Below are 115343 nucleotides of genomic sequence, written 5' to 3'. Positions count from 1 at the left end.
TGGGTCACCTCGATGTCGCGCCCCATGAGCTGGCCCGGCGTCGCGTCGAGCGAGCCGTCGAGGTTGTCGATCGCCAACTCCACCCCTCGGTTGCTGTCGGTCCCCAGGGCTGCGGTCGCACCCGAGATCGACAGGAGCGTCGCCAGGTGGATCGGCTCGCCCTCGGCGTACTCGACGCAGCCGAACTCGTCCTCTTCACATGCGGAGGCGCCGCCGCCACCCGTGGCACCGCCACCGCCGCCCTCATCGTCGTCCGCACACGCGGCGGTGACGAGGGTCAGCGCTGCGAAGAGCGCGAGCAGGCCGAAAAGCCTGCGCTTCCTCATGAAACCCCCTCCTTCGAGTCGATCGCCTGCTACCTATCACATCGGCCGCGGACGCGGCCACCGGGCTTTCTCGTATCAGTACGCAACCGGCACGCTCGAGGGACTGCTCCAGGGGGTGCCTCAGGACGGGACGGCGTCGCGGAACGCGCCGGCCAGCCTGACGGCGGCGTCCCGATCGCCCCCCAGCAGGTGCCGGACGAGCGCGCTGCCGACGACGACACCGTCGGCGAACCCGCACGCATCGGCTGCCTGCTCCGGCGTCCCGATCCCCACGCCGACCAGCAACGGCAGATCGGTGAGGGGGCGGAGCGCCTCGACGACCTGCGCCGCCGTTCCCGACAGCGCCTCGCGCTCGCCGGTCACCCCGTACGTGGCGACGCAGTAGACGAATCCCGCGGCGACCCCCGCGATCGCGCGAAGGCGTTCGTGGCTGGTGCTGGGCGCGGCCAGGAACACCGGCGCGACCCCCGAGGACCTGCACGCCGCGGCGACGTCGTCGGCTTCGTCCACGGGGAGGTCCGGAACGATGACGCCCGTGACGCCGGCGTCGGCCGCGTGGTCGAGGAACGCGCTCACGCCGTGACGAAGCACCGGGTTGAAGTACGTCATCACGGCGACCGGAACGTCGACGCTCGCGCCGTGGATGGTGCGCAGCACGTCTTCGGGGCGCGTACCCCCTTCCAACGCTCGGCGCGACGCCTCCTGGATCACGCTCCCATCCATCACCGGGTCGGAGAACGGGATGCCGACCTCGATGGCATCGGCGCCGGCGGCGGCGAGGTCGCGCAACAGATCGGCGTCCACGCCGTCGAGCCCGCCCGTGACGTAGGGGACGAACGCGCACCCTCCGGCGTCCCGGCGCCTTCGGAGCGCGACCTCGAGGTCCCCCGTCACGGGGGTGTGACGGCGTCGACGCCGAGCGCCGTGCGGACCGTTTCGAGGTCCTTGTCGCCGCGCCCCGAGACGTTCACCACGACGAGCGAGCCCTCGGGCAGCGGCCTGGTGAGGAGCCAACCGATGGCGTGAGCCGGCTCCAGCGCCGGCAGGATCCCTTCGTTCCCGGCCAGTGCCTGGAACCCCTCGAGCGCCTGCGCATCGGTCGCGGCGACGTACTCGGCACGGCCGGACTCCTTCAGATAGGAGTGCTCCGGGCCGACGCCCGGGTAGTCGAGCCCGGCCGAGATCGAGTGCGTCGGCAGCACCTGCCCGTCCTCGTCCTGCAGCAGATACGAAAGTGAGCCGTGGAGCACACCGGGTTCGCCGAGCGTCAGGGAGCGGCAGTGCTCGCCCGGCCCGTTGCCTCGTCCGCCGGCCTCAACGCCGATCAGTCGGACGTCCGGCGCCTCGACGAACGCGGCGAAGATGCCCATCGCGTTGCTCCCGCCGCCGACGCACGCGACGACGGCGTCGGGATCGCGTCCCTCCACGTCGCGGAGCTGCGACCGCGTCTCTTCTCCGATCACGCGCTGGAACTCTCGGACGAGAACGGGGAACGGGTGTGGTCCGGCGACCGAGCCGATCACGTAGTGCGTCTCGCGAACGGACGCCGCCCAGTCGCGCATCGCCTCGTTCATCGCGTCCTTCAGCGTTCGGCTGCCCGACGTGACGGTGACGACCTCGGCGCCGAGGAGCTGCATCCGCGCGACGTTCGGCGCCTGCCGGACGGTGTCCTCCTCACCCATGTAGACGACGCACGGCAGCCCGAACAGCGCCGACGCCGTCGCCGTAGCGACCCCGTGCATCCCGGCGCCCGTCTCCGCGATGATCCGTCGCTTGCCGAGACGTCGCGCTAGCAGCACCTGCCCGAGCGTGTTGTTGATCTTGTGGGCGCCGGTGTGATTCAGGTCCTCGCGCTTCAGCCAGATCCGGTACCCGAGCGCGTCCGACAGTCGCGAGGCGAACGTGAGCGGCGACGGTCGGCCGACGTAGTCGCGCAACAGCGCGTCGAGCTCACCGCGGAACGCCGCGTCACCGCGGAGTTCGGACCAGGCGCTGGCCAGCTCGTCGAGCGCCGGGATGAGGATCTCGGGGACGTACCGGCCGCCGAACCGGCCGAACCGTCCGCGCGCGTCGGGGCGCGTCGGAGCCGTGACGCTCATGGTTCGCCTCGCAACGCGCGAAGGGTCGCGCCCACGTCGTCGGCGCGCATCAGCGTCTCGCCGACCAGCACCGCTCGCGCGCCGGCGCCGACCGCGCGCTCGACGTCCTGGCGCTCGCTCACGCCGCTCTCCAGCACGGCGATTCGGTCGCCGGGAACGCTCTGAAGGAGCGACAGCGCGCGTTCGAGGTCGACCTCGAGGCTCTCCAGATCGCGCGAGTTGACCCCGACCACCTTCGCGTCCGTCCCGAGCGCCTTGTCCAGATCCTCCTCCGTGTGCGTCTCGACGAGCGCCTCGAGGCCGAGGTCGTTGCACGCATTGAGCATCGCCTTCAGCTCTGGCTCGGAAAGCGCAGCCGCGATCAGCAGGACGGCGTCGGCCCCCTCGACACGCGACTCGATCAGCTGCGACGGGTGCACGAGGAAGTCCTTGCGCAGTACGGGGATCGAGACGGCCAGATGCGCCGCACGAAGATCGGCGAGAGCGCCATCGAAGTGATTCGCCTCCGTGAGCACCGAGACGGCCGACGCGCCCGCCCTCTCGTACTGCCGTGCTCGACCGGCTGCCTCGACGTCGCCGATCCTTCCGCCCGACGGCGAAGCTCGTTTCACCTCAGCGATCACAGCAGGTGGTCGCGAGGACCACAGCGCGCCCGCGAACGGTCGTGTGGGCGGCAGCCCCAGGGCGAGGTTCATCATCCGAGAGTCGTCGAGCGGATGGCGCTCGAGTCGGCGTTTCACCTCGTCGACGACGTCAGTGAGGAAGCCCATCAGTGGGCAGGGAGTCTACGTGGGCGCTCCGTGGCGGCGATGGGTCAGCCGGCGACGGCCCGCTGCGCCTCCGCCAGATCGACGCGTTCGTGCAGCGCGCGCCCGACGATGGCGCCCTCGACCGTGCCGCCGAGCGACGCGATCGCTCGAAGATCGTCGATCGAGCGCACCCCGCCCGACGCAAGCACCGGTTTGCCGGTATGCATGGCGAGCGCCCAGACGCCGTCGAGGTCGGGTCCGGCGGAATCGCGGCGCACGTCCGTGAACACGAACCGGGCGACATCCAGGCCCTCGAGCCACTGGAGCGTGTCCCACAGCGCGAGATCGTGATCCGTGTTCCTCGGGCGGATGGTCGCGCCGTCCGCCTCGATACCCACGCACAGCCGATCGCCCCACGTTTCGATCAGCTCCTCGGCCGCAGCTCTGTTCACGAACGCGGCCGATCCGAGCACGACGCGTTCGGCGCCGGCGTCGAGGAAGGCGTCGACGTGCCATCGGTTCGTGACGCCGCCACTCCCCTGGACCGGAACGCCGAGGGCCGCGATCGACGCGAGGTGCTCGAGGTTCGCCGGCGCGCCCGCCGTCGCCAGGTCGACGTCGACGACATGGAGCCGCGTGGCACCGGCGTCGACGAATCGCGCCGCCGCTGCGACGGGGTTGCCCCCGTCGGCTTGGATCGGTTCGACCTCGCCGCCGGAAAGCCGGACGAGACGTCCACGCGCGATGTCGATCGCGGGGATGATCTCGAACGTCACCGACGAAGCGTACGCGTCAGCGCACCACGAGATCCGGTACCGCGACGACGCGTGCATCGCGGCGCGGGACGACCTTCACGGCCTCGCCACCGAGGAGCGCGCGGAGCTCGGATAGCACACCGGCATTCGGGTCGACGCGGTACGTCCCCACGTCGAGAGGCGTCACGCCGCGCGAAGACAGGAACCGAACCTGTACCGGCGTCCGGCCGGCGTGCGCACCGAGCAGCTCGCGGAGCTTCGCGATGACGGCGTTCGTGCAACTAGCCGCTGGCACGTCCACCACGAGCAGATGGTCGGGCGGGGTCTGCCGCTCGATCCCGAGGTCCGGCTCGAGAATCTCGAGCGCACGGAGCTGGAGCTCGCGTCCTCGGAGATCGGCCCGCCCCTTCACGAGCACGATGGCGTCGGTCTCGATCAGCTCGGGAACGCGCTCGTACACGTTGGGGAACGCCACGATGATCACGCCGCCGGTGAGGTCCTCCAAGCGGAACTGCGCGAACGGCTCTCCCTTCTTCGTGAACTTCCGCGTCACGAACCCGACGATGCCGGCGACGGTGACGACGTCGCCGTCGCCGAGCCCTCCGACCTCCGAGAGCTCCATGTCGGTCTGTGCCGCCAGCACATCCTTCACATCGAGGAGCGGGTGATCGGTCACGAACTGCCCGAGCACCTCCTTCTCCAACCGAAGGAGTGTTCGCCGGTCGAACTCGTCCCCGACCAGGACCGTTTCCTGGACGTCCGTCGCCGCTCGGTCGCCGCCGCCGAACAGTGAGGGCTGGCCCGCCGCCTCCGCCTTGCGCTCCGCGGCGATGGGGACCGAGACCTTCTCGTGCGTCTGGATCAGCGCCCCGCGCGCGTACCCGAGGGAGTCGAACGCGCCCGCGTAGACCAGGCTCTCGAGCACCTTCCTCGTGAGCACGGAGGGGTCCACCTTGCGACAGAAGTCGGCGAAACCCGTGAATGCGCCCTTCGAGCGCCGAGCCTCGATGATCTGCTGCACGGCACCCGCTCCGACGTTCCGAACCGCGGACAGGCCGAACCGGATCCTCCGTCCGTCACCCGGCGCCGGCGCGAAGTCCTGTTCCGATTCGTTCACGTCCGGCGGGAGAACCTCGAGGCCCATCAGCCGGCAGGCATTCAGGTAGAAGGGCTTGCGATCCTTGTCGTCTTTCACGCTGGTGAGAACGGCCGACATGTACTCGATCGGATGATGGCGCTTCAGGAACGCGGTCTGATAGGCGATGTATGCGTAGGCGCACGCGTGCGAGGCATTGAAGCCGTAGTCGGCGAACGGTTCCATGAGAGCGAACATCTCTCGTGCGAGCCGCTCCGGGTATCCATTCGTCTTGCATCCGTCGATGAACTTCTCGCGGTGGATGAGAAGCTTCGCGCGGATCTTCTTCCCCATGGCTTGGCGAAGCATGTCTGCCTCGGCCATCGAGTAGCCGGCCATGCGTACGGCGATCTGCATGACCTGCTCCTGGTAGACCATGATCCCGTACGTGCCCGCGAGGATCTCCTCGAGGTCGGCGTGCGGGTACGCGACGGGCTTCCGCCCGTGCTTGCGCTCCGCGTACTCGACGTGCATCCCCGCGTTCAGGGGACCGGGCCGGTACAAGGCGACGAGCGCCATCAGGTCCTCGAACCGGTCCGGCGAGAGCTGTTTGATGAGCGAGCGCATGCCCGCGCCTTCCAGCTGGAAGACACCGGTGGTGACGCCACCATCGAGCATCTCGTAGACGCCTTCGTCGTCGAGCGGGATGTGGTCGATGTCGAGGTCGATGCCTGTGCGCCGCAGGTGAGACAGGGTGTCCTCGATCACCGAAAGTGTCCGCAGGCCGAGGAAGTCCATCTTCAGCAGCCCGAGCTTCTCGACGCCGTGCATGTCGAACTGCGTGACGATGCGACGTGAGTCGTCACGTGAGTCCTTCGAGAGCTTTAGCGGCAGGTAGTTCACGAGCGGCGCGTCGCCGATCACGACGCCCGCGGCGTGCACCGAGTCCTCGCGGCGAAGGCCCTCGAGCGCCCGAGCGCTGTCCACGATCTCGCGAGACTCGGGTTCGCGCTCGTACGAGTCCCGGAGCTCGGGCGAGAGCCGGAGCGCCTCGTCGATCGGATGCTCGCGGCCGAGCACGGCGGCCGGATACATCTTGCATAGGCGGTCGCCCACGCTCGCCGGGAAGCCGAGGACCCGCGCCGAGTCTCGAATGCCCTGTTTCCCCTTGATCGTCTGGAACGTGATGATCTGCGCGACGTGGTCGGAGCCGTACTTCGACGCCACGTAGCGGATCACCTCGTCGCGCCGGCGCTCGTCGAAGTCCATGTCGATGTCGGGCATCTGGATCCGCCCGGGGTTCAGGAACCGCTCGAAGATCAGGTCGTACCGCAGCGGGTCGAGGTCGGTGATCCGGAGCGAGTACGAAACGACCGAACCCGCCGCCGAACCGCGCCCCGGACCGACCCGGATCCCGTTCTCGCGCGCGAAGCGGATCAGATCCCACACGATCAGGAAGTAGCCGGAGAAGCCCATCGACGCGATCACGCCGAGCTCGCGATCGATGCGGTCTTGGATCTCCCTGCTGAGCTCCCCGTACCGCTCGCGCGCACCGTCCTCGACGAGTTGTCGGAGGTACGTGTCGCGGTCCAGTCCGTCGGGCGGCTCGAACGTCGGGACGTGGAACCGCTCCTCGGCGGAGACGTCATCGCCGAAGCGCAGGGTGAGCTCGCACATCTCGGCGATGGCAAGGGTGTTGTCGCACGCGGCCGGGAACTCCCGGAACACCTCGCGCATCTCATCGGCGCTCTTCAGATAGAACTCGTCGCTCTCGAACCGCAGCCGGTTCGTGTCGGTCTGCACCTTCTGTTGTTGGATGCACAGCAGTACGTCGTGCGGCTTGGCGTCCTCGCGCTCGGTGTAGTGGGAATCGTTCGTCGCCACGAGCGGCAGGCCGGTGGACCGCGACAGCTTGACGAGCTTGGGGAGCAGCCGCCGCTGCTCCGCCATGCCGTGGTCCTGGATCTCCATGAAGAAGTTCCCTGTGCCGAAGATGTCGCCGTAGGTTCGCGCGACGTCTGCCGCCTTCTCGTCCTGCCCCGCCATGAGCAGCTGCGCGGTCTCGGACGCCATGCATCCGGAGAGACCGATCAGTCCTTCGGCACGCTCGGAAAGCAGCTCCTTGTCGATCCTCGGCCGGTGGTAGAAGCCTTCCAAGTGCGCGTCGGTGACCAACCTGAGCAGGTTCCGATAGCCCGTCTCGTCCTTCGCCAGGATGGTGAGGTGGCGATACTTCTCTTCGCTCTCACCCGGCATGCGCTCGAAGCGCGAGGTCGGCGCGACGTACGCCTCGACGCCGAGGATCGGTTTCACGCTTGCGCGGACGCCGGCCTCGTAGAAGTCGAGCGCGCCGAACATGACACCGTGATCCGTCATCGCGAGGGCCGGCATCCCCTCGAGAGCCGCTCGCTCGAACAGTTGCGTCACGCGGGAGGCGCCATCGAGTAGTGAGAACTCGGTGTGCGTGTGGAGGTGGACGAAGCTCCGGCCGCTCAAAGCCACGCGAGTCTACGTTCGCCCGGCTCGAACTACAAGCCTGTCATTCCTTCCACAGTCGTTCCCCACGCTTTCCACATCGAGCGCGATTTTGTCCCGACCGTGAATCCCGTGGGGATAACTACAGGCTTGTAATCCCTGGAGCACGCTCCTACACTCGGGCGTCGATGGAACAGCGCGCCACCTCGACCCTCGCCGCCCGCGCGGGTGAGCGCCGGCGCATCCGCCTGTCCTACTCCAGCATCAACACCTACGAGACCTGCCCCGCCAAGTTCAAGTTCCAGTTCGAGGACCGCGTGCCGCGGTCGCCGTCGGCGGCGCTCTCGTTCGGCGATTCCCTGCACCGCGCGCTGCACCTGTTCCACAACCGGCCGGTTCCCGTCGCGCCGTCACTCGAGGAGCTGCACGACATGCTCGAAGCGGTCTGGGTCGCCGAGGGCTTCTCGAGCGAATCCGAGGAGACGATGTACCGGGAACACGGGCGGCAGGTGCTGGCGCAATATCACCGTGAGAGCGAAGCCACGTACAAGATCCCCGCGGCGCTCGAGCACCGATTCACCATCGACGTTGAGGGCGTGGAGATCGCCGGCGTGATCGACCGGATGGATCGCATCCCCGGCGGCGGCTACGAGATCATCGACTACAAGACGAACCGTCGTCTTCCCCCGCAGGCGAGGATCGACGCGGATCTCCAACTCAGCGTCTACCACCTCGCCGCGAAGGAGGTCTGGGGCATCGAGCCGGAGCGTCTGACGCTCTACTACCTGTTGCCGGGACAGCGGATGACGACGACTCGAACCGCCGACGACGTCGACGAGCTCCGTCGTCGGATCGGTGTGGTGGCCGAACGGATCGCGGCGGGGAAGTTCGAGCCGCGTCAGAACCCCCTCTGCGACTGGTGCGAGTACCAGTCGCTCTGTCCGCTGTTCCGACATCGCGAGGACAAGCGTGAGGCGGACCCGGCTCCGAGGATGACCGAGATGGTCGACGAATGGATCTCGCTTAAGCGAACGGCTCGTGACGTGTACAGGCGTTTCGACGAGCTGAACCCGCTGATCAACGCGTTCGCCGACGAGCACGGTTACCGCAGGCTGTTCGGAACCGACGGCGCGGCGATCGATCGGCGCGTGCAGCACATCACCTCGCCGATCGAGGAGAAGGTACGAGCGATCCTCGAGCCGCTCGGCCTGTGGGACAGCGTTCTCTCGATCGACACGACAAAGCTGAACGCGCTCATCGAATCGCGAACGCTCTCGCCGGACGTCGAGGATGCCTTGCTCGCCTCCCGCGAGGAGGTTCGCACGCAGCACGCGCTGTACCTCCGCGAGGCCGAACGCGTCAAGAGGTAGCCGCGTCGCGGAGCCGGCGCAGCGCCTCGATCAGATCGTCGGCCAGTGGTTCCTCGATGTCGATCCGTTGTCGCGTGATCGGGTGATCGAACGCGATCCGCGACGAATGCAGAAACGGCCGCTCGAGGCCGAGCGCGGCGGCGTCCTGTCCCCCACCGCCGTAGCGGGCGTCGCCAAGGATCGGGTGGCCGACCGACGACAGGTGCACGCGGATCTGGTGCGTTCGGCCCGTGTGAGGGGTCGCCTCGAGCAGGGTCGCTCTGTCGAAGCGCTCGCGCAGCTCGAAGGCGGTCGCGGCGTCACGACCACCTGAGACGACGCGGATGCGCGCGCCGCGACGTCCGAGCGGCGCCTCGACGCCGAACCTGTCGTGCTGGACCCGGCCCCGAACGAGCGCGAGATACCGCCGATCGACGGCGTGCGCAGCGAACAACTGCCCGAACGCCCGGAATGTTGCGTCGCTCGATGCGACGACGATGAGGCCCGACGTGCCGGCGTCGAGCCGGTGCACGATCCCCGGGCGGAGTGATCCGCCGCGCGAGGCGAGCGGTATCTCCATCGCGAGCAGGCTGTTCACGAGCGTGCCTCCACGCCGGTTCTCGGTCGGGTGCGTGGGCATGCGGGCGGGTTTCGACACAACGGCGAGATGCTCATCGCGGTACCGAACGCCGACCGGTGGGCCCTCGGCCGGCACTTCAGCACCACGTTCGAGGTCAACCTCCACGCGCTCCCCGCCGGCCAGTCGGAACGACTTTCGTTGGGGGGCACCGTCCACCGTGACCCCGCCCGCCTCGATCGCCCGCTGGGCGTCGGCGCGCGCGATCCCCATGCGTTCAGCGACGACCGCGTCCAAGCGACCCGGTACGGCCTCGAACGCCTGGGTCATCGCTCATCACGCCCCGCCGGCCAACTCCTCTCTCTTGGGTGGCCGCTCGTTCCGCTTCTCATCGGCGAACGATCGCTCGCGGCGACCGGTAACGACGGCGAGCAGGATCGCACCCGCGACGATGGCGCTGTCCGCCACGTTGAAGACCGGCCAGACGTGGAAGTCGATGAAGTCGACGACATGCCCGGACAGCGCGGGGCCGTTCAGGGCGCGGTCGGTCAGGTTCCCCAGCGCGCCCCCGAGGATCAGGCCGAGGGCTGCCGCGACCGACGCCCGTCCGATCCGTGCCGACATCACCACGATCACCACCGACACGACGACCGTGGCCGTCGCGAACAACCACGGCGCGCTGCGCCCAAGGCCGAACGCCCCGCCCGAGTTCGTCGTATAGGTGAGCGAGAGGACGCCGGGGATGACGTCGATCGGCGCCTCGCCGGCGAGCGACGCCTCCGCCCAGGCCTTGGTGATCCGATCGAGCCCGTAGACGGCGGCGGCCGATGCGTACAGTGCGAGCGCTAGGACCCGCGGCCGCCTCAGGGCGCTACCGCCGCGCCTGGGCCTGCGCGTCCTTGATGCAGAGGTCGGCGTACGGCAGGGCCTTCAGCCGAGCCTTCTCGATCGGCTTCCCGCACCGAGAGCAGAAGCCGTACGTCCCGTCGTCCATCCTGGCCAGGGCGCGGTCGATCTTCCCCAACAGGTCCCGGACGTTGTTCTCGATCGACAGGTCGCGTTCGCGCTCGAACGTGAAGGTGCCGGCGTCGGCGTTCTCCTCGTCGAATGACACCTCTCCAGAGATGTCGGACTGCGAGGTAGCGAACGACTGTTCTTCGATCGTCGCCAATTGCTCCTGCAGTTCGACCTGTTCGGCGAGCAGGCGTTCACGCAGCTCGTCCAATTCTTTTTGGGAGTAGGCGGTCTTGCCAGACATGGGACGGGGACGCTAGCACCAGGGTGTTCCACCGACAATCATCGGGTCGGTCGGTGACCTACGTGCTCGCCACGCGTAGTATGAGCTGTTACAGGCGACGACGGGAACGAGTAGCGAGGGCTCCGGCCAGCGAGCGAGCCGGGGACGGTGGAAGCCCGGAGGCACGGCCCTCGTGAACATCCTCCCCGAGCCGCCGCCCGAACCGGTCGGGGATTCCCTCGTACCGCAGTAGACGCGGCCGGGTTCGCCCGTTACAGCGGGAGGCTCTTCGGAGCGCCGGAGGACCGGCGCGTCGAGCAGCCGATGAGCGGTCGGTTCCGCGAGGGGCCGGCAACGCGGGGTGGTACCGCGGGGCTTCGCGCCTCGTCCCTGCTCGGGACGGGGCGCTTTTTCGTGGCGTCGGCGAGGAGACTGAGATGGCGTTCGAACCGGTGGACCCCAAGGCGAGCCTCCCCGAGCAGGAGGCCAAGGTCCTCGCGTTCTGGCGCGAGGCCGACGTGTTCCATCGCCAACTCGAGCGGCGCAAGGAGGGACCTCTGTGGGTCTTCTACGAGGGACCGCCGACGGCGAACGGCAAACCCGGGATCCACCACACCGAGCCGAGGACGTTCAAGGACGTGTATCCGCGGTACCGGGCGATGACCGGGCACCACGTTCCGAGGAAGGCCGGGTGGGACTGCCACGGCCTGCCGGTCGAGCTCGAGGTCGAGAAGGAGATCGGCACCAAGAACAAGCGCGACATCGAGGCGTTCGGCATCGCTGAGTTCAACCGCCTGTGCCGCGAGTCCGTCCTGCGATACGTCGACGACTTCGAACGGCTCACCGAACGGCTCGGCTTCTGGATCGATCTGTCCGAGGCCTACTGGACGATGGACACCGAGTACATCGAGAGTGTCTGGTGGTCGCTCAAGCAGCTCCACGGGCGCGGGCTGCTATATCAAGATCACCGCGTCACGTGGTACTGCCCGCGCTGCGGCACGGCCCTGTCCGACCACGAGACGGCCCAGGGCTACGAGCTCGTCGAGGATCCGAGCGTGTACGTCCTGTTCCACATCGTCGACGCCCCCGACCCGTCGCTCGCCGGGGCGGCAACGATCGGATGGACGACGACGCCGTGGACGCTTGTGTCGAACGAGGGACTGGCGGTCTCCGCGGACGCGCCGTACGTCGTCGTCGACCACGACGGCGAGCGACTCGTCCTAGCCGAGGCACTGAAGGACGCGGTGCTCCCGGACGACCCGGTCGTCGCCGGACCCTTTCCGGGTCGTTCGCTCGACGGTCTCCGGTACGAGCCGCTGTACCCGAACGTCGAGGGTGCGCATCGGATCGTCCTGGCCGACTTCGTCTCGCTCGAGGAGGGCACGGGCATCGTGCACATGGCGCCGGGGTTCGGCCCCGAGGACCTCGACATCGGCAGGCGCGAGGGGTGGTTGACGTTTCAGCCGCTCGACGGCGAAGGACGGTTCACCACCGAAGCACCCGAATTCGTCCGCGGACTCTTCTTCAAGGATGCGGACCCGCCGATCACCGAAGATCTTCGGGAACGCGGGCTGCTGCTGTCCGCCGGGACGATCGACCACGTCTACCCGCTGTGCTGGCGATGCTCCACTCCACTGATCAACCTCGCCCGGACGTCCTGGTACATCCGAACGACCGAGGTGAAAGACCGACTCCTCGACGTGAACGAGGGGGTGAACTGGTACCCCGACCACATCAAGCACGGTCGCTACGGCGACTGGCTCCGCAACAACGTGGACTGGGGACTCTCGCGCGAGAGATATTGGGGGACGCCGCTGCCGATCTGGCGCTGCACGAACGGCCACGACACAGCTGTCGGCTCGCTCTCGCAGCTCTCCGAGCTGGCCGGCAGGGACGTGACGGGGATCGACCCGCACCGGCCAGCGATCGACGAGGTGACGTTCGAATGCCCGCAGTGTGGCGCGCCGGCCACGCGGCTACTGGAGGTGCTCGACGCCTGGTACGACTCCGGTGCGATGCCCTACGCGCAGTGGGGCTACCACCCCGAGCTCGGCCGCGGGTTGGAGCGGTTCCGGGAACGATTTCCCGCCGACTTCATCTCCGAGGCGATCGATCAGACGCGCGGGTGGTTCTACACGCTCATGGCGGAGGGCGTCCTCCACTTCGATTCCACGGCCTACGAGACCGTCGTCGTTCTGGGGCACATCGTCGACGAGAACGGGCGCAAGATGAGCAAGTCCCTCGGCAACGTGATCGACCCGTTCGACGTGCTGGACCGGCAGGGCGCCGACGCGTTGCGCTGGTTCCTGCTCACGAACGGATCGCCGTGGGAGTCGCGCCGTATCGGCATGGTCATCATGGACGAGATCGTTCGCCAGTTCATGCTCCCGATCCGCAACGTCTACGCGTTCTTCGTGACGTACGCGAACGCGAGTGGCTTCGATCCCTCGGCCGATGATCCGGTTCCCGTTCGCGAACGCCCACCGCTCGACCGATGGATCCGGTCACGGCTCGAGCGGACGGTGGAAGCCGCCAGGGAGGGTCTGGAGGAATACAACGCTACGGGCGTGGGACGCGATCACATCGCCAAGTTCGTCGATGACCTTTCAAGTTGGTACGTCCGACGTGCCCGTCCGAGGTTCTGGGATCCGAACGGAAGAGGTGGCGAGGACTCGCGTTCCGCGTTTCACACGCTGCACGAGTGCCTGGTCACGCTGTCGCAACTCCTCGCGCCGTTCACGCCGTTCATCGCCGAGGAGATGTGGCGCAACCTCGCCGCCGGACGAAACGGATCGCCTGACTCCGTGCACCTGACGGACTACCCGACAGCCGACGAGGGGTTGCGGGACCGCGAGCTGGACTCGGCCATGCTCAACGTGCGGAAGATCGCGGAGTTGGGACGTCGGGTCCGCGCGGAGACCAAGATGCGGCTCCGTCAGCCGCTGCTCGAAGCCGTCGTGCACTTCCCGGGCGACCACGCGGCGCTCGAGCCCCTGCTTCCCCTCCTCGCCGAGGAGCTGAACGTCAAGCGCGTGATCATCGCGGAGTCTGCCGACCACCTCGGCCGATGGCGGGCGAAGCCCAACTTCAAGGTGCTCGGTCCCAAGCTCGGGGGCCGCGTCAAGGACGTCGCCAACGTCTTGGGGCGTGACGACGGTGCGCTCGCTGGTCGACTCGCGGCGGGCGAGTCCGTTGAGCTCACGCTCGACGATGGTTCAAGCGCCGAGCTGGGTCCCGTCGACGTCGACCTCGCACAGGAGAAGCTCGAGGGCTGGGGCGTCGGGAGCGAGGGTGGCATCACGGTCGCGCTGGAGCTCGACGTGACGACGGAGCTCCGGCGCGAGGGCCTCGCGCGTGACGTGATCCGACTCGTGCAGGACGCACGGAAGGCCGCCGGCCTCGACGTGAGCGACCGCATCGTTCTGGGGATCGGTGCGATGGGCGAGGTCGCGGAGGCGATGCGCGACGATGGGAACCGGTCCCGCGTCACCGAGGAGACGCTCGCGAGCGTTCTGAACAACGAGCCGCTCCCGGACGCCACCTACTCGACCGAAGCAGATCTCGACGGCGACGCCGTCACCGTGACCCTGCGTCGAACCTAGTTCTCGTCTCCCCAGAACAGCTCACGCAGCGAGCGCTCGCGTCTCTCGTTCGCGGGTGTGCCTTCGGAATTGTAGGCGGGCTGCGTCGCGCTCTCGATGACGACGGGCGAGTCGGAGTGGTCGGGCTCCGGGTCGCCGAGACGCCGGCGGATCTCGGCGGCGCTCGCTGCCGACGGGTCCGCCGTTCGCTCGTGATCCTCGCTCTCACCGGTGGCGGGGGATGACGGTCGCTCGACCGAGACGTCGTCGTGCGCTCGCTCGCGGAGCGCCAGGACCATCTGCTTGATCTCTTCGGCATGCGTCTGCACGAGGGAGCCGAGGCTCTGCAGGAACTCACGCTCGGTGTTCAGGAACGGCGCCATCGTCGCTCGAGCGTCGCCGGTCGAGCCCGCTGCAACCGCCGTTGCCTGCTGCTCAGCGCGGCGAACGATTGCGGCTGCCTCCTCCCTCGCGCGCGCGAGGATCGATTTCGCCTCGTTCGCCGCATCCGCATCACCAACGGACGACAGGCGGCTGGGCCGACCACCTCCGGACCGAAGGCGTTCGTTCTCCTCGGCGTACGCGGCGAGGTCCTCGGTGACTCGATCGAGGAAGGCATCGACGTCGCGCTCGTTGTAACCGCGGAACGCGAGCCGGAACTCGACCTCTTGCACGTCGGCGGGCGTGAGACGCCGGGCGCCGGTTGTCGCCTCCTGTTCGGCTTCCTTCTTCCTGCGCATGGCCTCCCCCCTCTTCGAGTCGGCGGGCACCCCCTGGCGGTGGAGCGTCAACAGCCCAGGGCGGCTCGGAGAACCCAGAGGATAACGAACGCAATGATGATGGAAAGATCGATCCCCATCCCTCCGGCGCGGACCGGTGGGACGAGCGCCCGGAGCGGACGGAGCACCGGCTCGGTAAGCGTGTCGAGCAGGTCGAGGATGGTCCGCAGCGGGCCAGTGAGTGGCGGCCGAAACCCGAACAGGTACGCCCACGAGATGAGCACGCGGGCCAACAGGATGATCGTGTAGACGGTCAGGACGACGCACAGAATGTCGAGCGCCGGGTTCGTCTCCTGCGCGGTCATCCCGGTCGGCGGTTGCGGCGCCGATCAGAACTGGTTGTAGATGTCGCCACCCGCGATCCGTTCGCGCTCTTCGGCCGACACGTCGACGTTGGCCGGCGTCAGCAGGTACACGCGGTTCGCGACCATCTCGATCTTGCCGTCGAGGCCATAGACCAACCCAGACGCGAAGTCGACGAGGCGCCTGGCGATCGTGTCGTCGGTGCTCTGGAGATTCATGATCACGGGGATCCCGTCCTTGAACCGGTCGGCGATCTCGCGAGCTTCGTTGAAGCGACGCGGCTCCGACTTGTGGATCGAAGAGGCCGTAGCGGCGCGCGCTGAGGGAATCGTCCGAACGATGCCACCGTGCTCCGGTTCGTGGTCGAGCTCCCGTACCGGTTGCGGTCGCTGGAACCTCCGGACCTCACCTTGCGGCGGTGGGCCGGAGACCTCGTCGAGCTGCTCGAACTCGTCGTCCTCGACGAGACCGAGATACGTGAGCGTCTTCTTCCACACGCCGGCCATGAGAACCTCCCGTCGATCCGGCCGCTACGCCTGACGCCGTGGGCCGAACAACGCTGTCCCGAGCCGGACCATGGTAGCGCCTTCCTCCACCGCAACCTCGTAATCAAGCGACATTCCCATCGACAGCTCGACGGCCTGTGGATGCCGCTGGGCGACCTCCGACAGCAGCTGGCTGAGCCGCCGGAAGAACGGGCGCGCCTCCTCTGCGGTTTGCGCCAGCGGCGGCACCGTCATGAGCCCGGCGATACGTACGCCGCGCGCGCCGGCGACCTCGTCGCACGCCGTAACGACATCGGCCGGCGCGACGCCTGCACGCTCGCCGGTGAAGTCCACCTCGACGAGCGCGGGGATCGAGCGGTTGCGCGCGAGAGCGCCTCGTTGGAGCCGTGCGAACGCGCTGCCCGGAACCACGGTTTGAACCACGTCCGCGAGCTCCGCGACGTGGTGCGCGCTTCCTCGTTGAAGCGTGCCGACGAAGTGCCACCGACTCCCGGAGATCCGTTCGCGCTTGAGCCTCAGCTCGCGAACGTAGTTCTCGCCGAGGTCCGCGACCCCTGCCTCGCGGATCCACGAGATGACGTGGGGTTCGATGCCTTTGCCGATCGCCACGAGGCGGACTGTCGCGGGGTCACGGCCGCACCGCTCGCATGCCGCAGAGATCCGCTCGCGGACCGACTCGAGGTTCGCGAGCACGCGCTCCCTGGTCGGCTCCAACGCGCCGACCCTAGCGCGGACGCCGGGAAGTAGCACGGCAAGTGGAGCGACGCGCGAACGGCGAGTGCCGGCGAGGTGGGGCCGGCCCGGCTCAGAGGCGGGGGAAGGACGCCTCTCGCCACCGGGCCGCCCCAGGCGTTGTCGGTCCGGATCGTCCCTAGCTCTTCAGGAAATCCGGAATGTCGAGATCGTCTTCGGCATCGAACGTCACCGTCTCGGGCGCCGGCCGGAAGATCTCGTCCTCCTCGTCGACCAGAATCGACGGGACCGGCTCGGGCACGTCTTCCCGGTCGCGCGTCGCGTCCACGCGTTCGCCCGCGGGCGCTGAGTGCGGTTCCTCGAGCAGTCGCGAAAGCCGGCTATCGAGGTGGGCCATCGAGGGCGTGGAGAGCTGCTTGTCGAAACCGGCAGCAATGACGGTGACGCGCACTTCCTCCCCGAGCGCGTCGTCGACGACGGCGCCGAAGATGATGTTCGCTTCGGGATGCGCGACCCGTGTGATGTGGTCCGCCGCCCTGTTGACCTCGTGGAGCGCCAGGTCCGTCGGTCCCGCGATCGAGAGCAAGACCCCGCGGGCGCCCTCGATCGAGGATTCCAGGAGCGGCGAGCTGATCGCCGAACGCGCGGCCTCTTCCGCACGGTCGTCCCCCGTACCGTGACCGATGCCCATGAGCGCCGAGCCGGCGCCGGTCATCACCGTCCTCACGTCCGCGAAGTCGACGTTGATGAGACCGGGCGTCGTGATGAGCGACGTGATGCCGTCGACGCCCTGATACAGGACTTGGTCCGCCATCCGGAACGCGTCGAGCACCGGCGTGTTCGGATCCGACACTTGGAGCAGTCGGTCGTTCGGCACGACGATCAGCGTGTCGACGGCCTTCTTCAGCTCGGTGATTCCTAGGTCAGCCTGCATCGCGCGGACGCGGCCCTCGAACGCGAACGGCCGCGTCACGACGCCGATCGTCAGCGCGCCGAGCTCGCGAGCCATGGTCGCGACGATCGGGGCGCCGCCGGTCCCCGTTCCCCCGCCCTCGCCGGCGGTGATGAAGACCATGTCGGCGCCCTTCAGGATCTCCTCGATCTCCTCGGCGTGCTCTTCGGTGGCGTGACGACCGACATCGGGGTTGGAGCCAGCTCCGAGGCCGCGCGTGGTCTCGCGCCCGACGTCGAGCTTCACCTCGGCATCCGACATGAGCAGCGTCTGCGCGTCCGTGTTGACCGCGACGAACTCAACGCCGCGGAGCCCGCCCTCGATCATTCGGTTGACGGCGTTCACGCCACCGCCGCCTATCCCGACCACCTTGATCACGGCGAGGTAGTTCTGAGGAGAATCCATCACTGCGACCTCCGCTCCACCGGGCGCTCTTCGCCCCGGTCTACCTGGGGAAACGCCGCTCCTTTGTCTCCCGTTGCCAGCGATGCCTTACTGCATTCCCGTCAAGCCAACTGTGAACCTCAACTCAAACGTGATTGTTATATCTACTTGACGGTAATCGGTGCACGCTATAGGTAAACGCCCAGGTCCGTCAATATCTGCGGCAACGCCGTTGTTCGATGCGGTGACAGTTCGGGAACGCGTCTGGCGCGTTCAGCCGAGCGCGACGGCGGGAGACCCTGGAGCGGTGACGTCGACCGAGTCGAGCTCCTCGCCGCTCTCCTCGGCCCAAGCCAGGATTCGCTCGACGACGAGACCTTTCGCGACGAGTCGATCCGCTGTGCCGTACGTCACCGTCACGCCGTCGTGCAAACGAACCTCGAGCGATCCGTCGTCTCGGTATTCGACCGATTCGACCGCCGATCGGACGGCCACCGGCATCGCGGCGAGCGCCACGGCGGCCACCTCTCGACCCGCGGACTCGATCAACGGCAACCCCGCGTCATCGTTGGCGCGCCCCAGGGAAGTTCCATCGGCCGCGATGTACAGCTCGCCCAACCGGTTGATGGCCACGGCCACGGGGGTCCGTTCGACGATCGAGATACGGACCGTCGACGGGAGCGCCGCGGAAACGTACGCCTCGGAGATCCACGGGTGCCGCTCGAGCCTCCGCTCGACCGCGTCCTCGTCCAGCCACAGTGCGTTGGTCGATCCGTCGATGTGCGCTCTGGCAATGACACGTTCGGTGGTCAGGCGCGACGCGCCCGTGACGTCGATCGTGCGGACGGCGAACAACGACGATCGGGAAACGACCACGGCGGCGAGGACGAGGACCGAGACGACCCCGAGGACGAGCCCGAGTCGGACGCGCCACGACGTCAAGGACTTAGCGGATCGCGAGATCGAGATCGCCAACGAGATGTACCTCCGGTTCGAGCAGCACACCCGAGTGCGCCAGGACGCGTCCACGAACGGCTTGGATCAGCTCCAGGACGTCCGTTGCGGTCGCCCCGGTACCGGCGACGATGAAGTTCGCGTGCTTTGCGGACACCGACGCGCCACCGACCGACATCGCCTTCGCGCCGGACTCCTCGATCAGGCGCGCGGCGCTGTCGGCTGGCGGGTTCTTGAAGACGCTGCCGCAATTTGGCTCGGCGAGCGGCTGCGTTCGGCGACGCCACTCCCGAGCTTCGTCCATCCTCGCGCGAATCGTCGCCCTGTCGCCCGCGACGAGCGACATGCGGGCGCCGACGACCACGGCATCTCGGGGGAGCTCCGAGCCTCGGTACGACAGGGCCACCTCGGTGGCTTCGATCCGCCGCGGTGCGCCGGAGAGAAGCTCGTAGACGTCGATGCTCTCGAGGACGTTCGCCATCTCGCGTCCGTGCGCACCCGCGTTCATGCGGACGGCGCCACCGACGCTCGCGGGGATGGCCACCCCGAACTCCAGCCCCGCCAGACCGTGGGTGAACGCCACGCCCGCAAGCGCTGGGAGCGGCATCGCCCCTCCGGCGGTCAGGCGTTCGCCGTCGCGCGCGGCCCACCGGTACGTGCGACCCAGTCGCAGGACGAGCCCGTGGAATCCGTCGTCGGACACGAGCACGTTCGATCCCTTGCCCAGGACGACGAACGGCATGGCTGTCTCACGGATCGCCTTGACCGCCGCCTTGAGGTCGTCGTCGCTCTCCGGCTCGAGGTACAGAGCGGCCGGCCCCCCGATGCGAAAGCTGGTCAGCGGGGCGAGCGGGAACTCCGAGCGAAGCCGCTCGCCGCAGTCCGCGCGGAGGATCGCCTCGGCGTGGGCGATCGAGTCGTCGTTCACGTTCCGTCCCCCGCCGAGATACCCGCGAGCGCGGCATCGCCGAGCATCCACACGTCGCCACACCCCATGGTGATCACCAGATCGCCGGGACGAACCTCCCGATGGAGGAACTCGACGACCTCGCCGCGGTGCGGTAGGTACACGACGCGTTTGCACGGCGCGCTCGCGGAGATGCCCTTCACGACCAGCTTTCCGGTTACGCCGGGGATCGGGTCTTGCTCCGCGCCGAACACGTCGGTCACAACGACGATGTCGGCTTCGACGAGGCTGCTGCCGAGCTCCGGCCAGAGCGCGAGCGTCCGCGAGTAACGGTGCGGCTGGAACACCGCGATCAACCGGTCGGGTCGTGTTCGCCGTGCGACGTCCAACGTCACAGCGAGCTCGGCCGGCACGTGACCGTAGTCGTCGTAGAACGCAGCGCCACGCGCCTCGCCGCGGCGCTCGAACCGACGATGCACGCCGGTGTACGCGCCGAGCGCTTCGACCGCGACCGAGGGCTCGACCCCGAGCAGGCGCGCCGTTGCAACAGCCGCCGCCGCGTTCAGGACATTGTGAGCGCCATCGACCGCGAGCACCAACACGTGCCGCGACCCGTTGACGAAGACGTCGGCTCGAGCGCCGCCGGGCCCGACGGCGACGATCTCGACGCGCACGTTCGCAGGGTTCGACGTTCCGTACGTCGTCGACGGAACGTTCGCTGCAGCAACGGATCTCATCGCCGGCGCGTCGTCGGCGCAAACGACGACGTGCTCGCATCTCGAGGCGAATGACGTGAACGCGGCCTCGATCTCCTCGCGTCCTCCCCGATAGAAGTCGACGTGGTCGATATCGACGTTCGTCACCACACCGATCGCCGGGTTCATCAACAGGAACGAGCCGTCGCTCTCGTCGGCCTCCGCGACGAACAGGTCCCCGGCGCCGGCCCTCGCTCCGCTGCCTGTCTCGTTGGGATCGCCGCCGATCACGTACGTCGGGTCGAGCCCCGCGCGTTCGAGGATCAGCGCGACCATCGCCGTCGTCGTCGTCTTCCCGTGCGTCCCCGTGACGGCGATCGTGCGCAGCTGTGCGGCCGCGGCAGCGAGCGCCTGGGCGCGCATCCAAACCGGCGTGCCACGCCGTCTCGCCTCGGCGAGCTCCACGTTGTCCTCCCGGATCGCGCTGGAGATCACGATGGCGTCCGGTTCGCGGATGGTATCCGTCGCGTGTCCAACGGACACCTCCGCGCCGGCGTCGCGAAGCTCAGCCAGGCCCTTCGAGTCCTTCAGGTCGCTGCCCGTGATCCCGATCCCGCGTGCCATGAGGAGCCGCGCGAGGTTCCGCATCCCAGCGCCGCCGACGCCGATCATGTGGATGCGTCTCACGCCGTCGAGGCTCGGCACGTCGAGCGTGGGGATCGTTCCGGGGCGCGGCGTGTAGGTCATGACTCGTCTGCGGCGGCGACGACCACGCGCGCGAGCTCATCGGCGGCATGGGGACGCGACCACGTCCGGGCGCGGTCTCCCAACACGCGCAACGCGGCGACGTCGCCGAGCATCTCGTCGATGCGCCCGGCGAGCGTCTCCCCGGTGAGGTCGTCGTCGGAGAGTGCGGTGGCTCCGCCCGCTCGCACGAGCGCGCGCGCGTTCGCCTCCTGGTGACGGCCCGTCGCGTGGGGGTACGGGATCAGCAACGACGGGACGCCGCAGACGGAGGCCTCGGCGACCGTCGACGCGCCTGCCCGCGCGACGAGCAGATCCGCGATGGCGTAGGCGAGATCCATGCGCTCGACGAACGGAAGCACGCGCACCGTGAGCCGAAACGACCGCAACGCGGCGTCGATCATGGCGGCGTGGGCGGGGCCGGTGATGAGCACGAGCTGAGCCTCCGAACTGATCCGTTCGACGGCGTCCACGACGGCTCGGTTCAGGCGCCGCGCGCCCTGACTTCCGCCGACTACGACGACGGTGGCGCGCTCCGGGTCCAGGTCGAACTCCGATGCCGCCTCCTTTGCCAGCCGATCGCGTTCGGCATGGACGACGAGGACTTCTTCGCGGACAGGGTTGCCCGTGACGACCTTCGCGGTTCGTCGCGGCAACATCCGCGCGGCCTCGGCGAAGGAGAGCGCGACCGTTCTCGCGGCGCGAGCGAGCGTGCGGTTGGCCAGGCCGGGCACGGCGTTCTGTTCGTGCAGAACGAGCGGCCTTCGCGCGCGGATCGCCGCGAGCGCGACCGGAACGCTCACGTACCCGCCCATGCCCACGACGACGTCGCGCTCCTGAACGAGCGAGCGGCACCTGCGGATCGAACGGATCGCGACGAGGGGGGCCATCGCCGCGCGGAGCGAGACCTCGCGGACGAACGGGCACGCCTCGATCTCCTCGAGCGCGAACCCGGCGGCGGGGACGAGCCGGGCTTCCTGCCCTGCCGCCGTCCCGGCAAATCCGACGTCGTGCCCGTCCGCGGCGAGCCGCCGCGCGAGCGCAAGCGCCGGGAACACGTGGCCTGCTGTCCCGCCTCCGGCGATCAGAACCCTCACGTCCGCCTCGCGGTCGTGGTCCGTCCGACTGCTTGCCGGCGGGACGTCTTCGACACGTTGATCAGGATGCCCACCGCGGCCAGGGAGACGACGAGCGACGAACCACCGTAGGAGACGAACGGAAGTGGAACGCCCGTGATCGGCAAAAGACCCGTCACCGCCCCGAGGTTGATCAGCGCCTGGAGCCCGAGCCACGAGACGATGCCCGCCGCGAGGAGCCGCCCGAACGTATCCGGCGCTCTCGTCGCGATCCGGATCCCGGCGAACACCAGGGCGCCGAACGCCACCACCACGAGGAGCTCGCCGACGAGCCCCACCTCTTCGCCGAGGATCGAGAAGATGAAATCGGTATGTGCGTTCGGGACGTACTGCCACTTCTGCCGGGACGCGCCGAGGCCGACACCCGTCAGCCCACCCGACCCGAGCGCGATCAGCGACTGGGCCAGCTGGTAGCCCGTGTTCCCCGCGTCCTTCCAGGGGTTGAGGAACGCGAGGAAGCGGATGCGCCGGTAGTCGGCGCTCATGATCAGTCCCATCCCCGCCGCCACGCCGATCAGCGCGGCGAAGGCGAGGTACCGAAGCCTCACCCCGGCCACGAACACCAGAAGGAACGCCGCACCGGTGAGGATGACCGTCGTTCCTAGGTCTGGCTGCAGCATCACGAGGGTGAAACACGCAAGACACGCCGGCAACAGGGGGATCGCGACGTGCCCGGGATCGTCCAGCCGGTCCCACTTCCACGTGAGAACCGCGGCCGTGAACACAACGACGGCGAGCTTCGCGAACTCCGACGGTTGAGCGGTTACCGGCCCGATCAGGAACCATCGCGACGAGCCGTACGCCTCGACCCCGAACGCGGGATGGAGGACGAGCGCAAGCGCTACGAGGGTGACCACGAACATGGGGACCGCGAGCCGGCGCCACGCCTGGTAGCGAATCCGCGACGTCAGGACGAGGGCGGCCACGCCCACGACGGCGTAGGCGGCCTGACGCTGGAAGTATCGGAAGCTGTCGCCGTATTCCGCGAATGCGGACACCGAGCTCGCAGAGAGCACCATGATCAGACCGGTGGCGACGAGGAACGCGGCGGAGCCGAGGAGCAGCGCCGCGTCGCGTCGCAATGCGAAGCTGCTCGCCCCCCCCTCGCGCGCCGGCTCGACGAGACGAAGGTGACCGTTGGACCGATCGGCCGGATGCGCGATCTGACGCGTGCTCACGCCGAGGCCGATCGTTCGAGCTGGCGAGCGGCCCTTGTGAATCGCTCGCCGCGCTCCTCGTAGTCCCGGAACATGTCCCAGCTCGCGCAGCCCGGCGCGAGGAGCACCGTGCCGCCGTCCGGCGCGATCTCGAACGCAGTACGCGCGGCCTCCTCGACCGACCCCACTTTTCGCGTGGGAACGCGTCCGTCGAAGATCGAGACGATGTCGTCGGCCGAGGCGCCGATGGCAACGACGCCGGCGAGCCGCGCCGCGGCCTCGCCGATCGGGCTCAGGTCCACGCCCTTGGCATCACCGCCCGCGATCAACACGACCCCGGTCCGGTCGTCCACCGCGGCGAGCGTCGCGTGCGGGTTCGTCGCTTTCGAGTCGTCGACGAATCGCACGCCACGCGCGGTCGCAACGACCTCCCCTCGATGACGTGCGGGCACGAACGTCGACAATCCGGCACGGATCGCGCCCGCGGCTGCCCCGAACGCGTGACACGCGGCCGCGGACGCGGCTGCGTCCCCGTTCATGGCGGGGTTGGTAAAACCGAGGCCGCCGAGCCGTTCGTCGCCCTGCCACCTGCCGACCAGCACGTCGTCGACGAACCCGGTTTCGCCGGCCCTCGGCTCGCCGGTCGTGAACCACGACACCTCGCAGCGAGCTCGGCTCGAGACCGCTGCGGATGTCTCGTCGTCGCGGTTGCCGATGTGTGCGTCGCCGTTCGTCTGGTTCGCGAACAGCTTCGCCTTCGCGTTCACGTACGCTTCGAACGAGCCGTGCCAGTCCAGGTGGTCGGGCGCCACGTTCAGCAGCACCGACACGAGGGGATGGAACGTGTCCTGCATCTCGAGCTGGAACGAGGAGCACTCGACGACGAGCGCGTCGTGCTCGTCACGCGCCGCGAGCGGGAACGGATGACCGATGTTGCCGCAGGCGACGGCGTCGATCCCGCCGGCCGAGAGGCACGCCGCGATCATCGACGTCGTCGTGGTCTTTCCGTTCGTCCCAGTGACGCCGATGTACGGGACCCTCGTCAGCCGGGCCCCGAGCTCGAGCTCGCCCCACACCGGGATGTTCCGATCGCGCGCCCAATCCAGGACCGGCGAACGCGGCGTCACGCCGGGGCTCGCGACGACGACAGTCGCGCCGTCGAGGTGCGACGGGTCGTGTCCCCCCGCGAGCACCTCGACGCCGAGCGCCCGAAGCTCCGGCGGTACGTCGGGGTCGGGGCGAGCTTCACTCACTCGCACGTCCGCTCCCTCGTCGGCCAGTACGCGAGCGGCGGCGCTGCCCGAGACGCCGAGCCCGACGACCACGGCCCGTTCTCCGGCGAACGCGCCGCTCACTCCGTTCCTCCGAGCGCCAGGAAGTCCGCGTAGAACAGGCCGATTCCTACCGCGACGCACAACCCCGTCACGATCCAGAACCGAACGATGACCGTGAACTCCGGCCACCCGGCGAGCTCGAAATGGTGATGGATCGGCGTCATGCGGAACACGCGTCGCCCGAACCCGCGGTACGCGATCACCTGGACGACGACCGACGTCGTCTCGATGACGAACAGCCCCCCCAGCACCACGAGAAGCAGCTGCGTGCTCGTTACGACGGCCAGCGCACCCATGAGCCCGCCGAGCGCGAGCGATCCGGTGTCGCCCATGAAGATCCTCGCGGGCGCGGCGTTCCACCACAGGAATCCCGCTGCCGCGCCGGTGGCCGCGGCGGCGACGATCGCGACGTCGAGCGCCGCGACCGTGTCGACCGGATAGCACGCGGCCTGAAGGTCGATATCGCACGTGTGCCGGAACTGCCAGAACGCCACGAACACGAACGCGGAGAACACGAGGATCGACGAGCCGGACGCCAACCCGTCCAGGCCGTCGGTGAGGTTCACCGCGTTGGACGACGCCGCGAGGATGACGAAGACCCACACGTAGAACACCAGGCCGAGATCGAGTCCCGTCTCCCGGACGAACGACAGCTCCGTCGAGGCATTCGCGCCCTGAACCGCAAGCACGGCGAACGCGATCGCCGCGATCGCCTGCCCGATCACCTTCGCAGTCTTCGACAGTCCGAGCGAACGGCGACGGCGGACCTTGATGTAGTCGTCGATGAACCCGATCGCACCGAACAGCAGGGTTGCCAGCAACACCGAGATGCCCGCGGCGCTCACCGTGGTGAAGGCCAGGCGGGTGACCAAGTAGGCGACGAGGATGCCGACGAGGATCACCGTGCCTCCCATCGTCGGCGTGCCCATCTTCTCCAGGTGCGTGTGCGGGCCGTCCTCGCGGATCCGCTGACCCCAGCCCCAGATCCGGAACAGGCGGATCGCGATCGGCGTGCCGAGCAGTGTGACGGCGAGTCCGACGGCGGCGGCGATGAGGATCTGTCTCACCCGCGCGACCTCGTTCTCATCGCACCAGCTCCGCGACCCGTTCGACGCCGGCAACGCGAGAGCCCTTCAGGATGACGACGTCTCCTCGGCGGGCCCACGACCGAACGTCGGCGGCGGCGTCCTCCGGAGCGTCGTAGCTCGCGACGTCCTCGGGCAGCTGTCCTTCGCGGACGGCCGCGCGCGCGATCGCTTGCGCCGGTTCGCCGAGCGTGATCAGACGGTCGACGCCGACGCGGACGACGAGCTCGCCGAGGCGCTCGTGCTCCTCGAACGCGATGGGGCCGAGCTCGGCCATGTGGCCGAGCACCGCGGCCAGGCGCCCTCGCCGGGCCATCCACCGCGCCGTCTTCAACGCGAAGGCCATCGATTCGGGGTTCGCGTTGTAGGCGTCGTTGACGACGACGAGGCCGCGCGATGTCGTGAACGTTTCCATCCGCCATCGCGATATGCGCGCGCCCTTCAGCGCGGCCACACACTCCGCCGCGGACAGCCCAAACCCGAGCCCACAGGCGGTGGCGGCGAGCGCGTTCGACACCATGTGCTCGCCGGCGACGGCGAGCTCGACGCTCTGGCTCTCCCCGGCGGCCTCCACCGTGAAGCTGGCGCGGCCGTCGTCCCCGAGCGAGACGTCCGTCGCGCGGACGTCCGCTTCTACCGCCGTGCCGTACCACATCACTCGCGCTTTCGCGCATTCGGCGTAGCCGCGGACGACCGCGTCGTCGGCATTCAGGATCGCTACGTCGTCGGCACCGAGCCGCTCGATCGGCTCGGCGCCGGCGCGAACGATGGCTTCCCAGGACCCGAAGACCTCCATGTGCGCGACGCCCACGTTGGTCACCAGCACGGCGTCCGGGCGAGCAACGTGGAACAAGACGGCGACGTCGCCCTCGTGACGCGCCCCCATCTCCAGGACGAGCACCTCGGTGCCGGGCTCGGCGTCGAGGAGCGTCATGGGGAGGCCGACCTCGTTGTTGAACGACGCGTGACTCGCGTGCGTGCGGTACCGCGTCGAAAGCACCGCGGCGGCAAGGTCCTTCACCGAGGTCTTGCCGTTCGAACCGGTCACGCCGATCACCTTCACGTCGGAGAGCCGCGTGCGTTCGTCGCTCGCCAGGTCGAGCAGCGCACGGCCGGTGTCGCGCACCTCGATCACGGGCCCGTTGGCGCTCTGCGCCGGTCGGTCGACGATCGCTCCCACGGCGCCGGACGCCAACGCTTCACCGACGTGGTCGTGACCGTCGGTCCGCTCGCCGCGGAGCGCGACGAACAGGGCGCCGGGCCGGACCACCCGGCTGTCGGTGCTCACCGAATCGGCAGTCGCGTCGCCGCCGAAGAGCCGCCCGTCGACGGCGGCCGCGACCTCCGAGAGCGAACGTGGGATCACGCGCTCCCCGTGCCCAGCGCGCGGATCTCCTCCGCGGCGACGTCGCGGTCGTCGAACGCGATCGTCCGGTCGGCCAGCTCCTGATAGGTCTCGTGACCCTTCCCGGCGATCACGACGACGTCACCCGTTCGTGCCTCCGACATCGCGAGACGGATCGCGGAGCGGCGGTCGGGCTCGACGAAGTACGCACCCTCGCCGGGGGCCGCCCCCGATTCGATCTCCGCGATGATCTTGGCCGGGTCCTCGCTCCGCGGGTTGTCGCTGGTGATGATCGCGAGGTCTGCGTTCGATGTGGCGACGCCACCCATCAGCGGGCGTTTCGCGCGGTCCCGGTCTCCCCCACAGCCGAACACGACCAGCAGTCGTCCCGTCGCGAGCGGCCGTGCGGCGCGAAGAACGTTCTCCAGGCTGTCGGGCGAGTGCGCGTAATCGACTAGCACGAGGAATTCCTGACCCGCCTCAACGGGCTCGACTCGACCGGGCACACCGCGAACGGTTCCGATGGCCGCCGCGGCGACGTCCAGGTCGATGTGGAGCGCGCGGGCGGTCGCCAGCGCCGCGAGACAGTTTTCGACGTTGAACTCACCGCGCAACGGCGAGCGAACCTGCACGTCGCCGACGCGGAACGACACGCCTCGCTGGGTCGTCTCGATCTCAGTGGCACGGACTTCGGCTCCTTCGCCCATCCCGTACAAGATCGTTGGGATACGGCCGGCGATCCGCCTGGCGTATTCGCTGTCGTTGTTCACGATCGCGACCTCGCTTACCTCCGGCGCGAACAGACGTGCCTTCGCCTCGAAGTACTCCCCCATCGACGCGTGATAGTCCAGGTGGTCCTGCGTGAGGTTGGTGAACACAGCGACGTCGAAGCGCATGCCGCCGACCCGATGCTGGTGCAGTCCGTGCGATGAGACCTCCATCGCGGTCGCATCGACGCCCTCGTCGACCATCTGTGCGAGCAGCCGCTGGAGGTCGGGTGCCTCCGGAGTGGTCCGCGGGAACGGCACGGAGCGGCCGTCGATGCGAACGCCAGTCGTCCCGACGACTCCGGGAACACGTCCGGCATGTCGGAACACCGCCTCCAGGAGGTACGTCGTGGTCGTCTTTCCGTTCGTGCCGGTCACACCGACGAGCGTCATCCGCTCCGCGGGATGCCCGTGGAATGCGGCGGAAACCGGTCCCATCGACGCTCGAACCGACGGCACGCAGACCTGAACGGCGTTCAGCGGAAGCCACCGTTCGAGCACCAGGGACGTTGCGCCACGGGTCACGGCGCTCGCCGCGAACTCGTGGCCGTCGCGATGCCCACCCGGAACGCAGAAGAACAGCGAGCCGGCCGACGCCTCGTCGGATCGGTAACACAGCGACGTCACGGGTACGCCCGCGTCGCCCCGGACCTCGATCGCCTCGGCGTGCGCGAGCACGTCCGACAGGCGAGCCGTGGCCGGGTCGGAGGGGAGAGAGGCCACGGATGTTGAGCGTACCGCCTGGTCAGCCGCTCCCGGCGTGCGGCTCATGCCGCCGGCAGCGCGTGCGGTGGCGGACTGAGCGGCTCGGTGGCCTCTATCCGGAGCTGAGCGATCGCAGCGCGCGCGACTCGCTGGAACAGCGGCGCGGCCGCGACGCTTCCATAGCGTTGAGCGGGCCGATCGAGGATGGCTGCGATCACGACCGAAGGGTCGCGCGCCGGCAGAAACCCGATGAACGACGCCATGTACTGTCCCTCCAGGTAACCGGGTTCGCCATGCAGCGGAATCCGTGCCGTCCCCGTCTTCCCCGCGACCTGATACCCCGGAACCGACGCGTTCTTTCCCGTGCCGTGCTCGACGGCGAAGGCGAGCATGCGGGCGACGTTCAGCGAGGTGCTTCGCGACACGACTCTGCGTTCCGGAGACGCCGCGGCGTCGTGCCGAACGCCCTCGGGGTCGATCCTCGCCTCAACGAGACGAGGACGCACCCAACGCCCGTCGTTGGCGATCGTCGCGAACACCGACGCCATCTGCAGTGGTGTGGCGGTGATGCCCTGTCCGTATGCCGTCGTCGCCAAGATCACCTCGTCCCAGTTGTAGAACGGCACCGTGATGCCACTCGACTCGCCGGGGAACCCGATCCCCGTCTCGCTGCCGAGACCGAATCGCGCCAGGTACGCCGCCATGTCGCTCGAACCGACCTCGTTGGCCACCTGAACCGCGCCGATGTTGCTCGAGCGCGCGATGACGTCGCCGAGCATCATCTGTTGCAACGTGTGCGACTCCGCGTCGTGGATCGTGAAGTCTCCGACCCGCATCGTCCACGGGACCGAGAGCAACTGATCGAGCGGCAGCGCGCGTTCCTCGAGGGCGGCGGCGGCGGTGATGACCTTGTTCGTCGATCCCGGTTCGTACGCGTCGGTGATCGCGCGGTTTCGGATCGTACCCGGCGCCGCTTCGCCGAGATCGTTGGGATCGAACCACGGGTAGCTCGCCATGGCGAGAACGTCGCCGGTCCCCGGGTCCAGAACGACGACGGTTCCGCCCTTCGCCCGCTGTTGCTGGACGGCCTCCTCCAGCAGGGCTTGCACCTGGAACTGCAGGTCGCGGTCGATCGTCGTGACGATGGACCATCCGGGAATGGGCGGCCGGTCGTCGAACACGCCGCTGGCGATCGGTTGCCCATCCCGCCCGATCTCCACCGTCCGCCGGCCGGGCGTCCCGGCCAGGAGGTCCTGATACTGGAGCTCGAGGCCGGCGAGCCCTTCGCCGTCGACGCCGACGAACCCGACCACCTGTCCGCCGACCGGCCCCGCCGGGTAGAAGCGCTCGGTGACGTCGAGGAACCCGATCCCCGGAAGCGCAAGATCCGCGATGCGTTCGGCCACGTCGGGGGCGACCTGACGGTCGAGGTACACGAACGTCGTATCCGTCGCGAGCGCCTCGACGAGCGCGCTCACGCGTTGGTCGAGGATCGGCGCCAGCTGAGTCGCCGTGACCCACGGATCGTCTACATATCGCGGGTCTGCATACACGTCGGTCGCGGGCATCGATAGCGCGAGCCGGCGACCGTTCGCGTCGAGGATCTCGCCTCGATCGGCCGGGAGCACGAAGGTCCGAAGACGTTGGTCGGCCGCCCGATCCTTCATGTGCCCGGTCTGAGCCACCGCGAGCACGCCGAGGCGGACCACGATCGCGACGAGCGCGAGCGCCATGACGGTGAGCAGCGCGACGAGACGGCCGATCGGTGGACGTGCCACGCCGGATCAGCCGTTCTCCGAAGGCGCTGAAGCTCGGGCGGCGTCCGGCGTGGACGCTTCGTCGGTCGCGTCGCCGACGGTGGTGACCGCTCCGGACGGATCGCCCGAGCCCTCCGGCGCGCGAAGGATCCGGATGTCGTCGGGGAGACGCATGCCGTGCCGGAACGCCCAATCGGCGATCCGACCCGGAGCGGACAGGGTGGCCTGCGCGCGCAAGAGCTCGAGACGCTCGACGCCGAGCCGATCGATCTTCCGCTCCGCATCGACGAGGCGGAACGACTGCTGCGCGAGCAGCGCGTGTAAGACGACGATGCCGAGGACCATCGAGGCCACGAGCGCGGACGCAAACACCGCGAAGCCCAGCCGGTGCTGCTTCCGCCGTCGCTTCGGGGTAACCGCACGGTTGTCGCGTCGCAGAGGAGCTTCCACCCCGTGGGCTCGCTGCGCTCGTTCATGAGCCCCTGCTCTGCTGCGACCGGCCGGTGTCCACCGGTCGACCGGACGCGGAGCGGTCAGCTTGCGGGCGGGGGTGCTCACGCTGCGTCGCCTCGTTTCTCTGCCGCCCGCAGCTTCGCCGAGCGGGAGCGCGGATTCCGTTCCTGTTCTCGCTTCGAGGGGCGGAGCGGCTTCTTGGTAAGCGGTTCGAGGTCGTCGCGCTCGTTGACGAAGCGCTTGACGATCCGGTCCTCGAGCGAGTGGTACGAGATCGCGACGATGCGGCCACCGGGAGCGAGGGCCTCTACCGCTCGAGGCAGGGAGAGGGCGAGGTCCTCCAGCTCCCGGTTGACCGCGACGCGGAGCGCCTGAAACGTGCGGCGCGCGGGGTGGGGGCCTCCCCGCCGCGCTCCCAGGGCGCCCGCGACCACTCGAGCGAGCTCACCGGTCGTCGTGATCGGCGACCGCGTCCGCGCCCGGACGATGGCCGCCGCGACTCGGCGCGATCGACGCTCCTCGCCGAACTCGAACAGGATCCTGGCGAGCTCTTCCTCCGGTGCCGAGTTCACGACGTCCATCGCGCTCTCGCCCTCGGCTCCCATCCGCATGTCCAGCGGACCGTCGTTCCGATAGGAGAAGCCGCGCTCCGCGCGATCGAGCTGCATCGAGCTCACGCCGAGGTCCCATAGGACGCCGTCGACCCGGTTCACCGCGGGCAGCTGTGAGAACCGGGTCCGAACGGCGGTGAAGCGGTCGCCGAACCGCGACAGACGGGACGTTGCGGTCTCGACCGCGTCGGGGTCTTGATCGATCCCGATCAAACGTCGAACGCCAGCCTCCAGGAGTGCCTCCGCGTGTCCCCCCGCGCCGAGCGTCATGTCGATCACGATTCCTCGATCGCCGAGGAATCGGACGACCTCGTCAGCCATGACCGGCTCATGCCCGGCCCACACGAGCCCGCCAATCCGGCCACACGACGTTCGCTTTGCGCACAGTGCTCCCCTTCGATCCCCTCACCCGAGAAGACGGGCGGCGAGCAAACCGACACCGAGGTAGAGGACCATCGTCGCGGCCGTCATGGCGATCAACGAGAGGCTCTGTCGAACCTCCCGGCCGAGCGGACCGTTCCTTCTCATGCGCTCCCCCCGGGTGCGAGCGTGCCGGCTCGATAGGCGCCGCCGTGCCCGGACTCGTACCGCTCGTGCGTCTCGCGATCCCAGATCTCCATCCGGTCGAAGACGCCGAGTACGACGAGCTCCTTGCGGATCCCGACCTCGGCGCGGAGCCGCTGCGGGATCAGCAACCGTCCTTGGCCGTCGAGGTCGACGGCCTCGGCCTTACCGAAGAACATGCGGGCGTAGGCACGTGACTCGGCGTCGGAGATGGGGCGGCCGTGAACCTCAACCGCTCGCGACTCCCATTCGGCCCTGGGGAAGCAGAAGAGGCAGCCGTCTTGACCAAGTGTCAGTACCGCACCATCTGCAAACGCGTCGCGGAACCGAGCCGGCAGACTGATCCGCCCCTTCGGGTCGAGCTGGTAGCTGTGCGTGCCGAGCAGCTCGGCCACGCGTCCTCCCCTTCTCCTCCACCAGGCTCCACTTTATGCCACTGGCACTCCACCGCGTCAAGCGGCGCGTAGAGAAATGGCCCAATGGAACGGGGATCGATCCGGAGGAGCGTCCGACAGTGGCGCCGATCGCGCCGATCAGCTCACGCCCTCAGGGAAGGAATGCCTCCCACTCGGGCTCGAGGCGGCCGAGGGCCAGACGGAACCCGTCCGATGGCGCGAGCGGAAGTCGCGCTAGGTGGAGACCGGCCTCGTCGATGAACCGGTTCTCCTTCTTGGAGTTGCAGCGGCGGCACGCCGCGACGACGTTGTCCCACGAGTGCGTCCCGCCGCGCGACTTCGGGACCACGTGATCCAGGTTCTCCGCAGGCGCGCCACAGTACTGACACGTCCAGTGGTCACGCGCGAACACGGCTCGACGAGTGAGCGGCGCCTGAGCGCGGTAGGGAACGCGAACGAACCTGCGAAGACGGAGCACCGAGGGCGCGTCCATCGAGACGCGCTCGGAGTGGAAGACCTGACCGTCGGAGGCAAGAACTTCGGCCTTCTCCTTCAGGACGAGCACCACGGCGCGCCTCGCAGTGACCACCGCGAGCGGCTGGTGCGACGTGTTCAGGACCAGTGCTCTTCCCATGCCGGCAAAGCGAGTATACGCAGCCACCTGCAAGAACTCGGCATGGAACATTCGCCGCCCCCGCGCCCCGACACGTTCAGATGCTTGATCCGACCGAATCGCAGTGTTGTGATTCCGCACCGAGGCGGCGGCGCCTTCGCCCGACGGGATACCTGGAAGTAGCGAACAAGGGGCCGCGCGGGGTGTCCACCGGCCGGGTGCGGGCGCCGCCGTCTCGTCATCGTCGGGAACCGGCGACCACCCCTTCATCGTCCGAGCGGCGCCGCCCGCCGGGCGCAGTTGTCTAGAAACGCGCCAGTAAGATGAGCGAGTCTTACCCCCGGAGGCCCCTTGAAGGCTCGACAGCAACCGACCAGCGACTGGCAGGATTTCGGCCGCCGCTTCCGAGAGATCGAGGAGAACGTCGAGCAGGTCGTCCAGGGCAAGCACCGCGAGATCCGGCTCGCGCTTGCCGCGCTCATCGCCGAAGGCCACATCCTGATCGAGGACGTCCCCGGCGTGGGCAAGACGATGCTGGCCAAGGCGATCGCACGGTCGATCGACTGCTCGTTCCGCCGGATCCAGTTCACGCCGGACCTGCTGCCGACCGACGTGACCGGCGTGAACGTCTTCAATCAGGAGCGCGGCGATTTCGAGTTCAGGCCCGGCGCGATCTTCGCGAACATCGTGCTCGGGGACGAGATCAACCGCGCCAGCCCGAAGACGCAATCCGCGCTCCTCGAATGTATGGAGGAGCGACAGGTCACCATCGACACGGAGACGTACCAGCTGGGATCGCCGTTCATGGTCATCGCGACGCAGAACCCCATCGAGCACGAGGGCACCTATCCGCTGCCGGAGGCACAGCTCGATCGGTTCATGATGCGCCTCGCCATCGGGTACCCCTCGCCCGACACCGAGGCCGAGATCCTCGCGACGCACGGCGTGCAGTCGACACTGAACGACATCGGCCCGGTATCCGACGCCATGTCGGTCCACGAGATGACCGAGCAGGCCCGCCAGGTTCACGTCGCGCCGGCGGTTCGCCGGTACATCGTCGACCTCGTCGAGGCGACGCGCCGTCACCCCGACGTCTACCTCGGCGCCAGCCCGCGAGCGTCAATCATGCTCCTTCGCGCCGCCCGCGCCGTGGCAGCGACGGAGGAGCGGGACTACGTGATCCCCGACGACGTGAAGGCGCTCGTCACGCCCGTGCTTGCCCACCGGGTGATCGTCACCGCCGACGCGGTCATGGGGGGCCGTACGCAGTACGCGGTCCTCGATGAGCTCGTAGGCGAGGTCCCGGTGCCGGTCGGCGGGTCTGCCTAACGTGCCGTCCGGGCGCGGCGTCGTCGTCTTCGGTGCCGCGATCGGGCTGTGGGTCGCCGCTCGCATCGCGGGATCGCCGACCCTGCACATGATCGCCGTCGGTCTCGTCATCCTTCCGTTCGCGACCTCGTTGTTCGCCCGGTGGAGCCGTCACCGGCTCCGGATCCGCCGTCGCCTATCCGAATCACGGGTTCAACCGGGACAACGAGTGCACGTCGAGCTCGACGTCGAGAACCTGACATCCGGCCAGACGTCGTTCCTGCTGATCGAGGATCGCCTGCCTCCGGCGCTCGGCCGCTCGGCGCGCATGGTCATCGCGTCGCTCCACCCGCGCGCTCGGCAACAGGTGAGGTACTCGCTCGTGCCCCGGCGGCGCGGCCGCTACGTTCTCGGACCGCTCACCGTCGACCTGTCCGATCCGTTCGCGCTGACCAAGGTTCGCGTCGAGTTCGACGAGCGCGACGAGCTCGTCGTCGCGCCCGAGGTCGAGCGGCTCGTGGGCGGTCCCGACTCGCCGTTCGGCATGCGAAGCGGCCTCGCGCTGGCGAAGCACCTCTTCCGGACGGGCGACGAGTTCTACACGATGCGGAGTTACGTCGAGGGTGACGACCTCCGGCGAATCCACTGGCGGAGCGTCGCGCGGAGCGGCAAGCTCATGATCCGTCAGGACGAATCGAGCCGACGCTCGAATGCGGTGCTGTTCCTCGACACGCGCGACACGGCGCTCGGGCAGGCGCACACACCGCCGTTCGAACGCGCGGTGTCGGCGGCCGCCTCGCTCGGCATCGTGTTGATGCGGTACGGCTTCACCGTACGGCTCGTCACGCCGCAGCTACCACCGCAGCGTGTGGGCGAAGAGCAGCTGCTGGATTCGCTCGCCGGCGTGTCTCACGACACGACGCGCGCCGTGACGAACGCCATCACGCGGCTGAGGACCGCGGCGGCCAGCGACACGACGCTCGTCCTCGTCGGTGCGCCGCCGCCACCGAACGAGCTTGCGGCTCTCATCCGGACCGGCACGATGTTCGGTCCGAAGATCGCCGTCCTCGTCCATCCGACGGACCCGCAGACGCTGCCGCCGGACCGCCGGGCGCAGCTCGAGGGTCGGGCCTCGCAGGCGCGCCTCTCGATGACGCGTTCGGGATGGGACGTGGTGGTGATGTCGCCATCCGATCGACTGAAAGACGTATGGAACACGAACAAGACGCGTCCGCTCGTCGTCAGCGGCTCGTAGCGGTCGTCGCCGTCGCCGCGCTCGCCGCGACGATGGCGCTCGCGTTCGGCCGGGTGTTCGAGGGCACGCGTCCGACGTTCCAACTGATTGTCGCGGCCGTCGGCTCGGTCGCGGTCGCGGGTCTGTGCGAACGTCGCGGCCTCGTCGTGGCACTCGTCGTGAGCGCTACGGGGCTCGCCTTCGCCCTCACATGGCTCGTGTACCCGCAGACCGCGTGGTACGGCCTTCCAAGCACAAGCACACTCCGCGCGATCGGACGCTCGCTCGAGTTCGTCGCTCAGCAGGCTCGTCTCCGAGTGGCACCGTCGCCGCCGCTCGCACCGTTGATGCTGGCCGCCGTCACCTCGACGTGGACGGCCGCGTTCTCCACCCACGCGCTCGCCGTCCGCGCCGGGAGTCCGCTGCTGGCCGTCCTCCCGTCGGTCGCGCTCGTCGGGTTCGCCGACACGGTGCTCGGGGACGGACCACGTCCCGCGTACGCCATCCTGTTCCTGTCTGCGGTGCTCGCCGTGGTGTTCGTGGACGGTTTGAGGCGCGTCCGGCAGTGGGGGCCGATGTGGTTCTCCTTTCGCAAGCGGCGCCTCTCGAGCGTCGCGTCTCGCGGCGCGCGCCGCATCGCGCTCGTTGCGTTGCTCTCCGCGGCGCTGCTGCCGGGACTCCTCCCCGGGTTCCGCGCTGCCGCGCTCGTCGACTTCTCGACCGGAGGCGAGGACGGCGTCGGGCTCGACCCGTTCGTCGGGATCCTCGCGCAGCTCGAGCAGGAAGATCCCGTCGACCTGTTCCAGGTCACATCCCCCGGAGGACCCGCGTACTGGCGCCTGTACGCGCTCGATCGCTTCGACGGGGCCACGTGGAGCAGCAGCGATCCGCTCGCCGAGCAGGGACAGGCCTTCGGCTCATCCGCGGCGCTCCGACCGGTTCCGCTCCCTCAGGACGCTCAGCCGCTCCAGCAGCAGTTCCGGATCCTCCACGGCATCGACGATCCGTGGCTCCCGATGGCGCACCCGGCCGAACAGGTCACGGTCCCGTTCGGCGATCTCCGCTACAACCAGATCCTCAACACGGTCGTCCTCGCGGGTGGGCTCGAGGAGGGGCTCGTGTACGGCGTGACGTCGAGAGTGGTCGCCCCGTCGCCTCAGGAGCTCGACCTCGTGAGGTTCGAAGCACCCACACAGTACGGACAATGGACGGAGGTCCCCGAGAACGTCGACCCGCGCGTGCGCGAGCTCGCCGTCGAATGGACGGCCGATGCCGAAACGCCGTACGGCCAGATTCTGGCGTTACAGAACCGGTTCCGGAACGGCAACTTCTCATACACACAAGACGTCGAACCGGTCGAAGGCACCGACCCGATCCTCCATTTCCTCACCGAGTCGAAGCGCGGTTTCTGCCAGCAGTTCGCGACGGCGATGGCGGTCATGGCGCGGGCACTCGGCTATCCCGCCCGAGTCGCCGTCGGCTTTCGCGAGGGTGAACGGCTGGGCGACACGTACACCGTCGACTCGAGGGACGCTCATGCCTGGGTCGAGGTCTTCTTCCCCGGCTACGGCTGGCTGCCGTTCGAGCCGACGCCGAGCCGGGCAAATCCGATCGAGACGATCCCCGGCTCATACTCGAACGCCACGACCACCGGCGACGCGGACGGGACGGCGGGGCAGGGCGGCGCGGTTGGCGACGCCGGCTCGGGCACGTCGCTCAATTGCCGGAACCCGAGCGGGCGGCCGCTTCCTCGCGAGCTCTGCGGCCGCGGTAGCGCGGAGATCAGGGGGCCCGGCCGTTCTTCCGGTGGCGAGCTCCCCCCCGGCTTCCTGAACACCCGGCCGCCCCCGGAGAACGAGAACGGCTACTCGATCCCTTATCGGTGGATCTTCCTCGCCGTCGTCGTCGCCGGCGCCTTGCTGCTCGTCTTCGCTCCCGTCGCGAAGTGGACGTTGCGACGGCGCGCGTTCCATCGCGCTCGCGACCCGCGGCATCGCGTCCTCGCGGCGTACCGCGTCTTCGACGGCGTCGCCGCGGACCTCGGAGTCGGCAGGCGCGACGGCGAAACGGTCGAAGAGCACCGCGCGCGATTGTCCGCCGCCGTCGCGTTCTCCGACGGGAACCTGGGAGATCTGGCGAGGCTTGCCGAACGAGCGGCGTACGGTTCGTCGGCGCCCGCCGCCGAAGACGCGGACGCGGCCGTGGAGGACGCACGAGTGGCGATCGCCGATCTTCGGAGAGACGCTGGACTGGTTCGCCGGATCGTCGGGACGTACCGGCCGGGACTTTGACGTCGCGGGGCTACCACCCGGTCTGGGCATGTGCCGCGGCCTCGCGAAGCGCGCGGACGAACCGGTCGCGGTCATCCCGAAACTGACCGATCTTCGCGTCGAGGCCCGACGCGATCTCGTCGATCGCCACGAAGAACGCCAGTTGGCCCTCGTTCAGGGCGTCGATGATCTCGCCGTTGCGTCGCGCGACCTTGAAGATGCTCACGCCGTCGGTGATGAGCTTGACCTCGGACAGGTGCTGGTCCAGGTGAGCGCGCCGATTCAGGTACTCCCAGGCTCGGCGGACGCGCTGGAGCGACATCCCGCTCGTGAGGAGGGATCTGACGACCTTCAGGGCGACGAGGTCTCTGAACGAGTACATCCGCGGCACGCCGGGACGGCCTCCCGTGCCCTGAACGGAGGGTCTGACGAGGCCGATCTGGTCCCAGTACCTGAGTTGACGCGGCGTGCACCCGGTGAACTTGGTGGCTTGATGCGCGGTGAAACCATCCATCGGCGAAACGTGCGCCCTCCCTGACCGACCCGTCCGTTCCTAACGATCAACACAAGCCGGCCGCCAGCGTCGCCGAGGGAAGGCTCGACGTGCAGATGACGGTCACGCCCCGGGGGAAGGTGCCTTGTTGTACTGCGTTCGGCGCGGTTCCTGCAACCGCCCAGCGAGACGCGACGAACTTTCTTTGCGTTCGCGACGTGAGCAGATGAGAACGTTCTAGGGATCTGTCGGTGGCTCCTTGGGGCGGTCGCGGAAACGCCCAGCGATCCGTGCCAGAAAACCCGCAATGGAGAACCGACCGGAGTTCACCTGGACGACGCGAACCTGATCGCGGCCGAGTTGCTTCAAGTAGCGGTAGATCATCAGGGACGACGCGAGCATCACGATGAACCCCGCGGCCGCGACGTACAGCGAGGCGAAGAACGACATCAGCATCACGAAGCCCACGAGGAACGCGAACGCCGACCAGCGGATGCGACGCGCGAGGTGGGTGTACAGCGACGTTCGGCTGACTTGCTCCGCGAGGCGGGGGTCCTCCTCGGATAGGCGCTGTTCGATCTCTTCGAGGATCCGCTGCTCGTCCGGCGACAATGGCATCGGTGGCCGTGTCCCTCCCAGGAGGCCTGGTCGGCGTAGGTGTCGGTTCGATTATAGGAATGGCGTTCCCGTACCGGGAGCCATGCAAAACTCGATGTGCTACCCCCGGTCGGACGAGCCGCGGTCGGACGAGCCGCGGCGTTCGCGACGTCGGTCGAGGAGCGCCGCCGGCATCGCGCTTCCCAGGCCGAACCGTTTGTCGATCCGATCGACGGCGCGCTCGACGTCGCTCCAGCGCTCGCCGCGAAGGAGCGCCAGCTGCTGCTCTCCGGCAGCGAGGAGTCCGGTGGCCGCGACGCCGAGGAGACGTACCCGCCTCCTGGCGCCGGGGAGAGCGCGGAACATCTCGGACGCGTGGTGGTACAGGTCGGCGGCGACATCCGTCGGCGGGTCGGTCGTTCGCGAACGCGTCAGCGTGGTGAAGTTCGCCAGCCGAACCTTGAGCGTCACGGTCCTCGCGCGATACCCGTCCTCGCGCAGGCGCGCACCGACCTTCTGCGACAGCGCGAGGATCTCGCGCAGAAGCTCCTCGTGATCGTCAAGATCGCGATCGAACGTTTCCTCGTGGCTCACCGACTTCGGCGCCTCGTAGGCGACGACGCGTCGTGAGTCGATGCCGCGAGCGAGATCGTTGAGATTCGTCGCCTGCTGTTCGCCGACGAGGCGGGCGAGCACGGCGGGCGGCGTTCGGGCGAGATCGCCGACGGTCCGAACACCGAGTCGCGAGAGCAGCTCGGCGGTCTTCTCCCCCACGCCCCACAGCGCTCGGGCGGGCAACGGCGTAAGGAACGCGTCGACGTCCTCGCCGGTGACGGCGACAAGCCCGTCGGGCTTCGCTTTCCGTGACGCCAACTTGGCGACGAGTTTGGTCGGCCCGACTCCGACCGAGCACGCGATGCCGATGCCGTCGCGGACGTCTCGCCTGACCTTCTCCGCGATGGCCACCGGCGCGCCGAACAGCAGATACGCCCCCGACACGTCGAGGAACGCCTCGTCGAGCGAGATGGGTTCCACCGTCGGCGTGATCGCGAGCAGGATCTCGCGGAACCGGTTCGAGTGCGCCTGGTACGACTCGAAGTCGGGCGGCATGAACACGGCATCCGGACAAAGGCGGCGAGCTCGGACGGCGGGCATGGCGTTGCGGATCCCGTACGCGCGCGCCTCGTAAGAGGCGGACATCACGACGCCGCGCGTGCCGGCGCCGCCGACGACGACCGGCTTGCCGGCGAGGCTCGCGTCCTTCAGCACCTCGACCGACGCGTAGAAGGCGTCCAGGTCGACGTGGAGGATCGACTCGAGGATCTTCTGCCCCGGGGTCCGCACGACGTTCGCTTCGCTCACGGTGCTCACTCCGGCCCCCGCGCGGCAATCGTGAGGGAGCTTAGTCGCGCCACTCAGCGGCCGGCCGACCCGCCGCTCGAGTGCCAGAGCTTCCGCGGAACGGCGGCGGCGGTGGCCGGTCCCTCGTGCCCGAGCGCCTCGACGAGCCGACCGTCGCGTCGCGCTTGGTGCAGCGCGACGAGATCCCACACGTCCTCCGCGATCACGCTCACGCCCTTGACGCCCGTGCGACGGACGGTTCCCACGACGGCGAGAACGAACGAGTGGAACACCGTCTTGGCGACCTTCGGCTGGACGCTCTCGAACACCGTGACGTCGATCGGCCCGGTCGCGTCGTCGAGCGTGAGGAAGATGATGCGCTGCCCGCTCCGGATCGCTGGCGTCTGCGACGCGACCTTGACACCGACGACCATGACGCGCTCGTCCGCTCGACGCCGATATAGGTCGTTCGCGCGCGTCGCGCCGAGGTCTGCGATGAGCGGTTCGAAGAAGCTCACCAGATGACGACTGGCATCCAGGCCGAGGACCTCGAGCTCGGCGCGGACCCGTTCGGCGTCGGTGTACTCGTCGAGCGACGTTCGATGGGGTTCGTTCATCCGCGCGGTGAGTTCGAGCGCCAGCTGATCGCCCTCGCGCTGCGGCGCGGTCGTCATCGCGGCATACAGGCGGTCGCGGCGCGTGCCGCCGTCGATCTCGTCGAACCCGCCGGCATGCGCGATCGCCTCGACCACCGGACGCGAAACCGCCGTGCGTCTCAGGAAGTCCCCGACGTCGCGGAACGGACGATCCGCACGCACCTGCAGGATCGAGCGCACCTCGGCGTCGGAGATTCCGTGCACGTCGTTCAGCGCCAGCCTGATGCCGTACGTCGCGCGGGGAGGGGTCGCGTCTCGGGCGTCGTCGAGCGGAGCGGAGCCCGCAGAGCCGTCTTCAGCACGAACGTCGTGCGAAGCGGAGACGAGCAGCCCGAGACGTGCCCCGATCTCAGCGTCTCTGTCGAGAAATACGGGCTCGACGACGTACTCCGGCTCGGAGCGGTTCACGTCGAGCGGCAGGATCGGGATGCCGTGCTCGCGGGCGTCCTCGAGGATCAGCCGGCGCGGGTACATGCCGGGGTCGTGCGTCAGCACGCCCGCGAGGAAATGGGCCGGGTAGTGCGTCTTGAGCCACGCGGACTGGTACGTCGGCACGGCGAACGCTGCCGCGTGCGCCTTGCAGAACCCGAAGCTGGCGAACTCGGCGACGTCGTTCCACGTCCGTTCGGCGACCTCGTCGGGAACGTTGCGGGCCTTCGCTCGGCGGAGGAAGTCACTTCGCATCGACGGGACCATGTCGTCGCGGTCGAGGTGGCGGCGGATGAAATCGGCCTCCGTGAGCGAGTACCCGCCGATCGACGAGACCGTCCGCATGACCTGCTCGTGGTAGACGATCACGCCGAACGTCTCGCGGAGCGCCGAGCGGAGTGCGGGATGCGCGTATGTCGGCGCCTCCATCCCGTGTCGGCGCCGCAGGTATGGATTGATCATGTCCGACTTCACGGGGCCGGGCCGGAACAGTGAGATGTCGACGATCAGGTCCTCCCACCGGGTCGGCTGGAGCTTCTGCAGCAGCTCGCGCTGGCCGGGACTCTCGATCTGGAAGCAGCCGAGCGTGTCGGACGCACGGATCAGCTCGAACGTCGGCTCGTCGTCGAGGGAGATCCGATCGAGATCGACCTTCATGTGCTCGGTCCGAGCGATCTCGTCGAGCGCGTGTCGCATCGACGAGAGCATCCGCACGCCGAGGACGTCGAGCTTCAGGTAACCGAGGAGCTCCACGTCGTCCTTGTCCGCCTGGATCACGCGGTACCCCTGGAATGAGCGCTCGAGCGGAACGCGCGTCACCAGGTCGTCGTTCGAAAGCACGATGCCGGAAGGGTGCAGCGAGATGTGACGTGGGAACCCGTCGAGCCGTTCGGCCACCCGGAACAGCGTCTCGAGCTGTCCGGCGTTCATGTTCGAGCCGACCATCTCGGGCAATCGTTCGATCGCCACGCGGAGATCCCCCGCGCCGATGTGCGGAAACGACTTGGCGACCGTGTCGACCTCTGGCTCGGGCAGGCCGAGCGCCTTGCCCACCTCGCGCACGGCCGCGCGAGCCCGAAACGTATCCACCATCGCCACGCACGCGCATCGGTCGTCGCCGTACCGCGAGAGCACCATGTCGTAGACGTCCTCGCGCCTGGCCGATTCGACGTCGATGTCGATGTCCGGAAGCTCGTCGCGCATCGGGTTCAAGAACCGCTCGAACGCGAGATCGTGCCGGACCGCGTCGACGTCGGAGATGCCCGTCAGGTAGCAGACGATCGAGCCGGCGGCGCTTCCCCGGCACGCGCAGCGGATGCCCATCGCGCGAACGTCGGCCACGATGTCGGCAACGGTCAGGAAGTACGCCGAGTAGCCGAGCCGGTGGATCATCGCGAGCTCGTGGTTCAGCCGGTCCTCGATCTTGGCCGTCGCTTTCAGCTCGCGCCGTTCCAAGCCGCGCCAGCACCGCTCGGCGAGGACGCTCGACGCGCTCCGTCCCCGCGGCGTCGGGAACTCCGGGAAGTTCACTCGACGGAGTCCGATGTCGAACTCACACGACTCGGCGATCCCGACCGCCGCCGTGATCAGGTCGGGGCGCTCGGCGAACAGAGCGCGCATCTCGGCGGCCGGCTTCAGCCACCCCTCGGCGTTGCAGCGCGTGACGTTCGTCCGGCTGATCGGCACGAGCTCGCGCATGCACTCGAGCGCGTCGGCCAAGAAAGCGTCATCGGCGACGAGGTACCGGACGGGATTGGTCGCGACCGCGCGAACGTCCGCGCGTTCGGCCAGACGCAGGAGCGCGCGGATCTCCTTACGCGAGTCCTTCTCGAGCCGGTTCTCCACGGCGACGAACAGGCGGTCGCCGAACGCCTCGCGGTACGGATCGAGCGACGCGCAACCCGCGTCGACGCGACCGGCGACCGCGAGCGCGCCGGGCGGCGACCACGAACCGGCCAGCGCGACGAGGCCGGCAGCATGCGCGCACACCTGCTCGGGCGTCAGCGACGGATCGCCGCGATCGCCCGACATGTGCGCGTCGGTGATCAGCCTGCACAGGTTCGCGTAGCCCGCCGCGTCGCGCGCGAGGAAAACGATGCGTCCATCGCGCAACGGACCGAGCGGCAGCGTTCCGGAACCGCGGATCGTGAGCGAAGCGCCGAGGATCGGGCGGACTCCCTCGTGCTCGCACGCTTCGACGAACCTCGCCACGCCGTACAGGCCGTCCCGATCCGTGAGCGCGACTGCCGGCATGCCGAGCTCGCCCGCGCGCCGCGCCAGCGCCTCCGGCGAGAACGCGCCCTCTTTGATGGAGAAGTACGAACGCACGTCGAGATGGACGAACGTATCCACGGCTCAGACGGACACGACCACGAGGTGCATCTCAGTCCCACAGCCGCTCGACGTGCCACCGGTCGCGGAGATGGTCGTGATACAGGTCCCACACCGCGCCGCCACGTGCCTCGACGCGCCAGTACTCGCGGTCGCGTCCGTCAGCCCACCAGCGCCCTTCGATCCGCCATCGCCCGATCACGTCGGCGACCTCGTACCGGCGCCCCCGCCAGATGAACGCCGAGGGCATGCCGGCATCGCGCTCGACCCGGACATCGACCTCCTCGTCGTAGCGCTTGGACATGCTGCCCCCACGCCCGTGACCAGCGGTGGTCTCGGACGAATCGAACGTGTGTTCGAGTCCAGGAGAGACCGTACACCGGTGCTCCGACAGCGGTCAACTCGGATATCCGCGGTGAGTAGGCTTTCGACGCGATGGATCCGAATGCGCTCGTCGTGTGCGTTCCGAACTTCAGCGAGGGCCGTCGCGTCGGCGTGATCGACGCGATCTGCGATGCCCTCTCGAGCGTTCCCGGCGCGCGTCTCGTCTACCGGCAGGCGGACGCCGAGCACAATCGTCTGGACACGACGATCGTCGGCGCCCCGGACCCGGTGCGGCGCGCGGCGCTCGCCGGCGCGGCGAACGCCGTCGAGCTCATCGACATGGACGGGCACACCGGCGGACACCCGAGAATGGGCGCGGTCGACGTCATTCCGTTCGTGCCGCTCCGAGGGATCTCGATGGACGAGGTCGTCGAGCTGGCACGGGCGTTCGCGAAGGAGCTCGCACACGAATTGGACCTCCCCGTGTACCTGTACGACCGAGCCGCGATCTCGCCCGAGCGAGCGAGTCTCGCCGACGTTCGCCGCGGGGAGTACGAGGGGTTGCGCGAGGCCGTCGCGCGCGGCGAACGCCTCCCCGACTTCGGACCGCACCGCCTCGGCAAGGCCGGCGCCACGGCCGTCGGAGCGAGGAAGCCGCTGATCGCGTTCAACGTCTACCTGTCCGGACCGGTCGACGACGCGAAGGCGATCGCTCGCGCGGTTCGCGAGTCGAGCGGTGGCCTTCCTGCCGTGCGCGCGATCGGGTTCGAGACGCCGGACCGCGGCGGGGTCACCGTCTCCATGAACCTCGTCGACTTCGAGGTGACGGGCATCCGTACGGCGTTCGACGCGGTCGCCCGCCTGGCGGCCGAACGCGTCATGCGGGTGCTTTCGTCTGAGATCGTCGGCCTTGTGCCGGAGGCGGCGCTCGCGAACGACGACGCCGACCATGTGCGGCTGCAGGGCTTCGATGAGGAAACACAGATCCTGGAGCGGCTCGTGAGCGACGACGCCATGGAAGAACGAGTCCGATGAGCCAACGTGAACTCGGTCCGCAGACGATCGGCGCGTTCCTCGACGAGCTCGCCTCGGACGCGGCGACGCCGGGCGGTGGAGCCGTCGCCGGAATCACCGCCGCCGCCGGCGCCGCGCTGATCTCGATGGTGTGCAACCTGACGATCGGTCGCGAGAAGTACGAGGACGTCGAGGACGAGATGCGCGGCTACCTCGACGAGGCTGAAGCTGTGCGCGGAACGTTCCTGGACCTCGCCGAGCAGGACGAGCGCGCGTTCCAGGCGGTGATGACCGCGTTCAAGATGCCTAAGGGCGACGACCGGGAGAAGGCCGAACGGAGCGCCGCGATCCAGCGCGCGTACGAGGGCGCGGCGCGCGTGCCGATCGAGGTCGCGCGCAGGGCCGTCGGCCTGATGCCCGCGGCGACCGGGTGCACGGCGCGTGGGAACGTCAACGCTGCGTCGGACGGGCTCGTCGCCGCACTCGCGCTGTTCGCCGCGACGCACGGCGCCCTCGCGAACGTCGACATCAACGCCGGCGAGCTGAAGGATGAAACGGTGGCCGGCGAGCTGCGCTCGGAGACGGCGTCGCTCAAAACCCAGGCCGACGAGCTGCTCCGCGGGGCGCAGGCCGAGTTCGCCGAACGGATGTCCTGAGCGACGTGCGCCGATTTCAGCCGGGCGAGGCCGTCGTCCTGCGCGAGGTCCTTCGAAACAGGATCTGGGTGGCGCGAGCTGTGAGGGTTGTGCGCGATGCCGACTACTGGATGTTCTACATCCCGCCCGGCACGCAGTGGGTCGGACCCGCATCCAAGCACGAGCGGCCGTTAGTCGGCCTGAAGGCGCCCGGCGCTACATGGACGCTCGCGGAGCACGTGTGGAGGAGCGCGCACGTCCTCTCGTTCGCCTGGCCGGGCGCAGGGGCCGCGGTACTGCAGTTCTGGGACACGGGCTGGAATCCGATGTACTGGTACGTCAACGCGGAAGCTCCGCTGCGTCGGTTCGCGCTCGGGTTCGAGACCTTCGATCACGACCTGGATGTCGTGGTTGAGCCCGACCGGTCGTCGTGGCGTTGGAAGGACGAGGACGACGTTGCGACCGGCGTGGAGCTCGGCGCCTACAGCGAGGATGACGCCGCGGCCTTCCGACGTGAAGCCGAACGCGGCCTTCGCAGGATCCTGGAGCGCGAACCGCCGTTCGATCGGGGCTGGTGGTCATGGCGCCCTGACCCGAGCTGGTCGGCGCCCGCACTCCCCTCCGGGTGGGACCGGCTCGGCGACGCTCGCCTTGCCCACGAGTCGGCCAACCGCGGGGCGGAGGCCCGATGACGCTCGACGTCGTCGGCATCCGCGCGCGGTTTCCATCCCTAGCGCGCGAAGTCGACGGCCGGCCCGTCGCGTTCCTCGACGCTCCCGGCGGGTCTCAGGTGCCCGACGTCGTCATCGAGGCGATGGCCGGCTACCTTCGCCGAAGCAACGCGAACGTCCACGGCGCGTTCGAGACCAGCCGCGAGACCGATGCGCTGATCGACAAGACGCACCGAGCCGCGGCCGACCTGTTGAACGCCGATCCCGACGAGGTGGTCTTCGGCCCGAACGCGACGACGCTCCTGCTTTCGATCTCGCGATCGATCGCCCGAACGCTCGGGCCCGGCGACGAGGTCGTCGTCACGCGGCTCGATCACGACGCGAATGTCCGGCCGTGGCTGCTTGCCGCGCGGGACGCCGCCGCTTCCGTTCGATGGGTGGATATCCGCGGTGATGACGTGACACTTGACGGGTCGTCGTTCGAGGCCTCTCTCAACGAGCGGACGAAGGTCGTCGCGTTCACCCTCGCATCGAACGCGGTCGGAACGATCCCGCCGGCCACGGAGCTCGTTCGGATCGTCCGCGAACGGACCGACGCGATCATCGCGTGCGACGGCGTCCACCTCGCGCAGCATCGCCGGATCGACGCACGCGGCATCGGTGCCGACATCATCGTGTGTTCGCCGTACAAGATCTTCGGACCGCATCTCGGGATCCTCTACGGGCGACGCGAGCTCCTCGAGAAGCTCGACCCGTACAAGGTCAGGCCGGCGAGCGACGCGCTCCCCCACGCATTCGAGACCGGCACGCAGAACCACGAGGCGTTCGCCGGGTGGGTCGCCGCGGTCGACTACCTCGCCCGGCTCGGAGGCCCGAGGCCGAATCGTCGCGAGGCGCTCGCGGCTTCGTTCACCGATGTCATCGAGCCCTGGGAGCGTGAGCTCGCGGCGAGGTTTTTGAAGGGCATTACCTCGATGCAGCACGTTCGCCTGTACGGGATCGCCGATCTCGGTCGCCTGCACGAGCGCACGCCGACGTTCGCCGTCCGCGTGGGCGACCGCCATCCGTTCGAGACGGCCAAGCTCCTGGCCGACCGGGGAATCTTCGTGTGGGATGGGCACTACTACGCGCTCGAGCTGATGGAGCGGCTTGAGCTGCAGGACACGGGCGGAGCGGTCCGGATCGGGTTCTGCCACTACAACACCCCCGACGAGGTCGACCGGACGCTCGAGGAGCTCGCCGGGCTCAGTTGAAACTCCGTCGTACCGATGCGCACGCGTTGATGCTCGTGCCCGCTCCGAATCTCCCGCGTTACCGCAGGTCAGCGCGGTGCGTTGCTAGGATGACCGCCGTTCCCTCCCCGAGAGAGGACATCCCGTGCGCATCCTGATCCTCGGCGGCGACGGTTACCTGGGGTGGCCGACGTCGATGCGGTTCGCGCGCCTCGGCCACGAGGTGCACGCCGTCGACAACTATCTCCGCCGACACGCGCACGCCGAGGCCGGAACGGACTCGCTCACCCCGATCGCGGCCTCGCTCCCCGAGCGCGCGAGTGCGTTCCGCGAGGTTACGGGGCTCGAGATCGGCGTGAGCGAGGGCGACCTGCTCGACTGGGACGTCGTCGAGCGCGTCTTCCGCGACTTCCCGCCCGAAGCCATCGTTCACTACGGCGAGATACCGAGCGCGCCGTACTCGATGATCGACCGCGAGCATGCCGTGTTCACGCAGACGAACAACGTCATCAACACGCTGAACGTCCTGTACGCCATGGCGGAGTTCGCGCCGGACGCGCACCTGGTGAAGCTCGGCACGATGGGCGAGTACGGAACGCCCGACATCGACATCGAAGAGGGCTTCATCGAGATCCATCACCAGGGACGGAGCGACATCCTTCCGTTCCCCAAGCTGCCCGGCTCGATGTACCACCTGACGAAGGTCCACGACTCCCACAACATCCATTTCGCATGCCGCATCTGGGGCCTTCGCTCGACCGATCTGAACCAGGGCGTCGTGTACGGGATCGAGACCGAGGACACCACGCTCGACGAGCGTCTGAACACCCGTTTCGACTACGACGAGGTGTTCGGTACGGCACTCAACCGATTCTGCCTGCAGGCGGTGATCGGCCACCCGCTTACGGTGTACGGCGCGGGCGGACAGACACGGGGGTACTTGAACATCGTCGACACCATCCGCTGCGTCGAGCTTGCGATCCTCAATCCACCCGAGGCCGGCGAGTACCGGGTGTTCAACCAGTTCACGGAGCAGTTCTCCGTGCTCGACCTGGCCAGGCTGGTACAGAGCGCCGGGAAGCAAGTCGGGATCGACGTGCGCGTCGACCATCTCGACAACCCTCGCGTCGAGAAGGAGGAGCACTACTACAAGGCGACGCACACCAAGCTGCTCGACCTGGGGCTCGAGCCGCACCTGCTGTCCGGGACGCTCATCGAGTCGATGTTCGCGACCATCGAGCGATACAAGGCCCGCGTTGTCTTCGACCACATCTTGCCGGTGACCAGGTGGCGAGGCATCCGCGAGGGCTCGGCGCGCTGAGGGTCCGCGCGACGTAATCGATGCTCGCCCTTCGGATCGTGGGCGCCGCGCTCGCCGCGGCGTTCGTCGCCGTCTCGATCGTTCGCTACGGCCGGCAACGCATCAGCCGCCTGAGCCTGATCATCTCCAGCGTCATCGCGCTGGGCGTCATCGCACTGGCGGCGGCGCCCGGCGTGTTCAACCCGATCTTCGAGACGTTGAACTTCGCGCCGGGTTCGGGTCGGCGTCTCACGGCGGTCCTGCTGATCGCCGTGGCGATCCTGTTCCTTCTGCTTCTGCGGCTGCAGACCTACGTCGATACGAACGAGCGGAGCATCCGCCTGCTCGTCGAGTCGATCGGCAAGGCGTCGTTCGATCGGGACCGCGCCGCCGAGCTGCCCGCCGGCAAGCGCATCGTGGTCGTCTCACCCGCGTTCAACGAGGCCGAGAACATCGCCGCCGTGATCCACGCGCTGCCTGCCGAGGTCGAGGAGCACCACGTGGTCACCATCGTCGTCGACGACCATTCGGACGATGGAACCCCCGACGTCGCGAGGAGGGCCGGCGCGCTCGTGACCAGCCTCCCGATCCGCCGCGGCGGCGGCCTCGCGCTCCGCGTCGGCTATGAGATCGCCCTCGAGCTCGGCGCCGACATCGTCGTGACGATCGACGCCGACGGACAGCACCAGCCCGAGGAGCTCCCCGTGCTCGTCAAGCCGATCCTGGAGGGACAGGCCGATCACGTGAACGGCTCGCGGGTGCTCGGCGACTACGAGCGCGGCCCGTGGATCCGCAACGCGGGTGTCCATTTCTTCTCGTGGTTGGTGACGATCCTGACCGGGCAGCGCGTCACCGACATCTCGAGCGGGTACCGGGCGACGCGCGCCGACACGCTGCGGACGCTGATCCTCGAACAGGACCAGTTCTGGACGTCGGAGGTGACGATCGAGGCGCTCCGACAGCGCGCGAGGATCGTCGAGGTTCCCGTCACGTTCCTCACGCGGCGGGGTGGCGAGTCGAAGAAGCCGAAGTCACTTCGCTACGCGTGGAACTTCTCGAAGGCGATCGCCAAGACCTGGCTCCGGTAGTCAGGCCGTAGCGGCGGCGACCGCGACCTCACCCGCGAGCCGGGCGTTCGACTCGAGCAGCGCGATGTTGGCCTCGAGGCTCGAGCCGTCGGTTCGGTCCGCCACGCACGACAGCAGGAACGGCGTGACCGCCTTGCCCCGGACCCCGTCGCGTTCGGCGTCGTCCTCGCACGCGCGGACGGCGTTCGCGACCTCCGCCGCGTCGAGTGCGAAAGCGGCGGGGACGGGGTTGCAAAGCAGGATCGCCGCCGTCGAGCGGAGTGACTCCTGTGCGCGAACGAGCCGCGACGCGGCCGCGGCATCGTCCACGCGCTGATCTAGCTCGACATCAGCCGCCGCGACCACGAAGAACGGCAGGAGGTCCGTTCGATACCCCACCGTTGCGATGCCGAGCTCATCGAGCCGTTCCGCGGTCGCGATCGGGTCGACGATCGACTTGGGGCCCGAACAGACGAGCAGCACGCTCGTTCGAGACAACTCGAGGAGATCGGCGGAAACGTCGCCGCGTCGCGTGTGCACGCCGCCGATGCCGCCGGTGACACAGATGCGAACGCCCACTTCGGATGCTGCCCAGATCGTCGCCGATACCGTCGTAGCGCCGAGGACCCCGTTCGCGACGGCGAACGCGATGTCGCGCCGAGCGACCTTCGACGATCGTCCCGGATCGGCGAACGCCTCGAGCTGCGGATCGGTGAGTCCGACACGAACCGCGCTCTCCACGACGGCGGTCCACGCCGGAGTTGCCCCCGATGCGCGGATCGCGGCGGTCATGCGTTGGGCGCATTCGATGTTCCTCGGCGGCGGTAGCCCCTGCCCGATGACGCTCGTCTCCAGCGCCACGACGGCTCGTCCTGACGCCAGCGCATCCTCCACCTCCTCGGCGGGGAGGACGAGCTCGCTCACCGAGTGTCGGCCGGCGCGTCGCGTGCGGGTTCGCGTTCGGTGGCACGCTTGGATGTTGGCCACGTCTCATAGCTCTCTGCGACCTGCGCGCCGGCGCGGCACGCGGCCTGCAGCGCATCGCCCGGCGAACGGCCCGCGGCAAGCTGCGCGAGGAGCACCCCGTCGAACGCGTCGCCTGCGCCCGTCGGATCGAGCTCCTCGGCGGGAATTCCCTCGAGCCGGATCGACAGACCCTCCCACGACATGACAGCGCCGGCCTCCGCGAGCTTCACGCACACCACCGGATACCTCGCGGAGAGCGCATCCGCAGCGGATTCCCGTCGTCGGCCGGTCAAGATCTCCGCCTCGCGCTCGTTGACGAACAGGACGTTGGCGGCCGCGGTCGCCTCGAAGAAGCGGTCGGCGCCGAAGTCTCGCAGCATGGGCCACGAGGCGCCGTCGACCGCTAGGAAGCGCGCCCGGGCACGGTGCAGAGCGGCAGCGGCGGCCTCGTACGTCGGCTCATGTAGCAACGTGTATCCCGAGACGAGGACGGCCGTCGCTTGGATCCGGTCCGGGAGGTCCTGCGGCGACAGTCCGCCGTTCGCCCCGCGGTCGGCGACCATCGAGCGCACACCGGGCTCGTGCACGACGAGCATCGTGCCCGTGTCGGCTTCAGGATCCACCGTGAGCGCCGGCTCGACGCCGTGACGGATGAGTTCGTCGCGGATCAACGCACCCGCGGTGTCCGTTCCCACCCGGCCGTGGATCCGCGTTCGCGAGCCGGCGTGGGCCGCCCAGACGGCGACGTTCGACGCGCTTCCGCCGGGACGGACGAGCACTTTCCCGTGGACGTCGCCGCCCTCCTCCAGTGCCCCGGCCTCGACTCGGACGTCGAGCATCACGTCTCCGACCGCGATCACGTCCACGTCGGCAACCCTAACCGGCGAGCCAACGCGTCCATTTCGTCGATTTCATCTGGACGGAGACTGATAGGCGCAGTCGAAAACGATCCCGTTCACGCGCGGCGACATGCTGCTCCTATCCGGATTCGGCGATCCCGGCCGCTTCCCGCGCCCATCTGCCGAACGCGCCCCAGAACGGATCGAGGCCCGGGTGCTCCAGCGGTGAGTCCCCGTCGGGCGTGACGAGGACGCGCCCGTCGGACGGCGGGCGGATCTCACCGACGTCGGCGGCGTCCACTCCCGATTCGATGAGCGCGCCCACGAACGCCTCCGTCTTGTGGGGAACGACGGTCGCGATCAACGTCCCCTCGGAGATCGAGGTGTAGGGATCCATACCCGTGTGCTCGCAGATCGCACGCACCTCAGGCCGGACGGGAATTGCGGCGAGGTCGACCCGCATCCCGACGTTCGACGCGGCCGCGACCTCGCTGAGTCCGCCGACCACTCCACCTTCGGTCGCGTCGTGCATCGACGTGACGCCCGCCTGGCGAACGCCGAACTCGCGCGCGACCGTGGCTTCCGGCACCACGGTCATCTGTTCGAACAGCCGGTCGCCGGCTTCGACGATGTCGCGTCCCACGCCGTCCGCGAGGCGATCCGGGAACGTCGCCGCGAACAGCGCCGTGGCCTCGATCGCGGCGCCCTTGGTGACGACGATCCGGTCGCCGACGCGCGCCATCGCCGGCGTGACGTACCGATCTTCCGATCCTGACGCCATGCAGACCGCGCCTCCCACCATCGGCCAGTTGCAGCCGTCGTACCTCGCCGTGTGGCCCGTCACGACGGCGACGCCGATGCCCTCGCACGCGCGGTGGAACGCATCCCACAGCGATGTGAGCTCGTCGTCGGTGATCTCGGGGGGCAGGTTCAGGTCGACGGCCATCCACCGGAGCGGGAGACCACTCGTCGATGCGTCGGAAGCGAGGATGTGAACGGCGAACCACGCGGCACGCTCCCATCCGTACGCGGGCACGATGAACACCGGGTCTGCCGTGAGCGCCACGGCGACACCGTTCGCGACACGAACGACGCCTACGTCGACGCCGTGGCGGGGACCGACCAAGACGTCCGGATCTCGCGCCCCGAGGCGAGACAGGATTACGCGCTCGAACAGCTCCGCGGTCGCCTTGCCCGTTCGTTGGTCGCTCATCGCGTCGCGCCGGCTCGCTTCACCGCGTCGACCAGGCTGCCTACTGCGGCGACGGAGTCGTCCGCGTCGGCGACGGCGGAGATCACCGCGACACCGGCGGCGCCAGCGGCGAGGACGTCTCGCGCGTTCGCGGCGTCGATGCCTCCGATACCGACCACCGGGATGGACGTCGCGGCGACGATCCGGCTCAGCCCGTCGAGCCCGATGGGGCGAGCATCCGGCTTGGTCGAGGTCGAGAACACCGTCACCCCTAGGTAGTCGGCGCCGGCACGTTCGGCGACCGCGACGTCGTCGACGGTGCCGACGCTGACTCCGAGGACCGCGTCGGGCCCGAGAAGACCCCGCGCTCTTTCTGGATCGTCATCCTGGCCGACGTGCGCTCCCGCGCCGACCGCGGCAGCGACCTCGACGCGGTCGTTCACGACGAAGAGCACGCCGGCCGCGCGGCATGCTTCGGCGATCTCGCGCGCGAGCGGCAGCAACGATTCGTCCGTCAGCTCCGGCGCCCGGAGCTGAACCGCTGTGGCTCGGCCGGCGACCGCCGCGGCGGCGATCTCCAGATGACCATTCCCGCTCGCGCCGCGGCTCGACGTGACGACGTAGACCGAGAGCGAGCGCGGATCGAGTCTCATGTCCTCCCTCCGCCGGAATTACCCGGTGCAGGTTCGTCGGGTCGCCGTCGCCCGCGCTCCCCAAGAACGCGCTGACGGCCTCTCAGCCCGGTCGGTCGAGCTCCCCGGTGGATCGCTCCCAGGATAGACGCCGGAGCGCACGACTGGCCTGCGCCTCACCGCGAGACGGCCCGCCCCCGAGCCACACGCAACTCGCGCCGCACCTTCTTCCAATCGCTGTACCGAACGGAATAGATGACGTCGATCACGATCAGCACGACCGTATACGCGGCGATGACCAGGGCGGCCCACACGGGAGCGACCGTGGCCGGCCAGAACGCGAGCGCCACGAGCGGCGCGATCTTCGATGCGATCGCGCCAGACGCGTGCATCCACGCCCTCGCTTCGGGACTCGCCCGGAGGTATGTGGCGTAGTTCGTTTTCAGGCCGGGCGTCGGAGGAAACGGCCGGTCGAAGAAGTACGACGTGAACCGGATCCGGGCGGCGCGCCCAGCGAGCCAGTGCGCGAGCCCGTGGAGCGAAGCCGACCAGTCCGCGGCGGCGAAGACCAACGCGAGCCCGGCAACCATGGGCGACGTCGTCTGGACCGCGATGATCACGGCGGCAACTCCGGCGGCCGTGGCCCCGACGAGCACGGCGTTCCCGAACCAGATCGGGAACCGCAGCCGGACCCGCGATTCGAACGCCACGCGATCGATCCGTCCCGCCGCGTCCGCCCAGTGCGACGACAGCACGGGATCCCGCTTCACCCGTGACAGGAGCCTCCAGAAACCGAGCGCCGCCAGGTCTGTCTCGCCCTCCGCCACGGCGGCCTCGATCCGGGCGAACGCCTCCTGATAGTCCTCGACCGGCGTCGGAACGTTCACCCGCGTTCCCGGGTTCCCGGCCGTGCATGGCCTAGGATGAGCGCCCGGACGCGCCTCCGGCTCGTGTCCGTCAGCCCGCAACGGTCCAATCGCAACGCACGAACGATCGGGAGGCGAAGATCTCGAGGAGCACGATCCCCGAGCGGCCCATTGGGCGCGCCGGCCTCGACCATGCGCTCATCACGCTCGATGGCCGGTACCACGTGGTCGATCGTATCGCCGCGGGTGGTATGGGCGAGGTCTTCCGGGCCCACGACGCCGTGCTCGAACGCGACGTGGCGATCAAGGTGTTGCATCGACAGCTCGCTGGCGACCGCGGGTTCGTCGAGCGGTTCCGGCGCGAGGCCCGCGCCGCGGCGAGCCTGTCGTACCCGAACATCGTCGGCGTCCACGACTGGGGTGCCGTCGACGGCATCTACTACATGGTCATGGAGTACGTGCGCGGGCTCAGCGCGCGGGACGTGCTGAACGCGGAGGGCGTTCTGGCGCCGGCGCAGACGGTCGACGTCTTGCTGCAGACGCTCCTCGCGCTCGATCACGCCCACCGTCGGGGGATCGTCCACCGTGACGTCAAGCCCGAGAACATCATGATCACGCGCGAGGGCGTCGTGAAGGTCGCGGACTTCGGCCTGGCTCGCGCGTACGCCGATGCACAGATCACCGAGGCGGGAACCGTTACGGGCACCGTGCAGTACCTCGCGCCCGAGCAGCTGCAGGGCGAGCCGGCGGATCCCAGGACCGACCTGTACGCGCTGGGCATCGTGGCGTTCGAGCTCCTCACCGGACGACTGCCGTTCACCGGTGAGACGCCGATGGCGATCGCGTACAAGCACGTGAACGAGCGAATTCCCACGCCTTCCTCGCGGAACGCCGCGGTCCCGAAGGTCCTCGACGGGTGGGTGGCATCGATGACGGAGAAGCAGCGCGAGCTCCGACCGGAGTCGGCGGCGGAGGCCCGACGCGACCTTCTCGACGAGGCTACATCGCTTCCGCCGGCCCCGAACGTGGGGACCCTCGTACCGGACGTGACCGTGTTGCCGAGTCGCCGATCCCCCAATACAGCCGCGACCACCGTGACGATCGCCCGCGCACAGTTCCGGACGCGCCGCCGGGGTTGGCGCAAGCTCCTCGTCATCGTCCTCGGGTTGGTCATCCTGGCGACCGCGGCGTGGGGAGCGTGGACGTACGTGATCCCGCACCGCGTCGACGTGCCGAGCGTAGTCGGGCTGGACGTTCGCGACGCCCAGCGGAAGCTCGAGAACGTCGGCCTCGTCGCTCGCATCGCGCAGGGACGGCACTCGCTTCGGGTGGACGAAGGCGCCGTGCTCGACGTCAGGCCGGACGAAGGCACGGTCGTCGAGGACGGGACGCGCGTGGTACTCGTCCCCTCGGCCGGCCCGCCGCCGGTCCGCGTTCCGAACATCGTCGGGAAGACACTTGAGCGAGCCCGCGAGCTGCTCCGCGGCGCCGATCTTCGGGTGGGCGATGTCACGCGGGAGTACCACGCCGATCTCGCGGAGGGTCACGTGATCCGACAGAGCGTCGACGGTCGCGACGACGCACCGCTCGGAAGCGCGATCGACGTGGTTGTGAGCAGGGGTCCGAAGCCCCTTCCTGTACCGCGTGTCGCCGGACGGATCGTGGAGGACGCGACAGCACTCCTCGAAGACGCCGGCTTCGTGGTCGCGCGAAGCGACGCGTTCTCCGACGACATCGCGCGCGGCCGAGTCATCTCGCAGGACCCCGCACGAGGAAAGGACCTCCAGCCCGGCGAGACCGTTTCGATCGTTGTCTCTCTCGGGCCCGAGGAATTCGATCTACCGAGCTTCCTCGGGTTGGGGCGGGATGAAGCGATCGCGCGCATCCACGCACTCAGTCTCGAAGCGCAGGTCGTACCGGTGCCCGGCGGAAACGGCAGCACGGTCGTCAGTCAGCTTCCCCCGGTCGGCGAGACCGTCCGCGTCGGCGACACCATCGCGATCTACGTGGCGTGAGGGTCGGCGCGCACCTCCGAACGCCGGGGGGTCTGCGAACCGCGGTCGAGAGCGCTCGGAACGTCGGAGCCGACGCAGTTCAGCTGTTCATCTCCAACCCGCGTGCCTGGTCCGGGCCTCGGCTCGACACGGCAGAGAAGTTCGGCGCCGAATGGCGCGAGGGTGGAATCGGACCGCTCTTCGTCCATGCGCCGTACCTCGTCAATATCGCGTCGCCGAACCCCGAGTTCATCGGCAAGTCGCTCGAGCTCTGCCAGAAGTCGGTGCACGCGTGCGGTGTGATCCAGGCGGCCGGCTTCGTCGTCCATGCAGGCGCCGGAGGGCCGGGCGAACGCGCGCAGCCGCTCCAGCGCGCGACGGCGGTCCTCCAGGCGATCCTCTCGGCGACGCCCGACTCGACTCGGTTGCTCGTCGAGCTGATGCCCGGAACGGCCGGCGCGGTCGCGTCCACGATCCCCGAGGCGGCCGAGCTCTTCCAAGCGGTCGACGACGAGCGGCTGGGGCTGGTCCTCGACACGTGTCACCTGTTCGTGACGGGCTACGCGCTCGACGAGCCGGCCGGCGTCGAGACGCTCTTCAGCGAGCTGCACACGATGGGGCTGACGGGACGACTTCGCCTGATGCACCTGAACGACGCGAAGAACGAGCGCGGTTCCCGCCGCGACCGGCACGAGGTCGTCGGCGAGGGTTCGATCGGGCTCGACGGCTTCGCCGCGATCGTCAACCGACCCGAGGTGCGCGAGATCTCGGCGGTCGTCGAGACGCCGGCGTCGGGCGAGGCGCGGAAAGCGGAGCTCGAGCGCATCCGCTCGCTCGTTCAGTAGCGCGTCAAACGCACTCGCCGTCCCCCGCGTCGGTGAACTCCCGCTCTCCCGGCGCGGTGACGAACTCGAAGCGGTACTCGCCGTCACCGAGCACCATCCGGAGGACGCCGAACGAGTGGTCCTGAGCGGCCTCGCGGTTCGTCGCGACATCCCCCTCGCGCAGGTCGCCATACGTGTCGCCGCCCGTTCCGACGATGAACAGCCGAAGACCTTCGGAGTCGGCGCGACCGAACGCGTCCATCGGCGCGAACCGCTGGTAGTTGTGCTCGTGACCGGCAAGGACCACGTCGACGCCGTGTTCGTCGAGCAGCTCGTACAGCGGCTGCAGCTGGTACAGGAACACGCCTTCCGGATACGGCTCGGAGCCGAACAGCGGATGATGCATGAACGCGAGCGTGCACCCGACGGGGTGCGTGACGAGGTCCTTCTTCAGCCATTCGTACTCCGGCGTCCCGGGACCGCAACCCTTGTCGATCGCCGAGCTCGTCGTGATCGGGACGCGCTGGCCGAGCTCCGGTGTCCACGTCGAGCCCTTGCACAGCTGCGAGTTCAACGCGACGAGGTGCCACGAGCCGAGATCGAACGAGTACCAACCGCCCGGCGGATGCGCCCGGTTGCCGAAGTACCGGTAGTAACCCTCGGCGTAGAGCGTGTACGTTTCGTGGTTTCCCGGGACGGGATGCGTGATGTCCTTCAGGTCGGCGAAGAACCGGTCGTAGTACGCAATGAAGTCCTCGTACGCACTGTGCAGGTACTGCAGATCGCCCAGTGCGAGGAACGCGTCGGGCGCCATCTCGCGGATCGCCTCCGCGACGCGGTTGTAGCGACATCGGCGCTCGTGGTCGTGGGGCAAGGACTTGCACGCGACGTCGCCGACTGCGGCAATCACAGGACCCGTGGCTTGTCGCGGTTCGACCGCAGATGGATCGGCGCAGGCGATCACCAGGAGTCCGAGCGCGAACGCGCCCGTCACCACTCGACGCATTGGTTCCCCCCTCGGGTCGGTCGGGGGATTGCATACCGAACCGCATCGACCGGTCAACGCGAGCCGAAGCAGTCGAGAAGGACGCAGATGGTTGACGCGCTAGGGGCTCAGGGCTCGAGCTCGGCGCGTGGTCCCTCTTGGTAGCTGTACCGCTCCTCGCGCCACGGGTCTGCGTGGATGTGATACCCGCGAACTTCCCAGAAGCCCCTCTTGCTGTGCTTGGAGAACTCGAGGCCTCGCAGCCATTTGGCGCTCTTCCACGCGTAGCGTTTCGGAACGACCAGCCGAAGCGGGTACCCGTGCTCGGGCGTCAGGTCCTGCCCACCGTGGGCCCACGCCACCACCACGTCGTCGTCGAGCATCGCCTCCATGGACAGGTCCGACGTGTAGCCGTGCTCGCAGTGGGCGATCACCCACTTCACGTCGGGGGTCGGCTTCGCGCGCTCGGCGATGACGCGGAACGGGATCCCCGTCCACGTGTTGTCGAGCGTGGACCACCCCGTCACGCAGTGCATGTCCGCGGTGACGTCCTGCGGACCGAGCGCTTTCAGCTCGTCATAGGTCAGCGTGAACGGCTCCTCAACGAGCCCCGACACCTCGAGCGTCCACTCCGATCCCTGAGCCGCGGGGACGGGGCCGTACTGAAGGACCGGCCACGTCTTGACGAGACGCTGACCGGGCGGCACCCGCTTGGCGACCTCGTCGGGGAGCTTCTGGCCGAACAACTTCACGAGCCCACGGCGATCTGCCGCCAGGCTGAGAGCGCCGCCCCGACGTCGTCGTCCGAGATGCCGAGATGTGTCACCAGACGGACTCTCGGCGGGACGATCGTTGCTCCGACCCCCTCATCTCCCAGCCTACGGATCGCCTCGAGGGGCTCGAGGCCCATCGGCGCGGTGGCAACGAGAACCATGTTCGTCTCGACCTGATCGAGATCGACGGACCCGGGGAACATCTCGGCGAGCCCTTCGGCGAGCCGCCGCGCCCGCGCGTGATCGTCGTGGAGACGTTTGGGACCCTCCTCGAGCGCGACGAGCCCGGCGGCCGCGACGATGCCCGCTTGCCGCCAGGCGCCGCCGTACAGGATCTTCAGCCGGCGGGCTTCACGCATGAGGTCCGCGGGGCCGCACAGCAACGATCCGATCGGCGCGCCGAGGCCCTTCGACACGCAGAACATCACCGTGTCGACCTCGCGCGTCCATTCGGTCACGTCGACATCGGCCGCGGCCGCGGCGTTGAAGATGCGCGCCCCGTCGAGGTGCACCGGAACGGCCGCCACCTGGGCGACCTTGCGGATCCGGCGCATCTCGTCCGGCGGCATGACCGTTCCGCCCGCGTGGCCGGCGGTGTTCTCCACCGCCAGCAGGTCGACGACCTCGACGTCGTAGTACGTGTCGGGCTCGAGCAGCCGCTCGGCGATCTCTGCGGTCATCCATCCTCGCGGCGCGCTCTCCGTGCGAAAGGCGATGCCCGACAGGACTGCCGAGGTTGTCATCTCGGTCGACGCGACGTGGGCACGCGGCTCTGCCGCGACCAGGTGACCGTTTCCTGTCACGTGGAGCCGGATGCCGATCTGGTTGGCCATCGTCCCGGTCGGGACGAAGATCGCGCCCTCCATCCCGGTGATCTCCGCTGCCCGCTCCTGCAGGCGATTGACCGTTGGATCGCCGCCGTACCAGTCGTCCCCGACCTCGGCGTCGGCCATGGCGCGACGCATCGCCTCAGATGGCTTGGTGACGGTGTCCGAACGCAGGTCGACCCGAAACTCACTCACGGTCGGACCAGTATAAGGAGAGCGTTGGGATCAGCGGTTCGAGCTGTAGACGTCCGTCCGCTCCCACGTAACCCCTCCGGTGCGATCGACGCGAGCCGTGACGAACACACCCGCGCCGAACCAACGCTCGTCGAAGAGCTTCACGCTCCTCGGATGGAATACGTAGAAGCGATACGCCACGAGCTGGCCCGGCTCGTACGCAGTGAACCGTCGCGCGTACGCCGCCTCCGCGTCGGCGATCGATCGCTTCGAGGCCTCACGTGCCGACCCGAACAGCTGGATCCCGCGATCGGTTCCTCCCCATCGCTGCGACGAGTCGTAGACGGCGACCGAGGTCGCCGCGTTCGCTCGAAGGTTGATGGAGTGACGCGCGCTCGGTTCGGAGAGCCACACGATGTCGAATTGGTTCGTCAACGCGAAATAGGCGGTGTTGATGTGCGGTCGCCCCCGCGGCGACGTCGTCGCGATCGCACACAGCGTCGAGGCGTCGAGGAGTCGCCGGGCCGCGCGAGCGATCCGCTCGGAGTTCACGGGGCGCGTCGAGCGCTGGATCGCCATCGACGCTCCGAGCTCAGTACAGGAACATCGGTTTGCCGTCGACGTGACGGATCTTCGGCCGGTAGGCCTCCGAGTCGTACAGCGCGGGGACGTCGACGCGCTTGACGCCTTCGCGCACCACGTCGATCGGCAGGTTCACGTAGTTGCCGTTCCGCAGCGCCACCAAGCGTCCGTACTCACCCTCCGCGACGAGATCGGCCGCCATCACCGCGTAGTTGATCGCCACCATGAGATCGAGCGAGTCGGGCGAGCCCGAGCGCATCAGGTAGCCGAGGTGCTGGTTGATGATCCCGTCCCCGGTGATCGAGTGGAGCATCTCGCCCGTCACCTGGCCGATCCCCCCGAGCTTGCGATGGCCGTAAGCGTCCTCCTTGTCGCCCATGACCATCTCGCCGCCGACCAGCGTGGCGCCCTCGGAGATCGTCATCATCGCGTAGTTGCTGGGGTTCTTTCCCTTGTCCTCCAGCAGCAGGGCCGCCAGCCGCTCGATGTCGAAGGGAACCTCGGAGATCACCGCCCGATCGACGCCCGCAAGGTAGGCCGAGACGAGCGAGGTTTCCCCGCTATACCGACCGAACACCTCGACGACGGCGAGACGCTCGTGCGATCCGGCACTCGTGCGGAGCTGATGAACGAAGTTCACCGTGCGGGTGACCGCCGTCGAGAACCCGATGCAGTAGTCGGTCCCGTGGACGTCGTTGTCCATCGTCTTCGGGATCGCCACCACCGGTACGCCCTCGGCGTGCAACCGAAGGGCGAACGACAGCGTGTCGTCGCCGCCGATCGGGATGAGGGCGTTGATGCCCAGCTTGCCGATCACGTCGAGCACGTGCGGCGTGTGATCGCGTGGATCGTCGCTCTCGCGACCGAGCTTCAGGAACGCCGGCTCGTCCGTGGCGCGGACCTTCGCCGGGTTCGTCCGTGAGGTGTGCAGCACCGTCCCGCCGCTTCGGTCGATCGTCCGCACGGCGCCGGCGTCGAGCGGCGTGACGTTCCGGGTGATCGATTCGGGGTCGTCGAGGTCCGTTTCGAGCAGTCCCGCCCATCCCCGGCGGATGCCGACGACCTCGTGCCCCTCCTCCAGCGCGCGAAGCGTCGCCGCCTTGATGCAGGGGTTCAGGCCGGGGACGTCTCCCCCGCCGGTGAGGATGCCGACCTTCACCTGTGCGGACCTCCGTGGCGCGTGAGCGTCCCGACGGAAGGGCGCTCGCGGGTCGGGGCGATTGTACGGCCGAGATCTGTTCGTCCCGGGAGATCCTCGTCCCTGCCCTCATCGCACAGGTAGCATCCACTCGTGGTCGGCGCGTGGGGCCTGCTCGAGTGGATCTTCGTGATCATCCTGCTCGGCCTGGCCGGGGCGGTCGGCGCCGCGTTCCTCTTTCTCGTCGGGACGCTCTTCGTCAACCCGGGGCGGCGCAAGCGCTCGACGTGAGCCCCGACGTTCGACCGGGCGCAGAGGCGTTCTCGTTCGGCGACGGACCGATCGGCGTGTTGCTCGTCCACGGGTTCACCGGCTCGCCCGCATCCATTCGGCCGCTCGGCGAATGGCTCGCCGGACAGGGCCTCGCCGTCGAGGGGGTTCGGCTCCCCGGACATGGAACGGATGTCCAGGACCTCCGACACCGGCGAGCCGCCGAGTGGGTCGGCGAGGCGGCGCGCGGCCTCGACGCCATCTCCTCGAGATGCCGAACCGTCGTGGCGTTCGGCCTGTCGATGGGCGGGTCGATCGTTCTGGCGCTCGCGGCATCGCGATCTTCGGATGTCCACGGAATCGCGCTGGCGAACCCGTACGTGTTCGACTGCCGCCACCTGCTCATCCCAATCGGGAAGCGGTTCCTCAGGGACGTTCCCGGAACACCAAATGACATCGCGAAGCCCGGCATGGACGAGATGGCCTACGACCGGATGCCGGTTCCGGCGATCGTCTCGATGGCGGTGATGATGAAGCGGGTTCGAGCCGCACTCCCGTCGATCAGGCAACCAGTCGTCGTGTTCGCGTCATCGGTCGACCACGTGATCTCGACGTCGAACCCTCGGAAGATCCTGGCGAGGGTCGGATCGGAACGAACCGAGCTCGTCCCGTGTCCCAGGTCGTTCCACGTCGTGACGCTCGATCACGACGCCGAACTGGTGCGGGAGCACGTGCTGGCGTTCGCGCACGAGGTCGACCGCGCGAAGCTCGCGGCCCCGTAACGACTCACTCCGGACTGCCCTCGACCTCCGGAAGAACGAGCTCCGCCACGACCGGACGGTGGTCCGACGCCCCATGCACGTCCGGGACAGCCGGAACGATGGCCCGCTCGACGCGGATCCCCTTTGAGACGAACAGGAAGTCGATCCGAGCGGCCGGCCTGTCAGCCGGATACGTCTCGCCGACCACGTCGCCCCCGAGGAGCCATACGTCCCACAGGAGGCGTTCGGTCAGGTGAGTCACCGCGCGCCCCCCGGGCAGCTCGTTCAGGTCGCCGCCGACGACGAGAGGACCGTTCAGCTTGCGAAGGATCGGGATGAGCTGCTCGGCGTGATAGCGGCGCTCCGCGGGCCGCAGTCCGAGATGCACCGAGGCGGCCGAGATCCGAAATCCGGATCGGTCGAGTTGCGCGACCAGCGCACCGCGGGGGTAGAAGCGGGCCGACCCAGCGAACCGGTGGAGGCGGCGGTCGAGGATGCGCCACGGCCGTCGGACCAGAACCGCGTTCTTCACCCGTCGTCGGAACGGAGACCATGGGTCCCGCGCCTTTTCCATACCGACGGCCTTGGCGAACCTGCGTAACTTGAGCCGTCCACCGGACTCGTTCATCAGCAAGACGTCCGGAGAGAAGCGGTCGACGACGCGCGCGACGAGGTCGGCGTCGTCGCGGAACTGGCGGACGTTGTAGACGAGGACGCGCAGCTGCACGCGTCGAACCTACCCGCTCTATCGAGCGTCAGGACGCGACGATCGTCGTTCCAGCGGATCCGTCGAGCACGGCAACTGAGTCGTCGAGGTCGCCGATCGCGGCGCGGATGCCGCCGCCCTCGACGAACTCGATCCCCGCGGTGATCTTGGGCCCCATCGAGCCGGCGCCGAACTCCCGGGCCGCCAGCAGCTCGCGAGCTTCCGCGACGGTGAGCCGATCGATGTCGGTGGCGTTCTCCGTCCCGAAGCCACGCTGTACGCGACGGACGTCGGTGAGAATCAGCAGCGTCGATGCCTGTACATCCCGCGCCAGGATCGCCGCCGCGAGGTCCTTGTCCACGACGCCCTCCACGCCGATCAGTCTCGGTCCCTGCTCGGTCACGGGAACACCTCCGCCGCCGGCGGCGATGACGATGACTCCGTCGGCGACGAGCGAGCGAATCACCGGCGCCTCGACGATCGAGTAGGGCGTCGGCGACGGCACTACCCGCCGGTAACCGCCGTGCGCGTCCGGTTTGACCACCCAGCCCCGCTCGGAGACGAGCTCGTCCGCCTCCGCCTTCTCGTAGAAGGGGCCGATCGGCTTTGTCGGCTCCTCGAACGCGGGATCGTCGACGGGGACGCGAGTCAGCGTGAGCATCGTCGTGACCGGGCGCTCCTGGCCCCGCTCGTAGAACACGTCGCCGATGGTGACCTGGAGCAGGTAGCCGATCTGTCCCTGGCTCTGCGCCCCACAGACGTCGAGCGGCATCGGATGGATCCACCGGCGCGCCGCCTCCTGTTGAAGCAGGATGCGGCCGACCTGCGGCCCGTTGCCGTGTGTGACGACGACCTCCCAGCCGGCGGCGGCGATGTCTGCCACCCGCTCGGCCGCGAGTCGCGCCGAGCGGTACATGTTCTCGAACGTGTCCTCCTCGCCCCGCCGAAGCAACGCGTTGCCGCCGAGCGCAACCACGACGCGGTCCATGCGTCAGGCGATGACGGGCTTGAGGACGTCGGCAAGCGAGGGCGAGTCGGGAAGCACCTCGAGCTCGTAGCGGACGCGAACAGCGGGCTTACGGAAATCGATCACACTCCGGAGGTCGATCGGGGTCCCGATGACGACCAGGTCTGCGTCGGCTGCGTCGATCGTCTTCGCCATCTCCTCGAGCTGCTCGTCCGAGTACCCCATCGCCGGGAGGACGGGCCCGACGTCGTACTTGCGGAACGTCTCGTCGATCGTCCCCACCGCCCACGGTCGCGGATCGACCACCTCGGCGGCGCCGTGCGACCGTGCGGCGACGACGCCCGCGCCGAACTTCATGTCGCCGTGCGTGAGCGTGGGGCCGTCTTCGACGACGATCACCCGCTTGCCCTCGATCGCGTCGGGCTCGTCAACGGTCACGCGGCTGTTCGCCTTCACGATCGTGGCGCCAGGGTTCACCGCGTCGATCGTTCGAACGAGCGACTCCATCTGGTCGGACGTGGCCGAGTCGACCTTGTTGATGACGACGACGTCGGCCATTCGAAGGTTCGTCTCTCCGGGGTGGTATCTCGTCTCGTGGCCGGCGCGGAGCGGATCCGCCACCACGACGTGAACGGTCGGCTCGTAGAACGGAAGGTCGTTGTTCCCGCCGTCCCACAGCAGGACATCGCACTCAGCCTGCGCCTGCCGGAGGATCTCTCCGTAATCGACGCCCGCGTAGATGATCGTTCCGCTGGCGATGTGCGGCTCGAACTCCTCGCGTTCCTCGATCGTCGTGTCGTACCGATCGAGGTCCTCGATCGCGGCGTAGCGCTGCACCCGCTGGGCCTCGAGGTTCCCGTACGGCATGGGGTGTCGAACGGCCACGACACGCTTTCCCTCTTCCTTCAACGTTGCGGCGATCGCGCGCGTGGTCTGGCTCTTGCCGGAACCGGTTCGAACGGCGCACACGGCGACGACCGGAACGGTGGCCTCGAGCATCGTGTCGCGGGGGCCGAGAAGCAGGAAGTTCGCCCCGGCGGCCATGGCTTCGCTGCCCTTGTGCATCACGTACTCGTGGCTCACGTCCGAGTAGCTGAAGACCACGTCGTCGACCTCGAGCTCACGGATCAGCCGGGTGAGCTCCGTCTCGTCGTGGATGGGAATCCCCTTCGGATACCGCTCCCCCGCGAGCGACGCGGGATAGGTGCGGTCGTCGATATACGGGATCTGGGTTGCGGTGAACGCCACGACGACGTGGTCGGCATCGTCGCGGTAGACGACATTGAAATTGTGGAAGTCGCGCCCAGCGGCGCCCATGATCAGAACACGACGCGGCATGTCCGTCCCTTCAGGAAGGTTTGATGCGCGGGCGGAGTGAAGAAGGCCCGCTCTTCGCCCTGGAATCTACCCGTTCGCGGGCCGAACGTGCCCGGTCTCGGTGCGGGCTTGGCTCACGCGAGATCGCCCGGCACGTCGACGTCGAAGAGCGTTCGTCGCCGCGCGTCGAGCGCGGTCCACGTTGGCTCGTCGACGGCGGTCACATGCAGCTGGTCGAGCAGCGCGCGAACGCTCGCTCGGCCCGAAGCCAACAACGCGGGAGCGATCTCCACCGCGCGCTCCACGCGCACGACGCACGGCAACGGACGGACGTCCGAGCCGTCAACAAGCGCGACGGCGTCGCCATCGGCCACGCTGCCGAGCATCATCACGAGAACCGAACGCTGGAGCTCGGGCATGTCGCCGGCGGCGACGATCGCGAACGTCGTGGTGACGCTGCGCAGGGCCGCGACGATCCCGGCGAGCGGACCCTGACCTTCGCTCTCGTCGCGCGCGACGCGGATCCTCGGGCCGCCGGGCAGCGATGGCGCCGGCGCGTCGGGGGCGATCACCACGACGATCTCGTCGCACACCTCGGCCAGACGCGCAACGGCGTGATGCAACAGCGGCTCACCTAGGTACGGCTCCGCGAGCTTGTCTCGTCCGAACCGCGTCGAGCGTCCGCCGGCCAGGACGACGCCCGTCGCGTCAGGCAGGCTGTTCCCCCGGCGGAGGCGGCACCGCTCGATCCGCGACGGTCTCCGCCGTCTGCGTCTCCGGAACCGGCGCTCGATTCTGCACGTACTGGAACCCGAATCGTCCCTTGATGCAGAGGTGCCCGCTCGTGACCTCGTGGTCCCCCGGTGACGTCACCTTGACGATCGAGTTGTCCTGGACGTGGACCTCGAGCTCGCACCCGACGCCGCAGTACGGGCAGATCGTGTCGGTCACGGTTTGCTGCGACTCGTCCCACGTTCCGGCCTGGCGCATCTCATGCTCGCTGTTGAACATCAGCGCGCCCGTGGGGCACACACCGATGCAGTTCCCGCAGTACACGCAGGCCGACTCCGGCAGGCCGACATCGAACTCGGTCGAGACGCGAGCGTCGAACCCGCGGCCGGCGATGGCGATGGCGAACGTGTTCTGCGCGTCCACGCCGCACGCCTCGACGCACTTGTAGCAAAGGATGCATCGCGAGTAGTCGCGCACGTACAGCTCGTTGTCGACCTTCACCGGCTGGTGGACGGTGTCGGCCAGCGCCGGATCGGGGTCGTGATGATGACCGGCGTGGCGAGCGTCGCGTTCGCCGGCCGCCGCGGGCTCCTTCGGGGGGCCGTACCGCGATGGGTCCGCGTCGTAGTCCGAGAGCCACCGCGCGACGTCGCCTCCGGTGAGGGAGAGATCCACGGATGATCCGAGGAACTCGAGCACCATCCGCCGCGAGTGGCGGACGCGTTCGGTATCCGTCCGAACCTTCATGCCGCCCTCGACCTTGCGAGCGCAGGAGGGCACCAGCACGCGCGAGCCCTCGAGCTCGACCACGCATACGCGGCAGGCGTTGACCGGCGTGAGATTGTCGGCGAAGCACAGCGTCGGCGTGTCGACGCTCTTCGCGCGGAGCGCGTCGAGGATCGTGGAGCCCTCGGCGGCGCGAACGGGTTGGCCGTCCACCTCGATGTCGAGCAGCCGTTTCGGTGGCGCGATCGGGGTGACGGTCATCGCGCTCCGTTCCCTTCGAACACCCTCAGCCGGGTGATCGCCGACTCGACCGCGTTCGCCGCCAACTGGCCGAGACCACAGATCGACGCATCACGCATGACCTGACCGATCTCACCGATCAGCGCGAGCTCGTCCTGCCGTGACCCGATCGGCCGGTCACGCACCAACCGATGCAGTGCCTCCTCCTGACGGACCGTTCCCACCCGGCACGGCACGCACTGTCCGCACGACTCGTCTCGGAAGAACGCGGCGATCCGAAGCACGATGTCCGCGAGGTTCACGGTGTCGTCGAACAGCATGACGACGCCGGAACCGAGCGTCGCGCCGGCGGCCTTCGCGTCCTCGAAGGTGAGCCGCAGCCCGAGGTCTCCGGGACCGACGAACGTCCCCGCCGCGCCGCCGAGGAGCACGGCCTTCAGCTCCCGGCCGCCGCGAACGCCGCCCGCGAGGTCGATGAGGTCGCCGAGAGTGGTGCCGTGCTCGACCTCGTACAGACCCGGCGTCTCGACACAACCCGACAGGCAGAACAGGCGCGTTCCCGTCGAGTCGGGCGTGCCGAGCTTGGCGTACTCGAGCCCTCCCATGGACAGGACCTCGAGGACGTTGACGAGCGTCTCGACGTTGTTGATCCCGGTCGGCTTGCCGAACAGGCCCATCTCCACGGGGAACGGCGGCTTGTTCCGCGGCTCCCCGCGCTTCCCCTCGATCGAGTTGAACAGCGCCGTCTCCTCGCCGCAGATGTAGGCGCCGGCGCCGCTGCGCAGCTCCACGTCGAAACGGAACCCCTCGCCCATGACGTCCTCGCCGAGGAATCCGCGCGCGTACGCCTGCTCGATCGCCCGCTCGAGGCGGTGAGTCGCGAGCCAGTACTCCCCCCGCACATAGATGAAGCCCTTCTCCGAAGCGGTCGCGTATCCCGCGATGGTGAGCGACTCGAGCACCGCGAACGGATCGCCCTCCATCAGCACACGGTCCTTGAAGGTGCCCGGTTCGGACTCGTCCGCGTTGCATACGAAGTAGTGCGGCCGAACGGGCTGCTTCGCGACGGCATCCCACTTCACGCCGGCCGGGAAGGCCGCGCCGCCGCGTCCGACGAGGTTCGAGTCCTTCAATTCCTGGACAACGCCCTGGGGACCGAGCTCGACAGCCCGGCGGAGCGCCTCGTAGCCACCCAGTGCGCGATAGTCGCCGACCGATCCGGGATCGACGACAGCGATACGACGAAGCAAACGCCGTTCGCTCACGTTCTGCGGAACCGGGTGTTCGTCATGTCGCCCGATACTCCACCCTCCTCCCTCGACGAACGGTCGGAGGGTTTCCATCGACGCGCGCGGGATCTGCGGTTGTGAGCCCCCGCCGGTTGTTTGGAGGAACGCCGCCGGCGCGACGTCGCACAGGCCGAGGCAGGGACTCCGCCGAACGCTGTCCACTCTCGATTGCCCGAGCTCTCCCTCGAGATCGCCGATCAGCGCCTCGGCACCGGCGACCCTGCACGCGATGTCGTCGCACACGTGGAGCACCGTCGGCGGTTGCGGCTCGGTCGAGAACAGCGCGTAGAAGCTGGCTACGCCGTACGCCTCGGCCGGCGGAACGTCGAGGCGCTCACACAAGTAGCTTAGCCCTCCCTCGCTGATCCAGCCTGCCGAACGCTGCAGTGCGTGCAGTGCCGGAAGCAACAGGTGCCGTTGCTCGCGGAGCGCGTGTCCACCGCGCGCGATGTGCCCGTCGTGCGGGTCGGCTGCTGCCGGCGGGCCCAGCACGAGATCGACGGCGGCTCGTTCCTCGGCGGTCGGTTCGGCCGCCATCAGGCGGAGGTCCACGGCACCTCCGTCACTCGCCCCCGCCGCCGGAAACGATCGCCGGCGCGTCGAGCTTGTCGATGCGAACCGCCGTCGCCTTGAACTCCGCTGTCCCCGACTTGGGATCGGTGGCGTCGATCGTCAACACGTTCGTCTCCACCTGATCGGGGAAGTGCAGTGTCATGAACACGAGCCCCGCGCGAAGGCCGCGATCGAGCCTGACGGGCACGTCCAACGATCCACGGCGCGACGTCACTCGGACGATCTCGCCTTCTTCGAGGGCGAGACGTTCCGCATCCGACGGCGACACGTCGATCGACTCGCCGCGCCGGAGCGGCGAGGTGTACCCGCTCGTCTGCACACCCGTGTTGTACGAGTCCAGCCTCCTGCCGGTCGTCAATCGGAGCGGGAACTCGTCGGTGAGCTCGTCGACGGGTGGCTCGAATGGCGTGACGCTGAACGGCGCGGCCGGCCCCCGCTCGTCGGGATCCTCCTCCCACAGCCTCGCGTGGAGGAACTTCGTACCCGGATGGTCGTCCGATGGGCAGGGCCACTGGATCCCGCTCAGCTCCTCGAGGCGCTTCCACGACATGCCGGCGTGCATCGGCGAGAGCGTTCGGAGCTCCTCCCACGCCTCGAACGGCGTGAGGTCCCCCCAGCCGTAACCGAGACGCTTCGCGAGCTGGGCGATGATCCACACATCGTCCTTCGCTTCGCCCGGCGGATCGAGCGCCTTGCGAACGCGCTGCACGCGCCGCTCGCTGTTCGTGACGGTGCCGTCCGACTCGAACGCCGAGTTCGCCGCGGGAAGCACGACGTCCGCCATCTCGGCCGTCCGCGTCATGAAGATGTCCTGAACTATCAGGGTGTCCAGGTTGTCCAGGAGCTTTCGCGCGCGCTGGGTGTCGGCCTCCGAGCTCGCGGGGTTCTCCCCGATGCAGTAGACCGACGTGAGGTCACCTCGCTCCATCGCCTCGAACATGCCGGTGAGGTGCCATCCGCGCTTCGGCACGATCGGCCGGCCCCACGCCTTCTCGAACTTCTCCCGGGCGGCCGCGTCCGTCTCGATGTCCTGGAACCCGGGCAGCTTGTTCGGGATCGCGCCCATGTCGCCGCCGCCCTGCACGTTGTTCTGGCCCCGAAGCGGGTTGAGGCCGCTGCCGTACCGTCCCACGTGGCCCGTCAGCAACCCCAGATTGATCAGCGCGAGGACGTTGTCGACCGCGTTGTGGTGCTCGGTGATGCCGAGCGTCCAGCAGATCACCGCGCGATCGGCCTTCGCGTAGGCGTGGGCCAGCTCGCGGATCGCGTCCGCCGGGACGCCGGTCACCTCCTCCCCGCGCTCGAGCGTCCACTCCATCACCGAGTCGCGGTACGCGTCGAAGCCCTCCGTGCCTCGCTCGATGAACGAGGTGTGGTGGAGCTCGTTCACGATGATCTCGCGCGCGATCGTGTTCGAGAGCGCGATGTCCGAACCCACGTCGATGCCCAGCCACAGGTCGGCCCACTCTGCAGAGGACGTGCGGCGCGGGTCGACGACGATCAGGCGCGCGCCGTTGTGCACGCCCTTCAGGACGTGATGGAAGAAGATCGGATGCGTCTCGCGCGCATTCGACCCCCACAGCACGATGAGGTCGGAATTCGCGACCTCCTCGTACGAACTGGTCCCGCCACCTGCTCCGAACACCGTCGCCAGACCGACGACGCTGGGAGCGTGTCAGGTGCGGTTGCAGCTATCGATGTTGTTGCTGCCGAGGACCTGACGGATGAACTTCTGCGCGACGAAGTTCATCTCGTTTGTGGCCTTCGAGCAGCTGAACACGCCGACCCCCCAACCGGGGTTCCGATCGATCGCCGCCTGCAGACCGGACGCGGCCCTGTCCAGGGCCTCGTCCCACGTTGCCGTTCGCAGGCCGCCGTTCGAGCGGACCATCGGCTCGGTGAGCCGAACGAGCCCGTTCCTCATCGAGCGCGCTCCTTCCGGCCGTCCGTTCAACCCGATTGTAGGCCGCTCATCCCGACAGGTGGCGTGGCGGGATGGCGTCGCCGAGCGCGCTTCAGACGCGGATCCGCTCGGGATGCGTGTACACGTTGAACCGGTCGTCGCGCACGAACCCAACGAGCGTCATGCCGAGCCGTTCGCCCGCATCGACGGCGAGCGACGAGGGCGCTCCGACAGCGCTGATCACCGGGATGCCGGCGCGACCCGCCTTTTGGACGATCTCGAACCCGATGCGACCCGACACCTGAAGCACGCAATCGGAGAGCGGCAGGGCACCAGCGAGCAGCCGCTCGCCGATGATCTTGTCCACCGCGTTGTGTCGGCCGACGTCCTCGCGGAGGGAGCGCGGCTCGCCGTCCGCGGTGAACAGGCCGGCCGCGTGGAGGCCCCCGGTCTGTTCGAACACGCGTTGCGCGCGTCGAAGCGCACCGGGCAATCCCGAGATGACGGCGCCGGCGACCTCCGGACCCGGGGCGATCGGCGCGCAGTGCACCTCGACGTCGTCGAGCGTCGCCTTCCCACAGATGCCGCACGACGAGCTGGCGTAGAAGTTGCGACGAAGCAGGTCCGCGTCGAACGGCCGTGCCAGCTCGACGGTGACCACGTTGTAGTGCTGTTCGTCCGGCTCGAGGTCTTCGCAGTACGAAACGCGCCGAACGTCGTCCGCTCGATCAATCAGTCCTTCAGTGAAGAGGAACCCAGCGGCCAGCTCGAAATCGCCCCCCGGCGTCCGCATCGTCACGGCGACGGACACGGCGGGCTGGCCCGCGCCTTCGACGCGGATCTCCATCGGCTCTTCGGCCGCGAGGACGTCCGGGCGTTCGGCGGCGACACCGGCGTTCACCGCGGTTGCGCGGACGCGTGTGACGTTCCTGCGAAGGGGTACGGCCTCGGCCATCTCGGCCATTATGGCGCCCACCCGCGGAGCCACCCCCACGTGGTGACCCCCGCAACTCCCGCGGCGGAGTAAGCTCCTGCCCGCTTTTTGAACCGCGGGTCAGGGGTGCGGGGGGCTCAAGAAGTGAGCGAGCGCCGAGCGAGCGAACGTACCCCCCCGAAGGTGAGGAGGCGCGCGCACATGAAGAGCGCCCTGCAGATCGCCCAGGAAGCGACGCTTCGCCCGATCGCCGACGTCGCGGCGGACGCCGGCATCATGCAGGACGAGGTCGAACCGTTCGGCCGGTACCGCGCGAAGCTCTCACTCGACATCCTCGAGCGATTGGCCGACCGTCCCGACGGCAAGCTGATCATCACCACAGCGATCACGCCGACGAAGGCCGGCGAGGGCAAGACCACGACGTCGATCTCGCTGACGCAAGGACTCGGTCGGCGAGGGCACAACGTCATGTTGTGCCTGCGAGAGCCGTCGATGGGCCCCGTGTTCGGGATCAAGGGCGGCGGGACAGGCGGCGGCTACGCGCTGATCGTCCCCATGGAGGACGTGAACCTCCACTTCAACGGCGACTTCCACGCAGTGACGGCAGCTCACAACCTGCTCGCCGCAGCGCTCGACGCGTCGATCTACCACGGCAACCCGCTCGGTATCGATCCGGCGACGATCACGTGGCCCCGCACGCTCGACGTGAACGACCGCGAGCTCCGTTACTCGGTGATCGGACTCGGCGGCAAGGCACATGGCGTCCCACGCGAGAGCCAGTTCGTCATCACCGCCGCGTCGGAGGTCATGGCCGTGCTCGCGCTCGCAGATGGGTTGACGGACCTCCGCGAGCGACTCGGACGCATCGCCGTGGCCGAGACGGGTGAGGGCCAACCAGTGACGGCGGAAGACCTTCGTGTCGCCGGCGCGATGGCCGTGATCATGAAGGATGCGGTCAAGCCGAACCTGGTGCAGACCCTCGAGGGACAACCGACACTCGTCCACGCGGGTCCGTTCGGCAATGTCGCGCACGCCAACAACTCGATCATCGAGGATCGCATCGCGCTGAAGCTCGCGGACTACGTGGTCACCGAGGCGGGCTTCGCGTCGGACCTGGGGTTCCAGAAGTTCTGCGACATCGTGTGCCGCCTCGGTGGGTTCACGCCGAGCGCCGGGGTGCTCGTCACGACGGTTCGAGCGACCAAGTCACACGGCGGCGTCGCGTTCGACGAGCTGGCGAAACCCGACCTCCCCGCGGTCGAACGCGGGATCGCCAACACGGCTGCCCACATCGCGATCGTCGGCGAGTACGGGCTCCCGTGCGTCGTCTCGATCAACCGGTTCCCGACCGACGACGAGTCGGAGCTCCAGCTGCTCGAGAAGCTCGCGCGGGACTCGGGTGCCGAGAGCGTCGTAGTCAACGAGGGCTTCTCGCGCGGCGGTGAGGGCGCGGTGGAGCTCGCGGACGCCGTCGTCGACGCGTGCGAACGGTCCAATCGCTTCTCTCAGCTCACGCCGGCAGCGACGCCGATCCGCGAGCAGATCGAGGCGATCGCGTTGCGTCTGTACGGCGCGGACGGCGTCGATTACCTGCCGCAGGCTGAACGCGACATCGCCCGCATCACGTCGATGGGCATGGGCGATGCGCCCGTCTGCATGGCCAAGACCCACCTGTCCCTCTCCCACGACCCGACTCTGCTCAACCGGCCGACGGGGTACCGGTTGCCGATCCGCGGTGTCGTCCCGAGCGCCGGCGCCGGGTTCGTGGTGGTCTTGTGCGGGGACATGCAGCGGATGCCCGGGCTGGGCAGAACGCCGGCGTTCATGGGCATCGACCTCGACGAGAACGGCCGGACGGTGGGGCTTTTCTAGGGCCCCGTGCTGATCTGGGTCACCCCGCGACCTGGATCGACGCGACCTGGGCAGGACCCTCGACCTGGATCCATTCGGCCCGCGTGACGGCCTCGTTCCGGTCGAAGTCGAAGATCCCCGCCCACGGCACGGCTTCCCACGTCGAACCGCAGTCGGGGCAGACCCACAGCGACATCGTCTTCGGTTCCTCGCCGCGCGGTGGCGCGCAGGTGTGGAGCGGCATGGTCGCGCCTCCTCGAATCACAGACGTGTGATTCGAGCAGTGTAGACGCCGAGACCCGCGAGTCAACGACTCCCGGGGCTACGCCCGCGGGCGCTGCTTGTTCGTGTCGTAGATCGGCAGGACGTCGACGGTCGCCGGGGCCGTTCCCTCGCCCGCCGCCACCTCCAGCTGCACGTCGGGCGCCGCGTGACCGCTCCGCACGATGGCGATGCCGATCTTGCCGTAGCGGGGGCTGTCGGTGGGACTCGTCAAGACGCCGACCTCGTCGCCGTCCTTGGTAACGGTCGCTCCGTATTCCGGCAACGTCTCCCCTTCGACCTTCAGCGTCACCAAGCGGTTCGGCGGGTTCGCCGCGATCTCGCGCAGACGCTCTTTGCCGGCGAACTCGACGTCCTTGTCGAGCGCGACGAACCGGTCCAGGTTGAAGTCGAACGGCGTGCGCTGGTGGGCTTCGTAGTCGTAGTCCGTGACGATCAAGCCGGCCTCGATACGCAGGATCTCGATCGCCTCGGCTCCGAACGGCGTCGCGCCCGCCCCAACCACCGCGTTCCACAGCTCCGTCGCGTCGGCCGGATCGGTGAGGAACAGCTCGTAGCCAAGCTCGCCCCCGTATCCGGTCCGGGACAGGTACACCGGCACGCCGGCCACCTCGACCGGGTCGGTGATGAACCGGAAGTAGCGCAGTTGCGACACGTCGGCATCGGAGAGCTTCTGAACGAGCTCGCGCGAACGGGGCCCGATCACGCCGAGATGCGGCATCTTCGGCGCGATCCACTCGGTCTCCACGTCGAACCGGCCGAGCATCGCGCCGAAGTACTCGTCGTGGTCCTTGCCGTTCGTCATGACCCAGCAGTGACCGTCGCGGCCCGTGTTGAACACCGTCCCGTCGTCGACCATCAGCCCTTCGTCGTCGAGGAACGCCCCGTAGCGCGCCTGCCCGGAGGCCAGGCCGACGGCGTCGTTGCTGAACACGTACTGCGCCGCTCGCAGCGCGTCGGGTCCCCGGAAGTCCCATTTGTTCAGGGGCGAAACGTCCCAGACGGCGACGTCGTCACGAACGGCCGCGTACTCCTTCTGGACGTCGCCGAACCCCTCCGCCCACAACCATCCGCCGTCCTCCACGTGGCTTCCGCCCTGCGAAGCGATGACGTCGTGGAACGCGCTCTTGATCGGCTCCTGTTCGCTCATCGAACCCTCCGGGGAGTTGGGGGACCTTCGCTCCGGGTCGGCGCAACGCCTCGCTTCCCGCTGTGGGCCCCTGCCGGGCGCATCCTCGCACGGTATTGAGCGGCCGTTCAACCTCGGCCGGGTCACGCGCCGCGGCGGATCAGCCCCATCTCGGTGACCACCACATCCACCGGTCGGTCGTGCTCGCCCCTGGGAACCTCGTCGACCAGCTGCACCGCGAAGGCCAGCCCGATCACGGGGGTATCGGCGCGGACGGTTCGCAGGAACCGGTCGTAGAAACCTCCCCCGTAGCCGACGCGCCCGCCGTTTCGGTCGAACGCGACGCCCGGCGCGATGACGACGTCGATCTCGGTTGATCGGACGATCTCCGCGCTGGTCGGTTCCATGGCGCCGAACGACGCTGCGGCCGTGGGATCACCCGGCACGTAGACGACCGCCGCGACCTCTCGGCCATCGACGCGCGGAAGCACGACGCGTTTTCCCGCAGCGTGCAGCGCCTCGATCAGCCCGGAGGTATCGACCTCTGAGCCGAACGACCAGAACGCCATTACCGTTCTTGTGTATCGGAGCTCGGGAAGGGCCATCAGGCGCTCGGTGATCGCCACGCTCCTCGCGCGACGATCTTCCTCGAGGAGCGCGTCTCGTTCGTGCAGTACTGATCGACGGATGTCGCGTTTGCGCTCGGCAAGGGCGTCCGGAAGGCGTTCGCTCACCCGAGCGTCGCGACCCTCGGGAGCACTCGTTCGGCAACGAGCTCGACGCGCTCGCGTCCGCCGGCGACGAGCAGGATCGCCCACGTCGCCCCGGAGCTCGCGAGCCGTTCGAGCCATTCCGTCGCGGCGAGGTCGTTGCCGACAAACGCGTCGTCCATGATCCCCCTCGCGCGGCGCTTTGCTTCGAGGTCATCCGCCTCCTCCCTGCTTCGTCCCACGACGACGGCGCCGGCCCACGTCGCCTCGACGCCTTGGTCGTGCGGTTCGTTCCGTAACAGCGAAGCGCGGTCGGCGAACGTCTCGACGTCCAGGTTCCATCCGTTCCAGCCGTCGGCCTCGGCCGCCGCGAGCCGCACGGCCGACGGTGACCTTCCACCGATCCACATCGGCGGCCCGCCGCCTCGGCGCGGTCCCGGCAGCAGCGGGCCGCGAATCGCCGGGACGAGCTCACCGCCTTCCCACGCCTCGCCGCGGAACAGCGCACGGATCGCGCGCACCGTTTCCACCAAGTGCCGGCGTCGCACGTTCGGCTCGAGGTACGGCAGACCGAACGCGTCGTGCTCCGCCTTGCTGAGCGAGTCGCCCGTCCCGATCCCCAGAACGAACCGTCCGTCCGCGACGTCGTCGAGCGTGACGGCCTGCTTCGCGAGGAGACCAGCCGGACGGAGCGACGCTCGCGTGACGAGCGTGCCGATCGAGACGACCCGAGTGATAGACGCGACCGCGGCGAGCGACGCGTATGCCTCAGCGGATGGCCGGTCGGACGGCGCGCCGGGTGGAAACAGGTGGTCGAAGGCGAACAGCCCGTCGAACCCGAGGTCCTCGGCGCGTCGGGCGAACGTGGGCACCCGTTCCGGGTCCGACGACGTCAGTGGGAGGACGAGCCCGATCCGCAGCCGGCTCACGCCCGCATGCGCCCGAGCTCTTCCAGCGCGAGGGTCGCCGCGCCGACCGCTCCGGCGTCGTTGCCGAGCCGGGCGGCGACGATCGGGACGCGGGGACGATGCTCCTCGCCCTCCACCGCGTCGACGAACGCCGCCCTCGCGGGCTCGAGCAGCAGATCACCGGCGACCACGGCCCCGCCCCCCACGACGACGATCTGCGGGTCGATGATGTTCACGAGCCCCGCGATCCCCTCGCCCAGTCGCCGCCCCGCCTCCGCCAGGACGCCGATCGCGACGTCGTCACCTTGCTTCGCCGCCTCGGTCACCAGGTGACCCGTCACGCTCTCCGGATCGCCGCTTGCCAGCCGGGCGAGTAGGGAGTCGGGGTGCGCGCGCGCCCGTTCACGACCGAGGCGCCCGATCGCTCTGCCGCCGGCGACCTGCTCCCAGCAGCCGAGGTTGCCGCAACCGCACTTCGGTCCGCCCGGCTCGACGATGATGTGACCGATCTCGGCGGCGAAGCCGTACGCGCCCCGGAACAGCCGTCCGTCCGAGACGATGCCACCCCCGATCCCCGTTCCGACGGCGACGAGAAGCATGTGGCGATAGCCGCGACCGGCTCCGAAGCGGTACTCGCCGTAGGCGGCCATGCTTGCGTCGTTGTCGACCTGACACGGGAGGCCGATCGCGTCGCGCATGCGTGACGCGATCGGCAGTTCCCGCCACGCGAGGTTGGGCGCGAATCGCAAGCTGCCGTCTGCGGCGTCGACCATCCCGGCCGCCCCGATCCCGATCGCGAGCACGTCGTCGGTGAGCATGTGGCGGGCGAGCTCGATCATCTGCGCCATCGTCGCTTCTTCGTCGTCGGCGCGAGTCGCGGCCTTCCTCCGATCGAGGATCTCGCCGTCGCGCGCAACTCTGAACGCGTTGATTTTGGTTCCCCCGACGTCGAGGCCGATCGCTTCGCCCTCGCCCACGCGGTGTTGCTTACAGGCGTTCGGTTAGAAACGCAACAGGGCGCCGATCCCCTCGAGCTCATGCAGGCCCTGGTCGAGCACAACCTCGACCCTCGCCCCCGTGCGGAACGCGGCCGCCACGGCCGATTCCACGACGTCGGGCACGCGCTGCATGGTCCCGCCGCAGGTCGGGCACCGGCCCACACGCGTCGTGAGTCGCCCGCACGCACCGCACGCAGCTCCCGGCGTCGACAGATCGAACGGCACGACGAGCTCGTCGACCCGCGCTTCCGAGACCGCTCGAAGCGTGTCCTCCAGGCCGATCACACCTCGGTCGGTCGCGGCGGCTCGCGAGAGGCGCTCGACCGCGTTCCGTTCGCGCTCGCGCTCCACGTCCTCCTCGAGCTGGAGGATCCGGTCGAGAACATCGCCGCGCGAGGCGGTCATCGCCAACGTGAATGTCGCTCGGACCCTCCGTCGCAGGTAATCGTGCAAGGACGTCTCGAGCTCGTGCTGCGGCTCGGGCGGACCGGCCAGCGCAAGCTGTTCGAACCTGGTTCGTCGCCACAGCTTGAACAGCGCGTCGGCGACGTGCTTGATGTGCCGAGTCCGGTGGTCGTCCACGTGTCGCTGCATCCGCATCTGCGCCCATCCGCCCTGGTCGTGGCGGCCGGGCACGTCGTCCCACAGGTCGCTGACCTCATCGATCCGCCCCATATCGACCAGGAACAGCCGTGCCTTCTCGAAGTCGACGAGCGCCACACCCGTCGGCCTGTACGTCTCGACGAGCGACTCGAGCGGCACGAGATCGGCCTCCGGCGCGACGATTGCGCGATCGCGGACGGGCCTCGAGACACGCACCACCTCCCACAGCCCCGCGCCGTTCGACGAGAACATGGCCAGCCCCTTCGTGTCGCCGCGATCGAACTCGTCTCGCACGAACTCCGACATCGCTGCGACGTCGCGATCGACCGAGCGGATCGCGTCGCGGTCGAGAGCCCTCGCCTGGCCACGGGCGTTGCGGAGAAGGTCGTCGAGCCGCAGCTCGTAGTCGGCCTTTCGGGGGTACCTGCGCCCGTCGACCGTGACGTACACCGTCGTGACGGGGAGGGAGGCGTCCCACTCCGCGAGCTTCCGGAGAAGTCCGCGGTCGAGCGCGGTCATTCGATGTCGATCCTCTCGAGCCGGCGCGATGTCTCGTCCTTCCGTTCGAGATCATCCGCGCGCGCGGCGATGACCGCGCGCGCCGCGAGGAAGAACTCACGCGCCGCGTTCAGCAGGTGTTCAACCGCGTCGGGCGACGACCCCTGTGTCGCCGTGACCGCCATGCAGATCGGACAGAACGCCACCGTGCACACCGGTCTCGTCGAGGCGTCCCCGCTCGTGTCGGCGGTCGCCCGTCCCGTCCGTTGAGGGCCCGACTTCGCCCTGGCCTCAGCCACGCTCGCTCATGTCCTCTGCGTTCCTGATGCCTCCCCGCCCGCCGAATGCGTGGCGGTGTCCGTCGGAGCGAAGGCGATCTCGAGTTGGTCGCCGACGAAGTTCGCGCCGCGCACCTCGAGCCGCTGCAGCGTCTGGGGGAGCGCGAGGTTCCGCTTGTACGTGCCGACGCGAACGTAGAGCTCATCGCCTCGTCGATGGATGTCCATGTCCTCACGCGAGACGAACGGCAGGCGCATCACCAGGACGTACCCTCGTCCGCGCCGCCGCACGCGGATCGGGTGGTCCTGGAACAGCACGTCAACGACTCGGCGGGCCCCGTACACCTCGTGCCCCATGTCCTCGAGCAGAGGGACGCCAACCATCTCGCGGTCGAACAGCTTGGCGGTGAGGATCGGAACCGGCTCGAACGACTCCTTCACCGTCTCCAGGTGCTCGGCCTGAATGTCCTTCCACTTGCCGAAGTAGGGGTCGGTGACGCCCTCGGGGATGATCCGATTCACGACCACGGCGTCCACGCGGTACCCGAACAACCCGAGGTACGTGTACGTGCGGCGCGCCTCCGCGATGACCATCTTCTCCGGGTTGACGACGAGCCGAACGGTCGAAGACTTCTCGTCCGTCAGGATCCGGTGCACCGCGTCGAGGTTGTGGTGCAATCGCTCGACCGCGGCGAAGAACCGATCGCCGGCGATCGGCAGCGACGTCATCCTCGTCACGATCGGCCGGACCCCGCGGACGAGCCGGCGCTGCACGGGGAAGATGCGCTCGATGTACCAGTTCATGATCTCCGGCAGCGACAGGAGTCGCAGCGTCTCAGCGGTCGGTGCGCAATCCACCACGAGTAGGTCGTACTTGCCCTCCTCGACGTGCGTCTTCACGTCGATCAGGCTGAAGATCTCGTCGAGGCCCGGGATCACCGAGAGCTCCTCTGCCTGGATCGTGTCGACGCCGGCCCAGTTCATGAGCTGTACGAAGTAGTCCTGGATCTCGCGCCAGTTGGTCTCGAGCCGGCCTTGCGCGTCGATCTGCTCGGCCCACAGGTTGTCCGTGACCGGGGTCGCGTGCTCGCCGATCTGGGTGTCGAACGAGTCCGCGAGTGAGTGCGCGGGGTCGGTGCTCATCACCAGCGTTCTGTTACCGGACGCCGCGGCCCGAACGGCGGTTGCGGCGGCGACGGTCGTCTTTCCCACACCGCCCTTGCCGGTGAAGAGCAGTACGCGCATCCGTGGGTAGCCTACCCGCCGGGGCCTTCTCCGCGGCCACGACTCGCGTGGAGGGCCGCTGAGGGAACGACGTCGGCTGCGGCCCGTGTGGAGGAGCGGTTCAGACGCCCTCGACGCGGCCCTTCAGTCCGTCGAGCGCGTTCTCGATGACGCGGCGCTCGCCTTGGGTCCTGACGAACCCGGGCAGCAGCACGCCCAGATCGACCGACAAGCGGTAGATCACCTTGGTCTCGCGGTCGTCGACCTGGGACAACAGGTACTCACCGGAGATCTGTGAGACGGCGCCCTGCGCTTGCGTCGAGAGCCACGACATGCCGCCGTCGGCGGGTGCGTAGCGGTACGCGAGCGTGTAGCTCGCGGCGCCGAGGACCGGTACGTCGACCTCGAAGTGCACCTTCGTGCCGAGTCCTCCTTCGCCCCGCTCGAGGACGCGAACGGACTTCACCTCGGCCCACTCCGGATACGCCTCGAAGTCCGTCAGCACGTCCATGATCTCCTCGGCCGATGCGTTGATGACGGTCTGGCCCTCGGTCTGCTCGCTCATGCGGAGACCGATGCTACTAACGCGACCACGCCGTTCTCCCGATGCGGCCGAGACCGACCGGAGTTGGCACTTCCCGAACGAGATCCCACGTGTTCTCGTTCGGGCCTACCGAGGCGAAGCTTGAGGCCTGGAATCTGCGGCCTCGCGGAGCCACCCGGCGAGCTGCTCGGCAGCGCGCTCCCACGTGAAGCGGCGCTCGACGAGGGTCCTGCCGGCCGCCCCCATCGCATCGGCGCGCGACGGTTCCTCGAGCAGACCGGCGATCGCGTCCGCGACCGCGGACACATCGCTTCCCTCGACGAGCACTCCGGTGACCCCGTCGATCAGCGTCTCCCGCGCGCCGCCCGAATCGCCCACCACAACAGGTCGAGCGCACGCGGCAGCCTCCAAGAAGACGAGACCGAGACCCTCGACCTCCAGGCCTCCGGCTCGGTTCCGGCACGGCATGGCGAAGACGTGACCTACCCGGTAGTAGCGGGGCAGATCTGCCTCGGAGACCTCACCGGCGAAGACGACCGAGCCGGCGGGCGCCTGCATCGCCAGCTCCTCGAGCCGCTCTCGGTACGGCCCGCCGCCGACGATCAGGAGCGCCGCGTCCGGAACGCGCTCGCGGATCGCCGGCATCGCCCGGATGAGCACGTCCTGACCCTTACGACGAACGAGACGGCTCACGGAGACGACGAGTCTCCGGTCCCCCAGAGCGTGAGCGTCGCGGATCCCCTCGAACGCCACGTCGGGATGGAACGTCTCGATGTCGGCGCCCGGGTACATCACCGACACCGGGACGCGCTCGGGGACGGCCGTGCGGACGACCCGCGCGATGAACGCACTCGACATCACGACCATGCGCGCGGCACGCGAGGTCGCGCGACGCATGAGGCCGTGTGCCCCGGGCGCGATCGACAGCCAGTACTCGAACCCGTGGGCTCCGGTGACGTACGGAGTTCCGCGCTTTGCCAGCCCCGGTCCGAGCAACGCGAGCGGGTACGTCGATCCGAACAACACGACCTCCGCACCGAACTGTTCGATCGCCGCTCGGACCTGGCGTGCGACGCCGGGCGTTGGCCACAAGAAGCGATCGGGCTGTCGGAACACGCGATACGGCGCGGTGGCGTCGAAGGCGTCCGCGCCGTCCCAGGCGGGGCACAGCACCGCGACGCGGTCCGCGGGGAGCCGTCCCACGAGCGCCTCGAGCGACCGCTGGATGCCGCCGATCCGCGGCGGATAGTCGTTGGTCACGACGAGCGTCCGCGGGATCTGCACGGCCGCCTATCCTCTCAGAGTGGTCACCCAGGCTCTGGAAGGAGCGGTCGACGCGCTGGACTCCGGTCGCGCGTTCGCCGAGCTCGAGGACGTCGCCGTCACCATCGTGTCGGGGGGCGACGCACGCGACTGGCTGAACGACCTCGTCACGACCGACGTCATGACGCTCGAACGCTTCGACTCGCGGCCGTCGCTCCTGCTCTCGCCGACGGGCCGGATCCGCGCGAGCTTTCACGTGCTGGGTCTCGGCGACACCGGGTTCGCGCTCGCGCAGCCGGCAGATCAGCCCGCGGGGATCGCCGACCTGCTCCTGCCGTACGTCCTTTCTTCGGACGTCACGACTTACCCCTCGCGCTTTCGATTGTTCGGGGTCCCGGGGGGCGAGGCGCCACCCACGTGGCTCAACGAGGTGTGGCGTCCCTCGGTACTTGCGGGCGGGTTCGACATCCTGGTCGGCGCGAGCGACGAGGACGCCCTGAACGACGTTCGCGAACGGCTCCGCGGCGACGGGCTCGAGGCTGTGGGACCCGAGGCCGTCGACGCGCGGCGGATCCTCCGAGGTGACCCCGCGTTCCCCGCGGATCTCGATGAGGAATCCCTGCCGGCCGAGGCCGGTCTCGACGGCCCGCCGGTGACCGATCGCTCGAAGGGATGCTTCCTGGGACAGGAGGCGGTGGCGAAGGTGGCGAACCGAGGGCATCCCACCCGAGTGGTCCTCCCCGTCGACGTCGGCGGGCCGGTCGCCACCGGCGAGGAGGTGCTCGCCGACGGGCAAAGCGCCGGCGTGGTCACGAGCGCGTGGGGGGACAGAGGTCTGGTCCGCCTCCGCTGGGAGGCGCGGGAACTGGAATTTTCCACAGCTTCCGGAACGCCGATCCGGCGGCGCTCAGGCTAGTCCGATCGAGCCACCTACTCCTCCCCCTTCGAGTTTTCAAGACTGTTTTCCACGGTCCTTCCACTGATACAAAGCGGCCGTCGCCCCCCGGTGGACCGAGGTGGACGACGTGGAAACGCGGCACGCAGGAGCGAAGGTGACCAAGGAGCGCATCGCGGGCATCGACCTGACGTCACTCCCACCGAACCCCTCTCCCCCAGACATGTGGCAGGAGAGCGCCGCCTGTCACGGCATCGATCCGGACGTGTTCTTCCCCACCTCGGAAGAGGAGGCGGGTCCGGCGCTCGCCTACTGCGCTGCTTGCGGCATCCGCGAGCTCTGTCTCGCGTGGGCGCTGAAGAACGGGGAGCGTTACGGCGTATGGGGCGGGCTGACCGAGCAACAGCGCCGCCGCCTCGTCCGCTTCGTGGCCTGAAGCTCGCGTCGACTCAAGACGCTTCTGCTCGGGTCTTGACGCTCGAACACGTGTTCGGATAGCCTGAACGCCCCCTCGCGCGGCCCGCCGGGAGGGACGCGGTGGCGCTCGAGGCCGTCCAGGGTGTTCTCGACGATGCCGTTCCTCTCGCCGACGTCACCTTCGTCGTCGTGGATCTCGAGACGACCGGCGGATCGCCGGTCGAGTGCGGCATCACCGAGATCGGCGCGATCAAGTTCCGCGGGGGCGAGCGCGTCGGCACGTTCGAGACGCTGGTGAACCCCGGCGTACCGATCCCTCGCCAGATCACGCACCTCACCGGTATCGACGACGCCACCGTTACAGGCGCACCCGCGATCGAAGCGGTCATTCCCTCGTTCGCCGAATTCGCGCACGGCGGCGTGTTCGTCGCGCACAATGCTCGCTTCGACTTCACGTTCCTGAACGTCGCGCTGCAGCGGCTCGCGTACGAGCCGCTGGAGCCGCCGCCCGTTTGCACAGCACGACTCGCGCGCCGCGTGGTGTGGCCCGATGTGCCGAACGTCAGGCTGCAGACGCTCGCCCAGTACTTTCGAACGACCGTCCGGCCAAGCCACCGAGCGCTTCCGGACGCCGAGGCCTGCGCCCAGGTCCTGCACGGCTTGCTCGAGCTGGGCGGGCGCCTGGGGATCCTCACGCTCGGCGACCTGCACGCGGCCGTCCGGGCACGAGGCCGGCCGAACTACGGGAAGATCCGCCTCGCCGACTCGTTGCCGCACTCGACGGGGGTGTATCTGTTCCGCGGACGCGACGGGCGCGTCCTCTACGTCGGCAAGTCGAACGACCTCCGCGCGCGCGTCAAGAGCTACTTCTACGGCGATCCACGCAAGAAGGTCGAGAACCTCCTGGCAGAAACACGTTCGGTCGACGGCGTGGAGTGCGCCTCGGAGCTGGAGTCGCTCGTCGTCGAGGCGCGGCTGATCCGAGAACACGAGCCGAAGTACAACCGCAGGGGTAAGACGTGGCGGCGCTACGCCTACCTCGCCCTCGACACGCGTGAGGCGTACCCCCGCATCAGGGTGGTCCGCGAGGCCAAGCGGCCCGGCGTCTACCTCGGTCCGTTCCCCTCCTCGCAGAGCGCGCGCTTGGCGAAGGAGGCGCTCGAGGAGTTCGTCCCCATCCGCCGCTGCACCAAGGCGATGCGCGCGTCGACGCGATTCGCGCCGTGCGCCCTCGCCGATATCGGTCGGTGCACCGCGCCGTGCGACGGCCGCATCACCCCCGAGCGTTACGGGGAGCTCGTCCGGTCGCTCGTCTCCTCCCTCTCCACTCCGGGCGGGCTCCTCGCGGCGCTCGAGGCGCGGATGCACACGCTGGCGGACGCCGAACGGTTCGAGGAGGCCGCGCTGGCGCGCGATCGACTTCGCGCACTTGCCGAGGCGCTCGCGCGTTCACGGATCGACGGCTGGCTCGTGGCGCCGTCCGATCTCATCCTTCGCGAGCCCGATGGGGTGGCGCTTCGACTCCGGCACGGCGCACTGGTCCGATCGGACCCCGTCGAGGCGCCGCTCGGGTCGCCCTGCCCGCGTGATCGCGCGGACGAGCTCGGAGCTCTCAGGGCGTGGATCGCGCGGAACGGCCCCACGATCGAGTCGACCGACGTCCCGCTCGCCGAGCCCGTCGAGGGGGGGTCGCGCCTGAACCACCTGCTGGCGAGGCTGCGGGCCTCCACGCGCTCGGCGTGACGCACGCGCGGTAATGATCACGTGCATGCCTGATCCAAGTAGGGCCGTCGATACACTTGGCGCGTGGAGACGGCCGTCATCGTCGAGGGCGCCAGGACGCCGATCGGCCGGTTCCTCGGCGCGTACGGCGACGTCTCGGTGGTCGAGCTCGGCGCCCTCGCGGCGCGCGAGGCGATGCGCCGGTCGTCGGTGGAGCCCGACGACGTCGACCAGACGATCTTCGGCCACGCGCGACAGGCGGGGAACGGTCCCAACACCGGGCGGCAAGTGAGCGTTCGCGCGGGCGTCCCCACCGACGTGTCGGCCTACAACGTCAACATGGCTTGTGGCTCGGGCATGAAGGCGATCCAGCTCGCCGCGCAGCAGATCGCGCTGGGCGAATCGGAGGTCGTGTTGGCGGGCGGAATGGAGAACATGTCGCGCGTGCCGTTCCTCTTGGATCGGATGCGTACCGGGTATCGCCTCGGCGACGCGAAGGTCTACGACGCGATGTACCGCGATGGCTTGGTCGACCCGCTCTCCGGACTGGTCATGGGCGAGACGGCCGAGAACCTCGTGGACATGTACGGCATCTCCCGCGAAGAGCAGGACGAGTTCGCGCTCGAGTCGCAGCAGAAGGCCGAAGCCGGACGCGGCTCCCGGGCCGAGGAGATGTTCGACGTCGAGATCGCCGACCCGAAGGGCGGGACGCTCGTCGGGAGCGCGGACGAACACCCGCGTCCCGACACCACGCTCGACACGCTGGCCAAGTTGCCCCCGGTGTTCCGCGATCCGGGCACCGTCACGGCGGGCAACTCAGCGGGCATCACCGACGGCGCGGCGGCGACCGTCGTGATGAGCGAATCGAGGGCGCTCGGAGAGGGGCGTGAACCGCTCGCGAGGATCGTGGCCTCGTCGTGGGCCGGCGTACCTCCGGAGATCATGGGGGTCGGACCGGTCCCGGCGACGAAGAAGGTGCTGGACAAGGCGGGACTTTCGCTCGCCGACATCGATCTGATCGAGATCAACGAGGCGTTCGCCGCGCAGATCATCGCGTGCGAGCGAGAGCTCAAGTTCGACCGCGACCGACTGAACCTCCTCGGCGGCGGGATCTCGCTGGGGCATCCGATCGGGATGAGCGGCGCGAGGATCGTCCTCACGCTCGCGTATCAGATGCGAGCGCGCGGTGCTGCGCTCGGCCTGGCGACACTGTGCATCTCGGGCGGGCAGGGGCTCGCCGTCATCCTGGAGCGCTCGTGACCGAGCTGGGTGCCTGAACGATGGCCGTTCACGCAGTCGTGTTGATCCAGTGCGAGATCGACGAGATCCCCGAGGCGGCTCAGGCCATCGCCGACCTCGACGGCGTCAGCGAGGTCTATTCGGTCGCCGGCGAGTTCGACCTGGTGGCCATCGTCCGCGTGGCGAACCACGACGACCTGGCCAAGGTGATCCCCGGCGGCATCGCCAAGGTGGAAGGCGTCGCGCGGACGGAGACGCTCATCGCCTTCCAGGTGTTCTCGACGCACGATCTGGAGCGGCTGTTCTCGCTCGGGTTCGACGAGGCCGGTGGCTAGTCACCCTCTCGGGCGCTCGGCAGCTCGATCGCCACGGGCAGCGCCGTCCGACCCCATTCCTCCAGATCGTCCGCGTACCGAGGGGCATACTTCTCCACGAGGAGTCGCCGCGCCAGCGAGTCCTCCTTCTCGTCTTCGACGATGCGGGCGCGACAGATCATGTCGCGGTCGCCGAGACGGAGACCGACAGTCCGGTCGACGCGGACGTTCTTCACCCAGTCACTCGCCTCGCCCCCGCCCGAGAGCAGGTAGACGGTGTCGGCGTGGAGCGCGAACCAGATCTCGATGGTATGCGGTGACCCGGTACGTCGTCCGGTCGTCGTGACGTAGCAGTAATCGAGATCGGAAGGTTCGACGCCTCCCACCTATCGCGTCGCCCAAACGATCAGGGCGACGATGACGACGATCGCGGCGACCAGGTACAGCAGGTCAGCGCGTTTCACCTTCCCCGGCTGCATCGCGTTAAAGCCCACGTCTAACCCCCGAGTTCGGGCGACAGTCCGTAATAGTCGCGGAACCGAGCCTCGGAGAGCCACTCGATGTGCTGTCGAACGGTCGAGGCGTACGTTCGCGCTTCCACGTCGTCACGACACGCCCGGGTGGCCACCTCGCGTCCCGAAGGATCGACGATCGCGACCACCCAACCACTCATGTCGCGACGGCTCACGACGCCGTAGCGATTCGTGTTCGACTCAGACCCGCTCGCGGCGACCGTGGCTGCGCTCCAGCCTCTCCAGATGACCTCGGATCTCGTCCAACACCGAATGCTCGTCCAGTACGAACTCCGGCTCCACGTCCGCCACAGTCTCCAGCGCGTTCTCCAGGGTGTTGCCGGCGGCCTCCGCTTCGCGCAGCGCATCGACGAGGACGGCGGCGTAGTCGACCTGGAACGGCTTGCCGTCCCACGGACACAGGCCGCCGTTCTCGAGGACCTGCTCGACGAAGAACTCGCGGCCGCAGCGACGGCACGTGCCCTTGATCTTCACGCTGTCTCCTTCGCTGCCCGCCGGTCGACGAGCTCCATGAGGCGATCCGTGAGCTGAAACGGGTCGACCGGTGGGGCGAGCCATGCGTCGGCGCCCGACCACCGCGCGAGCCACGCGTCCTGTGGCCGTGCGAGCAGGACGACGATCACGCCGTCGTACGGATCGGGGCGATCGCGCACCGTCCGCGCCAGCGAGAACGCGCCCGCGCGCGAGGCCAGCTCATCGGCGACGATCGCGTCGGGGCGCTCACGAAGCGCGATTCGCACCCCCTCGTCCCCGTTCGTCGCCTCGAGGAATCGGATCGGCTCGGCGATTCGACGCTCGATCCCGCGCACGACCAATCGCATCAGCTCGCGCGACCTGGGGTCGGGCGAGACGAGCAGGACCTTCACGCGCGGATAGTACCAACGGTCGTTCGGCGCCCAGAGCGCTTCGGCGCGGTCGCAGGCGACGTTGTCGTTACGCCGGTGCGCCCACGGTCCAGGTGTCGCCGGAGTGCAGGAGCTTCTCGACGCTTCCCTTGCCCAGGCGTTCGGTGGCCGACGCGACCTGCGCGATGGTCGCCTCGCCGAACACCGGCCGCTCGACCTCGCGGAAGACGCCGATGCACGTCGGTTCGATCGGCCGGTGCGACAGGTGCGCTAGCGCGAACGCCAGCGAGGGGCGTCCGTGAACGTCGTGGACAACGATCCGTTGGGGATCGGTCTCCGGTACGTTGGCGATCTCGAGCCGTCCGTTGTCGCCCACACGGACGCACCGCGCCCCCTCGTCGAACACGATCGGCTGCCCATGCTCGAGCCGGATCTGGTTGTGGACTCCCTGCGGCTTTTCGCGCACCGCGTCGAAAGCACCGTCGTTGAAGACGTTGCAGTTCTGATAGATCTCGATGAACGCGGTTCCACGGTGCGCCGCCGCCTGCCGAAGGATCTGCGTCATGTGCTGCCTGTCGTTGTCGACCGTTCGGGCGACGAAGCTTGCCTCCGCGCCGAGCGCGAGGGCGATCGGGTTGAACGGGTGGTCGACCGAGCCGAACGGCGTCGACTTGGTGACCTTGCCCTCCTCCGACGTCGGCGAGTACTGACCTTTCGTCAGCCCGTAGATCTGGTTGTTGAACAGGAGGATCTTCATGTTCACGTTGCGTCGGAGCGCGTGGATCAGGTGGTTGCCGCCGATCGACAAGCCGTCGCCGTCACCGGTGACCACCCACACCGACAGCTCCGGCCGCGCGGTCGCGATCCCCGTCGCGAGCGCAGGAGCCCGCCCGTGGATCCCGTGCACGCCGTACGTGTCCATGTAGTACGTGAACCGTCCGGAGCACCCGATCCCCGACACGAACACGGTGTCGTCGGGCTCGATGCCGAGCTCCGGCATGAACGACTGCACGATCGCCAGGATCGCGTAATCGCCGCAACCGGGGCACCAGCGCACCTCCTGGTCGGAGGTGAAGTCCTTCTTGGTCAGGGCTGCCATGGCACCCTCTCCGTTGCCCCCGGCGCCGTTGCGGTGGATCTCTGGGTCGGTCATCGCTCTTCCATCATCCTCAAGATCTCCGTCTCCAACTCCTCCGCGAAGATCGGCTGTCCCTGCACCTTCGTGTAGGACGTCGCGTCGACCAAGAACCGTCCCCGAACGAGCAGCGCGAGCTGTCCGAGGTTCTGCTCCGGGATCAACACCTTCCCGTACCGCGGGAGCACGTCACCGAGGTTCGAGGGGAACGGGCTCAGGTGCACGACGTGCGCCGTCGCCACCTCGCGTCCCTGGTCGCGTACGCGCCGAGCCGCGGCCCGGATCGTGCCGAACGTCGACCCCCATCCGACCACGAGCAGCTCGGCGTCGCCGTCGGGATCGTCCACCTCGACCGGCGGAACCTCGTCAGCGATCTTCGCCACCTTGTCGGCGCGAACGTGCGTCATTCGCTCGTGGTTCTGCGGGTCGTAGCTGATGTCGCCGGTGCCGTCCTCTTTCTCCAGGCCGCCGATCCGATGGCGGAGACCCTTCGTCCCGGGGATCGCCCATGGCCTCGCCAGGTTCTCGTCGCGCAGGTACGGGAGAAACTCCTGTCCGGCGTTCGGACCTGTGGCGAAGTTCGGGTCGATCGTCGGCAGTTCGTCCGCGTCCGGGATCAACCACGGCTCGGACGAGTTCGCGATGAACGTATCGGAGAGCAGGATCACCGGCGTGCGGTACTTGACGGCGATCCTGGCGGCCTCCATCGCGGCCTCGAAACAGTGTGAGGGGGATTTGGCGGCGACGATCGGCAACGGTGACTCGCCGTGGCGTCCGAACATCGCCAGGAGCAGGTCGGCCTGCTCGGTCTTGGTCGGCATGCCCGTCGACGGGCCGGCGCGCTGGACGTCGACGACAACCATGGGCAGCTCGAGCGTGACTGCGAGACCGAGCGTCTCGGCCTTCAAGTCCATCCCCGGTCCACTGGTGCCGGTGACGCCGAGGTCCCCCGCGAACGCGGCGCCCAGCGCGACGTTCGCCGCGGCGATCTCGTCCTCCGCTTGCAAGGTGATCACGCCGAAGTTCTTCAGCCGCGAGAGCTCGTGGAGAAGCTCGGAGGCGGGCGTGATCGGGTAGCTCGCGTAGAACAGGCGCAGACCGCTCCGCTGCGACGCGGCGACGAGACCCCACGCGAGCGCCGTCGCGCCGGAGATGTTCCGGTACGTCCCCGGGGCGGCAGGCGCGGGCTTGACGACGTACGACGTCGCGAACAGCTCGGTCGTTTCGCCGAAGTTGTACCCGGCCTTGAACGCTGCCACGTTGGCGTCGTACAGCTGCTGCTGGTCGCCGAACTTCTTGTGCAGCCAGTTGAGCGTCACGTCGACCGGCCGGCCGTACATCCACGAGAGCAAGCCGAGAGCGAACATGTTCTTCGATCGCTCTGCCTCTTTGCGAGTGAGTCCGAGCTCCTCCACGGCGCGAACCGTGATGGAGGTCATCGGCACCCGGTAGACCTGATACCCCTCGAGCGTCCCGTCCCCGAGCGGGTCGGCGGCGAACCCTGCCTTCTCCAGGTTCCGGGCGTTGAACGCGTCCTCGTTCACGATGATCGTTCCCCCGCGCTCGACCGTTCCGAGCTCCGCCTTCAGGGCGGCCGGGTTCATCGCGACGAGCACGTTCGGGTGATCGCCCGGCGTCAGGATGTCCGTCGAGGCGAACTGGATCTGGAACGCGGACACGCCGTGAACGGTTCCGGCCGGAGCGCGGATCTCCGCGGGGAAGTCCGGGAGCGTTGCGAGGTCGTTGCCGAGGACGGCCGTCGCATTGGTGAAGCGGTCTCCGGTCAACTGCATGCCGTCGCCGGAGTCGCCGGCGAATCGAACGATGACGCGCTTCTTCTCTTCGACCTGCTTCGTCATCACGCGGGCGCGGGGCGCCTTCGCTCCTTGCGTCGAATTCGAGGCCACGCGGGTCGGTAACCCCTGCACATCAGCGTACCGCGCGCATGCGACCTGCACATGTCGCGCCACAGGTACCGGGAAGCGACCCGTGGTGCGGACCGTCGGCCCGTCCCCTCCTACACTGACTCGATTCGGCGGGAGGAGCGATTGGCTTGAGGACGGCGAAGCTCGGATCGAACGGCCCGGAGCTCTCCGTCGTGGGGTTCGGCTCGTGGGAGGCCGGCATGGCCGCCGACTGGGGCACGCCGCCGCCCGAAGATCAGGTCGTCCGGGCGATCGCCACGGTCCTGGAGACCGGCATCAACTGGATCGACACGGCCGAGGTGTACGGCGATGGCACGTCGGAGACGCTCGTCGCGCGCGCGCTTCGTGGACGGCGCGAAGAGGTGCTCATCGCGACGAAGGTCGCGCCTCGCCAGGAGGGGACGGGCTTTCGAGCCGAACAGGTCCGCCGAGCCTGCCAGAAGAGCCTGAAGCGACTGTCGACCGATCGGATCGACCTGTATCAGCTGCACTGGCCGGACTCGACGGGCGTGCCGATCGAAGAGACGTGGGCCGCGATGGCGTCGCTCGTCGAGGAAGGCCTCGTCGGAGCGATCGGCGTGTCGAACTTCGACAAGGCCTTGATCGAGCGGTGCCACACCGTTCGACACGTGGACTCGTTGCAGCAGGAGTTCTCGATGCTCGCGCCCCAGGACCGCGAGCTGATCCGGTGGTGCGGCGATCAGGGCATCGGCGTTCTCGCGTACGGACCGCTCGCCTACGGCCTGCTGACCGGCGCCATCACCGCCGACACGGCGTTCGACAAGGGCGACTTCCGGCGCGGCGAGACGTCGCTGTTCGGCGAGGGCGGGCGAGACCGAAGCCTTGCCGTCGTCGACGCCATGCGGCCGATCGCCGAGCGGATGGGGATCTCGGTCTCGCAGCTCGCGCTGGCGTGGACGACCCGCCAGCCGGGCGTCACATCCGCCATCGCCGGAAGCCGGAACGCCGACCACGTGCGCTCGAACGCCGAGGCCGGCGACATCGTGCTCGACCGGGCGACGCTCGACGAGCTCGATCGGATCCTGGAGCTCGGACCGGCGTTCGCCTGATCGCTGTGTAGGCTCGCGGCATGGCCTACAAGCGGATCGTCCTGGCCACGGACGGCTCGGCGACGGCGCAGACGGCGGAGATCGTCGCGTGCTCGCTGGCGGCGGCGACGAAGGCGAAGGTGACGATCGCGCACGCGTTCGTCGATCCATCGAGAGCCGAGGCGGCGGTGGCGCGCGCGGTCCGCATCGCCGAACAGACCGGACTCAAGAAAACCCAGACGGCGCTGTCACCGGATGACCCCGCCGACGCCGTGGTGCGCGTCGCGGAGGAGCAGGACGCCGACCTCATCGTCACCGGAAGCCGTGGCCTGTTCCATGGCGAGCAGCTGATCGGGAGCGTGGTACGAAAGATCGTCGTGAACGCGCCGTGCGATGTGCTGCTGACACGCGCCCGCGACGAAGCCGATCGCCAGCACGGCTCACCCCCGTACCGGCGCATCCTCCTCGCCACCGACGGCTCGGCGACCGCCGATCGCGCCGCTCGGAAGGCCTACGCGCTCGCCAATCGCATCGACGCGTCCATGACGCTCCTGTTTGTCGGTCATCCAAAGACCGGTGAGCTCGTCCTCGGCGACACCGCGAAGTCCATCGGCGAGGGCGCACAGGTCGGCATGATCATCCTCGAGGGCGATCCCGCCGAGCAGATCGTTGGCACGGCCGACAAGGAGGGCTTCGACCTCGTCATCGTGGGGAACAAGGGACTCACAGGGGCGCGGGCGGCGCTCCTCGGGTCGGTTCCGCGCGACGTCGCCGAGAACGCGACGTCGGACGTGCTTGTCGCCCGGACGATCGCGCAGAACCTCTCGGAGATCAGGGCCGGCGAGGGCGGGATCGTCGAGACCGGAGACCACAAGGTCGCCGTCTTCCGCCATCCGGACGGAACGGTCACGGCACTATCGGCAACGTGCACGCACATGGGGTGCATCGTGAGGTGGAACGCGGCCGGACGGACGTGGGACTGCCCCTGCCACGGCTCTCGATACGCGCCCACCGGGGCGGTCGTGAACGGCCCGGCCGAACGCCCGCTGCCGCCGTCCGACTTCTGATCCGGCCGCCGGGCTTACGGGGTCACACCTGCCAGGTCGGTTTCCAGATCATCAGCCACGCGATGATGACGAGCGCGGCCGTCCCCCACGCGATCGTCAGCGTCGACGCGCTCGACCGCATGATCTGATCGAGCTCCTCGTCGCTTCGCCGCGGCACGCCGGACGGTCGCAGCTGGATAGCGTCCTTCAGCTGCTGGTAGTACGGGCGCGCCACGACGTACATCACGGCCAGCGTGGCCACGAGCAGCCCGAGCGAGATCCAGATCCACCAGAACCGCCACCAGTCCCCGTCGAAGCCGGCGATCACGCCGAACAGGATCAGCACGCCGAGCGAGACGTACATCCCCTGGATCGACGTGCCCGAGAACTGCAGGAGCTCGGCGATCCGGACACGGTCCCGCTCCTTGCGGAGGCGGAACGCCACCACCGCCGACACGCCGTGGAACATGACGAACGCCAAGACGCCCAGGACGTGGAGGAACTTCCACCAGCTATACGCATCGAAGATGTTCATCAGCCGGTGATCGAGCGCTCCGCCTGGCGAAGGCGCTTCGCCACGACGGCCAAGATCTTCGCGGCGACGGTCGGCTCCTCGCTGATGACGCGGTCGAACGAGCGCTTGAAGATCCGGATCGCCGTGACGGGGGTGTCCGCGACGACCGAGGCGGTCCTCGGGCCACCGTCGAGCAGTGAGATCTCGCCGAAGAATTCCCCCGGCCTCAGGTTGCCAATCGTCCGGTCGTTGAGGACGACGTCTGCCTCGCCCTGGAGCACCACGTAGAACGTTCCTCCGGGCCGGCCGGCCTGCACGATCGCCTCGCGAGGCCGGAACGAGACGACGTCGGCGTGCTCGGCGAGGCGGCGGAGGTCGCGGCGCGAGAGGCCGGCGAACAGTGGGACGCGCATCAACATGTCGACGTCGTGGCGACCGAGCGGCCGATCGGCGCGCGGCGGTCGCTCGCGGCGCTGGGCGATGCCGGCGGTGGCGACGGCGCGAGGGACGACCTCGGAGAAATCGTCGAACGGCGCCTTGGGCATCGCACGGTCTCCGTCTCGGCCGGGAACGCCGCAGCGTACCGCGTGGAGCGACGACGCTGGTCACGTAGGTCGACGGCCGGTAGCGTTTCCACATGAAGAGCGTCCGCGGCCGCCTCGACGCACTCCTGGGGGAACGGATCCTCGTCCTCGATGGCGCCTACGGCACCGCGATCCAGGGACGAGGCCTCACCGACGCCGACTACCGCGGCGAGCGCTTCCGAGACCATCCCCGCGACGTTCATGGCGACCCCGACGTCCTGAACCTCACACGACCCGACGTGGTGGAGGACATCCATCGCTCGTATCTGTCCGCCGGCGCCGACATCGTGACGACCAACACGTTCACGTCGACGTCGATCTCCCAAGCCGACTACGGGCTCGAAGACGCGGTGTACGACATGAACGTCGCGGGAGCGCGGATCGCCCGGCGCGCGGTCGATGCGTTCGGTGCCGACAAGTTCGTCGCTGGCTCGGTCGGCCCGACCAACCAGACGCTCTCGCTCTCTCCGCACGTCAACGATCCCGCGTACCGAACGCTGACGTTCGACGATGCGTGTACGAGCTACGCCGAGCAGATCCGCGGCCTCGTCGACGGCGGCGTCGACCTCATCCTGATTGAGACGATCTTCGACACGCTGAACGCGAAGGCCGCTATCGCGGCGGCGAAAGAGATCACGCCGGAAACGCCGCTGATGATCTCGGTGACCATCACCGATCGGAGCGGCCGGACGCTCTCAGGTCAGACGGTCGACGCGTTCTGGATCTCCATCGAGCACGCCGAGCCGTTCAGCGTCGGCGTCAACTGCGCGCTCGGCGCCGCCGAGATGCGGCCCTACCTCGAGGTGCTCGCGCGCTCCGCCAGCGTCTACACGACCTGTCACCCGAACGCGGGGCTCCCGAACGCGTTCGGCGGCTATGACGAGCGGCCGGAGACGACCTCCAAATACTTGCGAGAGTTCGCCGAGAGCGGTCTGGGCAATGTGCTCGGGGGGTGTTGCGGAACGACGCCCGACCACATCCGCGCCATCGCCAACGTGGTCGACGGCTTGCCGCCTCGCCGCGTCCCGTCGCCCTCGAGGCTTACGTCGTTCAGCGGACTCGAGCCGTTCGCGATCGCGCCGGACACCGGCTTCGTCGTGATCGGCGAGCGCCAGAACATCACGGGTTCGGCCAGGTTCCGCCGTCTGATCGAGTCCGGCGACTTCCAGGGCGCCGTTGAGATCGCCGCGGATCAGGTCCAGAACGGCGCGAACATGCTCGACGTCAACATGGACGCAGACCTCCTCGACGGCGCCAAGACGATGACGACGTTCCTGAACCTGATCGCCACCGAGCCCGACATCGCGCGCGTCCCCGTGATGGTCGACTCCTCCAAATGGGAGGTCATCGAGGCCGGTCTCAAGTGCCTGCAGGGGAAGGGAGTCGTCAACTCGATCAGCCTGAAGGAGGGCGACGAGGACTTCCTGCACAAGGCGCGAACGATCAAGCTGTACGGCGCGGCGGTCGTGGTCATGGCGTTCGACCAGCGCGGGCAGGCCGACACCGTCGAGCGAAAGGTGGAGATCCTCGAACGCGCGTACCGGCTGCTGATCGACCAGGCCGGTTACTCGCCGGAAGACATCATCTTCGACCCGTGCATCCTGGCGATCGCCACCGGGATCGAGGAGCACGCCTCATACGGCAAGGCGTTCATCGAGGCCACGACGATCCTGAAGGAGCGCTGCCCCGGCGTGAGGATCTCGGGCGGCGTGTCGAACCTCTCGTTCAGCTTCCGCGGGAACGACCGCGTGCGCGAGGCGATCCACTCGGCGTTCCTGTACCACGCGATCCGCGCGGGGTTGGACATGGCCATCGTGAACGCGGGACAGATCGCGCTGTATGAGGACATCCCGGCGGACCTCCTCGAACATGTCGAGGACATCATCTTCGACCGTCGTCCCGACGCGACCGAGCGGATGGTCGCATTCGCCGAGACGGTGAAGGGCGAGGCGACCAAGCGCGAGGTCGACCTCGGGTGGCGGGAAGCCTCGGTGGCGGAACGCCTGAAGCACGCGCTCGTCCACGGCATCGACGCGTTCATCGAACAGGACACCGAGGAGGCCCGGCAGGCGCACGAGCGCCCGCTCGACGTGATCGAGGGCCCGCTCATGGACGGGATGCAGGTCGTCGGCGACCTGTTCGGCGCCGGGAAGATGTTCCTGCCGCAGGTGGTCAAGAGCGCGCGAGCGATGAAGCGGGCCGTCGCATACCTGGAGCCGTTCATGGAGGAGGAGAAGCTTCGGCTGGGTCCTTCCGGCGACCGCTCCAACGGCAAGGTCATCCTGTGCACCGTCAAGGGCGACGTGCACGACATCGGCAAGAACATCGTCGGCGTCGTGCTCGGATGCAACAACTACGAGGTCGTCGACCTCGGGGTGATGGTTCCCGCCGACGTGCTCCTCGACACCGCGGCCGAGGAGGGGGCGGACATCGTGGGATGCTCCGGTCTCATCACGCCGTCGCTCGGCGAGATGGAGAACGTCGCTCGCGAGATGGATCGACGCGGCCTCGACTTGCCGCTCCTGATCGGGGGCGCGACGACGTCACGCCAGCACACCGCGGTGCGGATCGCGCCCGAGTACGGAGAGCCCGTCGTCCACGTCGTCGACGCGTCGCGCGTGGTGGGGGTGGTCTCCGACCTGCTCGACTCCGAACGGCGCATGAAGCTCGACCGGCAGAACCGCGAGGAGCAGGAGCGCCTCCGCCGGCTGCACGCCGAACGGCTGGAGCAGCCGCTGCTTCCCTATCGCATCGCGTTGGAGCGCCGGACGCCGATCGCGTGGCGGCAGGAAGACCTGCCGGAGCCGCCGTTCATCGGGACCCGGGTCCTCGAACCCGACCTCGCCACCCTTCGCGAGTACGTCGACTGGACGTTCTTCTTCACGGCGTGGGAGCTCAAGGGGCGCTACCCACAGATCCTCGACCACCCACAGCACGGCGCCGCGGCTCGCGAGCTCTTCGACAACGCGAACGCGTTGCTCGACCGGATCATCGCCGACGGATCGCTTCACGCGCGCGCGATCTACGGGTACTGGCCGGCGTCGGCGGAGGCGGACGACGTCGTGCTTGCCGGCGGCGTGCGGTTCCCGATGCTGCGTCAGCAGGCCGACCACGGCGACGACCGGCCGAACCGCTCGCTCACCGACTTCGTCGCGCCTGACGGCGGCGATCTCGCGGATCACGTCGGCGCGTTCGCGTGCACGGCCGGGCACGGGGCCGACGAGCTGACCACTCGGTTCGAGGCCGACAACGACGACTACTCGGCGATCATAGTCAAGTCGCTCGCTGATCGGCTCGCGGAGGCGTGCGCCGAGTGGCTGCACGAGACGGTTCGCCGCGAGTGGTACGAGCGAGGCCCGAAGATGTCGAACGAGGAGTTGATCGCCGAGCGCTATCGCGGCATCCGGCCGGCGTTCGGATACCCGGCTTGCCCGGACCACTCGCCCAAGCGAACGCTCTTCGATCTGCTCGACGCTCGATCGATCGGCATGGATCTGACTGAAACGTGCTCGATGACCCCGGCGGCGAGCGTGTCGGGCCTGTACTTCGCGCACCCGGCGTCGCGGTACTTCAACGTCGGGCGGATCGGCCGGGACCAGGTCGAGGACTACGCCCGGCGCAGTGGAATGGACCGCCGGGAAGCGGAGTCGTGGCTGCGCCCCAACCTCGCGTACGAGCCCGACTGAACCGCCGCGGCCGAACGGTCGCGGTTAGTGGAACGAATGCCCGCACGCGCAGGAGCCCTGCGCCATCGGGTTGTCGATCGTGAAGCCGGACGCCTCGAGCGTGTCGACGAAGTCGATCTTGGCCTCCGAGAGGTACGGGACGCTCATCCGGTCGATCACCACTCGAACGCCGAACTGCTCCTCGCTGACGTCCTTCTCGGTGAGCTGGTCGTCCAGGTACATCGCGTAGCGAAGCCCGGAGCACCCGCCCGGCTGAACTGCCACGCGCAGCGCGATGTCGTTCCGCCCCTCCTCCACGAGGAGGTCTTTCACCTTGCCGGCAGCGTTCTCGGTCAGCTGGATCATCGTCGGGCGAGCCTCCGTAGGCGTGTCGTTCCGTTCATTTTACCTGCTGCAACGCTCTGCAGATCGGTTCATCCTCCGCCTTCCTTGAAGTCGGCGATCTCGGCGCCGGTTACCCGCTCGAGCTCGCCGGGATCGGTCCGGAAGACGGCGTCGGGCGTTCCCGCGGCCGCCCACACCTCGTCGTGAGCGAGCAGGTCTCGGTCGAGGAACGTTCGGACCGGGTCCGGGTGCCCGAACGGCGGCGTGCCTCCGACGGCGAACCCGGTCGCCGCGCGAGCCTCCTCGGGGTTCGCGCGGCGCACCGATCGTGAGCCGGCGATCGAAGCCAGCCGTTCGGTATCCACGCGGTTCGCCCCGCTCGTCAGCGCCAACACTGGGGTTCCGTCGGCTGCCATGAATACCAGTGACTTCACGATCTGCGCGACATCGCAGCCGATGGCCGTGGCCGCGTCTTCGGCCGTCTTGGTTCCCTCTGGGAAGCGCCGCACCTCGACGTCGTGGTTCAACACGGCCGCGGCGTCCAGGAACCGGTCGATCGCCTTGCTCATGAATGGTCACGATACGGGCCGCGGGTACAATCCGCGCCGATCCAGGACCCCTCTCTAAGAGGACGTATGTCGACGCTCGACCGCACGACGTTGATCGGCATCGCCCACGCCGAGCGCGAACGCCTCGGCCGCACGATCCAGTACACGCCGGCGGCCGCGTGGGACGCCGACAGCGTCAGCGCGGGGTGGCGGAACCGCGACATCGTCGCGCATCTCGCGGCGCAGGACACCGCTGCCGCGCAACTCGTCGGCGGCGATCCCGCCGAGGAGTTCGACATGTTCCGGGAGGCGAACGGCGGCGAGCTGTGGGTGAACGGTTTCAACGAGTGGGCGATCAAGGTGCGAGACGAGCGACCGACGCGTCAGCTGATCGCCGACTGGGGGCGAGCGGCAGAGACGTTCCTCGAGCTCTGCACGCGTCTGAGCGACGACGAGTGGCGAACCAAACGTGTCGACTGGGTCGCAGGCTCGATCGGCGTCCGCTACCTCGTGCAGTCGCGGACGATCGAGTGGTGGATCCACGGCGAGGACCTCCGCGAGGGCGCGGGGCTCGAAACCAACTACCAGCACTGGCCGGTGTACCTCACGAACGATCTGGCCATCCGGATGCTGCCGTTCTCACTCGGACAGGCCGGGCTGTCGTTCCCCGGACGGAGCGTGCAGGTGGAGCTCGAAGGCGTCGGCGGGGGCACGTGGCACTGGGGTCTCGCTCCGCGCGAGACGCCGGCCGCGGACAAGAAAGCAGATGCGTACATCGCCGGGCGCGCTATTGCGTTCGCGCTCGTCGCGGCATGCCGTCATGCCGCTGAGACGTTCCTTGACGAAGGCGAACTCGTCGTCGGGGGCGACGAAGAGCTCGCGCTGACGCTGCTGCAGCATCTTCGGGCCTTCGTCGAGTAGCCCGCCGCCTGAGGCCACCGATCCGTCTCACCCGTACACCCCTCCGAGGCCGCCTCGAGATATCGGATCGGACTGGGTGGGTTAGCGTGCTGAACGTGCGAACACGCGGAACGGGGTCGGACGCCGCGCTGATGCGCGCGTTCGCCGCGCGTGATCCCGCGGCCGCGGAGGAGGTGTTCGACCGGTTCGCCTCGCGGGTGTATGGGCTGGGAATCGTGATGCTCGGGAGCGACGCCGCCGCACAGGATCTGGTCCAGGACACATTCGTCAAGCTGTGGCGCGGCGCAGCGCGCTACGACCCGGCCCGCGGCAGGCTCGAGACGTGGGTGCTGCTCGTCGCTCGAAGTCTCGCCATCGACGCACTTCGTCGCCGCGTCCTCGAGGTGCGCGTGGCGCAGCGGACGGCGCCGCCGCGTGAGGCGTCGGACGAGCCCGGGCCGGATCAGCGCGCTGAGACACTCGACATGTCCGAGCGCGCCCGGCGTGCGATGGCGGCGCTCACAGACGGACAGCGCGCGGCGCTCGAGCTTGCGTACTTCGGCGGGAAGACCAGCGCCGAGGTCGCCGAGCTCGAGGGCATCCCGCTCGGTACCGCCAAGACGCGCATCCGCACGGCTCTGTTGAAGCTCCGCGACGCGCTCCAGGAGCACCCATGAGGTGCGACCAGGTACGCGAGCAGCTGGCAGACCACCTCCTGGGAACGCTCCAGCCCGACGTGGACGCGTCCGTGCGCCGCCACGTCCGGGGCTGCGCCGCCTGCCGAGCCGACATGGCCACCCTCGCGGACGGCGTCAGCACGCTCGCCGCGGCCGCCCACGACGTGAGGCCACCCCCCGAGCTACGAACGCGCGTCCTCGCGGTTCTGGACGAAGAGTGGTCCGAGCCGGAGCGGGTGTCGCCGCGCAAGCGCGTGGCCCCACGCGCGTGGCGTGTCGTAGCGGCCCTCGCACTCGGTCTCGTGCTGGCGTGGGGGGCAATCGCAACGATCACGGCCTTCGGTCTCAGAGAGGAAGCCGGTCGCTACCGGGCGTTCCTCGATGCGCTCGGTGGAGAGGACGTCCGAGCTGCGGAGTTCCGAGCGGTTGGTCCGAACGAGCTCGACGGCGACGTGGTCGTGTACGAGTCAGAACATGGGATGTCGTGGGTCCTCGTTCTCGTGCGCGCGCCCGGTCGCCAGAAGGACGCGTTCGTCACCATGACCGCGGGCGAGCGGCGCATCGATCTCCGTCCGATGGAGTTCGGGCCCAGCGGCGACGGCTCCACGTGGTTGGTTACATCGAGCGACCTGAGCGCGTTCGACACCGTCAACGTGTGGGATGACGGCGGTCTGATGGCGTCGGCCGAGATCGATCGAAGCTGACGGGACTACCTGGCGACGACGAGGCGCTTGATGGCGCGCGGAACGGCTCCGAATCGGTACTTGTACGAGTAGTCCCCCTTCAGCAGGTCGAACACCGAGCAGCCACCTTCGATGGCGATGCGGACGTCCTCCGCCACGAGCACCATGCCGGGGGCGGCGGACTCGTACGCGCGATCGAACGCCGAGTTGTAGAGGTAGTACGTGCCTTCGTAACGGAAGCTGATCGTTCCGGCGAGCTTGCGATGGCCCTCCGCCTCGATGAAGGTCAGGTTGTAGATCCCGCGGCGAACGAACGCCTCGCCCAGCCGGCGGAAGAAGATCTCCATCCCCGGCTGCATGAACACGCCCTTGGGGCCCTCGCTCGTTCGGTGCAGTTCCACGAACGTATCGAGGTCGCCGTCGAGCGTCTCAGCCGTCGCGAGACAGATGTGCCAAGGGCCGATCGCGGATTCAAGCCGACGCGCCTTTCGCTTGATCTCGTGGCGGAGCTTCGACGGCAGCTGCGCGAGGTACTCGTCGAACGAGCCGGGAAGCGTGAGGAATGGCGCCACGCCGTTGTTGTCGTCGGTCACCTCCGTCGAGAACCCTTGCGCCGCCGCCGATTCGTGCAGCAGCTCGAGCCAAGCGCGATCCTCGGGCAGCCCGCGTAGGTCGGCATCGGTCCATCCGTCGAGCCGATCGAGCGCGGCGAACAGCTCCTTGGCCACTGTCGTCTGCGCCTCGGGCAGTGCGACGGGACCCAAGTAGTCGGTCACCTCGGTGCCTCCGAGGAACCTCAGCGTCGTACCGATCCGCTCGAACGCAACCGCCCCGACCGGCGCCCCGTCGTCCTCGGCGAACGCCAACAGCAGCGCGTCGGTGTCCCGGCCGAACTCTTCCCAGTACAGCTTCAGGTACTGCGGGGTGTGGAAGAAGGTTCCTGCCGGATCGACGGTAGCGATGCCCGACCAGTCGCGACGAACGAAGTCACGAGGATCTTCGGAGAAGACGATGTCCACGATGTACGGCCTTCGACGCCCGGGCTCGGCGCGACCCTACCAGGACCCTCCTCCGCCACCGCCTCCACCGCCACCCGAGAACCCCCCGCCGCCGGAGAAACCGCTTCCGCCGGAGCCGGACGGCGTCGCGCTGATCACCCCACTCGTCGACACGGTGAACGAGTCGATGCTGTCGGCGAACGCAACGTACGCGAACGGTCGCGAGCTGACGTACCAGCTCATATCGCCGGCTTGCTCGGCGCCGAGCGACTCGAACGTCTTCGCCCACTTGTCGGTGACGCCGAAGACGACCGCGTATGGCAGGTACTTCGTGAACACGTTCTCCTGTTCGGCCCACTTGGCCAGGTGTTCGTCCGCCGTTTCCACGACGCGGCGGAACCCGGTGATCCTCCGCGTGAGCGCCGTGCCCGTCGCGGTCCGCGCAGGCATGCGCTTCGCACCGACCAGAAGGAGCAGTCCTCCGATGACGATCGGGATCCCCAGGAGCGCGAGCTTCGTCTTCCACGCGAGCAGCACCGTGATGCCGATCCCGGCGAGGAGCGCGACGATGCCGATGCCGACCCAAGTCTGCCGCACCTTGTCGGGACGGCGGAGGAACCACTTGCGCCGGACGACCTCGTCGTAGAGCGCGTCCTTGACGCGACGCAATCGCGCGGCGAACTTCTTGCGCAGATCCGACAGCTCGACCTCGTCGCCGTCTTCGAACAGCCCGTCGAGCAACGAACGTTCGTAGGGCAACAGCCCATCGGTCTCGGCGGGCAGTCGCGTGAGCCGCCAGTCGGGCTTGCCCAGGAACCACTTCTTCTCGAGCTCCTCGATCACGAGGAACGTTCGGACCGCGAGGTCGACGATGGTGGCCGAAACGTCGAGCGTGTTCGCCTCCTCGTCGATCAGCGTGCCGACCTGACCGGGTCGAAGGCCGTCGGGCGGGGCGAACTCAACGGGTGCGTTCCCGTCCTCGAACAGGGGAACCGCTTGGGTCGGTCCCCCCGGCGGGCCACCCATGACCTGATCGACTTGGGATCCCGAGAACCGCACGTCGCGTCCGCGCCGCCACCCGAACCGCGAGAACCCGGCCACAACGGCGACGAGGAGCGCAAGCGAGGCGATCAGCGTCAGCGGCGTCACGGAGAACGCGCGCTGCAAGCTCCACCGCTCCTTGAGGATGGGGAGGGCGTTCGTCACGGTGCCCGGCGGAAGGGCGGCGACGATGGACATCCCGGTGAAAGCGTTGAGTCCCTCCTGGACGAACGTCGCGACGCCGTCCTTGATCCGCGCGCGGTCGCACTGGAGCGTCGAGCCGAACGGTCCCTGGAAGCACGCCACGCGCTCGATCGGACCAGGACCCGCGACGCGGACGCGCATCTCGCCGATCGGTTGCTCCCAATCGTCGCCGATCGCGTTCCAGTACAGCTCCTGATGCGTGGGGAAGTCGTTGAGCGCTCCGTTCACGACGTACGAGATCGAGTACGTGTGGCGTCCGGTGATCGTGAGGTCGGGATCGCCGATCCGGATGACGAGGTGGCCGGCTTCCTCGCTGGTCTCGACGTCGCTCGGCGTCCCCTGCGATGTTCGGACCGAGACGAGGTCGATGGGGTACACGCGGTCGAACTCGTCGTCGTACGGAACGCGGTTGGGGATGGTTCGGAAGATGCCGTGACGCGGGACGTCGCCGAAGCCCTGCACGATCGTCTCGGCGACGGCGATCGAGCCGTCCGACTCGATGTCGATGCGGACGTCGAATCGCGGCGTCGACTCCGTCGCGAAGCCTTGCGCGCCCGCGCTCGCTGGAGTCCCGAGCGCGATCGCCGCGAAAGGAAGCGTCGCCGCGAGGAGCAACCGAACGCGCTTCACGAGTGCGAAGCCTAAAGCGGTCCAGCGCCGATGGCGCGGAAGCGGCTCCACGGATACCCTGCGCGTTCGTGGAGGAGCAGCCGCGTCTGTACCGCGATCTCGCGGAGTGGTGGCCGTTGCTGTCGGCGCCCGAGGAGTACGCCGCTGAGGCGAACGAATACCGCGAGATCATCACCGAGAGATCGACGATCCCGGTTCGCGAAGTGCTCGAGCTGGGGTCGGGCGGCGGGAACAACGCGTCGCACATGAAGAAGGCGTTCTCGCTCACGCTCGTCGATCGCTCCCCCGGCATGCTCGAGGTCAGTCGCCGGCTGAACCCCGAGTGCGAGCACGTCGAGGGCGACATGCGGACGGTACGGTTGGGACGAACGTTCGACAGCGTGTTCGTGCACGACGCGATCGCGTACATGACGACCGTTGACGACCTGTTCGCAGTGTTCCGTACGGCGTTCGCGCACTGCACCCCGGGCGGAGCGGCGCTGTTCGTCCCCGACTCGGTGACCGAGACGTTCTACGAGACCACCGACCACGGCGGCCACGACGGTCCCGATCGCGCGCTCCGTTACCTGGAGTGGACCTACGACCCCGATCCCGACGACACCACTGTTCAGATGGACCTCACGTACGTCTTCCACGAACCCGACGGCTCGGTGCACTCGGAGCTCGACAGCCACCTGTGCGGCCTGTTTCCCACCCGGACGTGGATCGCCGGCATGCGCGACGCCGGGTTCGGCGACGTCCGGAAGGTTCACCTCACGGCGGACGAGAGCCGCGTCGGGCAGACCGGGTTCGTGGGGGTTCGGACTCCTGCCGTGCCGAGGTCACGCCGACGGTCCTAGCGGGCTGCCGCTGGGCTACTTGACCCCTGGGAGAGTGCCTCCTGCAGGACGTCCCAAGCGAGGACGGCGCACTTCACCCTGATCGGGTACTTCACGACGCCCTTCAGCGCCACCAGCTCGCCGAACGCATCCTCGTCGGGTTCGACGTCGCCGGAAAGCATCCCCCGAACGTTCGCCGTGAGCTCCTCGACCTCGCCGATCGTCTTGCCCGCGACGGTCTCCGTCATCATCGACGCGGAGCTCTGACTGATCGAGCAGCCCTGGCCGACGAACGACACCTCCCGGAGCTTGCCGTCCTCGGCGTCCGCGAACACGGTGATCTCGTCGCCGCACAGCGGGTTGTTCTTCGAGTGGGTGAGCGCGGCGCCCGGCAGCTCGTGCTTGTTCCGGGGGTTCTTGTAGTGATCGAGGATGACTTCCTTGTAGATGTCGTCGAGCGCCACCGGTGTCCTTCCTAGGCTCCAAAGACGTCGTCGGCCTTGCCGAGCGCGTTCACGAGCGCGTCGACCTCACGGCGGGTGTTGTAGACGTAGAAGCTCGCGCGCGTCGTCGCCGCCACGTTGAATCGCCGCATGACCAGCTGGTTGCAGTGATGTCCCGCGCGAACCGCGATCCCCTCTTCGTTCAGTACCGTCGCCACGTCGTGTGGGTGGACGTCTCGATAGACGAAGCTCACCGCGCCGCCGCGCTTGGAGACATCGACGGGGCCGAGGATCCGCGCGCCCGCGTCTTGAAGTCGCGCGATCGCGTACCCGGCGATCTCCTCCTCGTGCGCGCGGACGTTCTCCATGCCCAGCGCCTGCAGGTAGTCCACCGCGGCGGCGAGTCCGACCTCCTGCGCGATGTTCATCGTTCCACCCTCGAACTTGCCCGGCACGTCGTTCCACGTCGAGTACTCGCGGTAGACCTCGTGGATCATGTGCCCGCCGCCGATGAAGGGGTCCATCTCCTCGAGCAGCTCGCGCTTGGCGTAGAACCCGCCCGACGCGGTCGGCCCGAGCATCTTGTGTCCCGAGATTGTCAGGAAGTCGCAGTCGAGCACGCGAACGTCCACCGGCACATGTGGCACGAGCTGTGCGCCGTCCACGACGAGCACTGCACCGACCGCGTGCGCCGCGTCGGCGAGGAGAGGCACCGGCGTGAGCGTCCCGAGCGAGTTGGACATGCCGGTGACCGCGAACACCTTGGTTCGATCGGTCAGCGACGACTCGAGCGTCGACAGATCGATCAGCCCGTCGTCGGTGATCGGCAGGTATCGGAGCGTCGCGCCGGTCGCCCTGGCGGCGAGCTGCCACGGCACGATGTTGGAGTGGTGCTCCATGTCCGTGAGCAGGATCTCGTCGCCCTCCTTGAGGCACTTCCTGCCCCACCCGTGCGCGATCGCGTTGATCGACTCCGTCGTGCCGCGGTTGAAGATCACCGTCGCGGGGTCTGTCGCGCCGATGAACGACGCGAGCTTGACCCGCGCCTCCTCGTACAACTCGGTCGCTTCCTCCGAGAGCATGTAGATACCGCGGTGCACGTTGGCGTTGTGGCGCTCGTAGAACTCGCGCTCGGCGTCGAGCACCGCGCGTGGCTTCTGCGACGTCGCGGCGGAGTCGAGGTAGACGAGCGGCTTGTCGCCGACGGCTCGCGACAGGATCGGGAAGTCCGCGCGGATGCGCTCGACGTCCAGTTCCGCCTTTCGCTGCTCGGTTACCGCCACGTCGTCAGTGCTCCTCAGCCGGAGGACGCCGGCACGGTCTCGAGCCCGAGCTCCTTGCGGACGCCGTCGTAGCCCTTCTCCTCGAGCTCCTGCGCGAGCTCCTTGCCGCCGGACTTCACGATACGCCCGTCGAGCATGACGTGGACGAAGTCCGGCGTGATGTAGTTGAGGATCCTCTGGTAGTGCGTGATCAGCAGCACGCCGAGGTTCGGTCCGATGAGCTGCGCGACGCCGTTGGCGACGGCCTTCAGCGAGTCGATATCGAGCCCCGAGTCCGTCTCGTCGAGCACCGCGATCTCGGGCTCCAGCACCGCGAGCTGCAGGACCTCGTTCTTCTTCTTCTCCCCGCCCGAGAAACCCTGGTTCACGTAGCGCTGGACCATGGCGTCCTCGACGCCGAGGAGGTCCATCTTCTCCTTCATGTGCTTGCGGAAGGCAAGCGCACTGATCTCATCACCCTTGACGTTCTTGTACGCGGTCCGAAGGAAGTTCACGACCGAGACGCCTGGGATCTCGACCGGATACTGCATGGCGAGGAACAGCCCCCGCTCGGCGCGCTTGTCGGCGGTGAGGCGGGTGATGTCTTCGCCTTTGAACAGCACGCGTCCCGCCGTCACGGCGTAGCCGGGTCTGCCCATCAGCACGGCCGCGAGCGTCGACTTGCCCGAGCCGTTCGGGCCCATCAGCGCGTGCGTCTCGCCCTGCCGGACGACCAGGTCGATCCCTTTCAGGATGTCCTTTCCCTCGACGGACGCCTCGAGGGCCTTGATCTCGAGCGTCGCAGCTTCGGTCGTCATGTCTGTCGTCGTCATCCCTCTGCCACCTCGATCATCACGTCGTCGTTCTCCACTTTGACCGGGAACACCTCTACGGGCTGGGTCGCCGGGAGCGTCCGCGGCCTGCCCGTGTTGAGGTCGAACGTCGACCCGTGCTTCGGGCACTCCACCGTTTCGAAGTCCACGTCGACATCCCCCTCGTCCAAGAAGTAGTGCGCGTGCGAGCAGATCGCGTCCACGACGCGGAAGCCCTCCTCGCCCAGGTTCGCCACGGCGTACGGTCGATGATCCAGCTCGAACCGCCGGACCTCCCCTTCGGGCACGTCGTGCACGCCGCAGATGCGAACCAGCGACACGTTCACAACCCCCTCGCCAGCTCATCCTCGATCGCCGCGACGAGGCCATCACGCACCTCGGGGAGCTCGACCCGGTCGAGCACCTCCTGGAAGAAGCCGAACACGATCAGCCGCTGCGCCTCCTTCTCGGGGATCCCCCGGCTCATCAGGTAGAACAGCTCGTCGTCGGACACCGGGCCGACGCTCGCGGCGTGGCCGCATCGCGTGGGGTCGTTCGTGAGGATCTCCAGGTTCGGAACCGAGTGTGCGCGCGCCGTCTCGGACAGCAGGATGTTGCGGTTGGTCTGGTACGCGTCGCACCGGTGGCCCCCCTTTTCGATCACCACCGTCCCGGTGTAGATCGCATTCGAGCGGTCGCGCATCGCACCCTTGTAGAGAAGGTCGCTCGACGTGCGGGAACCGATGTGGTCCTGGATCGAGCGATGGTCGATGTGCTGTTCGCCGTCGCCGAAGTACACGCCGAGCATCTCGCTCGAGGCTCCGTCCTCCGCGAGGACGGCCTCGATCTCCGCGCGGGAAAGCGTTCCGCCGAACGCGACGCCGAGCGTCTTGAGCGTCGCGTCGCGCCCGATGCGCGCGCGTTGCACGGCGAGGTGCTGTACGCCGTCGCCGTACTCCTGCAGCGCGACGTAGCGAACGTGCGCGCCCCGACCGACGTGGATCTCGACGATCGCGTCGCTCAACGCCCGCTCGAGCCGGGGCGAGACGTACCGGTCGATGAACGTCACCTCGGCGCCCTCGTCGGCGATGAGCAGCGTCCGCGGGAACACCGCCGAGCCGTCCGCGTCGAGATAGGTCAGGGTCTGGATCGGCAGCTCCACTCGAACGTCACGAGGGACGTGCAGAAGCGTGCCGCCGCTACGGAACGCCGCGTGCAGCGCGGTGAACTTCGAGCGCTCCGTTGACACGAGGTCGTGGAGATACCGCTCGATCAGGTCGGGGCGATCGGCCGCGGCCCGGTCGAGATCGCCGAACCACACGCCCTTGGCCTTCAGCTCGGGCGCGAGGTGCGTCACCACGACCTCGGAGTTCCGCTGGATCTGGAGCCCGTCCCGCTCGCCGACCGTGCCGGCAGAGGCGAGGATCTCGTCCGGAACGTCGTCGAGGTTGTCGGCATGTCCCCCATCGGCGAACGGACGCAGGTCGAAGTCGAACCCCTCCAGGTCCGTGTACCGCCACTCCTCGGTCTCCTGCGACGGGATGGGGAGCGCGAGGAACTCGTCGAACGCCTGCTTGCGAAGCGTCTCCACGAACGGCGCGGGGGACGGGAGCGCCGCGAGGGCCTCCTCATCGAACCCCGTCTTCGTGATCTGCGTCATCTCGTCACCATCCATGCAAGAGGGCAGACCGCGCGGCCTGCCCTCGTCCGGTCCCGCGCCCGCGAGGCCGCTAGCCGATCGCGCCCTCCATCTGCAGCTCGATCAGGCGGTTGAGCTCGACCGCGTACTCCATCGGGAGCTCACGGGTGATCGGCTCGATGAAGCCGTTCACGATCATCGCGGACGCCTCGGCCTCGCTGAGCCCTCGGCTCATCAGGTAGAACAACTGGTCTTCGCCGATCCGCGAGACGCTCGCCTCGTGCCCGAGTTGCGCGGTCTCCTCCTCGACCTCGACGTACGGGTATGTGTCCGAACGTGATTCCTCGTCCAGGATCAGCGCGTCGCACCGGACGTTGGACTTGGCGTGGTCGGCGCCCGGCTCGATGCGGACCAGGCCGCGGTAGCCGGTGCGTCCGCCGTCCTTGGAGACCGACTTCGACGTCAGGACGCTCGTCGTGTGGGGCGCTGCGTGGATCGCCTTCCCGCCCGCGTCGGTGTGCATGCCCTTGCCCGCGTAGGCCACGCTCAGCACTTCGCCGCGAGCGCCCTTGCCGAGCAGGTAGATCGACGGGTACTTCATCGTCACCTTCGAGCCGATGTTGCCGTCGATCCACTCCATTACGGCGTCCTCGTGCGCGGCGGCGCGCTTGGTCACCAGGTTGTAGACGTTGTTCGACCAGTTCTGGATCGTCGTGTACCGCACGCGCGAATTCTTCTTGGCGATGATCTCGACCACGGCCGAGTGCAGCGAGTCCCGCGTGTAGATCGGCGCAGAGCACCCCTCGACGTAATGAACGTAGCTGCCCTCGTCCGCGATGATCAGCGTCCGCTCGAACTGCCCCATCGCCTCGGCGTTGATGCGGAAGTACGCCTGGAGCGGGATGTCGACGTGCACGCCGGGCGGCACGTAGATGAACGAGCCCCCCGACCACACGGCGGAGTTCAGCGCGGCAAACTTGTTGTCGTTCGGCGGGATGATCGTCCCGAAGTACTCCTTAACGATGTCCGGGTGATCCCGCAGCCCCGAATCCATGTCCGTGAAGATGACGCCCATCGAGTCGAGCTCGTCCTTGATCTTGTGGTAGACGACCTCGCTCTCGTACTGGGCTGAAACGCCGCCGAGGAACTTCTTCTCCGCCTCGGGGATACCCAGCTTGTCCCACGTGCCGCGGATGTCCTCCGGAAGCTCGTCCCAGCTCTGCGCCTGCTTCTCGGTCGAGCGGATGAAGTAGTAGATGTCGTCGAAGTCGATGCCCGAGAGGTCCGCCCCCCACCACGGCATCGGGCGCCGCTCGAAGTGCTTCAGGGCCTTCAACCGGAACTTCCGCATCCAGTCGGGCTCGTCCTTCAGGGTCGAGATCTCCTCGACGACACGCGCATCGAGACCCTTCTTCGGCTCGAAGACCGAATGCGAAGGGTCCTTCCAGCCGAAGCGATAGCCCTTGGAAAGCTCCTTGAGGTGTTCTTCCTGGCTGACGGCCACGGGGAATCCTTTCCGACTGCCCACGGATGGCGGGTTCCGTCCCATCCAGGATACCCGCGTCCGACGACCAAAGTCTATCTGCGTGATCGGATTACGGCCGAGCGTTTCCGCAGGTCAGGAGGCTGCCACTCCGCTGTTCTCGGAGACCGAGGTCACCCCCGCTCCATGGCCTCCTGGATCTGCGCCCTGAGCTCGGCCAGCGCATCCTGCAGCTGCTCCCACGCCTGCCGGGCCTCGCCCGTCGCGTCCTCGCCCGCGGCCTCGGCATCGGCCTGGAGCTCGGCAGCGCGGCGCTCGAGCTCCCGATACGCCTCCTGCGCACGCTCTCCGGACAGGTCGGCGACGCGATCGAGTTCGGCGGAGATGTCATCGATGCCCGCGCTGATCTCGTCGACGATCGGCTCCGCGGCCTCCTCGACCCGATCGCGCACGGTGGCCAGTGCATCCAGCGCGTCATCGGCCGAGCGTTGCAGGTCGGAGATTGCCGCGTCGGTATCACACGCGGTCCCGACGGCAAGGATCGCTGCCACCAACACGAACGTGGCCATCCGCATGGCGCGGTCGAACCTCATCGAACGGCATGCTACCCACGGGCCCGTCGCACTACGCCTGCCGTCGCGCTCGGCGAACCGACTACCCCTTGTCGACCGGCGCCCCGACGAGCGAGCCGTACTCGGTCCACGAGCCGTCGTAGTTCTTGACGTTGCGGTAGCCGAGCAGCTCGGTAAGCGCGAACCACGTGTGCGAGCTCCGCTCGCCGATCCGGCAGTACGCGATGATCTCACGGTCGTCGGTCACGCCCTCCGCGTCGTACAGAGCCCGCAGCTCGTCTGCGCTCTTGAACGTCCCGTCCTCGTTCGCGGCCTTCGCCCACGGAACGTTCGCCGCGCCGGGGATGTGTCCCGGCACCTGTGCCTGCTCTTGCGGCAGGTGATCCGGCGCGAGCTTCTCCCCCCGGAACTCCTCGGGCGAGCGAACGTCCACGAACGTGGCGTCCGCGAGCTTCGACAGCACCTGGTCGCGGAGGGCTCGGATCTCGTCCCGCTCGGGCGCCGTCAGCGTGATCCCCGTGGGCTGGTACGACGGGACGTCCTGCGTGAGCTCCCGGCTCTCCAACTCCCATTTCTTGCGGCCGCCGTTGACGAGCTTCACGTTGTCGAACCCGCGGAGCTTCACGATCCAGTACGCGTACGCCGCGAACCAGTTGTTGTTGCCGCCGTACAGCACGACCGTGGTGTCATCGCCGACGCCTGCCCGCGAGAGCAGTTGCGAAAGTTCCGCCCGGCTGACGTAGTCGCGTCCGACCTTCGTGTGCAGGTCGCTGTTCCAGTTCCATCCAATCGCGCCCGCGACATGCCCCTTGTCGTACGCGGAGGTGTCCTCGTCGACCTCGATGACCCTGACGTTCTCGTCGTTCAGGTGCGCCTCGAGCCAGTCGGTCTCGACCAGCGCATCGGGGTTCTTGTATCCGGCCATGCCCACTCCTTCCGCGAAAGCGATTTCCGACCCGCGAGCTAGGAATTGCAGGTGCGAGTCAATCGTCGGTCCTCGCGAGTGTCAATACGGCCGTCGCTCGCGGCCACCGGCCGCCGGGGGGCTCAGAAGTAGCCCAGAGCCGCCTTGGCCTCTTCCGACATCATCTCGGGGCTCCACGGGGGCCGAAGGACCATCTCGGCGTCGAACCCCGACACCCCCGGCACGTTGGCCATCAACGACTGCATCTGCTGTTCGATCAGCGGTCCGATCGGGCAGCCCATGGTCGTCAGCGTGTACTCGACGTGAACGAAGCCCTCCTGCGAGATGTCCACGTCGTAGACGAGGCCAAGGTCCACGATATTGATGCCCAACTCGGGGTCCACGACGTGCTTGAGAGCCTCGAGGACCCGGTCCTCGGAGACGACCTCGCCGGGGGCACGGTCGGCGTCTCCGGCGGCGGCCACGCCCTCTTGTTCGGCCTCGATCACGGATTCGCGGGTTTCGTCCACGTACATCCTCGTTCCTTCGACGGACTTCTGCCTCTATCCTATGGACGCTCTTCGGCCAACGACTATTCCGTGAGATCCATGAGCGACGAACAGAAGATCCGCGTGCTCATCGTGGACGACCATCCCGTCACGCGGGAAGGGCTCCACGCCGCCCTGGATCTGGCCAAGGACGTCCTGATCGTCGGGGAGGCCGAGAGCGGAGAGGACGCCGTCATCAAGGTCGGCGAGCTCAATCCGGACATCGTGTTCATGGACGTGCGGATGCCCGGCATGAACGGGATCGACGCGACCAAGGCGATTCGGGAAGCCTCGCCAACAACACGGGTCATCTTGTTCACGGTCGACGAGTCCCGCGCTTCGATCTCCGAAGCGATCCAGGCCGGCGTCTCCGGATACCTGCTGAAGGACGCGTCCGCGGAGGAGCTCGTGAACGCCGCCCGCTTGGCCCTTGAAGGCAAGGCCGTGATCCACCCCCAGCTCACTCGAGCATTCATCGAGGAGGTCCAGCTCGCCGAGAAGCGCGTGGAGTCGCCGCCGCTGTCGCGTCGGGAGAAGGAGATCCTCCAGAAGGTTGCGTACGGTGCCACGACCAAAGAGGTCGCCCACGACCTGGGGATCTCGCCCCACACGGTGAAGACGCACCTCGAGCGGATCTTCGAGAAGCTCGGCGCCAACGACCGCGCTCAGGCCGTCGCGATCGCCATCCGCAGCGGCCTCGTGGAATAGTCGCGACCTCCCGCAGCGCGATCGGTTCGCCCGAACTCCGCTCATACCTTTGGTGATGCCGAGGGACGTCCTGCTCTGTTGCTGCCTCGGCGTCACGGTGTTACAACACGCTCGCTCGAGCACGGGCTCGAGTGCTGCGGAGTCAAGCGAAGACCGGTTCGAATCCGGCACTGTCGCGCAACCGTGAAGCCCCCGCTCCGGGGGACGAGTCGGGTCGCCTCCTCCGTGGCGCGGATGACGGTCCTCGACGGAAGGGCGGTTCGTGGGCGGTTCGACCCAGTTCCCATCGCGCTCTCCGGTCGGAAGGAGGGCGCATGGGACGACGTCTTGTTCTGTTGGTTGTCTCGGTCGCGGTGGTGGCGGCCGCGTGCGCGTCGGACGGTGAAGCCGATGTCGAATCGACGAGGCCGTCCGCCGGGGCCGCGTTCCCGGTCACGGTGACGACGGCAAACGGCGACGTCACGATCGACGAACGCCCCGAGCGGATCATCTCGCTGTCGCCGACGGCCACCGAGATGCTGTTCGCTATCGGCGCGGACGATCAGGTGATCGCCGTCGACGACCAGTCCAACTTCCCGGCCGGCGCTCCGACGACGGAGCTGTCCGGGTTCGAGCCCAACGTCGAGGCCATCGCGTCCTACGAGCCCGACCTCGTCGTGTACTCGACGGAGCCCGGCGACCTTGGGTCGACCCTCGAGGGCCTAGGGATCACCACGATGTTGCAACCGGCCGCCACGAAGCTCGATGACGCGTACGAGCAGATCGAACAGCTGGGGCGGGCGACTGGCAACGCCGAAGCGGCGACGTCCGTCGTCGACGACATGCGCACCGAGGTCGACTCGATCGTTTCGTCGGTCGAGATGCCGCAGCCGCCGCTCACCTTCTATCACGAGCTCGACGACACGTATTACTCGGTAACCTCGCACACGTTCATCGGTCAGCTCTACGGCCTGGTCGGCTTGGAGAACATCGCGGACGCCGCCGCCGGCGGCGGCGGCTATCCGCAGCTCTCCGCCGAGTACGTGATCCGCGCAGATCCGGATCTGATCTTCCTCGCCGATACGAAGTGCTGCGGGCAGTCGCCGGCAACCGTCGCCGAACGACCGGGATGGAGCAGCATCACCGCCGTTCGAAGGAGGGACGTCGTCCCGCTCGACGACGACGTCGCATCGCGGTGGGGTCCTCGTATCGTCGAGTACCTACGGACGATCGCCGACGCCGTCTCCGACGTAGAGGCGGAGGCGGCATGAGAAGAGCGTCGTCCGCGGCGATCGGGGCGTCCGTGCTGGTTGCCTCGATCGTGGTGGGGATCCTCGTGGGCCCGGCTCACATCTCGCCGAGCGCCGTTCTGCGGTGGGCCGTGTCGTTCGGCGGTGCGACGTCGGTTTCCGATCAGGACGCAGCCATCCTGGCCAACCTGCGGCTGCCTCGCGTCGTCGTCGCGGCGCTGGTCGGCGCCTCGCTCTCGGCATCGGGCGCCGCCTACCAGGCCGTGTTCCGCAACCCGTTGGCCGACCCGTACCTTCTTGGCGCCGCCGCCGGGGCCGGCCTCGGAGCGACGATCTCCGTCGCGTTCGGGCCGTCGGATGCGTTCGCCGTGACCGTGCCGCTCGCCGCGTTCGCCGGGGCGATCGGCGGGGTCGGACTCGCCTATTCGCTCGGCCGTTCGGCGCTGGGCGGTCGTTCGGCCACCAGCCTGGTGCTCGGCGGGATCGCGGTCGCGTCCTTCCTCACGGCGGTGCAGACGTTCATCCAGCAGCAGCGGTCCGAGACGCTGCGGCAG

The 115343-nt window shown here is 68.3% G+C and carries 114 protein-coding genes and 1 riboswitch (2 of these 115 cut by a window edge); of the genes, 31 read left to right on the top strand and 83 right to left on the bottom strand.

Going from position 1 to position 115343, the window contains the following annotated elements:
• From VFA08_03455 to dnaE, 6 genes are all read right to left on the bottom strand, one after another.
• Window positions 1–326, bottom strand: partial view of a branched-chain amino acid ABC transporter substrate-binding protein gene (locus VFA08_03455; protein ID HYZ12646.1) — the 5' portion only. It extends 1000 nt beyond the left edge of the window; only the first 326 of its 1326 coding nucleotides appear in the window; it begins with the start codon at window positions 324–326; the stop codon falls past the left edge of the window.
• Window positions 327–446: 120 nt separating this feature from the next.
• Window positions 447–1220 (bottom strand): tryptophan synthase subunit alpha, encoded by a 774-nt coding sequence (gene trpA, locus VFA08_03450; protein HYZ12645.1) that lies wholly within the window; start codon window positions 1218–1220, stop codon window positions 447–449.
• Window positions 1217–2425 carry a tryptophan synthase subunit beta gene (gene trpB / locus VFA08_03445; protein HYZ12644.1) on the bottom strand — a complete coding sequence of 403 codons (1209 nt, stop codon included), beginning with the start codon at window positions 2423–2425 and terminating at the stop codon, window positions 1217–1219. Before trpB ends, trpA begins: the two co-directional genes overlap by 4 nt.
• Window positions 2422–3195 (bottom strand): indole-3-glycerol phosphate synthase TrpC, encoded by a 774-nt coding sequence (locus VFA08_03440; GenBank protein ID HYZ12643.1) that lies wholly within the window; start codon window positions 3193–3195, stop codon window positions 2422–2424. The genes trpB and VFA08_03440 overlap by 4 nt, the downstream gene beginning before the upstream one ends.
• A gap of 44 nt (window positions 3196–3239) precedes the next feature.
• Window positions 3240–3950 (bottom strand): HisA/HisF-related TIM barrel protein, encoded by a 711-nt coding sequence (locus VFA08_03435; protein ID HYZ12642.1) that lies wholly within the window; start codon window positions 3948–3950, stop codon window positions 3240–3242.
• Between the two features lie 16 nt (window positions 3951–3966).
• Entirely contained in the window at window positions 3967–7500 is a 3534-nt protein-coding gene (gene dnaE / locus VFA08_03430) for a DNA polymerase III subunit alpha (GenBank protein ID HYZ12641.1), read from the bottom strand.
• A 167-nt stretch (window positions 7501–7667) separates the two neighbouring features.
• Between dnaE and VFA08_03425 the strand changes: the two genes are divergently transcribed.
• On the top strand, window positions 7668–8849 hold the full coding sequence (locus VFA08_03425) for a PD-(D/E)XK nuclease family protein (GenBank protein ID HYZ12640.1): 1182 nt from the start codon (window positions 7668–7670) through the stop codon (window positions 8847–8849).
• Here the strand turns inward: VFA08_03425 and VFA08_03420 are convergent.
• From VFA08_03420 to VFA08_03410, 3 genes are read right to left on the bottom strand one after another with little or no spacing between them, the layout of a single operon-like run.
• The gene (locus tag VFA08_03420) at window positions 8839–9735 is read right to left on the bottom strand and encodes an RluA family pseudouridine synthase (protein ID HYZ12639.1); all 897 of its coding nucleotides are present in this window, start codon (window positions 9733–9735) and stop codon (window positions 8839–8841) included. The genes VFA08_03425 and VFA08_03420 overlap by 11 nt on opposite strands.
• 6 nt (window positions 9736–9741) lie before the next feature.
• Window positions 9742–10242, bottom strand: a complete 501-nt coding sequence (gene lspA / locus VFA08_03415; protein HYZ12638.1) for a signal peptidase II — start codon at window positions 10240–10242, stop codon at window positions 9742–9744.
• A gap of 34 nt (window positions 10243–10276) precedes the next feature.
• Entirely contained in the window at window positions 10277–10663 is a 387-nt protein-coding gene (locus VFA08_03410) for a TraR/DksA C4-type zinc finger protein (protein HYZ12637.1), read from the bottom strand.
• Window positions 10664–11079: 416 nt separating this feature from the next.
• Between VFA08_03410 and ileS the strand changes: the two genes are divergently transcribed.
• Window positions 11080–14244, top strand: coding sequence for an isoleucine--tRNA ligase (gene ileS / locus VFA08_03405; GenBank protein ID HYZ12636.1), 3165 nt, complete (start codon window positions 11080–11082; stop codon window positions 14242–14244).
• Here the strand turns inward: ileS and VFA08_03400 are convergent.
• The 20 genes from VFA08_03400 to VFA08_03305 all read right to left on the bottom strand — a co-directional run bounded on the left by VFA08_03400 (window position 14241) and on the right by VFA08_03305 (window position 33083).
• The gene (locus VFA08_03400; protein ID HYZ12635.1) at window positions 14241–14963 is read right to left on the bottom strand and encodes a DivIVA domain-containing protein; all 723 of its coding nucleotides are present in this window, start codon (window positions 14961–14963) and stop codon (window positions 14241–14243) included. The two genes, ileS and VFA08_03400, sit on opposite strands and share 4 nt — an antisense overlap.
• 47 nt (window positions 14964–15010) lie before the next feature.
• A complete protein-coding gene (locus tag VFA08_03395; protein HYZ12634.1) occupies window positions 15011–15307 on the bottom strand; it encodes a YggT family protein in 297 nt (98 codons plus the stop codon).
• A gap of 24 nt (window positions 15308–15331) precedes the next feature.
• Window positions 15332–15811: a cell division protein SepF gene (sepF, locus tag VFA08_03390; protein HYZ12633.1), complete on the bottom strand. Its 480-nt coding sequence runs from the start codon at window positions 15809–15811 to the stop codon at window positions 15332–15334.
• A gap of 24 nt (window positions 15812–15835) precedes the next feature.
• Window positions 15836–16525, bottom strand: coding sequence for a YggS family pyridoxal phosphate-dependent enzyme (locus tag VFA08_03385; GenBank protein HYZ12632.1), 690 nt, complete (start codon window positions 16523–16525; stop codon window positions 15836–15838).
• 157 nt (window positions 16526–16682) lie between these two features.
• Complete coding sequence (gene ftsZ, locus VFA08_03380; GenBank protein ID HYZ12631.1) at window positions 16683–17861, bottom strand: cell division protein FtsZ; 1179 nt, start codon at window positions 17859–17861, stop codon at window positions 16683–16685.
• A gap of 252 nt (window positions 17862–18113) precedes the next feature.
• A complete protein-coding gene (locus tag VFA08_03375) occupies window positions 18114–18782 on the bottom strand; it encodes an FtsQ-type POTRA domain-containing protein (protein HYZ12630.1) in 669 nt (222 codons plus the stop codon).
• 4 nt (window positions 18783–18786) lie between these two features.
• On the bottom strand, window positions 18787–19722 hold the full coding sequence (murB, locus tag VFA08_03370; protein HYZ12629.1) for a UDP-N-acetylmuramate dehydrogenase: 936 nt from the start codon (window positions 19720–19722) through the stop codon (window positions 18787–18789).
• Complete coding sequence (gene murC, locus VFA08_03365) at window positions 19719–21143, bottom strand: UDP-N-acetylmuramate--L-alanine ligase (protein HYZ12628.1); 1425 nt, start codon at window positions 21141–21143, stop codon at window positions 19719–19721. Before murC ends, murB begins: the two co-directional genes overlap by 4 nt.
• Window positions 21140–22237: an undecaprenyldiphospho-muramoylpentapeptide beta-N-acetylglucosaminyltransferase gene (murG, locus tag VFA08_03360; GenBank protein HYZ12627.1), complete on the bottom strand. Its 1098-nt coding sequence runs from the start codon at window positions 22235–22237 to the stop codon at window positions 21140–21142. The genes murC and murG overlap by 4 nt, the downstream gene beginning before the upstream one ends.
• A complete protein-coding gene (ftsW, locus tag VFA08_03355) occupies window positions 22234–23454 on the bottom strand; it encodes a putative lipid II flippase FtsW (GenBank protein HYZ12626.1) in 1221 nt (406 codons plus the stop codon). The genes murG and ftsW overlap by 4 nt, the downstream gene beginning before the upstream one ends.
• Window positions 23451–24788, bottom strand: a complete 1338-nt coding sequence (murD, locus tag VFA08_03350) for a UDP-N-acetylmuramoyl-L-alanine--D-glutamate ligase (GenBank protein ID HYZ12625.1) — start codon at window positions 24786–24788, stop codon at window positions 23451–23453. Before murD ends, ftsW begins: the two co-directional genes overlap by 4 nt.
• Window positions 24785–25834, bottom strand: coding sequence for a phospho-N-acetylmuramoyl-pentapeptide-transferase (mraY, locus tag VFA08_03345; GenBank protein HYZ12624.1), 1050 nt, complete (start codon window positions 25832–25834; stop codon window positions 24785–24787). Before mraY ends, murD begins: the two co-directional genes overlap by 4 nt.
• Window positions 25835–25850: 16 nt before the next feature.
• Window positions 25851–27218 (bottom strand): UDP-N-acetylmuramoyl-tripeptide--D-alanyl-D-alanine ligase, encoded by a 1368-nt coding sequence (murF, locus tag VFA08_03340; protein ID HYZ12623.1) that lies wholly within the window; start codon window positions 27216–27218, stop codon window positions 25851–25853.
• Window positions 27215–28687, bottom strand: a complete 1473-nt coding sequence (locus tag VFA08_03335; GenBank protein HYZ12622.1) for a UDP-N-acetylmuramoyl-L-alanyl-D-glutamate--2,6-diaminopimelate ligase — start codon at window positions 28685–28687, stop codon at window positions 27215–27217. Before VFA08_03335 ends, murF begins: the two co-directional genes overlap by 4 nt.
• A 44-nt stretch (window positions 28688–28731) precedes the next feature.
• Window positions 28732–30447, bottom strand: coding sequence for a penicillin-binding protein 2 (locus tag VFA08_03330; protein HYZ12621.1), 1716 nt, complete (start codon window positions 30445–30447; stop codon window positions 28732–28734).
• A gap of 6 nt (window positions 30448–30453) precedes the next feature.
• Window positions 30454–30876 carry a hypothetical protein gene (locus tag VFA08_03325; protein HYZ12620.1) on the bottom strand — a complete coding sequence of 141 codons (423 nt, stop codon included), beginning with the start codon at window positions 30874–30876 and terminating at the stop codon, window positions 30454–30456.
• Window positions 30877–30980: 104 nt separating this feature from the next.
• On the bottom strand, window positions 30981–31847 hold the full coding sequence (gene rsmH, locus VFA08_03320; GenBank protein ID HYZ12619.1) for a 16S rRNA (cytosine(1402)-N(4))-methyltransferase RsmH: 867 nt from the start codon (window positions 31845–31847) through the stop codon (window positions 30981–30983).
• A 48-nt stretch (window positions 31848–31895) separates the two neighbouring features.
• A complete protein-coding gene (locus VFA08_03315) occupies window positions 31896–32018 on the bottom strand; it encodes a hypothetical protein (protein ID HYZ12618.1) in 123 nt (40 codons plus the stop codon).
• Entirely contained in the window at window positions 32015–32449 is a 435-nt protein-coding gene (mraZ, locus tag VFA08_03310) for a division/cell wall cluster transcriptional repressor MraZ (protein HYZ12617.1), read from the bottom strand. The genes VFA08_03315 and mraZ overlap by 4 nt, the downstream gene beginning before the upstream one ends.
• 151 nt (window positions 32450–32600) lie before the next feature.
• Window positions 32601–33083 (bottom strand): HNH endonuclease, encoded by a 483-nt coding sequence (locus VFA08_03305; protein HYZ12616.1) that lies wholly within the window; start codon window positions 33081–33083, stop codon window positions 32601–32603.
• A gap of 390 nt (window positions 33084–33473) precedes the next feature.
• Here VFA08_03305 and VFA08_03300 point away from each other — a divergent pair, with 390 nt between their 5' ends.
• From VFA08_03300 to VFA08_03290, 3 genes are read left to right on the top strand one after another with little or no spacing between them, the layout of a single operon-like run.
• Window positions 33474–34391 (top strand): MoxR family ATPase, encoded by a 918-nt coding sequence (locus VFA08_03300; protein HYZ12615.1) that lies wholly within the window; start codon window positions 33474–33476, stop codon window positions 34389–34391.
• A 1-nt stretch (window position 34392) separates the two neighbouring features.
• Window positions 34393–35625: a DUF58 domain-containing protein gene (locus tag VFA08_03295; protein HYZ12614.1), complete on the top strand. Its 1233-nt coding sequence runs from the start codon at window positions 34393–34395 to the stop codon at window positions 35623–35625.
• The gene (locus VFA08_03290; GenBank protein HYZ12613.1) at window positions 35580–37895 is read left to right on the top strand and encodes a DUF3488 and transglutaminase-like domain-containing protein; all 2316 of its coding nucleotides are present in this window, start codon (window positions 35580–35582) and stop codon (window positions 37893–37895) included. The genes VFA08_03295 and VFA08_03290 overlap by 46 nt, the downstream gene beginning before the upstream one ends.
• A gap of 10 nt (window positions 37896–37905) precedes the next feature.
• Here the strand turns inward: VFA08_03290 and VFA08_03285 are convergent, their stop codons facing one another.
• The 5 genes from VFA08_03285 to VFA08_03265 all read right to left on the bottom strand — a co-directional run bounded on the left by VFA08_03285 (window position 37906) and on the right by VFA08_03265 (window position 44025).
• Window positions 37906–38388, bottom strand: a complete 483-nt coding sequence (locus tag VFA08_03285; protein ID HYZ12612.1) for a MerR family transcriptional regulator — start codon at window positions 38386–38388, stop codon at window positions 37906–37908.
• Between the two features lie 216 nt (window positions 38389–38604).
• Complete coding sequence (locus VFA08_03280; GenBank protein ID HYZ12611.1) at window positions 38605–38985, bottom strand: DUF3040 domain-containing protein; 381 nt, start codon at window positions 38983–38985, stop codon at window positions 38605–38607.
• A gap of 99 nt (window positions 38986–39084) precedes the next feature.
• Entirely contained in the window at window positions 39085–40326 is a 1242-nt protein-coding gene (gene dinB / locus VFA08_03275) for a DNA polymerase IV (protein ID HYZ12610.1), read from the bottom strand.
• Window positions 40327–40379: 53 nt separating this feature from the next.
• Window positions 40380–43742: a DNA polymerase III subunit alpha gene (locus VFA08_03270; GenBank protein HYZ12609.1), complete on the bottom strand. Its 3363-nt coding sequence runs from the start codon at window positions 43740–43742 to the stop codon at window positions 40380–40382.
• Between the two features lie 31 nt (window positions 43743–43773).
• The gene (locus VFA08_03265; protein HYZ12608.1) at window positions 43774–44025 is read right to left on the bottom strand and encodes a DUF6504 family protein; all 252 of its coding nucleotides are present in this window, start codon (window positions 44023–44025) and stop codon (window positions 43774–43776) included.
• A gap of 131 nt (window positions 44026–44156) precedes the next feature.
• Here VFA08_03265 and ftcD point away from each other — a divergent pair, with 131 nt between their 5' ends.
• From ftcD to VFA08_03235, 6 genes are all read left to right on the top strand, one after another.
• Window positions 44157–45080 (top strand): glutamate formimidoyltransferase, encoded by a 924-nt coding sequence (gene ftcD, locus VFA08_03260; GenBank protein ID HYZ12607.1) that lies wholly within the window; start codon window positions 44157–44159, stop codon window positions 45078–45080.
• Window positions 45077–45715 carry a cyclodeaminase/cyclohydrolase family protein gene (locus tag VFA08_03255; GenBank protein HYZ12606.1) on the top strand — a complete coding sequence of 213 codons (639 nt, stop codon included), beginning with the start codon at window positions 45077–45079 and terminating at the stop codon, window positions 45713–45715. The genes ftcD and VFA08_03255 overlap by 4 nt, the downstream gene beginning before the upstream one ends.
• Before the next feature lie 5 nt (window positions 45716–45720).
• Window positions 45721–46386, top strand: a complete 666-nt coding sequence (locus VFA08_03250) for a DUF402 domain-containing protein (protein ID HYZ12605.1) — start codon at window positions 45721–45723, stop codon at window positions 46384–46386.
• A complete protein-coding gene (locus VFA08_03245) occupies window positions 46383–47618 on the top strand; it encodes a cysteine desulfurase-like protein (GenBank protein ID HYZ12604.1) in 1236 nt (411 codons plus the stop codon). Before VFA08_03250 ends, VFA08_03245 begins: the two co-directional genes overlap by 4 nt.
• 124 nt (window positions 47619–47742) lie before the next feature.
• Window positions 47743–48918, top strand: a complete 1176-nt coding sequence (locus VFA08_03240) for an NAD-dependent epimerase/dehydratase family protein (GenBank protein HYZ12603.1) — start codon at window positions 47743–47745, stop codon at window positions 48916–48918.
• A 20-nt stretch (window positions 48919–48938) separates the two neighbouring features.
• Window positions 48939–49985, top strand: coding sequence for a glycosyltransferase family 2 protein (locus tag VFA08_03235; GenBank protein ID HYZ12602.1), 1047 nt, complete (start codon window positions 48939–48941; stop codon window positions 49983–49985).
• Here the strand turns inward: VFA08_03235 and VFA08_03230 are convergent, their stop codons facing one another.
• The 5 genes from VFA08_03230 to VFA08_03210 all read right to left on the bottom strand — a co-directional run bounded on the left by VFA08_03230 (window position 49986) and on the right by VFA08_03210 (window position 54480).
• The gene (locus tag VFA08_03230) at window positions 49986–50888 is read right to left on the bottom strand and encodes a pseudouridine-5'-phosphate glycosidase (protein ID HYZ12601.1); all 903 of its coding nucleotides are present in this window, start codon (window positions 50886–50888) and stop codon (window positions 49986–49988) included. It abuts the gene before it with no gap.
• The gene (locus tag VFA08_03225) at window positions 50885–51796 is read right to left on the bottom strand and encodes a carbohydrate kinase family protein (GenBank protein HYZ12600.1); all 912 of its coding nucleotides are present in this window, start codon (window positions 51794–51796) and stop codon (window positions 50885–50887) included. Before VFA08_03225 ends, VFA08_03230 begins: the two co-directional genes overlap by 4 nt.
• 112 nt (window positions 51797–51908) lie before the next feature.
• Window positions 51909–52982, bottom strand: coding sequence for an AIR synthase family protein (locus VFA08_03220; protein ID HYZ12599.1), 1074 nt, complete (start codon window positions 52980–52982; stop codon window positions 51909–51911).
• Window positions 52979–53614, bottom strand: a complete 636-nt coding sequence (gene thiE, locus VFA08_03215; GenBank protein HYZ12598.1) for a thiamine phosphate synthase — start codon at window positions 53612–53614, stop codon at window positions 52979–52981. The genes VFA08_03220 and thiE overlap by 4 nt, the downstream gene beginning before the upstream one ends.
• Window positions 53602–53731: riboswitch (TPP riboswitch) on the bottom strand. (Overlaps the previous gene by 13 nt.)
• Before the next feature lie 38 nt (window positions 53732–53769).
• Window positions 53770–54480, bottom strand: coding sequence for a hypothetical protein (locus VFA08_03210; GenBank protein ID HYZ12597.1), 711 nt, complete (start codon window positions 54478–54480; stop codon window positions 53770–53772).
• A gap of 119 nt (window positions 54481–54599) precedes the next feature.
• On the opposite strand from VFA08_03210, the gene pknB reads away from it, so the two are divergent.
• On the top strand, window positions 54600–56474 hold the full coding sequence (gene pknB / locus VFA08_03205) for a Stk1 family PASTA domain-containing Ser/Thr kinase (GenBank protein HYZ12596.1): 1875 nt from the start codon (window positions 54600–54602) through the stop codon (window positions 56472–56474).
• Window positions 56471–57298 carry a deoxyribonuclease IV gene (locus tag VFA08_03200; protein HYZ12595.1) on the top strand — a complete coding sequence of 276 codons (828 nt, stop codon included), beginning with the start codon at window positions 56471–56473 and terminating at the stop codon, window positions 57296–57298. Before pknB ends, VFA08_03200 begins: the two co-directional genes overlap by 4 nt.
• Window positions 57299–57302: 4 nt before the next feature.
• On the opposite strand, the gene VFA08_03195 is transcribed toward VFA08_03200, so the two are convergent.
• The 5 genes from VFA08_03195 to VFA08_03175 all read right to left on the bottom strand — a co-directional run bounded on the left by VFA08_03195 (window position 57303) and on the right by VFA08_03175 (window position 61777).
• Complete coding sequence (locus tag VFA08_03195; GenBank protein HYZ12594.1) at window positions 57303–58283, bottom strand: metallophosphoesterase; 981 nt, start codon at window positions 58281–58283, stop codon at window positions 57303–57305.
• 107 nt (window positions 58284–58390) lie between these two features.
• Window positions 58391–59014, bottom strand: a complete 624-nt coding sequence (locus VFA08_03190) for a sulfite oxidase-like oxidoreductase (GenBank protein HYZ12593.1) — start codon at window positions 59012–59014, stop codon at window positions 58391–58393.
• A complete protein-coding gene (locus VFA08_03185; GenBank protein ID HYZ12592.1) occupies window positions 59011–60057 on the bottom strand; it encodes a threonine aldolase family protein in 1047 nt (348 codons plus the stop codon). The genes VFA08_03190 and VFA08_03185 overlap by 4 nt, the downstream gene beginning before the upstream one ends.
• 30 nt (window positions 60058–60087) lie before the next feature.
• The gene (locus VFA08_03180) at window positions 60088–60615 is read right to left on the bottom strand and encodes a pyridoxamine 5'-phosphate oxidase family protein (GenBank protein HYZ12591.1); all 528 of its coding nucleotides are present in this window, start codon (window positions 60613–60615) and stop codon (window positions 60088–60090) included.
• A gap of 13 nt (window positions 60616–60628) precedes the next feature.
• Window positions 60629–61777 (bottom strand): 6-phosphofructokinase, encoded by a 1149-nt coding sequence (locus VFA08_03175; protein HYZ12590.1) that lies wholly within the window; start codon window positions 61775–61777, stop codon window positions 60629–60631.
• A gap of 132 nt (window positions 61778–61909) precedes the next feature.
• Here VFA08_03175 and VFA08_03170 point away from each other — a divergent pair, with 132 nt between their 5' ends.
• Window positions 61910–62047: a hypothetical protein gene (locus VFA08_03170; GenBank protein HYZ12589.1), complete on the top strand. Its 138-nt coding sequence runs from the start codon at window positions 61910–61912 to the stop codon at window positions 62045–62047.
• Entirely contained in the window at window positions 62044–62808 is a 765-nt protein-coding gene (locus tag VFA08_03165; protein HYZ12588.1) for an alpha/beta fold hydrolase, read from the top strand. The genes VFA08_03170 and VFA08_03165 overlap by 4 nt, the downstream gene beginning before the upstream one ends.
• 4 nt (window positions 62809–62812) lie before the next feature.
• Here the strand turns inward: VFA08_03165 and VFA08_03160 are convergent, their stop codons facing one another.
• The 8 genes from VFA08_03160 to fdhD all read right to left on the bottom strand — a co-directional run bounded on the left by VFA08_03160 (window position 62813) and on the right by fdhD (window position 72195).
• Window positions 62813–63514, bottom strand: coding sequence for an endonuclease/exonuclease/phosphatase family protein (locus VFA08_03160; GenBank protein ID HYZ12587.1), 702 nt, complete (start codon window positions 63512–63514; stop codon window positions 62813–62815).
• A gap of 28 nt (window positions 63515–63542) precedes the next feature.
• The gene (arcC, locus tag VFA08_03155; protein ID HYZ12586.1) at window positions 63543–64481 is read right to left on the bottom strand and encodes a carbamate kinase; all 939 of its coding nucleotides are present in this window, start codon (window positions 64479–64481) and stop codon (window positions 63543–63545) included.
• Between the two features lie 3 nt (window positions 64482–64484).
• Window positions 64485–65798 (bottom strand): cyclic 2,3-diphosphoglycerate synthase, encoded by a 1314-nt coding sequence (locus VFA08_03150; GenBank protein HYZ12585.1) that lies wholly within the window; start codon window positions 65796–65798, stop codon window positions 64485–64487.
• 113 nt (window positions 65799–65911) lie between these two features.
• Window positions 65912–66469, bottom strand: a complete 558-nt coding sequence (locus VFA08_03145) for a molybdenum cofactor guanylyltransferase (GenBank protein ID HYZ12584.1) — start codon at window positions 66467–66469, stop codon at window positions 65912–65914.
• A 16-nt stretch (window positions 66470–66485) separates the two neighbouring features.
• Window positions 66486–67496 carry a 2Fe-2S iron-sulfur cluster-binding protein gene (locus VFA08_03140; GenBank protein HYZ12583.1) on the bottom strand — a complete coding sequence of 337 codons (1011 nt, stop codon included), beginning with the start codon at window positions 67494–67496 and terminating at the stop codon, window positions 66486–66488.
• The gene (locus tag VFA08_03135) at window positions 67493–69301 is read right to left on the bottom strand and encodes an NAD(P)H-dependent oxidoreductase subunit E (protein HYZ12582.1); all 1809 of its coding nucleotides are present in this window, start codon (window positions 69299–69301) and stop codon (window positions 67493–67495) included. The genes VFA08_03140 and VFA08_03135 overlap by 4 nt, the downstream gene beginning before the upstream one ends.
• Window positions 69302–69326: 25 nt before the next feature.
• A complete protein-coding gene (locus VFA08_03130; protein HYZ12581.1) occupies window positions 69327–71261 on the bottom strand; it encodes a molybdopterin-dependent oxidoreductase in 1935 nt (644 codons plus the stop codon).
• Window positions 71262–71352: 91 nt separating this feature from the next.
• Entirely contained in the window at window positions 71353–72195 is an 843-nt protein-coding gene (gene fdhD / locus VFA08_03125; protein ID HYZ12580.1) for a formate dehydrogenase accessory sulfurtransferase FdhD, read from the bottom strand.
• 180 nt (window positions 72196–72375) lie between these two features.
• Here fdhD and VFA08_03120 point away from each other — a divergent pair, with 180 nt between their 5' ends.
• Entirely contained in the window at window positions 72376–74046 is a 1671-nt protein-coding gene (locus VFA08_03120) for a formate--tetrahydrofolate ligase (GenBank protein ID HYZ12579.1), read from the top strand.
• A 19-nt stretch (window positions 74047–74065) separates the two neighbouring features.
• On the opposite strand, the gene VFA08_03115 is transcribed toward VFA08_03120, so the two are convergent.
• The 10 genes from VFA08_03115 to VFA08_03070 form a co-directional block, all read right to left on the bottom strand.
• Window positions 74066–74269 (bottom strand): hypothetical protein, encoded by a 204-nt coding sequence (locus VFA08_03115; GenBank protein HYZ12578.1) that lies wholly within the window; start codon window positions 74267–74269, stop codon window positions 74066–74068.
• A gap of 78 nt (window positions 74270–74347) precedes the next feature.
• The gene (locus tag VFA08_03110) at window positions 74348–75457 is read right to left on the bottom strand and encodes an aminomethyltransferase family protein (GenBank protein HYZ12577.1); all 1110 of its coding nucleotides are present in this window, start codon (window positions 75455–75457) and stop codon (window positions 74348–74350) included.
• Window positions 75458–75579: 122 nt separating this feature from the next.
• The gene (locus VFA08_03105; protein ID HYZ12576.1) at window positions 75580–76170 is read right to left on the bottom strand and encodes a 5-formyltetrahydrofolate cyclo-ligase; all 591 of its coding nucleotides are present in this window, start codon (window positions 76168–76170) and stop codon (window positions 75580–75582) included.
• Window positions 76167–77075 (bottom strand): LLM class flavin-dependent oxidoreductase, encoded by a 909-nt coding sequence (locus VFA08_03100; GenBank protein ID HYZ12575.1) that lies wholly within the window; start codon window positions 77073–77075, stop codon window positions 76167–76169. Before VFA08_03100 ends, VFA08_03105 begins: the two co-directional genes overlap by 4 nt.
• A complete protein-coding gene (locus VFA08_03095) occupies window positions 77072–78031 on the bottom strand; it encodes an ROK family glucokinase (GenBank protein HYZ12574.1) in 960 nt (319 codons plus the stop codon). The genes VFA08_03100 and VFA08_03095 overlap by 4 nt, the downstream gene beginning before the upstream one ends.
• A gap of 24 nt (window positions 78032–78055) precedes the next feature.
• Window positions 78056–79174 (bottom strand): host attachment protein, encoded by a 1119-nt coding sequence (locus VFA08_03090; protein ID HYZ12573.1) that lies wholly within the window; start codon window positions 79172–79174, stop codon window positions 78056–78058.
• On the bottom strand, window positions 79171–79452 hold the full coding sequence (locus VFA08_03085) for a hypothetical protein (GenBank protein ID HYZ12572.1): 282 nt from the start codon (window positions 79450–79452) through the stop codon (window positions 79171–79173). Before VFA08_03085 ends, VFA08_03090 begins: the two co-directional genes overlap by 4 nt.
• A gap of 6 nt (window positions 79453–79458) precedes the next feature.
• Window positions 79459–80676 (bottom strand): TRC40/GET3/ArsA family transport-energizing ATPase, encoded by a 1218-nt coding sequence (locus tag VFA08_03080; protein HYZ12571.1) that lies wholly within the window; start codon window positions 80674–80676, stop codon window positions 79459–79461.
• A gap of 100 nt (window positions 80677–80776) precedes the next feature.
• The gene (locus VFA08_03075) at window positions 80777–81220 is read right to left on the bottom strand and encodes an SRPBCC family protein (protein ID HYZ12570.1); all 444 of its coding nucleotides are present in this window, start codon (window positions 81218–81220) and stop codon (window positions 80777–80779) included.
• A gap of 105 nt (window positions 81221–81325) precedes the next feature.
• Window positions 81326–82483: a glycosyltransferase family 4 protein gene (locus tag VFA08_03070; protein ID HYZ12569.1), complete on the bottom strand. Its 1158-nt coding sequence runs from the start codon at window positions 82481–82483 to the stop codon at window positions 81326–81328.
• A gap of 19 nt (window positions 82484–82502) precedes the next feature.
• On the opposite strand from VFA08_03070, the gene VFA08_03065 reads away from it, so the two are divergent.
• The 5 genes from VFA08_03065 (at window position 82503) to VFA08_03045 (ending at window position 87070) form a co-directional block, all read left to right on the top strand.
• Entirely contained in the window at window positions 82503–83378 is an 876-nt protein-coding gene (locus VFA08_03065) for a hypothetical protein (GenBank protein ID HYZ12568.1), read from the top strand.
• 109 nt (window positions 83379–83487) lie between these two features.
• The gene (locus VFA08_03060; GenBank protein ID HYZ12567.1) at window positions 83488–83793 is read left to right on the top strand and encodes a WhiB family transcriptional regulator; all 306 of its coding nucleotides are present in this window, start codon (window positions 83488–83490) and stop codon (window positions 83791–83793) included.
• A 101-nt stretch (window positions 83794–83894) separates the two neighbouring features.
• Window positions 83895–85517 (top strand): DEDD exonuclease domain-containing protein, encoded by a 1623-nt coding sequence (locus VFA08_03055; protein ID HYZ12566.1) that lies wholly within the window; start codon window positions 83895–83897, stop codon window positions 85515–85517.
• Between the two features lie 63 nt (window positions 85518–85580).
• A complete protein-coding gene (locus VFA08_03050) occupies window positions 85581–86756 on the top strand; it encodes an acetyl-CoA C-acetyltransferase (protein HYZ12565.1) in 1176 nt (391 codons plus the stop codon).
• A gap of 20 nt (window positions 86757–86776) precedes the next feature.
• Window positions 86777–87070 carry an Lrp/AsnC ligand binding domain-containing protein gene (locus tag VFA08_03045; protein HYZ12564.1) on the top strand — a complete coding sequence of 98 codons (294 nt, stop codon included), beginning with the start codon at window positions 86777–86779 and terminating at the stop codon, window positions 87068–87070.
• Here the strand turns inward: VFA08_03045 and VFA08_03040 are convergent.
• From VFA08_03040 to VFA08_03015, 6 genes are all read right to left on the bottom strand, one after another.
• Window positions 87067–87435 carry a nitroreductase family deazaflavin-dependent oxidoreductase gene (locus VFA08_03040; protein HYZ12563.1) on the bottom strand — a complete coding sequence of 123 codons (369 nt, stop codon included), beginning with the start codon at window positions 87433–87435 and terminating at the stop codon, window positions 87067–87069. The genes VFA08_03045 and VFA08_03040 overlap by 4 nt on opposite strands.
• Before the next feature lie 110 nt (window positions 87436–87545).
• Window positions 87546–87722 carry a hypothetical protein gene (locus tag VFA08_03035; GenBank protein ID HYZ12562.1) on the bottom strand — a complete coding sequence of 59 codons (177 nt, stop codon included), beginning with the start codon at window positions 87720–87722 and terminating at the stop codon, window positions 87546–87548.
• Window positions 87723–87762: 40 nt separating this feature from the next.
• Window positions 87763–88056 (bottom strand): hypothetical protein, encoded by a 294-nt coding sequence (locus VFA08_03030; GenBank protein ID HYZ12561.1) that lies wholly within the window; start codon window positions 88054–88056, stop codon window positions 87763–87765.
• Window positions 88053–88448 (bottom strand): hypothetical protein, encoded by a 396-nt coding sequence (locus VFA08_03025; protein ID HYZ12560.1) that lies wholly within the window; start codon window positions 88446–88448, stop codon window positions 88053–88055. The genes VFA08_03030 and VFA08_03025 overlap by 4 nt, the downstream gene beginning before the upstream one ends.
• Window positions 88449–88515: 67 nt before the next feature.
• On the bottom strand, window positions 88516–89526 hold the full coding sequence (locus VFA08_03020; GenBank protein HYZ12559.1) for a 2-oxoacid:ferredoxin oxidoreductase subunit beta: 1011 nt from the start codon (window positions 89524–89526) through the stop codon (window positions 88516–88518).
• 50 nt (window positions 89527–89576) lie between these two features.
• Window positions 89577–91421 (bottom strand): 2-oxoacid:acceptor oxidoreductase subunit alpha, encoded by a 1845-nt coding sequence (locus tag VFA08_03015; GenBank protein ID HYZ12558.1) that lies wholly within the window; start codon window positions 91419–91421, stop codon window positions 89577–89579.
• Between the two features lie 194 nt (window positions 91422–91615).
• Here VFA08_03015 and VFA08_03010 point away from each other — a divergent pair, with 194 nt between their 5' ends.
• Both VFA08_03010 and VFA08_03005 read left to right on the top strand, forming a co-directional pair.
• A complete protein-coding gene (locus tag VFA08_03010; GenBank protein HYZ12557.1) occupies window positions 91616–92557 on the top strand; it encodes an aldo/keto reductase in 942 nt (313 codons plus the stop codon).
• A gap of 20 nt (window positions 92558–92577) precedes the next feature.
• Window positions 92578–93603, top strand: coding sequence for a universal stress protein (locus VFA08_03005; protein HYZ12556.1), 1026 nt, complete (start codon window positions 92578–92580; stop codon window positions 93601–93603).
• A 22-nt stretch (window positions 93604–93625) separates the two neighbouring features.
• On the opposite strand, the gene VFA08_03000 is transcribed toward VFA08_03005, so the two are convergent.
• Both VFA08_03000 and VFA08_02995 read right to left on the bottom strand, forming a co-directional pair.
• Window positions 93626–94117, bottom strand: a complete 492-nt coding sequence (locus VFA08_03000; GenBank protein HYZ12555.1) for a hypothetical protein — start codon at window positions 94115–94117, stop codon at window positions 93626–93628.
• Window positions 94117–94641, bottom strand: a complete 525-nt coding sequence (locus VFA08_02995; GenBank protein ID HYZ12554.1) for a cyclic nucleotide-binding domain-containing protein — start codon at window positions 94639–94641, stop codon at window positions 94117–94119. Before VFA08_02995 ends, VFA08_03000 begins: the two co-directional genes overlap by 1 nt.
• A 92-nt stretch (window positions 94642–94733) precedes the next feature.
• Between VFA08_02995 and metH the strand changes: the two genes are divergently transcribed.
• Window positions 94734–98366: a methionine synthase gene (gene metH, locus VFA08_02990; protein HYZ12553.1), complete on the top strand. Its 3633-nt coding sequence runs from the start codon at window positions 94734–94736 to the stop codon at window positions 98364–98366.
• A gap of 24 nt (window positions 98367–98390) precedes the next feature.
• Here metH and VFA08_02985 read toward each other — a convergent pair whose 3' ends face one another.
• Window positions 98391–98711, bottom strand: a complete 321-nt coding sequence (locus VFA08_02985) for an iron-sulfur cluster assembly accessory protein (protein HYZ12552.1) — start codon at window positions 98709–98711, stop codon at window positions 98391–98393.
• Between the two features lie 68 nt (window positions 98712–98779).
• Complete coding sequence (locus tag VFA08_02980) at window positions 98780–99259, bottom strand: YbaK/EbsC family protein (GenBank protein HYZ12551.1); 480 nt, start codon at window positions 99257–99259, stop codon at window positions 98780–98782.
• 66 nt (window positions 99260–99325) lie between these two features.
• Between VFA08_02980 and VFA08_02975 the strand changes: the two genes are divergently transcribed.
• The 3 genes from VFA08_02975 (at window position 99326) to VFA08_02965 (ending at window position 101519) form a co-directional block, all read left to right on the top strand.
• The gene (locus VFA08_02975) at window positions 99326–100159 is read left to right on the top strand and encodes a maleylpyruvate isomerase N-terminal domain-containing protein (protein HYZ12550.1); all 834 of its coding nucleotides are present in this window, start codon (window positions 99326–99328) and stop codon (window positions 100157–100159) included.
• Window positions 100160–100254: 95 nt separating this feature from the next.
• The gene (locus VFA08_02970) at window positions 100255–100815 is read left to right on the top strand and encodes a sigma-70 family RNA polymerase sigma factor (GenBank protein HYZ12549.1); all 561 of its coding nucleotides are present in this window, start codon (window positions 100255–100257) and stop codon (window positions 100813–100815) included.
• Window positions 100812–101519: a zf-HC2 domain-containing protein gene (locus tag VFA08_02965; GenBank protein HYZ12548.1), complete on the top strand. Its 708-nt coding sequence runs from the start codon at window positions 100812–100814 to the stop codon at window positions 101517–101519. Before VFA08_02970 ends, VFA08_02965 begins: the two co-directional genes overlap by 4 nt.
• A gap of 5 nt (window positions 101520–101524) precedes the next feature.
• Here the strand turns inward: VFA08_02965 and VFA08_02960 are convergent, their stop codons facing one another.
• Both VFA08_02960 and VFA08_02955 read right to left on the bottom strand, forming a co-directional pair.
• Entirely contained in the window at window positions 101525–102517 is a 993-nt protein-coding gene (locus VFA08_02960; GenBank protein ID HYZ12547.1) for a GNAT family N-acetyltransferase, read from the bottom strand.
• 36 nt (window positions 102518–102553) lie between these two features.
• Window positions 102554–104371, bottom strand: coding sequence for a DUF2207 domain-containing protein (locus VFA08_02955; protein HYZ12546.1), 1818 nt, complete (start codon window positions 104369–104371; stop codon window positions 102554–102556).
• A 68-nt stretch (window positions 104372–104439) separates the two neighbouring features.
• Here VFA08_02955 and VFA08_02950 point away from each other — a divergent pair, with 68 nt between their 5' ends.
• Entirely contained in the window at window positions 104440–105210 is a 771-nt protein-coding gene (locus tag VFA08_02950; GenBank protein ID HYZ12545.1) for a class I SAM-dependent methyltransferase, read from the top strand.
• Here VFA08_02950 and VFA08_02945 read toward each other — a convergent pair.
• The 9 genes from VFA08_02945 to VFA08_02905 form a co-directional block, all read right to left on the bottom strand.
• Window positions 105207–105653: an SUF system NifU family Fe-S cluster assembly protein gene (locus VFA08_02945; protein HYZ12544.1), complete on the bottom strand. Its 447-nt coding sequence runs from the start codon at window positions 105651–105653 to the stop codon at window positions 105207–105209. The genes VFA08_02950 and VFA08_02945 overlap by 4 nt on opposite strands.
• An 11-nt stretch (window positions 105654–105664) precedes the next feature.
• Window positions 105665–106915, bottom strand: coding sequence for a cysteine desulfurase (locus tag VFA08_02940; protein HYZ12543.1), 1251 nt, complete (start codon window positions 106913–106915; stop codon window positions 105665–105667).
• A gap of 14 nt (window positions 106916–106929) precedes the next feature.
• Window positions 106930–107712: a Fe-S cluster assembly ATPase SufC gene (sufC, locus tag VFA08_02935; GenBank protein ID HYZ12542.1), complete on the bottom strand. Its 783-nt coding sequence runs from the start codon at window positions 107710–107712 to the stop codon at window positions 106930–106932.
• 11 nt (window positions 107713–107723) lie between these two features.
• Complete coding sequence (locus VFA08_02930; protein ID HYZ12541.1) at window positions 107724–108047, bottom strand: non-heme iron oxygenase ferredoxin subunit; 324 nt, start codon at window positions 108045–108047, stop codon at window positions 107724–107726.
• A gap of 2 nt (window positions 108048–108049) precedes the next feature.
• Complete coding sequence (sufD, locus tag VFA08_02925) at window positions 108050–109366, bottom strand: Fe-S cluster assembly protein SufD (GenBank protein HYZ12540.1); 1317 nt, start codon at window positions 109364–109366, stop codon at window positions 108050–108052.
• A gap of 70 nt (window positions 109367–109436) precedes the next feature.
• Entirely contained in the window at window positions 109437–110894 is a 1458-nt protein-coding gene (gene sufB, locus VFA08_02920; GenBank protein HYZ12539.1) for a Fe-S cluster assembly protein SufB, read from the bottom strand.
• Between the two features lie 107 nt (window positions 110895–111001).
• Window positions 111002–111421, bottom strand: a complete 420-nt coding sequence (locus VFA08_02915; GenBank protein HYZ12538.1) for a hypothetical protein — start codon at window positions 111419–111421, stop codon at window positions 111002–111004.
• A 61-nt stretch (window positions 111422–111482) separates the two neighbouring features.
• Window positions 111483–112325, bottom strand: a complete 843-nt coding sequence (locus VFA08_02910) for a sulfurtransferase (protein ID HYZ12537.1) — start codon at window positions 112323–112325, stop codon at window positions 111483–111485.
• 122 nt (window positions 112326–112447) lie between these two features.
• On the bottom strand, window positions 112448–112789 hold the full coding sequence (locus VFA08_02905; protein ID HYZ12536.1) for a metal-sulfur cluster assembly factor: 342 nt from the start codon (window positions 112787–112789) through the stop codon (window positions 112448–112450).
• Between the two features lie 123 nt (window positions 112790–112912).
• Between VFA08_02905 and VFA08_02900 the strand changes: the two genes are divergently transcribed.
• The 3 genes from VFA08_02900 to VFA08_02890 form a co-directional block, all read left to right on the top strand.
• Entirely contained in the window at window positions 112913–113560 is a 648-nt protein-coding gene (locus VFA08_02900) for a response regulator transcription factor (GenBank protein HYZ12535.1), read from the top strand.
• A 314-nt stretch (window positions 113561–113874) separates the two neighbouring features.
• Complete coding sequence (locus VFA08_02895) at window positions 113875–114810, top strand: ABC transporter substrate-binding protein (GenBank protein HYZ12534.1); 936 nt, start codon at window positions 113875–113877, stop codon at window positions 114808–114810.
• A protein-coding gene (locus VFA08_02890; protein ID HYZ12533.1) for an iron ABC transporter permease crosses the window boundary here: on the top strand, window positions 114807–115343 show its 5' portion. 471 nt of this gene lie beyond the right edge of the window; only the first 537 of its 1008 coding nucleotides appear in the window; the start codon lies at window positions 114807–114809; its stop codon lies beyond the right edge, outside the window. Before VFA08_02895 ends, VFA08_02890 begins: the two co-directional genes overlap by 4 nt.

Source organism: Actinomycetota bacterium, from assembly GCA_035640355.1.
Taxonomy (GTDB): domain Bacteria; phylum Actinomycetota; class UBA4738; order UBA4738; family HRBIN12; genus CALGFI01.
Note: the sequence above shows the minus strand (reverse complement) of the source record. Positions and strands in the feature narration are given on the sequence as shown.

Excerpts from the sequence above, each read along its gene's own strand:
- VFA08_02915 (HYZ12538.1), bottom strand. The coding sequence starts at position 111,421 with ATGAGGTTCGACCGCGCCATGCGGATGGCCACGTTCGTGTTGGTGGCA.
- VFA08_03015 (HYZ12558.1), bottom strand. The coding sequence starts at position 91,421 with ATGACGAAGCAGGTCGAAGAGAAGAAGCGCGTCATCGTTCGATTCGCC.
- VFA08_03235 (HYZ12602.1), top strand. The coding sequence starts at position 48,939 with ATGCTCGCCCTTCGGATCGTGGGCGCCGCGCTCGCCGCGGCGTTCGTC.
- sufC (HYZ12542.1), bottom strand. The coding sequence starts at position 107,712 with ATGACGACCGAAGCTGCGACGCTCGAGATCAAGGCCCTCGAGGCGTCC.
- VFA08_03425 (HYZ12640.1), top strand. The coding sequence starts at position 7,668 with ATGGAACAGCGCGCCACCTCGACCCTCGCCGCCCGCGCGGGTGAGCGC.
- VFA08_03400 (HYZ12635.1), bottom strand. The coding sequence starts at position 14,963 with ATGCGCAGGAAGAAGGAAGCCGAACAGGAGGCGACAACCGGCGCCCGG.
- VFA08_03075 (HYZ12570.1), bottom strand. The coding sequence starts at position 81,220 with ATGAGCGAGCAGACCGAGGGCCAGACCGTCATCAACGCATCGGCCGAG.
- VFA08_03285 (HYZ12612.1), bottom strand. The coding sequence starts at position 38,388 with ATGGATGGTTTCACCGCGCATCAAGCCACCAAGTTCACCGGGTGCACG.
- VFA08_02965 (HYZ12548.1), top strand. The coding sequence starts at position 100,812 with ATGAGGTGCGACCAGGTACGCGAGCAGCTGGCAGACCACCTCCTGGGA.
- VFA08_03000 (HYZ12555.1), bottom strand. The coding sequence starts at position 94,117 with ATGAACATCTTCGATGCGTATAGCTGGTGGAAGTTCCTCCACGTCCTG.
- metH (HYZ12553.1), top strand. The coding sequence starts at position 94,734 with ATGAAGAGCGTCCGCGGCCGCCTCGACGCACTCCTGGGGGAACGGATC.
- arcC (HYZ12586.1), bottom strand. The coding sequence starts at position 64,481 with ATGGACCGCGTCGTGGTTGCGCTCGGCGGCAACGCGTTGCTTCGGCGG.
- VFA08_03440 (HYZ12643.1), bottom strand. The coding sequence starts at position 3,195 with ATGGGCTTCCTCACTGACGTCGTCGACGAGGTGAAACGCCGACTCGAG.
- VFA08_03020 (HYZ12559.1), bottom strand. The coding sequence starts at position 89,526 with ATGGCAGCCCTGACCAAGAAGGACTTCACCTCCGACCAGGAGGTGCGC.
- VFA08_02975 (HYZ12550.1), top strand. The coding sequence starts at position 99,326 with ATGTCGACGCTCGACCGCACGACGTTGATCGGCATCGCCCACGCCGAG.
- ileS (HYZ12636.1), top strand. The coding sequence starts at position 11,080 with ATGGCGTTCGAACCGGTGGACCCCAAGGCGAGCCTCCCCGAGCAGGAG.
- thiE (HYZ12598.1), bottom strand. The coding sequence starts at position 53,614 with ATGAGACTCGATCCGCGCTCGCTCTCGGTCTACGTCGTCACGTCGAGC.
- VFA08_03220 (HYZ12599.1), bottom strand. The coding sequence starts at position 52,982 with ATGAGCGACCAACGAACGGGCAAGGCGACCGCGGAGCTGTTCGAGCGC.
- VFA08_03395 (HYZ12634.1), bottom strand. The coding sequence starts at position 15,307 with ATGACCGCGCAGGAGACGAACCCGGCGCTCGACATTCTGTGCGTCGTC.
- VFA08_03305 (HYZ12616.1), bottom strand. The coding sequence starts at position 33,083 with ATGGGAAGAGCACTGGTCCTGAACACGTCGCACCAGCCGCTCGCGGTG.
- VFA08_03140 (HYZ12583.1), bottom strand. The coding sequence starts at position 67,496 with ATGACCGTCACCCCGATCGCGCCACCGAAACGGCTGCTCGACATCGAG.
- VFA08_03255 (HYZ12606.1), top strand. The coding sequence starts at position 45,077 with ATGAGCCAACGTGAACTCGGTCCGCAGACGATCGGCGCGTTCCTCGAC.
- VFA08_03120 (HYZ12579.1), top strand. The coding sequence starts at position 72,376 with ATGAAGAGCGCCCTGCAGATCGCCCAGGAAGCGACGCTTCGCCCGATC.
- murC (HYZ12628.1), bottom strand. The coding sequence starts at position 21,143 with ATGACCTACACGCCGCGCCCCGGAACGATCCCCACGCTCGACGTGCCG.
- VFA08_02895 (HYZ12534.1), top strand. The coding sequence starts at position 113,875 with ATGGGACGACGTCTTGTTCTGTTGGTTGTCTCGGTCGCGGTGGTGGCG.
- VFA08_03035 (HYZ12562.1), bottom strand. The coding sequence starts at position 87,722 with ATGAGTGGTTGGGTGGTCGCGATCGTCGATCCTTCGGGACGCGAGGTG.
- sufD (HYZ12540.1), bottom strand. The coding sequence starts at position 109,366 with ATGACGCAGATCACGAAGACGGGGTTCGATGAGGAGGCCCTCGCGGCG.
- ftsZ (HYZ12631.1), bottom strand. The coding sequence starts at position 17,861 with ATGGATTCTCCTCAGAACTACCTCGCCGTGATCAAGGTGGTCGGGATA.
- VFA08_02910 (HYZ12537.1), bottom strand. The coding sequence starts at position 112,325 with ATGGCCGGATACAAGAACCCCGATGCGCTGGTCGAGACCGACTGGCTC.
- VFA08_03410 (HYZ12637.1), bottom strand. The coding sequence starts at position 10,663 with ATGTCTGGCAAGACCGCCTACTCCCAAAAAGAATTGGACGAGCTGCGT.
- VFA08_03110 (HYZ12577.1), bottom strand. The coding sequence starts at position 75,457 with ATGAGCGAACAGGAGCCGATCAAGAGCGCGTTCCACGACGTCATCGCT.
- VFA08_03115 (HYZ12578.1), bottom strand. The coding sequence starts at position 74,269 with ATGCCGCTCCACACCTGCGCGCCACCGCGCGGCGAGGAACCGAAGACG.
- VFA08_03420 (HYZ12639.1), bottom strand. The coding sequence starts at position 9,735 with ATGACCCAGGCGTTCGAGGCCGTACCGGGTCGCTTGGACGCGGTCGTC.
- VFA08_03265 (HYZ12608.1), bottom strand. The coding sequence starts at position 44,025 with ATGTCCAAGCGCTACGACGAGGAGGTCGATGTCCGGGTCGAGCGCGAT.
- VFA08_02980 (HYZ12551.1), bottom strand. The coding sequence starts at position 99,259 with ATGAGCAAGGCGATCGACCGGTTCCTGGACGCCGCGGCCGTGTTGAAC.
- VFA08_03080 (HYZ12571.1), bottom strand. The coding sequence starts at position 80,676 with ATGCGCGTACTGCTCTTCACCGGCAAGGGCGGTGTGGGAAAGACGACC.
- VFA08_03090 (HYZ12573.1), bottom strand. The coding sequence starts at position 79,174 with ATGACCGCGCTCGACCGCGGACTTCTCCGGAAGCTCGCGGAGTGGGAC.
- trpB (HYZ12644.1), bottom strand. The coding sequence starts at position 2,425 with ATGAGCGTCACGGCTCCGACGCGCCCCGACGCGCGCGGACGGTTCGGC.
- ftcD (HYZ12607.1), top strand. The coding sequence starts at position 44,157 with ATGGATCCGAATGCGCTCGTCGTGTGCGTTCCGAACTTCAGCGAGGGC.
- VFA08_02900 (HYZ12535.1), top strand. The coding sequence starts at position 112,913 with ATGAGCGACGAACAGAAGATCCGCGTGCTCATCGTGGACGACCATCCC.
- sepF (HYZ12633.1), bottom strand. The coding sequence starts at position 15,811 with ATGGCCGGCGTGTGGAAGAAGACGCTCACGTATCTCGGTCTCGTCGAG.
- VFA08_02985 (HYZ12552.1), bottom strand. The coding sequence starts at position 98,711 with ATGATCCAGCTGACCGAGAACGCTGCCGGCAAGGTGAAAGACCTCCTC.
- VFA08_03290 (HYZ12613.1), top strand. The coding sequence starts at position 35,580 with ATGGAACACGAACAAGACGCGTCCGCTCGTCGTCAGCGGCTCGTAGCG.
- VFA08_03245 (HYZ12604.1), top strand. The coding sequence starts at position 46,383 with ATGACGCTCGACGTCGTCGGCATCCGCGCGCGGTTTCCATCCCTAGCG.
- VFA08_03180 (HYZ12591.1), bottom strand. The coding sequence starts at position 60,615 with ATGGCGATCCAGCGCTCGACGCGCCCCGTGAACTCCGAGCGGATCGCT.
- VFA08_03150 (HYZ12585.1), bottom strand. The coding sequence starts at position 65,798 with ATGCCGCGTCGTGTTCTGATCATGGGCGCCGCTGGGCGCGACTTCCAC.
- sufB (HYZ12539.1), bottom strand. The coding sequence starts at position 110,894 with ATGGGACGGAACCCGCCATCCGTGGGCAGTCGGAAAGGATTCCCCGTG.
- VFA08_03005 (HYZ12556.1), top strand. The coding sequence starts at position 92,578 with ATGGCCTACAAGCGGATCGTCCTGGCCACGGACGGCTCGGCGACGGCG.
- VFA08_03135 (HYZ12582.1), bottom strand. The coding sequence starts at position 69,301 with ATGGCGGCCGAACCGACCGCCGAGGAACGAGCCGCCGTCGATCTCGTG.
- fdhD (HYZ12580.1), bottom strand. The coding sequence starts at position 72,195 with ATGGCCGAGGCCGTACCCCTTCGCAGGAACGTCACACGCGTCCGCGCA.
- VFA08_03280 (HYZ12611.1), bottom strand. The coding sequence starts at position 38,985 with ATGCCATTGTCGCCGGACGAGCAGCGGATCCTCGAAGAGATCGAACAG.
- VFA08_03195 (HYZ12594.1), bottom strand. The coding sequence starts at position 58,283 with ATGCGTCGAGTGGTGACGGGCGCGTTCGCGCTCGGACTCCTGGTGATC.
- VFA08_03045 (HYZ12564.1), top strand. The coding sequence starts at position 86,777 with ATGGCCGTTCACGCAGTCGTGTTGATCCAGTGCGAGATCGACGAGATC.
- VFA08_02995 (HYZ12554.1), bottom strand. The coding sequence starts at position 94,641 with ATGCCCAAGGCGCCGTTCGACGATTTCTCCGAGGTCGTCCCTCGCGCC.
- VFA08_03315 (HYZ12618.1), bottom strand. The coding sequence starts at position 32,018 with ATGAGAAGGAACGGTCCGCTCGGCCGGGAGGTTCGACAGAGCCTCTCG.